Annotated in this window: 109 protein-coding genes and 3 other RNA genes; 32 read left to right on the forward strand and 80 right to left on the reverse strand. The window is 62.7% G+C overall.

All coding sequences use genetic code 11. The features are described from left to right. Positions 1-62: 62 nt before the first annotated feature. From ACFSM5_RS11475 to ACFSM5_RS11515, 9 genes are all read right to left on the reverse strand, one after another. On the reverse strand, positions 63-995 hold the full coding sequence (locus tag ACFSM5_RS11475; protein ID WP_379876528.1) for a diacylglycerol/lipid kinase family protein: 933 nt from the start codon (positions 993-995) through the stop codon (positions 63-65). Positions 996-1,016: 21 nt separating this feature from the next. Next, positions 1,017-1,448, reverse strand: a complete 432-nt coding sequence (locus ACFSM5_RS11480) for a DUF1489 family protein (RefSeq protein WP_379876529.1) — start codon at positions 1,446-1,448, stop codon at positions 1,017-1,019. 75 nt (positions 1,449-1,523) lie between these two features. Continuing rightward, positions 1,524-2,264 carry a substrate-binding periplasmic protein gene (locus ACFSM5_RS11485; protein ID WP_379876530.1) on the reverse strand — a complete coding sequence of 247 codons (741 nt, stop codon included), beginning with the start codon at positions 2,262-2,264 and terminating at the stop codon, positions 1,524-1,526. Between the two features lie 87 nt (positions 2,265-2,351). After that, positions 2,352-3,266: a hydroxymethylglutaryl-CoA lyase gene (locus ACFSM5_RS11490; RefSeq protein ID WP_379876531.1), complete on the reverse strand. Its 915-nt coding sequence runs from the start codon at positions 3,264-3,266 to the stop codon at positions 2,352-2,354. A gap of 3 nt (positions 3,267-3,269) precedes the next feature. Then, complete coding sequence (locus ACFSM5_RS11495; RefSeq protein WP_379876532.1) at positions 3,270-5,279, reverse strand: acetyl/propionyl/methylcrotonyl-CoA carboxylase subunit alpha; 2,010 nt, start codon at positions 5,277-5,279, stop codon at positions 3,270-3,272. Between the two features lie 25 nt (positions 5,280-5,304). Then, positions 5,305-6,453, reverse strand: coding sequence for an AGE family epimerase/isomerase (locus ACFSM5_RS11500; protein WP_379876533.1), 1,149 nt, complete (start codon positions 6,451-6,453; stop codon positions 5,305-5,307). A gap of 18 nt (positions 6,454-6,471) precedes the next feature. Beyond that, positions 6,472-7,251, reverse strand: coding sequence for an enoyl-CoA hydratase/isomerase family protein (locus ACFSM5_RS11505; protein WP_379876534.1), 780 nt, complete (start codon positions 7,249-7,251; stop codon positions 6,472-6,474). Positions 7,252-7,423: 172 nt separating this feature from the next. After that, the gene (locus tag ACFSM5_RS11510; RefSeq protein WP_379876535.1) at positions 7,424-9,031 is read right to left on the reverse strand and encodes a carboxyl transferase domain-containing protein; all 1,608 of its coding nucleotides are present in this window, start codon (positions 9,029-9,031) and stop codon (positions 7,424-7,426) included. A 16-nt stretch (positions 9,032-9,047) separates the two neighbouring features. Then, positions 9,048-9,659: a 2-hydroxychromene-2-carboxylate isomerase gene (locus ACFSM5_RS11515; protein WP_379876536.1), complete on the reverse strand. Its 612-nt coding sequence runs from the start codon at positions 9,657-9,659 to the stop codon at positions 9,048-9,050. 50 nt (positions 9,660-9,709) lie between these two features. On the opposite strand from ACFSM5_RS11515, the gene ACFSM5_RS11520 reads away from it, so the two are divergent. Then, positions 9,710-11,230, forward strand: a complete 1,521-nt coding sequence (locus ACFSM5_RS11520; protein WP_379876537.1) for a methyl-accepting chemotaxis protein — start codon at positions 9,710-9,712, stop codon at positions 11,228-11,230. A gap of 5 nt (positions 11,231-11,235) precedes the next feature. Here ACFSM5_RS11520 and ACFSM5_RS11525 read toward each other — a convergent pair whose 3' ends face one another. Together ACFSM5_RS11525 and ACFSM5_RS11530 are read right to left on the reverse strand one after the other, a co-directional pair. Beyond that, positions 11,236-12,819, reverse strand: coding sequence for an acyl-CoA synthetase (locus tag ACFSM5_RS11525; RefSeq protein WP_379877295.1), 1,584 nt, complete (start codon positions 12,817-12,819; stop codon positions 11,236-11,238). A gap of 5 nt (positions 12,820-12,824) precedes the next feature. Further along, positions 12,825-13,955, reverse strand: a complete 1,131-nt coding sequence (locus ACFSM5_RS11530; protein WP_379876538.1) for an acyl-CoA dehydrogenase family protein — start codon at positions 13,953-13,955, stop codon at positions 12,825-12,827. Positions 13,956-14,070: 115 nt separating this feature from the next. On the opposite strand from ACFSM5_RS11530, the gene ACFSM5_RS11535 reads away from it, so the two are divergent. Then, positions 14,071-14,472, forward strand: coding sequence for a DNA-binding transcriptional response regulator (locus ACFSM5_RS11535; RefSeq protein ID WP_379876539.1), 402 nt, complete (start codon positions 14,071-14,073; stop codon positions 14,470-14,472). Here the strand turns inward: ACFSM5_RS11535 and ACFSM5_RS11540 are convergent. The 10 genes from ACFSM5_RS11540 to ACFSM5_RS11585 all read right to left on the reverse strand — a co-directional run bounded on the left by ACFSM5_RS11540 (position 14,445) and on the right by ACFSM5_RS11585 (position 20,809). Further along, the gene (locus ACFSM5_RS11540; RefSeq protein WP_379876540.1) at positions 14,445-15,128 is read right to left on the reverse strand and encodes an SDR family NAD(P)-dependent oxidoreductase; all 684 of its coding nucleotides are present in this window, start codon (positions 15,126-15,128) and stop codon (positions 14,445-14,447) included. The two genes, ACFSM5_RS11535 and ACFSM5_RS11540, sit on opposite strands and share 28 nt — an antisense overlap. Beyond that, a complete protein-coding gene (locus tag ACFSM5_RS11545) occupies positions 15,128-16,306 on the reverse strand; it encodes an acetyl-CoA C-acyltransferase (RefSeq protein WP_379876542.1) in 1,179 nt (392 codons plus the stop codon). The genes ACFSM5_RS11540 and ACFSM5_RS11545 overlap by 1 nt, the downstream gene beginning before the upstream one ends. Before the next feature lie 29 nt (positions 16,307-16,335). Then, entirely contained in the window at positions 16,336-17,508 is a 1,173-nt protein-coding gene (locus tag ACFSM5_RS11550) for an isovaleryl-CoA dehydrogenase (protein WP_379876543.1), read from the reverse strand. A gap of 77 nt (positions 17,509-17,585) precedes the next feature. Next, complete coding sequence (locus tag ACFSM5_RS11555) at positions 17,586-18,026, reverse strand: PaaI family thioesterase (protein ID WP_379876544.1); 441 nt, start codon at positions 18,024-18,026, stop codon at positions 17,586-17,588. 34 nt (positions 18,027-18,060) lie between these two features. Beyond that, positions 18,061-18,480 (reverse strand): MerR family transcriptional regulator, encoded by a 420-nt coding sequence (locus ACFSM5_RS11560; RefSeq protein WP_379876546.1) that lies wholly within the window; start codon positions 18,478-18,480, stop codon positions 18,061-18,063. An 88-nt stretch (positions 18,481-18,568) separates the two neighbouring features. Continuing rightward, positions 18,569-19,378, reverse strand: coding sequence for an ion transporter (locus tag ACFSM5_RS11565; RefSeq protein WP_379876548.1), 810 nt, complete (start codon positions 19,376-19,378; stop codon positions 18,569-18,571). Between the two features lie 124 nt (positions 19,379-19,502). Further along, the gene (locus ACFSM5_RS11570; protein WP_379876549.1) at positions 19,503-20,072 is read right to left on the reverse strand and encodes a 5-formyltetrahydrofolate cyclo-ligase; all 570 of its coding nucleotides are present in this window, start codon (positions 20,070-20,072) and stop codon (positions 19,503-19,505) included. 18 nt (positions 20,073-20,090) lie between these two features. Then, positions 20,091-20,248: non-coding RNA, 6S RNA (gene ssrS / locus ACFSM5_RS11575), on the reverse strand. Positions 20,249-20,258: 10 nt separating this feature from the next. Next, positions 20,259-20,564: a cell division protein ZapA gene (locus ACFSM5_RS11580; protein WP_379876550.1), complete on the reverse strand. Its 306-nt coding sequence runs from the start codon at positions 20,562-20,564 to the stop codon at positions 20,259-20,261. Between the two features lie 8 nt (positions 20,565-20,572). Next, on the reverse strand, positions 20,573-20,809 hold the full coding sequence (locus tag ACFSM5_RS11585; protein ID WP_379876552.1) for a hypothetical protein: 237 nt from the start codon (positions 20,807-20,809) through the stop codon (positions 20,573-20,575). 189 nt (positions 20,810-20,998) lie between these two features. Between ACFSM5_RS11585 and tkt the strand changes: the two genes are divergently transcribed. The 6 genes from tkt to ACFSM5_RS11615 all read left to right on the forward strand — a co-directional run bounded on the left by tkt (position 20,999) and on the right by ACFSM5_RS11615 (position 26,988). Then, positions 20,999-22,996, forward strand: coding sequence for a transketolase (tkt, locus tag ACFSM5_RS11590; protein WP_379876554.1), 1,998 nt, complete (start codon positions 20,999-21,001; stop codon positions 22,994-22,996). A 62-nt stretch (positions 22,997-23,058) separates the two neighbouring features. Continuing rightward, complete coding sequence (gap, locus tag ACFSM5_RS11595) at positions 23,059-24,066, forward strand: type I glyceraldehyde-3-phosphate dehydrogenase (RefSeq protein ID WP_379876556.1); 1,008 nt, start codon at positions 23,059-23,061, stop codon at positions 24,064-24,066. 40 nt (positions 24,067-24,106) lie between these two features. Further along, positions 24,107-24,562 (forward strand): hypothetical protein, encoded by a 456-nt coding sequence (locus ACFSM5_RS11600; protein WP_379876557.1) that lies wholly within the window; start codon positions 24,107-24,109, stop codon positions 24,560-24,562. Continuing rightward, on the forward strand, positions 24,559-25,014 hold the full coding sequence (locus ACFSM5_RS11605; RefSeq protein ID WP_379876558.1) for a YaiI/YqxD family protein: 456 nt from the start codon (positions 24,559-24,561) through the stop codon (positions 25,012-25,014). Before ACFSM5_RS11600 ends, ACFSM5_RS11605 begins: the two co-directional genes overlap by 4 nt. Before the next feature lie 122 nt (positions 25,015-25,136). Next, positions 25,137-26,012 (forward strand): hypothetical protein, encoded by an 876-nt coding sequence (locus tag ACFSM5_RS11610; protein ID WP_379876559.1) that lies wholly within the window; start codon positions 25,137-25,139, stop codon positions 26,010-26,012. Between the two features lie 283 nt (positions 26,013-26,295). Then, positions 26,296-26,988, forward strand: a complete 693-nt coding sequence (locus ACFSM5_RS11615; RefSeq protein WP_379876560.1) for a hypothetical protein — start codon at positions 26,296-26,298, stop codon at positions 26,986-26,988. Between the two features lie 64 nt (positions 26,989-27,052). On the opposite strand, the gene ACFSM5_RS11620 is transcribed toward ACFSM5_RS11615, so the two are convergent. The 4 genes from ACFSM5_RS11620 to livH are packed head-to-tail and all read right to left on the reverse strand — an operon-like array spanning position 27,053 to position 30,874. Then, positions 27,053-27,760, reverse strand: a complete 708-nt coding sequence (locus ACFSM5_RS11620) for an ABC transporter ATP-binding protein (RefSeq protein ID WP_379877296.1) — start codon at positions 27,758-27,760, stop codon at positions 27,053-27,055. A gap of 7 nt (positions 27,761-27,767) precedes the next feature. Continuing rightward, complete coding sequence (locus ACFSM5_RS11625; protein WP_379876561.1) at positions 27,768-28,649, reverse strand: ATP-binding cassette domain-containing protein; 882 nt, start codon at positions 28,647-28,649, stop codon at positions 27,768-27,770. Between the two features lie 4 nt (positions 28,650-28,653). Further along, positions 28,654-29,952 (reverse strand): high-affinity branched-chain amino acid ABC transporter permease LivM, encoded by a 1,299-nt coding sequence (livM, locus tag ACFSM5_RS11630; protein WP_379876562.1) that lies wholly within the window; start codon positions 29,950-29,952, stop codon positions 28,654-28,656. A gap of 4 nt (positions 29,953-29,956) precedes the next feature. Beyond that, positions 29,957-30,874: a high-affinity branched-chain amino acid ABC transporter permease LivH gene (gene livH / locus ACFSM5_RS11635; RefSeq protein WP_379877297.1), complete on the reverse strand. Its 918-nt coding sequence runs from the start codon at positions 30,872-30,874 to the stop codon at positions 29,957-29,959. Between the two features lie 392 nt (positions 30,875-31,266). Between livH and ACFSM5_RS11640 the strand changes: the two genes are divergently transcribed. Both ACFSM5_RS11640 and ACFSM5_RS11645 read left to right on the forward strand, forming a co-directional pair. After that, positions 31,267-32,016, forward strand: a complete 750-nt coding sequence (locus ACFSM5_RS11640) for a TerB family tellurite resistance protein (protein WP_379876563.1) — start codon at positions 31,267-31,269, stop codon at positions 32,014-32,016. Between the two features lie 88 nt (positions 32,017-32,104). Beyond that, positions 32,105-32,788 carry an aspartate/glutamate racemase family protein gene (locus ACFSM5_RS11645; RefSeq protein WP_379876564.1) on the forward strand — a complete coding sequence of 228 codons (684 nt, stop codon included), beginning with the start codon at positions 32,105-32,107 and terminating at the stop codon, positions 32,786-32,788. On the opposite strand, the gene ACFSM5_RS11650 is transcribed toward ACFSM5_RS11645, so the two are convergent. The 7 genes from ACFSM5_RS11650 to ACFSM5_RS11680 all read right to left on the reverse strand — a co-directional run bounded on the left by ACFSM5_RS11650 (position 32,782) and on the right by ACFSM5_RS11680 (position 39,161). Continuing rightward, a complete protein-coding gene (locus ACFSM5_RS11650; protein WP_379876565.1) occupies positions 32,782-33,411 on the reverse strand; it encodes a glutathione S-transferase family protein in 630 nt (209 codons plus the stop codon). The genes ACFSM5_RS11645 and ACFSM5_RS11650 overlap by 7 nt on opposite strands. 117 nt (positions 33,412-33,528) lie before the next feature. Then, positions 33,529-33,891, reverse strand: a complete 363-nt coding sequence (locus ACFSM5_RS11655; RefSeq protein WP_379876566.1) for an SUF system Fe-S cluster assembly protein — start codon at positions 33,889-33,891, stop codon at positions 33,529-33,531. Positions 33,892-33,895: 4 nt separating this feature from the next. Continuing rightward, entirely contained in the window at positions 33,896-35,134 is a 1,239-nt protein-coding gene (locus tag ACFSM5_RS11660) for an aminotransferase class V-fold PLP-dependent enzyme (RefSeq protein ID WP_379876567.1), read from the reverse strand. Continuing rightward, the gene (sufD, locus tag ACFSM5_RS11665; protein ID WP_379876568.1) at positions 35,131-36,393 is read right to left on the reverse strand and encodes a Fe-S cluster assembly protein SufD; all 1,263 of its coding nucleotides are present in this window, start codon (positions 36,391-36,393) and stop codon (positions 35,131-35,133) included. The genes ACFSM5_RS11660 and sufD overlap by 4 nt, the downstream gene beginning before the upstream one ends. A gap of 4 nt (positions 36,394-36,397) precedes the next feature. Further along, positions 36,398-37,156, reverse strand: coding sequence for a Fe-S cluster assembly ATPase SufC (gene sufC, locus ACFSM5_RS11670; RefSeq protein ID WP_379876569.1), 759 nt, complete (start codon positions 37,154-37,156; stop codon positions 36,398-36,400). 44 nt (positions 37,157-37,200) lie between these two features. Next, positions 37,201-38,655 carry a Fe-S cluster assembly protein SufB gene (gene sufB / locus ACFSM5_RS11675; protein WP_379876570.1) on the reverse strand — a complete coding sequence of 485 codons (1,455 nt, stop codon included), beginning with the start codon at positions 38,653-38,655 and terminating at the stop codon, positions 37,201-37,203. A gap of 2 nt (positions 38,656-38,657) precedes the next feature. Next, a complete protein-coding gene (locus ACFSM5_RS11680) occupies positions 38,658-39,161 on the reverse strand; it encodes an SUF system Fe-S cluster assembly regulator (protein WP_379876571.1) in 504 nt (167 codons plus the stop codon). A gap of 147 nt (positions 39,162-39,308) precedes the next feature. On the opposite strand from ACFSM5_RS11680, the gene rfbC reads away from it, so the two are divergent. Genes rfbC through rfbA form a run of 4 tightly spaced genes read left to right on the forward strand, consistent with a single transcriptional unit; the run spans position 39,309 to position 42,718 of the window. Further along, complete coding sequence (gene rfbC, locus ACFSM5_RS11685) at positions 39,309-39,881, forward strand: dTDP-4-dehydrorhamnose 3,5-epimerase (RefSeq protein ID WP_379876572.1); 573 nt, start codon at positions 39,309-39,311, stop codon at positions 39,879-39,881. Continuing rightward, entirely contained in the window at positions 39,878-40,933 is a 1,056-nt protein-coding gene (rfbB, locus tag ACFSM5_RS11690; protein WP_379876574.1) for a dTDP-glucose 4,6-dehydratase, read from the forward strand. The genes rfbC and rfbB overlap by 4 nt, the downstream gene beginning before the upstream one ends. A 4-nt stretch (positions 40,934-40,937) precedes the next feature. Then, the gene (gene rfbD / locus ACFSM5_RS11695) at positions 40,938-41,840 is read left to right on the forward strand and encodes a dTDP-4-dehydrorhamnose reductase (RefSeq protein ID WP_379876575.1); all 903 of its coding nucleotides are present in this window, start codon (positions 40,938-40,940) and stop codon (positions 41,838-41,840) included. Continuing rightward, positions 41,837-42,718: a glucose-1-phosphate thymidylyltransferase RfbA gene (rfbA, locus tag ACFSM5_RS11700; protein WP_379876576.1), complete on the forward strand. Its 882-nt coding sequence runs from the start codon at positions 41,837-41,839 to the stop codon at positions 42,716-42,718. Before rfbD ends, rfbA begins: the two co-directional genes overlap by 4 nt. 6 nt (positions 42,719-42,724) lie before the next feature. Here the strand turns inward: rfbA and ACFSM5_RS11705 are convergent, their stop codons facing one another. Then, on the reverse strand, positions 42,725-44,095 hold the full coding sequence (locus ACFSM5_RS11705) for a hypothetical protein (RefSeq protein WP_379876577.1): 1,371 nt from the start codon (positions 44,093-44,095) through the stop codon (positions 42,725-42,727). 204 nt (positions 44,096-44,299) lie between these two features. Between ACFSM5_RS11705 and ACFSM5_RS11710 the strand changes: the two genes are divergently transcribed. Then, entirely contained in the window at positions 44,300-45,625 is a 1,326-nt protein-coding gene (locus ACFSM5_RS11710) for a TolC family outer membrane protein (RefSeq protein WP_379876578.1), read from the forward strand. A 71-nt stretch (positions 45,626-45,696) separates the two neighbouring features. On the opposite strand, the gene ACFSM5_RS11715 is transcribed toward ACFSM5_RS11710, so the two are convergent. The 8 genes from ACFSM5_RS11715 to thyX form a co-directional block, all read right to left on the reverse strand. Continuing rightward, positions 45,697-45,921 carry a hypothetical protein gene (locus ACFSM5_RS11715; RefSeq protein ID WP_379876579.1) on the reverse strand — a complete coding sequence of 75 codons (225 nt, stop codon included), beginning with the start codon at positions 45,919-45,921 and terminating at the stop codon, positions 45,697-45,699. Positions 45,922-45,976: 55 nt separating this feature from the next. After that, complete coding sequence (locus ACFSM5_RS11720) at positions 45,977-47,302, reverse strand: hypothetical protein (RefSeq protein WP_379876580.1); 1,326 nt, start codon at positions 47,300-47,302, stop codon at positions 45,977-45,979. Between the two features lie 36 nt (positions 47,303-47,338). Beyond that, the gene (locus ACFSM5_RS11725; protein WP_379876581.1) at positions 47,339-47,611 is read right to left on the reverse strand and encodes a DUF2188 domain-containing protein; all 273 of its coding nucleotides are present in this window, start codon (positions 47,609-47,611) and stop codon (positions 47,339-47,341) included. A gap of 163 nt (positions 47,612-47,774) precedes the next feature. Next, positions 47,775-48,410, reverse strand: coding sequence for a hypothetical protein (locus ACFSM5_RS11730; RefSeq protein WP_379876582.1), 636 nt, complete (start codon positions 48,408-48,410; stop codon positions 47,775-47,777). A gap of 71 nt (positions 48,411-48,481) precedes the next feature. Then, positions 48,482-49,015, reverse strand: coding sequence for a cysteine dioxygenase family protein (locus tag ACFSM5_RS11735; RefSeq protein ID WP_379876583.1), 534 nt, complete (start codon positions 49,013-49,015; stop codon positions 48,482-48,484). After that, positions 49,012-49,725, reverse strand: coding sequence for a GntR family transcriptional regulator (locus ACFSM5_RS11740; protein ID WP_379876584.1), 714 nt, complete (start codon positions 49,723-49,725; stop codon positions 49,012-49,014). Before ACFSM5_RS11740 ends, ACFSM5_RS11735 begins: the two co-directional genes overlap by 4 nt. Before the next feature lie 70 nt (positions 49,726-49,795). Then, a complete protein-coding gene (locus tag ACFSM5_RS11745) occupies positions 49,796-50,233 on the reverse strand; it encodes a DUF3293 domain-containing protein (RefSeq protein WP_379876585.1) in 438 nt (145 codons plus the stop codon). Further along, positions 50,226-51,164: an FAD-dependent thymidylate synthase gene (thyX, locus tag ACFSM5_RS11750; protein ID WP_379876586.1), complete on the reverse strand. Its 939-nt coding sequence runs from the start codon at positions 51,162-51,164 to the stop codon at positions 50,226-50,228. Before thyX ends, ACFSM5_RS11745 begins: the two co-directional genes overlap by 8 nt. Before the next feature lie 89 nt (positions 51,165-51,253). Here thyX and ssrA point away from each other — a divergent pair. The 3 genes from ssrA (at position 51,254) to ACFSM5_RS11765 (ending at position 53,367) form a co-directional block, all read left to right on the forward strand. Next, positions 51,254-51,562: a transfer-messenger RNA gene (ssrA, locus tag ACFSM5_RS11755) on the forward strand. Positions 51,563-51,595: 33 nt separating this feature from the next. Then, entirely contained in the window at positions 51,596-52,117 is a 522-nt protein-coding gene (locus tag ACFSM5_RS11760; RefSeq protein WP_379876587.1) for an SspB family protein, read from the forward strand. Beyond that, positions 52,114-53,367, forward strand: coding sequence for an MFS transporter (locus tag ACFSM5_RS11765; RefSeq protein WP_379876588.1), 1,254 nt, complete (start codon positions 52,114-52,116; stop codon positions 53,365-53,367). Before ACFSM5_RS11760 ends, ACFSM5_RS11765 begins: the two co-directional genes overlap by 4 nt. Positions 53,368-53,407: 40 nt before the next feature. Here the strand turns inward: ACFSM5_RS11765 and ACFSM5_RS11770 are convergent, their stop codons facing one another. From ACFSM5_RS11770 to ACFSM5_RS11870, 21 genes are all read right to left on the reverse strand, one after another. Continuing rightward, positions 53,408-55,138: an ABC transporter ATP-binding protein gene (locus tag ACFSM5_RS11770; protein WP_379876589.1), complete on the reverse strand. Its 1,731-nt coding sequence runs from the start codon at positions 55,136-55,138 to the stop codon at positions 53,408-53,410. Between the two features lie 220 nt (positions 55,139-55,358). After that, on the reverse strand, positions 55,359-56,339 hold the full coding sequence (gene lpxC, locus ACFSM5_RS11775; RefSeq protein WP_379876590.1) for a UDP-3-O-acyl-N-acetylglucosamine deacetylase: 981 nt from the start codon (positions 56,337-56,339) through the stop codon (positions 55,359-55,361). Between the two features lie 385 nt (positions 56,340-56,724). Continuing rightward, a complete protein-coding gene (ftsZ, locus tag ACFSM5_RS11780) occupies positions 56,725-58,437 on the reverse strand; it encodes a cell division protein FtsZ (protein WP_379876591.1) in 1,713 nt (570 codons plus the stop codon). 79 nt (positions 58,438-58,516) lie between these two features. After that, the gene (gene ftsA / locus ACFSM5_RS11785) at positions 58,517-59,770 is read right to left on the reverse strand and encodes a cell division protein FtsA (RefSeq protein WP_379876592.1); all 1,254 of its coding nucleotides are present in this window, start codon (positions 59,768-59,770) and stop codon (positions 58,517-58,519) included. 12 nt (positions 59,771-59,782) lie between these two features. Beyond that, complete coding sequence (locus tag ACFSM5_RS11790; protein ID WP_379876593.1) at positions 59,783-61,246, reverse strand: cell division protein FtsQ/DivIB; 1,464 nt, start codon at positions 61,244-61,246, stop codon at positions 59,783-59,785. Next, the gene (locus ACFSM5_RS11795; protein ID WP_379876594.1) at positions 61,237-62,163 is read right to left on the reverse strand and encodes a D-alanine--D-alanine ligase; all 927 of its coding nucleotides are present in this window, start codon (positions 62,161-62,163) and stop codon (positions 61,237-61,239) included. Before ACFSM5_RS11795 ends, ACFSM5_RS11790 begins: the two co-directional genes overlap by 10 nt. Next, complete coding sequence (murB, locus tag ACFSM5_RS11800) at positions 62,156-63,073, reverse strand: UDP-N-acetylmuramate dehydrogenase (RefSeq protein ID WP_379876595.1); 918 nt, start codon at positions 63,071-63,073, stop codon at positions 62,156-62,158. The genes ACFSM5_RS11795 and murB overlap by 8 nt, the downstream gene beginning before the upstream one ends. Continuing rightward, positions 63,070-64,506, reverse strand: a complete 1,437-nt coding sequence (gene murC / locus ACFSM5_RS11805) for a UDP-N-acetylmuramate--L-alanine ligase (RefSeq protein WP_379876597.1) — start codon at positions 64,504-64,506, stop codon at positions 63,070-63,072. Before murC ends, murB begins: the two co-directional genes overlap by 4 nt. Next, a complete protein-coding gene (gene murG / locus ACFSM5_RS11810) occupies positions 64,503-65,627 on the reverse strand; it encodes an undecaprenyldiphospho-muramoylpentapeptide beta-N-acetylglucosaminyltransferase (protein ID WP_379876598.1) in 1,125 nt (374 codons plus the stop codon). Before murG ends, murC begins: the two co-directional genes overlap by 4 nt. Then, positions 65,624-66,742, reverse strand: a complete 1,119-nt coding sequence (locus ACFSM5_RS11815; protein WP_379876599.1) for an FtsW/RodA/SpoVE family cell cycle protein — start codon at positions 66,740-66,742, stop codon at positions 65,624-65,626. Before ACFSM5_RS11815 ends, murG begins: the two co-directional genes overlap by 4 nt. Beyond that, complete coding sequence (gene murD, locus ACFSM5_RS11820; protein WP_379876600.1) at positions 66,739-68,145, reverse strand: UDP-N-acetylmuramoyl-L-alanine--D-glutamate ligase; 1,407 nt, start codon at positions 68,143-68,145, stop codon at positions 66,739-66,741. The genes ACFSM5_RS11815 and murD overlap by 4 nt, the downstream gene beginning before the upstream one ends. A 7-nt stretch (positions 68,146-68,152) precedes the next feature. Further along, positions 68,153-69,241, reverse strand: a complete 1,089-nt coding sequence (gene mraY, locus ACFSM5_RS11825; RefSeq protein WP_379876601.1) for a phospho-N-acetylmuramoyl-pentapeptide-transferase — start codon at positions 69,239-69,241, stop codon at positions 68,153-68,155. Then, positions 69,241-70,647: a UDP-N-acetylmuramoyl-tripeptide--D-alanyl-D-alanine ligase gene (locus tag ACFSM5_RS11830; RefSeq protein ID WP_379876602.1), complete on the reverse strand. Its 1,407-nt coding sequence runs from the start codon at positions 70,645-70,647 to the stop codon at positions 69,241-69,243. The genes mraY and ACFSM5_RS11830 overlap by 1 nt, the downstream gene beginning before the upstream one ends. Further along, positions 70,644-72,101 (reverse strand): UDP-N-acetylmuramoyl-L-alanyl-D-glutamate--2,6-diaminopimelate ligase, encoded by a 1,458-nt coding sequence (locus ACFSM5_RS11835; protein WP_379876603.1) that lies wholly within the window; start codon positions 72,099-72,101, stop codon positions 70,644-70,646. Before ACFSM5_RS11835 ends, ACFSM5_RS11830 begins: the two co-directional genes overlap by 4 nt. Beyond that, a complete protein-coding gene (locus ACFSM5_RS11840; RefSeq protein ID WP_379876604.1) occupies positions 72,085-73,818 on the reverse strand; it encodes a peptidoglycan D,D-transpeptidase FtsI family protein in 1,734 nt (577 codons plus the stop codon). Before ACFSM5_RS11840 ends, ACFSM5_RS11835 begins: the two co-directional genes overlap by 17 nt. Beyond that, positions 73,815-74,309, reverse strand: coding sequence for a cell division protein FtsL (ftsL, locus tag ACFSM5_RS11845; protein ID WP_379876605.1), 495 nt, complete (start codon positions 74,307-74,309; stop codon positions 73,815-73,817). Before ftsL ends, ACFSM5_RS11840 begins: the two co-directional genes overlap by 4 nt. Continuing rightward, entirely contained in the window at positions 74,309-75,250 is a 942-nt protein-coding gene (gene rsmH, locus ACFSM5_RS11850) for a 16S rRNA (cytosine(1402)-N(4))-methyltransferase RsmH (RefSeq protein ID WP_379876606.1), read from the reverse strand. Before rsmH ends, ftsL begins: the two co-directional genes overlap by 1 nt. Continuing rightward, entirely contained in the window at positions 75,247-75,645 is a 399-nt protein-coding gene (locus ACFSM5_RS11855) for a division/cell wall cluster transcriptional repressor MraZ (protein ID WP_379876607.1), read from the reverse strand. The genes rsmH and ACFSM5_RS11855 overlap by 4 nt, the downstream gene beginning before the upstream one ends. Before the next feature lie 406 nt (positions 75,646-76,051). Then, positions 76,052-76,462, reverse strand: an RNA gene (rnpB, locus tag ACFSM5_RS11860) — RNase P RNA component class A. A gap of 33 nt (positions 76,463-76,495) precedes the next feature. Beyond that, on the reverse strand, positions 76,496-77,371 hold the full coding sequence (locus tag ACFSM5_RS11865; protein ID WP_379876609.1) for a DMT family transporter: 876 nt from the start codon (positions 77,369-77,371) through the stop codon (positions 76,496-76,498). Continuing rightward, positions 77,368-78,249 carry a DMT family transporter gene (locus ACFSM5_RS11870; protein ID WP_379876610.1) on the reverse strand — a complete coding sequence of 294 codons (882 nt, stop codon included), beginning with the start codon at positions 78,247-78,249 and terminating at the stop codon, positions 77,368-77,370. Before ACFSM5_RS11870 ends, ACFSM5_RS11865 begins: the two co-directional genes overlap by 4 nt. Positions 78,250-78,756: 507 nt before the next feature. Between ACFSM5_RS11870 and ACFSM5_RS11875 the strand changes: the two genes are divergently transcribed. From ACFSM5_RS11875 to ACFSM5_RS11885, 3 genes are all read left to right on the forward strand, one after another. Continuing rightward, positions 78,757-80,763, forward strand: coding sequence for an aminopeptidase P family protein (locus ACFSM5_RS11875; protein WP_379876612.1), 2,007 nt, complete (start codon positions 78,757-78,759; stop codon positions 80,761-80,763). 73 nt (positions 80,764-80,836) lie between these two features. Continuing rightward, on the forward strand, positions 80,837-81,652 hold the full coding sequence (locus tag ACFSM5_RS11880) for a TSUP family transporter (RefSeq protein ID WP_379876613.1): 816 nt from the start codon (positions 80,837-80,839) through the stop codon (positions 81,650-81,652). A gap of 75 nt (positions 81,653-81,727) precedes the next feature. After that, a complete protein-coding gene (locus ACFSM5_RS11885) occupies positions 81,728-82,171 on the forward strand; it encodes an RrF2 family transcriptional regulator (protein ID WP_379876614.1) in 444 nt (147 codons plus the stop codon). 2 nt (positions 82,172-82,173) lie between these two features. Here ACFSM5_RS11885 and ACFSM5_RS11890 read toward each other — a convergent pair whose 3' ends face one another. Continuing rightward, a complete protein-coding gene (locus ACFSM5_RS11890; RefSeq protein WP_379876615.1) occupies positions 82,174-82,548 on the reverse strand; it encodes a DUF2306 domain-containing protein in 375 nt (124 codons plus the stop codon). Between the two features lie 112 nt (positions 82,549-82,660). Here ACFSM5_RS11890 and ACFSM5_RS11895 point away from each other — a divergent pair, with 112 nt between their 5' ends. Further along, positions 82,661-83,269: a TetR/AcrR family transcriptional regulator gene (locus ACFSM5_RS11895; protein ID WP_379876616.1), complete on the forward strand. Its 609-nt coding sequence runs from the start codon at positions 82,661-82,663 to the stop codon at positions 83,267-83,269. A 64-nt stretch (positions 83,270-83,333) separates the two neighbouring features. Here ACFSM5_RS11895 and ACFSM5_RS11900 read toward each other — a convergent pair whose 3' ends face one another. The 7 genes from ACFSM5_RS11900 to ACFSM5_RS11930 all read right to left on the reverse strand — a co-directional run bounded on the left by ACFSM5_RS11900 (position 83,334) and on the right by ACFSM5_RS11930 (position 91,595). Then, entirely contained in the window at positions 83,334-84,572 is a 1,239-nt protein-coding gene (locus tag ACFSM5_RS11900; protein WP_379876617.1) for a phenylacetate--CoA ligase family protein, read from the reverse strand. Further along, the gene (locus ACFSM5_RS11905; protein ID WP_379876618.1) at positions 84,572-85,393 is read right to left on the reverse strand and encodes an ABC transporter ATP-binding protein; all 822 of its coding nucleotides are present in this window, start codon (positions 85,391-85,393) and stop codon (positions 84,572-84,574) included. The genes ACFSM5_RS11900 and ACFSM5_RS11905 overlap by 1 nt, the downstream gene beginning before the upstream one ends. 126 nt (positions 85,394-85,519) lie before the next feature. Continuing rightward, positions 85,520-86,803, reverse strand: coding sequence for an ABC transporter substrate-binding protein (locus ACFSM5_RS11910; protein WP_379876619.1), 1,284 nt, complete (start codon positions 86,801-86,803; stop codon positions 85,520-85,522). Between the two features lie 42 nt (positions 86,804-86,845). Further along, complete coding sequence (locus ACFSM5_RS11915; protein WP_379876620.1) at positions 86,846-87,919, reverse strand: branched-chain amino acid ABC transporter permease; 1,074 nt, start codon at positions 87,917-87,919, stop codon at positions 86,846-86,848. A 12-nt stretch (positions 87,920-87,931) separates the two neighbouring features. After that, positions 87,932-88,825 (reverse strand): branched-chain amino acid ABC transporter permease, encoded by an 894-nt coding sequence (locus ACFSM5_RS11920; RefSeq protein ID WP_379876621.1) that lies wholly within the window; start codon positions 88,823-88,825, stop codon positions 87,932-87,934. 11 nt (positions 88,826-88,836) lie between these two features. Next, entirely contained in the window at positions 88,837-90,774 is a 1,938-nt protein-coding gene (locus tag ACFSM5_RS11925) for a long-chain fatty acid--CoA ligase (RefSeq protein WP_379876622.1), read from the reverse strand. 17 nt (positions 90,775-90,791) lie between these two features. Then, positions 90,792-91,595: an ABC transporter ATP-binding protein gene (locus tag ACFSM5_RS11930; RefSeq protein WP_379876624.1), complete on the reverse strand. Its 804-nt coding sequence runs from the start codon at positions 91,593-91,595 to the stop codon at positions 90,792-90,794. A gap of 326 nt (positions 91,596-91,921) precedes the next feature. Here ACFSM5_RS11930 and ACFSM5_RS11935 point away from each other — a divergent pair, with 326 nt between their 5' ends. Beyond that, complete coding sequence (locus ACFSM5_RS11935; protein WP_379876626.1) at positions 91,922-92,257, forward strand: hypothetical protein; 336 nt, start codon at positions 91,922-91,924, stop codon at positions 92,255-92,257. Positions 92,258-92,422: 165 nt separating this feature from the next. After that, positions 92,423-93,040: a TetR/AcrR family transcriptional regulator gene (locus tag ACFSM5_RS11940; RefSeq protein ID WP_379876627.1), complete on the forward strand. Its 618-nt coding sequence runs from the start codon at positions 92,423-92,425 to the stop codon at positions 93,038-93,040. A gap of 9 nt (positions 93,041-93,049) precedes the next feature. Here ACFSM5_RS11940 and ACFSM5_RS11945 read toward each other — a convergent pair whose 3' ends face one another. Both ACFSM5_RS11945 and ACFSM5_RS11950 read right to left on the reverse strand, forming a co-directional pair. Next, positions 93,050-94,459 (reverse strand): sensor histidine kinase, encoded by a 1,410-nt coding sequence (locus ACFSM5_RS11945; RefSeq protein ID WP_379876628.1) that lies wholly within the window; start codon positions 94,457-94,459, stop codon positions 93,050-93,052. Between the two features lie 32 nt (positions 94,460-94,491). Then, on the reverse strand, positions 94,492-95,172 hold the full coding sequence (locus ACFSM5_RS11950) for a winged helix-turn-helix domain-containing protein (protein WP_379876629.1): 681 nt from the start codon (positions 95,170-95,172) through the stop codon (positions 94,492-94,494). Positions 95,173-95,326: 154 nt separating this feature from the next. Here ACFSM5_RS11950 and ACFSM5_RS11955 point away from each other — a divergent pair, with 154 nt between their 5' ends. From ACFSM5_RS11955 to ACFSM5_RS11985, 7 genes are all read left to right on the forward strand, one after another. Continuing rightward, on the forward strand, positions 95,327-96,442 hold the full coding sequence (locus tag ACFSM5_RS11955) for a succinylglutamate desuccinylase/aspartoacylase family protein (RefSeq protein ID WP_379876630.1): 1,116 nt from the start codon (positions 95,327-95,329) through the stop codon (positions 96,440-96,442). Between the two features lies 1 nt (position 96,443). Beyond that, positions 96,444-96,734, forward strand: a complete 291-nt coding sequence (locus ACFSM5_RS11960; RefSeq protein WP_379876631.1) for a DUF3572 domain-containing protein — start codon at positions 96,444-96,446, stop codon at positions 96,732-96,734. 169 nt (positions 96,735-96,903) lie between these two features. Next, the gene (locus ACFSM5_RS11965) at positions 96,904-98,124 is read left to right on the forward strand and encodes an ABC transporter substrate-binding protein (RefSeq protein ID WP_379876632.1); all 1,221 of its coding nucleotides are present in this window, start codon (positions 96,904-96,906) and stop codon (positions 98,122-98,124) included. 18 nt (positions 98,125-98,142) lie between these two features. After that, a complete protein-coding gene (locus ACFSM5_RS11970; RefSeq protein ID WP_379876633.1) occupies positions 98,143-99,981 on the forward strand; it encodes an ABC transporter permease in 1,839 nt (612 codons plus the stop codon). Next, positions 99,978-100,724: an ABC transporter ATP-binding protein gene (locus tag ACFSM5_RS11975; protein ID WP_379876634.1), complete on the forward strand. Its 747-nt coding sequence runs from the start codon at positions 99,978-99,980 to the stop codon at positions 100,722-100,724. The genes ACFSM5_RS11970 and ACFSM5_RS11975 overlap by 4 nt, the downstream gene beginning before the upstream one ends. Beyond that, a complete protein-coding gene (locus ACFSM5_RS11980; RefSeq protein ID WP_379876635.1) occupies positions 100,717-101,418 on the forward strand; it encodes an ABC transporter ATP-binding protein in 702 nt (233 codons plus the stop codon). The genes ACFSM5_RS11975 and ACFSM5_RS11980 overlap by 8 nt, the downstream gene beginning before the upstream one ends. A gap of 143 nt (positions 101,419-101,561) precedes the next feature. Next, positions 101,562-102,869 carry a hemolysin family protein gene (locus ACFSM5_RS11985; protein ID WP_379876636.1) on the forward strand — a complete coding sequence of 436 codons (1,308 nt, stop codon included), beginning with the start codon at positions 101,562-101,564 and terminating at the stop codon, positions 102,867-102,869. Between the two features lie 177 nt (positions 102,870-103,046). Here the strand turns inward: ACFSM5_RS11985 and ACFSM5_RS11990 are convergent, their stop codons facing one another. After that, positions 103,047-104,402, reverse strand: coding sequence for a CoA transferase (locus tag ACFSM5_RS11990; RefSeq protein ID WP_379876637.1), 1,356 nt, complete (start codon positions 104,400-104,402; stop codon positions 103,047-103,049). An 89-nt stretch (positions 104,403-104,491) separates the two neighbouring features. On the opposite strand from ACFSM5_RS11990, the gene ACFSM5_RS11995 reads away from it, so the two are divergent. Continuing rightward, the gene (locus tag ACFSM5_RS11995; RefSeq protein WP_379876638.1) at positions 104,492-105,658 is read left to right on the forward strand and encodes a citrate synthase family protein; all 1,167 of its coding nucleotides are present in this window, start codon (positions 104,492-104,494) and stop codon (positions 105,656-105,658) included. 159 nt (positions 105,659-105,817) lie between these two features. On the opposite strand, the gene ACFSM5_RS12000 is transcribed toward ACFSM5_RS11995, so the two are convergent. From ACFSM5_RS12000 to folP, 7 genes are all read right to left on the reverse strand, one after another. Continuing rightward, on the reverse strand, positions 105,818-107,560 hold the full coding sequence (locus ACFSM5_RS12000; RefSeq protein WP_379876639.1) for a S49 family peptidase: 1,743 nt from the start codon (positions 107,558-107,560) through the stop codon (positions 105,818-105,820). A 12-nt stretch (positions 107,561-107,572) separates the two neighbouring features. Beyond that, entirely contained in the window at positions 107,573-108,145 is a 573-nt protein-coding gene (locus tag ACFSM5_RS12005) for a peroxidase-related enzyme (RefSeq protein WP_379876640.1), read from the reverse strand. Positions 108,146-108,187: 42 nt separating this feature from the next. Next, positions 108,188-109,000: a bifunctional hydroxymethylpyrimidine kinase/phosphomethylpyrimidine kinase gene (gene thiD, locus ACFSM5_RS12010; protein ID WP_379876641.1), complete on the reverse strand. Its 813-nt coding sequence runs from the start codon at positions 108,998-109,000 to the stop codon at positions 108,188-108,190. A gap of 60 nt (positions 109,001-109,060) precedes the next feature. After that, positions 109,061-110,416 carry a phosphoglucosamine mutase gene (gene glmM / locus ACFSM5_RS12015; protein WP_379876642.1) on the reverse strand — a complete coding sequence of 452 codons (1,356 nt, stop codon included), beginning with the start codon at positions 110,414-110,416 and terminating at the stop codon, positions 109,061-109,063. Between the two features lie 123 nt (positions 110,417-110,539). Then, on the reverse strand, positions 110,540-111,328 hold the full coding sequence (locus ACFSM5_RS12020) for an FkbM family methyltransferase (RefSeq protein WP_379876643.1): 789 nt from the start codon (positions 111,326-111,328) through the stop codon (positions 110,540-110,542). 25 nt (positions 111,329-111,353) lie between these two features. Beyond that, positions 111,354-112,148 (reverse strand): FkbM family methyltransferase, encoded by a 795-nt coding sequence (locus tag ACFSM5_RS12025; protein ID WP_379876644.1) that lies wholly within the window; start codon positions 112,146-112,148, stop codon positions 111,354-111,356. 75 nt (positions 112,149-112,223) lie between these two features. After that, a partial coding sequence (gene folP / locus ACFSM5_RS12030) for a dihydropteroate synthase (protein WP_379876645.1) occupies positions 112,224-113,211 on the reverse strand: 988 nt, incomplete at its 5' end.

A 113,211-nucleotide genomic window follows, 5' to 3' on the forward strand; every position in this document is an offset into this window, starting at 1 on the left:
TCAGCACCACGTCGTCGCGGCGTGAGCGGGGTTATAGGCCGCGACGCAGATAGGGTCAACTGCTATTTATCAACAATCTGCATTTTCTTATCCGACTGCTCTGGAACCACCACCGGCAAGGCTTTCGGCAGAATCGCGAAGCGCAGCGGCGCCGTCATCCGTTCGACCTCGCCATCGGTTGCCACCAGGAAGCGACGCCCGGCCGGACCGATAGAGAGATCCCGCACCGCCACCCGCTCGAACGCATTGTCCGCATCCCAGCGCCCGAACATCATCTGAACCGTCAGCACGGCCAGCCACCACCAGTGACGATGCTTGGCTATATAGAGACCCAGCACACCATCCGTCAGGGAGGCGCGCGACAGGAAGGCGCCGGGCTCTTCCTTATAGAGGTTGTTCGAGACGGCAAGCGTCAGGGCCTTGACCCGGCGGCGACCGTAGTCCGACTGCAGTTCGAACTTCAGGCGCCGCGAGCGCGCCATCACCGACGCCATCGCCTTTATATAGAGCCACCAGCGATAGGGAGCCCCAGTTCCCCGGATCGCCTCACGATGGCGGGAGAGGCGCGGCAGCAGCCCCATGACCGACTGGCAGAGGAAGAGACGCCCATTGAGGGTCGCGCCATCCACCTTAAGTGTGGGGCCAACAGCCAAAGCCCTGGCAGCCTCTTTCCAATCGAGCGGGATCGAGAGCGACTTGGCAAAGAGGTTCATGGTCCCGAGCGGCAACACACCCAGAGGCACGCCGGTATGGATCGCCTGTTCGGCGGCCGAACGGATGGTACCGTCTCCCCCACCAACAAGCACCCGCTCGGCGCCGGAGCCGAAGGCCCGCAGTAGATCGATGGCGATGGTGTCGCGGGAGGACAGGAACAGCTCGACCTCCACATCGTCACCACTGGTGACGATGATCTGCACCAGTTCCTGGGCAAGGGATATCGGTTCGAGACCGCGGATCGTCCCGCTATCTGCATTGAGAACCAGCGCGATCCGCATAGGGGGTACTTCCTTATAGGGTCAGATTAGGCCCAGCGCCTTCAGCTCGGCAGCCATCTCGGCCGGGAGAACATCCCCCGTCCCTTCAACGCGGTTGAGATCCGCCGGTGCCCGTTCCGGTTCAAAATATCGCCAGCCCTGAAACGGACGCGCGAAGGTCGGCACGGTTTCGATCCATTCGCGGCGCAGGATGAAGCGCGTGCGCTGACCGCCGTCCTCCGACGACACCCGGTCGATATGGACAAAGCGCTGCCGGAAGGCGATGCGGCCCTTGATGATCCAATAGAGCGAACCGCCGTCCAGCAGCTCATCCGCCCGCTTAGGATACATGGTCGTCAGCGTATAGACATGCTCGGACCAGGGCGCAGGCAAGTCGCGCGCGGGGTCGCATTGCCATTGCTGGACGTCTTCAATCGACTCGCAGCCGACACAGAGGCGGATGATGTTCAACATTGCGCCTCAGGATGTAGAAGACCCCACGGGCGCCGTCAACGGGAGCACTCGATAACTGTCTGTTATAGACGTGCCTTATTGCGCGAGATGACGCTCGACGATCCGGTCGTAGTCGCCGCTGGCCTTAAGTCGGGCAAGAGCGGCATTGAAATCCGCCAGCGCCTGCTCCGCCCCCGGCAAGCGACGGGAGATCAGCAGATGCTGGCCGGTTTCGCCATAGGGCTTCTCCACAATCCGGATCGATCCCTTCGGCACCCCGGATTTACGGATGAAGTCGTTGGCGGCCAGTTCGTTGATGATGAAGAAATCCGCCCGCCCGGCGGCCAGCATGCGGGCGCAACTCTGCAGGTCAGCCGGACGCTCGGCCGAGATCTCGCCGCGTTGGATCATAGCCTCGACCTCATTTGGCAGCGTGCTGCCGATCTCCATGCAGCCTTTGCGCCCCTTTAAATCAGCAAGATCGCGGTAGATCACCCCGGTGGCAGCGCTGAGATATACCCGGCGTTTGACGACATAAAGCGGATCGGAGAACAGAAAATCCCGCGCCCTCTCATCGGTCAGCACATAGGGGAAAGTTGCGGTGTAACGTCCCTCTGCCGCCTCGCTATAGGCGCGCTTCCAGGGCAGGAAAGTGATCGTCGCCTCAACCCCAGCACCGGCATAGGCCTTACGGACCACATCGGTCAGCATGCCACCTTCGGGCAAATGGGGATCGGCAAAGGGCGCGTAGCCGGGACCGGAGACAATATCCAATGCCAGCGCCGGGCCACTCAGACACAAAAACAGGATCGCCGCCAGACGCCAGGACCTGGTCATCTTCTCCCCCGCTCTGTTCGAGCCTCGAAGAAAACTATCCTCCCGCCTGGGCGAATTTGCAATTGCAGGCTTTACGAGCTTACCGCGTTACCCCAGATCGGCCAGCTTCGCTGCCATGGCAAGCGCGACCTTGGAGGCAGGTGGACGGTCCAGTGCCTCAGAGATGACCCGGCCGACCGCTGCCAGCAGGTCAAGATTCACCCCGGTCTCCACGCCCAGGCCATTCAGCATATAGACGACATCCTCGGTCGCCACATTACCGCTGGCCCCCTTGGCGTAGGGGCAGCCGCCCAGACCGGCAACAGCGCTGTCGAGGGTCGAAACACCGATCTCCAGGCAGGCGAGGATATTGGCAAGCGCCTGACCGTAGGTATCGTGGAAATGGATCGCCGTTCGCTCCAGACCGATGGCATCCGCCACCGCCGAGGCCATCGTCCGCGCCTTGCCCGGTGTGCCGACACCGATTGTATCCCCGAGCGACACCTCATAGCAGCCCATATCCGCCAGGGCCTGGGAGACCCGCACGACCTCGGACACCGGCACATCCCCCTGATAAGGGCAGCCCAGCACGCAGGAGACATAGCCGCGCACCTTGATGCCGTGGCTTTTGGCCGCCTCGATCACCGGCGCGAAACGCTCCAGGCTTTCGGCGATGGAGCAGTTGATGTTCTTCTGGCTGAAGGCTTCGGAAGCCGCGCCGAAAACAGCGATCTCCTTGGCTCCCGAGGCCAAGGCCCCCTCAAACCCTTTGAGGTTCGGCACCAGCACCGGATAGGCGACGCCCGGTCGCGGCTTGATTCCGGCCAGCACCTCGGCGGTATCCGCCATCTGCGGGACCCATTTGGGCGACACGAACGCCCCGCTTTCCACCGTCCGTAGACCCGTGGCGGCGAGACCGTCGATCAAGGCGACCTTGACCGCCGCCGACACGATGGTTTTTTCGTTCTGCAGCCCGTCGCGGGGGCCGACTTCGACGATCTTGACGAACTTCGGCAGCGCCATGGCTCAACCCTCCAGCGCTTCGAGGGTCAGAAGCTCGGCGCCATCGTCCACCAGATCCCCGGCGGAGAAGCGGATCGTCTGGACGACACCGTCACGCGGGGCGGCAATCGTATGCTCCATCTTCATGGCCTCGACCACCATCAGCGGCTGCCCTTTCTTCACGCTTTGCCCGGCCTCCACCTTCACGGCGACGACCTTGCCCGGCATGGGGGCGGTCAGCTTGCCGCCACCGCCTGTTTCGACGCCGCTATTGTCGCGGGGGTCGATCACCGTGAAGCGATGCTGGCGCCCATCGGCCTGCACCGTCAGGGAGGCCCCCTCGCGGAAAGCATGAGCAGTGACGCTGCGGTCGCCGATCTGTGCCGCCAATCGACCATCGGCCTGCAAGGTTCCGAAGACCGGCGTGCGACCGCGCGGCAGATCGAGCGACATGTCGCCGCCAACAAAATGCGCCCGCACGGTCAAGGGGTGCTCGCCATCCATCAGATGGAGATCGTTGAAGGCATCGCGGTTAAGGCGCCAGCCGGTGGTCTGCGCCCAGGGGCTATGGGGATCGCTGGTTCCGGCGAAATGGTCGGACGCTTCGGCCCGGGCCTGCTCCAGCAGGGCCAGGGCGGCAAGTCCCAGCATCAGATCGTCGGCAGCCTGCGGGGCGGGCAGCAGGTCGGCGCGATAACGCTCAATGAAGCCGGTATCGAGATCGGCATCCGCAAAGGCGGGATGATCGATGATGGCTTTCAGGAAGGTGCGGTTGGTATTGAGGCCGACGACCTCCGTTGCCCCAAGGGCCGCCGACAGACGGCGGATCGCTTCATCGCGGGTGGCGCCTTCCGCGATCACCTTGGCGATCATCGGATCGTAGTGGATCGAGACGCTGTCGCCGGTTCGAACGCCGCTATCGACGCGCACGCCGGGCAGGCCTTCGGGCAGACGCAAATGGGCCAGACGCCCGGTCTGGGGCAGGAATTCCTTCTGCGGATCTTCGGCATAGAGGCGGACTTCGATCGCATGACCCGTCAGGGTCAATTGCTCCTGGGTCAACGGCAGGGATGCGCCCTCGGCCACCCGGATCTGCCATTCGACCAGATCCTGGCCGGTGATGGCTTCGGTCACCGGGTGTTCGACCTGGAGGCGGGTATTCATCTCCATGAAATAGAAACCGTCGCCTTCGGCGATGAACTCAACGGTCCCGGCACCGACGTAGCCAACCGCGCGGGCAGCATCACAAGCGGCCTTGCCCATCGCGGCACGACGCTCGAGAGTCATTCCGGGAGCAGGCGCCTCCTCCACCACCTTCTGATGGCGGCGCTGAATCGAACAATCCCGCTCGAAGAGATAGACGCACTCGCCCTGCGTATCCGCGAAGACCTGGACTTCGATGTGGCGCGGGCGGGTGAGGTATTTTTCCACCAGCACCTTGGCATCGCCGAAGGAAGCCTGGGCTTCACGCTGGGCAGAGGCCAGTTGTTCAGGGAAATCGGCGGCGGACTGCACCACCTTCATGCCTTTGCCGCCGCCGCCGGCCGAGGCCTTGATCAGCACCGGATAGCCGATGCGGTCGGCTTCTTTCTGCAACAGCGCCGCATCCTGATCTTCCCCGTGATAGCCAGGAACCAGGGGGACGGTGGCTTTCTCCATCAGGCTTTTGGCGGCCGACTTCGACCCCATGGCGCGGATGGCCGAGGCGGGCGGGCCGACGAAGATGATCCCGGCCTTGGCGCAGGCATCGGCGAAATCGGCATTTTCCGACAGGAAACCATAGCCGGGGTGGATCGCATCGGCGCCGGTATCCTTGGCGGCCTGGATGATCGCATCACCCTTGAGGTAACTTTCCCGGGCAGGGGCTGGGCCAAGGCGAACCGCCACATCCGCCATCGCCACATGGGCCGCCTTCGCATCGGCATCGGAATAGACCGCGACGGTCCTGATTCCGAGCTGCCTGGCGGTACGGATGACGCGGCAGGCAATCTCGCCGCGATTGGCGATCAGCAGAGTGGCGATGCGACGGTTCACGATGGCTCCCCTCCCCGGGGTTTTCTTATTTTAGAACGCGCAACGCCTCGGCCAAGGCCAGCAACACGTGGTAGCTGGTCGAACCGGGCATGCGGTCATTGGTGATAGTCAGAAGATCTTTCGCGAGATGTTCGCGCCAGCGCCCATCGGGCATCAGGTAATAGGTGAACATCGTCTCCAGCGACTTGGCGAGACCGGCGCGGTTGGCATCCTCATCCCCAACGCCATCCTCGATCCGGGCAACCCAGGCCTTGGTATATTCGGTCTGCACCCAGGCCCGCTTGGTCGAGAGCAAAATCTCGCCCTGCTGGTTCACTTCGTCGTAGGCGCCGCCGAAGGTCTTATCGACGCCATGCTGAATGCCGAAGTCGAACAGCTTTTCGGCATAGGGCAGCACGCTCTTATCGTCGAACAGCTTGGCATAGCGGTGCAGCAGCCAGACCCATTCGAAATGATGGCCGGGCTCGATCCGGTGGCCCTGCTCAGCATCGGGCTTCCAGTCCTGGTCGAAATATTCGACGAGGGTGTGGGTGTCTTCCTGGAAGAACTTGGTCTTGAAGAGGCCCATCACCATTTCGGCATGGGCGCGATAGTGCGGACGCGGATCGGCTTCATGCAGGGCCATATAGGCTTCCAGCAGATGCATATGCGGATTCTGGCGCAGGAAATCCGGCTTCACCTGCCAGTCGCGGGTGACGAGTGAATGATAGCCCCCAGCAGGGTGCGCCATCTTCTCGTCCATCAACCCGATCAGATCGTCGGCGACATCCAGCGCCCAATCCACATGCAGCACCCGGTGGGCATAGGCCAGGGCGAACAGGGCAAAGGCCTGGGTATAGGCGGGCTTGTCACTGTCGGCGGGCGTGCCGTCATCCTGGACCGAGAAATAGAAACCGCCGTTTTCCTGATCGCGCGACCGGGTGATGATGAACTGCAAGGCGTGACGCGCCGGGCCGTCGTTCGGGGCGAGGTCGCTCTCCATGCCCATGGCATGACTATAAAGCTGCCGCGTCTCGACCACCGTGCGCTTGGTGCCGACATCATCGGGCCAGCCGTCGGGCTTCAGCCGCTCGAAGAATCCCCCGTGTTTGCGATCTGCCAACCGGCCGCGCAGCAGCGGCAGATGGCAATCGGCGATCCAACGGCGGAGGTGTTCGGGGGCGACACGGCTCATGACGGCGGGCTTCCTTTTTTAAGCGACCCAGCCGGGCTTGCGCTTTTCGAGGAAGGCGGACACGCCGTCTTTTCCCTCCGCGCTCGCCCGCCGGACCGCGATGCGTTGTGCCGTCTCGTCTATCAGAGCTGCATCCAGAGGGCGAGAGGCGAGCGCAATCAGATCCTTGGCTGCCGCCAGCGCTTCCGGTCCGCCCGCCTTCAGCGCCTTGATCTCTGCCGCGACGGCTTCATCCAGCTTATCGGCCGGGACCACGGCATGAACAAGGCCGATGCGCAGTGCCTCGGTGGCATCGAAGCGCCCTGCCGTCAGGAACCAGCGCCGCGCCTCCCGCGCGCCCATGGCCCGGATGAGATAGGGTGAGATGACGGCGGGCATCAGGCCCAGGCGCACCTCGGTCACCGCGAACAGGGCTTCAGGCACCGCAATCGCGATATCACAGCAGGCGACCAGCCCAAGGCCACCGGCGAAGGCCGATCCATGCACGCGGGCGATAGTCGGCTTGGGGCACTGGTCGAGGGTGGCCATCAGCTTGGCGAGCGCGCGGGCGTCGGCGAGATTCTCCGCGTGGGAATAACCCGCCATCCGGCGCATCCAGTTGAGATCGCCGCCCGCCGAAAAGCTCGCCCCCTCGCCTGCCAGGACGATGACGCGCACGGCGGGATCGGCAGCCGCCGTCTCGATGGTTTCCGTCAGTTTGACAATCAGTTGATCGTCAAAGGCATTGTGGATTTCCGGCCGATTGAGGGTCAGCCGGGCCACACCGTCGGTGACGCTATAAAGAAGAGTGTCGGTCATGACGCGGTCCTCGCCCAAAAAAACTCGTCATCCCGTGGCTCGACCACGGGATCTCCTCCGGGAGATTGTCCAATCCTGCCGGGCCATCGTTGAAACGCCCCCGGAGGAGATCCCGGGATCAAGTCCCGGGATGACGGCGGAGAGGAATGACGAATGGACTTCATCTCTGGCCTCACATCCGGAAGACGCCGTATTTCACCGGCTCGACCGGCGCATTCAGCGTGGCCGACAGGGCGAGCCCGAGCACCATGCGCGTGTCGGCCGGATCGATGATCCCGTCGTCCCACAGGCGGGCCGAGGAATAATAGGGATGGCCCTGTTCTTCGTACTGCGCGCGGATCGGGGCCTTGAAAGCCTCCTCATCTTCCGCGCTCCAGCTGCCGCCCTTGGCTTCGATACCGTCGCGGCGCACCGTGCCCAGCACGCCCGCCGCCTGTTCGCCGCCCATGACGGAGATGCGCGAGTTCGGCCACATCCAAAGGAACCGCGGATCGAACGCCCGGCCGCACATGCCATAGTTCCCGGCACCAAAGCTGTTGCCGATGACCACGGTGAATTTCGGCACGGTAGCGCAGGAAACGGCCGTCACCATCTTGGCACCATCCTTGGCGATGCCGCCGCTCTCATACTTCCGGCCCACCATGAAGCCGGTGATATTCTGCAGGAAGACCAGCGGAATGCCGCGCTGATTGCAGAGTTCGATGAAATGGGCGCCCTTCAGCGCGCTCTCGGAAAACAGGATGCCGTTGTTGGCAACGATGCCCACCGGATAGCCGAAGATATGGGCGAAACCCGTGACGAGCGTCGTTCCGTAGTTCGCCTTGAACTCGTCCAGTTCCGATCCGTCGACGATGCGGGCGATCACCTCGCGCACATCGTAGGGTTTCTTCAGGTCGGCATTCACCACGCCGTAAAGTTCGCTCGGATCATAGAGCGGCGGGCGCGGTTCGCGGATATCCAACTCGTGGCGCTTCACCCGGTTGAGATTGCCGACGATCTTGCGGGCAATCCCCAGGGCATGGGCGTCGCTGACGGCGTAATGATCGGCGACGCCCGAGGTGCGGGTATGGACATCGGCGCCGCCCAGATCCTCGGCTGTCACCACTTCACCGGTCGCAGCCTTGACCAGGGGCGGGCCGCCTAGGAAGATCGTCCCCTGCCCTTTGACGATGATGCTTTCATCCGACATGGCAGGCACATAGGCGCCACCAGCCGTGCAGGAGCCCATGACCACCGCGATCTGGGGAATGCCCAGGGCGGACATGCTCGCCTGATTGAAGAAGATGCGGCCGAAATGGTCACGGTCCGGAAAGACCTCGTCCTGGTTCGGCAGGTTTGCGCCACCGCTATCGACCAGATAGAGGCACGGCAGGCGGTTCTGGCGGGCGATCTCCTGCGCGCGCAGATGCTTCTTCACCGTGATCGGATAATAGGTGCCGCCCTTCACGGTGGCGTCATTGGCCACCACCATGACCTCGCGCCCGGCGACCCGGCCGATGCCGGTGATGATGCCCCCCGCCGGGACGGCATTCTCATACATATTTGTCGCCGCCAATTGACTTAGCTCAAGGAACGGCGAGCCGACGTCGAGCAAAGTGCGGATACGGTCGCGGGGCAGAAGCTTGCCGCGCTTCACGTGCTTCTCGCGGGCTGCCTCCCCGCCGCCGTCGGCGATCTTGGCCACATGGGCTTTCAGATCTTCGACGAGCGAGCGCATGGCGCCTGCATTGGCTTGGAACAGGTCGGATCGCGGATCGAGGGCGCTGCGGATAATGGTCATGGGGGTCTCGTCTTTCTTACCAGCCGCCGGATTGCAACCAGGCGTCAACTTCGGCCACGCGGTCGTTGCCCCAGAAGGGCTCGCCATCGACCAGGAAGAAGGGGGCGCCGAACACGCCCTTGGCCGAGGCGGTTTCGGTTTCGATACGCAGCCGTTCCTTGATGTTTTCGTCGGCAATCGCCGCCAGCAACTGATCCGGCGCGATGCCCAGCTTCTCCTGCGCAATCGCCGCCACCGTGCCGGGCAGCGACACGTCGCGCCCCTGGGTGAAAGCCGCATCGAAGATCGCATGGGCAAAGACCCGGGCCTTGGCCGGATCCTCGGCCTCGATCCAATAGAAGGCGCGCGATGCCTGCAGCCCGGAGAAGGGGAAGGGCTCGGGCAGGACGAACGGCACATTATGCAAGCGCGCGAACCGCTTCAGGTCGCGCTCGCAATAGGGCCATTTCCGGTCCTGTTGGGCGTTCGGCACCATGCCGACTTCCTTGAAGACCACACCCAGCAAGATCGGGCGCCAGATGACGCTGCGTCCATGCTTCTGCGCGATGCCATCGATCCGATGGCTCGCCAGGAAACTATAGGGCGAGGAGAAGTCGAAAAAGAACTCGACCGGTCCGCCTTTGGTCATGACGCGCCCTCCTTCATTTCATATTGCCCAGCTTCAGGAGCCGAGTTCCGATGACGATACCGCAGAAACTGGCGGCGATTATGATTGCCGTCGCCACCCTCGCCTTGACGGCCAGCGTCGGCGTCTACGAGCTGGAAAAGGCGACGCGCTATGAAAAGCTGCATGCCGACACGCTGCGTGCTCTGGGCGATATGCGCCTCGCCATGGCCGAGGGCCGGGGCATCGACGCGCCGTTGAAGGTCGTCGCCGGGTCGGCCGCCGCCTGCACCGACCTCAATACCTGGGTCGAAAGCCTTGCCATGAAGGCCATCGGGACCGAGGCCGCCATCCAGGGCTGCCGGGATCTGGCCGCCGCCGCCAAGCTGCCCGCCGACCAGGCCGTGCTCGCCATCGACAAGGCCAGCCGCGCCATCGAGGCTCCCCTGCATCGCACCGTCAGCATCGGCGCAGGCGGCACGCAGATCGCGGTGCTGATCCTGGCTCTGCTGACCCTGGGCGGGACTGTCTATCTGGCCCGCGACATCTCCCGCCCCCTGCGCCGGATCACGGCGGATATGCATCGGCTGGCGGGCGGCGATCTGGAGTTTCAGCTGGTCACCGAAAACCGGGCCGACGAGATCGGCGCCATGTCCTCCGCCCTCACCGTCTTCCGCACCAATGCCCTGGCCGTCGCCGAGCTGCGGGCCGAACAGGAGAGCTTGCGGACCCAGGCCGAAGCCACACGCGTCGCCACCTTGCGGGAATTGGCCGATAATCTCGAAGCCGACCTCGGTCAATTGGCGCAGGCCGTTTCCGGCGAAAGCCAGGATCTGACGGCCACCAGCCGGACCATGAGCGATATCGCCCGCCAGACCTCCAGCCGCGCGACCTCCGTTGCCGCCGCGACCGAGGAGACCAGCGTTAATGTCGAAACCGCCGCTGCGGCGGCCGAGGAACTGACCGCCAGCGTCGGCGAAATCGACAGCCGTACCATCGAAGCCGCAACCCTTGCCCGCGAAGCCGTCGGCGAAGCGACCAAGGCGGGCGAGACGATGCATCGCCTGACCGAAGCGGCCTCGGCCGTGGGGACTGTGTTGGATCTGATCGCCGACATCGCCGCCCAGACCAATCTGCTGGCGCTGAACGCTACGATTGAGGCCGCGCGGGCTGGCGAAGCGGGCAAGGGCTTTGCCGTCGTCGCCTCGGAAGTCAAAAACCTGGCCGGTCAGACCGCCAACGCGACCGAGGAGATCGCTGCGCGTATCCGGGGTATCCAGGAAGAAACCGACAATGCCGCGACGGCGATCGAAGGGGTGGCGGCCAGCATCGCGAAACTCGATACCACGGCCTCGGCCATTGCCGATGCGGTGGCTCAGCAGTCGGCCGCGACGACCGAGATTGCCCGCGCGGTGGCTGAAGCGGCGGCCGGATCGCGCGAAGTCGCCCGCCACATGGTCGGCGTCAATCAGGGGGCGAGCGATAATGAGGAAGCGTCCGGCACCGTGCTTGCCGCCGCCAGCCGCCTGTCGGACGAAGCCGCGCGCCTGCAGGAAGCGGTCGGTGCGACGGTCAACTGGCTGAGGAAAGCGTAGCAACATCAGCGCCCCCGCAGCTCGCGCCGGATGATCTTGCCGGTCGCGGTCATGGGAAGGTTGTCCAGAAACTCGACCTCGCGGGGATATTCATGGGCCGCGAGGCGGGTTTTGACAAAATCCTGAAGTTCTGGCGCCAAGGCCTGCGCGCCGGGCTTCAGGACGACAAAGGCCTTCACGATCTCCGTGCGGATCGGATCGGGCTTGCCGACCACCGCGCACATGGCAACGGCAGGGTGCTTCAGCAGGCAATCCTCGATCTCCGCCGGGCCGATGCGATAGCCGCCGGACGTGATGATATCGTCGTCGCGCCCCTGGAAGTGCAGATAGCCTGCCTCGTCCCGCCAACCCTGATCGCCGGTCACCAGCCAGTCGCCAATGAACTTCTGCGCGGTCGCCTCCGGCTTGCCCCAATAGCCCAGGAACATCACGGGGTCCGGGCGACGGATGGCGATCAGGCCCGGTTCGCCATCGGCAACTTCCCTGCCCTCGCCATCGATCACCGCGACCGTATGGCCGGGGATCGCGCGGCCCATGGCGCCGGGAACCACGGGAAACAGCTCCGCATCATTGCCGACCACCAGATTGCATTCCGTCTGGCCGTAGAATTCATTGATGGTCTTGCCGAAGGTGGCCCGGCCCCAGTCCAGCAACTCGGCACCCAGGCTCTCTCCACCGCTTGCCACCGTGCGGATGTTTCGCGCCATACCACTCGACTGCCGCATCAGCTTCAAGGCCGTCGGTGGCAGGAAAAGGTTCTTAACCTGGAACCGCTCGATCAGATCGAAGGCGCGGTCCGGTTCAAATTTCGCCATGCGCTGGGCAATCAGCGGCACGCCCGAAGCCAGGGCGGGCATAAGCACGTCGAACAGCCCGCCGATCCAAGCCCAATCCGCCGGGGTCCAGAAGCGGTCGCCCACCTGGGGGAAGAAGTGATGCGGCATCTCCACGCCTGGTAGATGACCGAGCAGCACCCGCTGGGCATGCAAGGCGCCCTTGGGCTGGCCGGTCGTGCCGGAGGTATAGATGATCACCGCCGGATCATCCGCCGCGGTATCGAGGATCGTGTGAAAATCCGACGCTTCGGCCAGCGTGCTGTCGTAGTCGCGCGTGGCGTTGTCGATATCCTTGCCCAACCCGACGACAAACACGGCTTTGAGCGCTGGAAGGCGGCCGCGGATTTCCTCCAGCTTCACAAGGCCCGCCATGTCGGTCACCACCGCCGAGGCGCCGCTATCGGCGAGGCGATATTCCAGCGCTTCCGGTCCGAACAGGCCAAAGAGCGGCAGGGCGATCAGCCCGCTGCGATAGGCCGCGAGATGCGAGACCGCACAAGGGCTGCCCTGGCTCAGCAGGATCCCCAGCCGGTCGCCGACCGTCAGTCCCGCCGCCGCCAGCACATTGGCCAGCCGCGCCGACAGCCGCCCCAGATCGGAATAGGAGAAGTCCGTGGTCGATCCATCCGACGCGACTTCGATCAGCGCCAGACCTTCATTCTTCAGGCAATGGGCCGCCATATTGTAACGCGCCGGGATCTGCCAACGGAAATTCCGCGTCAGATCTTCATAGCTCGTTGCAAGCGGCAGCATCGGCATCAGGCAAAGCTCCTGGCGATCACGAGGCGCTGAATATCGCTGGTACCTTCATAGATCTGGGTCACCCGCACATCGCGATAGATGCGCTCGACCGGGAAATCATTGACGTAGCCATAGCCACCGAAGGTCTGGATCGCGGCCGAACAGACCTTCTCCGCCATTTCGGAGGCAAAGAGCTTGGCCATCGCGGCCTCGGTCAGGCAGGGCTTGCCCGCATCGCGCAAAGCGGCAGCCTGAAGAACGAGGCCCCGCGCTGCCGCAATCTGGGTCGCGCAATCGGCAAGGCGGAAGCTCACCGCCTGCTGCTCCATGATCGGCTTGCCAAACGCGGTGCGCTCCTTGGCATAGGCCACCGCCGCCTCGAAGGCCGCGCGCGCCATGCCGACCGACTGGGCCGCGATGCCGATGCGCCCGCCTTCTAGATTGGCCAGCGCGACCTTATAGCCCTCGCCCTCGGCTCCCAGCATGTTCGCAGCGGGTACCCGGCAGTCCTCCAGCACGATCTGCGCGGTGTCCGAACAGCGCTGCCCCAGCTTGTCTTCCAGCCGCGCGACCTGCCAGCCGGGGGTATCGGTCGGGACGATGAAAGCGCTGATGCCCTTCTTGCCCGCCGCCGGATCGGTCACGGCGAAGACGATGGCGATCTGCCCATTCTTGCCGTTGGTGATAAACTGCTTGGTGCCGTTCAGGATAAAGTGATCGCCATAGCGCGCAGCCTTCGTCTTAAGAGCGGCGGCATCGGAACCTGCCTGCGGCTCGGTCAGGCAGAAGGCACCCAAGGCCTCGCCCGATGCCAAAGGCTTAAGAAACTGTTGCTTCTGTTCTTCGGTACCGAACTTCAGTATCGGCATGCAAGCGACCGAATTATGCACAGACATGATCGTGGACGTCGCCCCGTCACCAACGGCGATCTCTTCGATTGCCAGGGCGTATGCCACATGATCGACCCCGGCACCGCCCCACTCTTCCGGCACCAGCATCCCCAAAAAACCCAACTCTCCCATGGCTTTCAGGGCCTCTCGCGGAAAGCGGTGTGTCCGATCCCACTCGGCAGCATGGGGGGCAAGCTGCTCCGCCGCGAAGGCGCGGGCGGTATCGCGGATCAACTCTTGCGTGTCAGTCAGCAGCATGATCTACACCCAAGGGAAAAGTAAAATAACTGTTAAATTTTCGGGTTGTTTCTTGCCTGAGTCGCGAATTAGTGTATAAATAGTTAACTTGTTCTGATTTTTGGGAATGTGGACCATGAACCGGGCAACAAAACGCCGGGTGTTTGTCCTGTCGCCCCGACGAGCCGATCTGGTGTTGTATGGAGACCTGCTGGAACGCGATGGCTTTACGGCCGTCAAGATCTCCAGCTTGGCCGAAGCCAATACCGAATTTGCCGCCGCCGACCGTGGACTTCTTGTACTGCTGGCCCTGGAAGGCTGGCAGGACAGTGTCTTGCCGCTGGTCGAGCAGTTCACCCGCAAGAAGTACGATTTGCGTTTCCTTGGCTTTGCCACCTCGCCCGAAAGTGCCCGGCACGCCATCGCAGCGGGCTGCGCCGAATGTGTGCAAGTTCCCCTGTCGGTCGATGCGATCATGAAGATGGTGCATCGCCATTTGACCCCGGTCGCCTACCACGGCAGCGCTTCGCCGGTGTAATTGAAGAAGCCGCCGCTGGTGGCTTCATCCGCCCGCTCGACGATCTGCATCAGCCCGACAGCGGAATCGGCGATCTCGACCTCTGCCCCGCTTCCCCCCATGTCCGTCTTCACCCAGCCGGGATGCATCGCGAAAATCGCGACACCCTTCGCGGCATAGGCATTGGCCGCCGCCTTGACGGCGATATTGAGCGCCGCTTTCGAAGCCCGGTACGCCATGGTGTTATAGCTGCTGACCAGCAGTTCCTTGCTGGCCATGCGGGTCGACAGCACACCAATCCGCCCACCACGCGGCAGGATATGGCCCAGTTGGAACATCAGGCGCATCGGCGCCAGCGCATTGACGCGCATGCACTCCAGGAACACGGCCTCGTCCATGACGGCCGGGTCCATCGTGCGGTCGGCTTCCAGCAGGATGCCTGCCGCCAGGATGACCGTTTCGACCTTCGCCCCTTCCGCCACATCGACCAGACCCGGCAAAGCCGCCTCTTCGGTCACATCGATGCGATAGGGCGTGGCGCCCAGTGCCGTGATCGCCGCCGCGTCTTCCGGCTTGCGATGGGTCGCTAGAACCTCACGCCCCAAGGCGCGATACTGCCGCACCAGTTCGAGGCCGATGCCCCGGCTGGCACCGACGATTAAAACCGGCGCACCCATCAGTTGACCCTCTCGATAGCAACCGCCGTGGCCTCGCCGCCGCCGATGCAGAGCGACGCCATGCCGCGCTTCAGATCATAGGTTTCGAGCGCATGGAGCAGCGTCACCAGGATGCGCGCGCCCGAGGCGCCGATCGGGTGACCCAGGGCGCAGGCGCCGCCATGGACATTCACCTTGTCATGCGGCAGGTCGAGTTCCTTCATGGCCGCCATGGCAACCACCGCAAAGGCCTCGTTCACCTCGTAAAGATCGACGTCACCAGCCTTCCAGCCGATCCGATCCAGCAGCTTGTTCATCGCACCGACCGGGGCCGTCGTGAACCAGGCCGGCGCCTGGGCATGGCCCGCATGGCCCCGGATCACCGCCCGAACCGCCAGCCCGCGCTTCTCCGCCTCCGAACGGCGCATCAGCACCAGCGCCGCTGCACCGTCAGAAATGGAGGAGGAGTTCGCCGCCGTCACCGTGCCGCCATCGCGGAAAGCGGGTTTCAGCGTCGGGATCTTCTCCGGCTTGGCGGACCTTGGCTGTTCGTCGACCAGGATCTGCGCAACACCGCTCCGGCTCTTCACCTCGACCGCTGCGATCTCTTTTTCAAAGGCACCGGCCTGCTGCGCCTTCTGGGATCGCGCCAACGACTCCAGGGCATAGGCATCCTGCGCCTCGCGGGTGAACTGATAATGCTGGGCGGTATCCTCGGCAAAACTGCCCATCAGGCGGCCCTTGTCGTAGGCGTCCTCAAGGCCGTCCAGGAACATATGATCCAGGACCTTGCCATGCCCCAGGCGATAACCGCCGCGCGCCTTATCCAGCAGATAGGGGGCGTTCGACATGCTCTCCATGCCGCCCGCCACTACGATCCCGGCGGAACCGGCCAGGATCGCGTCATGGCCGATCATCACCGCCTTCATGCCCGATCCGCAGACCTTGGAGATGGTGGAGCACGGCACCGCCTGTGGCAGCCCCGCCCCCAGCGCAGCCTGACGCGCGGGCGCCTGACCGACACCGGCGGGCAGAACGCAGCCCATCAGCGCTTCATCCACATGGTCGGGCGCGAGTGACCCCAGCGCCGCCCTGATCGCGACAGCCCCCAGCGCTGGCGCCGTCAAACCGGACAGTTCGCCCTGAAAACCACCCAGAGCTGTGCGCGCCGCGCCAGCTATGACGATCGGATCGTGCATGGAACGCCCTCCATTCGTAGACAAATAACTTAGGCAGTCTCGCCGAAAATCTCGCGACCGATCAACCAGCGGCGGATTTCGCTGGTTCCGGCGCCGATCTCGTAAAGCTTGGCATCGCGCAACAGACGGCCGGTGGGGAATTCGTTGATATAGCCATTGCCGCCCAGCACCTGGATCGCCTGCAGCGCCATCCAGGTCGCCTTTTCAGCCGAATAGAGAATGCAGCCCGCAGCATCCCGGCGCGTGACTTCGCCGCGCTCGCAGGCCCGCGCCACCTCATAGACGTAGGAGCGCGCGGCGGAGAGCGCGACATACATGTCGGCGATCTTGCCCTGCATCAACTGGAACTCGCCGATCGCCTGACCGAACTGCTTGCGGTCATGAATATAGGGGATCACCACATCCAGGCAGGCCTGCATGATCCCGATGGGGCCGCCGGACAGCACCGTGCGCTCGAAATCCAGACCCGACATCAGGACATTGACGCCTTTGCCCAGGGTTCCCAGCAGGTTTTCGGCCGGAACCTCGCAATCGCTGAACACCAGCTCGCAGGTGTTGGAGCCGCGCATGCCCATCTTGTCGAGCTTCTGCGCCGTCGAGAAACCCTTCATGCCCTTTTCGATCAGGAACGCGCTGATGCCCTTGGGCCCCGCGCTCGGATCGGTCTTGGCATAGACCACCAGCGTGTCGGCATCGGGGCCGTTGGTGATCCACATCTTGTTGCCGTTCAGCACATAATGATCGCCGCGCTTTTCAGCCCGCAGCTTCATCGAGACGACATCGGACCCCGCTCCAGGCTCCGACATGGCCAGCGCGCCCACATGCTCGCCCGAGATCAGCTTGGGCAGATATTTGCGCTTCTGTTCCTCGTTGGCGTTCAGCTTGATCTGATTGACGCAGAGGTTGGAATGCGCGCCGTAGGACAGCCCGACCGAGGCCGAGGCCCGGCTGATTTCCTCCATCGCGATCACATGGGCAAAATAGCCCATACCCGCGCCGCCATATTCCTCCGGCACCGTGATGCCAAGGATCCCCAGTTCCCCCATCTCGCGCCAGAGATGGTTCGGAAACTCGTTGGTCTGGTCGATTTCCGCCGCGAAGGGGGCGATCCGGTCGGCGGCGAAGCGGCGCACCGTATCGCGCAACATCTCCAGATCGTCGCCCAGATTGTGATTGAGGGTCCGCAGTTCGTTGACGGCCATGGACGTCTTCTCCCGGAATATGAATGCGGCTTGCCGCCGCTTATCGAGTTCAGGCTGCCTGAGCGGCACCTTTGACGTTATGCCGCTTGCGCGGCAGGTAAAATCATCAGGGTCTGCAAGGCAGTGGCGCAGATCTTCTCGACCCCGCCCTTCACCGCAAAAATCTCGATGTTCGTCACGACCAGAGTCCGGCCGCCACGCGCGACCCGTCCGCGCCCGATCAGCTTCTCGCCGACTGCAGGGGCCATCAGATTGATCTTATATTCGACCGTCAGGACGTTCTGATCGAAAGTCGCAAGGCTGGTCGCGGCAAATCCGCCGGAAATATCGGCCAGGGTTCCGACGATGCCGCCATGGAAGAACCCATTCTGCTGGGTCAGATCGGCGCGAAAGGGCAATTCCAGATCGACAGCGCCTTTTGACGCCGACAGGAGCTTCACCCCCATCGCGACGACAAACGGCTGACTGGACATCATCGCCGCGACCCTATCGGTCGCAGAACTTTCCGCTAGCGTCATGTTTCCTCCCAGTGAGACGGGAGTTTCCGCCTCTCTAACTTGACGTTACCGTCAACTTAGGAGGCAGTTTGCCACCGTCCCGCAAGGCGATCAAGCCCTCGGTGCAATTTGCTTCCAGGCTCTCCAGGGCATCCAGCAGGACGTCGATATCATGGCGCTGCGCCAGCAAAGCCTCGCGGCGATGGCGCAATTTATCCAACAGAAGCTGCAATTGCCCGATTTCGTCCTGGCCGACGTCGTAAAAATCAATGACTTCCCGGATCTCATCCAGGGTCAAACCAACGCGCTTCCCGCGCAGTATAAGGCGCAGGCGCACCCGGTCGCGGGGACTGAAGACCCGCCGGTTGCCTTTGCGCGTCGGCACGATCAGGCCGCGATCCTCATAAAAACGGATAGCGCGGGCCGTAACGCCGAACTCAGCCGATAGCTCGGCGATGGTGTAGGAGTTTTTCATCGCCTATCACTCTAGCTAACTTTACGCGCACGTAAAGTTTCTAGAGTGAGAAAAGCGGGTGACGCAACGCGCCACCCGCTTGTCAGTTCTATTCTCCGGCGACCGGAGCAGCCGTGGACTGCCGCAGCACAGCCACTTCCCGGCGCAGAGCCTGCAGTTCCTCAAGGATCTGCGTCTGCTGATCGGCCGTGGCCGGGGCGTTGCCCTGCTCGACCTCTTCTTCCTTGGCGGAATCTTCCATCGCCGAAACGATGATGCCGATGAAGAGATTAAGCACGGTGAAGGTCGTTACCAGAATGAAGGGCAGGAAGAACGCCCAAGCCAGCGGATGCTTTTCCATCACGGGACGGACCACCTCACCTGACCAACCTTCCAGCGTCATGATCTGGAAAAGGGTGTAGGAAGAGGCGCCGATAGTGCCGAAGAATTCCTCGAAATCCTCGCCATAGAGCCGGGTAGCCATGACAGCCGCGACGTAAAACACCAGGCAAAGCAGTAGCGTAACCGACCCCATCCCCGGCAACGAGCCGATCAGGCCATTCACCACGCGGCGCATCGAAGGCACCATCGCCACCATGCGCATCACGCGCAGAACACGCAGCGCTCGCATGATCGAGAGATTGCCGGTTGCCGGCAGTAGCGAAATAACAACGATCAGCAGATCGAAGATGCGCCAGGGGTCTTTGAAAAAGTTGAGGCGATAGACGACGAGACGCGCCACCACTTCGAAAACAAAAACCGCCAGGATGATGTGATCCAGCAGTTCGATGACCCCACCCGCCGCATCCATAACGGCCTTGGAGGTCTCTAGCCCGAGTGTAATAGCATTAAGGAGGATCAGCGCGATGATCGCCCTCTCGAACCGTTTCGATTCGACGAGATTCTTTAAAAAGTCCATGGTCAGCTGCCCCGACATTCCATCACAAAATAATCACAGGAGCATGCTGCTTAAGCTTAAGAAAATAGGCAATATGCCAGACGGTAATACCGCACAAATATTACCTGAATACCGTAATGAGGCACTAACTCGTTATTCTGCCTATGATTTTTCGCTCAGTTATCATTGCATGCAGCGGCAGATCGAACGGACCGCGTGGCACCAACGGCACTTCCTGGCAGCCGAATGCCAACCCGACTCGGCGGCAAGCGGGATAGAGCGCCATGGTACGATCATAGAAACCACCACCCTGCCCCAGGCGATACAGGTCGGCATCGAACCCCAGTAAGGGCGTCAGCAGCAAATCAGGAACCAGCATCGGTCTATCGGACGGCGGCTCCAACCCGAACCGTCCTTCGATCAACAGATCGGTCGGCAGCCAGGCGCGGAACAGAAGCGGCGCCTCCAGGGCGGCCACTACGGGCAATGCGACTGTGACACCGGCATGGATCAGGCGATGCATCAGCGGGCGAGGATCGAGTTCGCTGCCCACCGGCCAATACCCGGCGACAACCGGTGGCAAGATGCCCGCATTATCAAGAAACCGCTGGGCCACGGCCTCGCTTGCCGCTTCCCGTTGCTGAACAGAAAGGCTTTTGCGTCGCTGGCGAAGATCGGCCCGCAGGCGCGCCTTTTCGGCGTCGAGATCATTCATGGCAGACGGGGAGGAAGCGCGACGACCACATCGGTCGATGGTGTATGACATCCTCCAAGGCCTGCATCAAGCAGGTGGGCGCCATTTACCGGGGCCAGGGCCCCGACAGGGACAGCTCCCAATGGAAGAAAATCGGCCAGGGGGATTGCGCTACCTGTCGAGCCGCGCAGTCGCCGCCCCCCATACTTAGGCGTGCTCGAGGCTTTCTGCAAGCTGCTCGATCCGGTCGGCAAGCTGGTTCAGCGACTCGCTGGCACGTTCGTCCAGGCCTGCGATCTGTTTGACGGCGCCCTTGGCTTCGTCCAGTTCGTCAGCCAGCAGCAGGGCAGCGACCAGCAGCAACTGCCCTTCGCCCGCCTGACCGAAGCTGCGGACCAGCCCCTGAACCCGACGGTCGAGATCGGCGGCAAGACGCAGCAGGCGATCTTCTTCGCCTGGGCCGCATGCCACGCGATAGTTGCGGCCATTCACTAGGACATCGAGTTCGGGCATTTCTTGCCTCAACCGTTCAGCAGGCCACGCAAACGTCCGATGGTTGATTCCAACCGTTCGGCCGCTTTGCGGTTTGCCGCCACCAGGGCGGAATTCTGATCTTCAGCAGCACGCAGCGCACCGCTGAGGCGGTTCAGTTCCTCCGGCGGGACCGAAGGACGCGTGTGAATGGCCGATTCGAGGCGCTGTACCGCTGCCTCTAACCGCCCAACTGCCTGGGCATAGTTCTGATCCGACGTGCTCATAGCTACTATATCTACCGGGCAAGTCTTCCGACGACAATGCTGTTCGCATCATGCGCGTCAGACGCGCCTGAAATGCTGTTGACGACGATAGCGTCAGACGCCATCGTCCCCGCGACTTTTCGCCCTGGTATTATAGCCACGCTAAGGCTGCCGGTGGCACCCCTTATTCGACAGGAAAGCCCGCGCCCGATGTCCGAAACTCTGCCCAAGCTCGATGTGCCGACCACCAAGCAGATGGCCAACGCCATCCGCGCCCTCTCGATGGATGCGGTGGAAAAGGCCAAGTCCGGCCATCCTGGTATGCCCATGGGCATGGCAGATGTCGCGACCGTGCTGTTCGCGCGCCATCTGAAGTATGATCCGCGCCATCCGAACTGGCCGGACCGTGACCGCTTCATCCTGTCGGCCGGTCACGGCTCGATGCTGATCTACAGCCTGCTGCATCTGACCGGCTATGAAGATATCAGCATCGACGACATCAAGAATTTCCGTCAGCTCGGCTCCAAGACCGCCGGTCATCCAGAGTTCGGTCATATCTCCGGCATTGAAACCACCACAGGTCCGCTGGGCCAGGGCATCAGCAACTCGGTTGGCTTCGCGCTGGCCGAGCGCATCCTGAACGCCAAGTTCGGCGACAAGCTGGTCGACCATCACACCTACGTCATCGCGGGCGACGGCTGCCTCATGGAAGGTATCAGCCAGGAAGCCATTTCGCTGGCAGGCCACCTGAAGCTCGACCGTCTGATCGTGCTGTGGGACGACAACCAGATCTCCATCGACGGCCCGGTCTCGCTCTCCTCCTCCGAAGACCAGCTGAAGCGTTTCGAAGCTGCCGGTTGGGCGACCCTGTCCTGCGACGGCCATGATCCCGAAGCCATCGACGCCGCGCTGACCAAGGCCAAGACCTTCGACAAGCCGGTCTTGGTCGCCTGCCGCACCGTCATCGGTTTCGGTGCGCCGAAGAAGGCTGGCACCTCTGGTTCGCACGGCTCGCCGCTGGGCGCCGAGGAAATCGCCGGCGCCCGCGCCGCCCTGGGCTGGACCGCCGAACCCTTCGTGGTTCCGAACAGCGTTGCCGATGCCTGGAAGTCGGCCGGTGCGCGCGGTCAGGCCGCCTATGACGCCTGGACCCATCGCCTGGGCCATGCCGATGGTGCAACCCGTGATGAGTTCAGCCGCCGCGTTTCGGGTGAACTGCCCGAAGGCTTCGCTGCCGCCGTCGATGCCATCAAGAAGAAGTTCTCGACCGAAGCCCCGAAGATCGCCACCCGCCAGTCGTCGGGCATGGTGATCGACGCCCTGACCGAAGTGATGCCGGAACTGATGGGCGGTTCGGCCGACCTCACCGGCTCGAACCTGACCAAGGCCAAGGCTGCCAAGCCGATCGCGCCCGGCAGCTACGACGGCACCTATATCTATTACGGTATCCGCGAGCACGGCATGGCCGCTGCCATGAACGGCCTGTCGCTCCATGGCGGCGTCGTGCCCTTCGGCGGTACCTTCCTGGTCTTCACCGACTATTGCCGCCCGGCCATCCGCCTGTCGGCCCTGATGGATCAGAAGGTCGTCTATGTCATGACCCATGACTCCATCGGTCTGGGCGAAGACGGCCCGACCCATCAGCCGGTCGAGCATATGGCGGCCCTGCGCTGCATCCCGAACCTCAAGGTCTTCCGTCCGGCAGATGCTGTCGAAACGGCGGAATGCTGGGCGCTGGCCCTCTCGCTGAATGGTCCGTCGGTGCTGGCGCTGACCCGTCAGGGTGTCGCCGTCAACCGCACCGAGCACACCAGCGAGAACAAGTCGGCCCGTGGCGCCTACGTGCTCTCGGACGCCAAGGGCGCCCGTAAGGCGACCATCCTGGCGACAGGTTCGGAAATCGGCCTCGCCCTGGAAGCCCAGGCGACGCTGGCCGCCGAAGGCATCCCTGTTGCGGTTGTCTCTTTCCCGTCGTGGGAATTGTTCGAACAGCAGGACGCCCAATATAAGGCAGAGGTTCTCGGCACCGGCCCGCGCGTTGCGGTCGAAGCTGCGGCCACCTTCGGTTGGGAACGTTACGTCGGTTCGAGCGCTAATGTTATCGGCATGCCCGGCTTTGGCGCTTCCGCCCCGGCCGAGGCGTTGTATAAACATTTCGGCATCACGACCGAAGCCGTTGTTGCCGCCGTCAAGAAGCAGTTGGCCTAAGCCAACTGCGGATTGGCTAACGAATTAACGAGTCGCCTGACCTAAACAAGGACCTAAGAAAAATGACCGTTCGCGTCGCCATCAATGGTTTCGGCCGTATCGGCCGCATGGTTCTGCGTGCGCTGGCCGAATCCGGCCGCACCGACATTACCGTCGTCGGCATCAACGATCTGGGCCCGGTTAAGTCCAACGCCCACCTGATGAAGTACGACTCGGTGCATGGCACCGCCCCCTTCGACGTCACCACCGGCGACGATTGGCTGGACTACGGCAAGGGCAAGATCAAGGTCACTGCCGAGCGTGATCCGACCAAGCTGCCCTGGGGCGAGCTGAACGTCGACATCGCTTTCGAATGCACCGGCATCTTCACCAAGCGCGAACAGGCTGCCATGCACCTGACCGCCGGTGCCAAGCGCGTCATCGTCTCGGCCCCGGCCGATGGCGTCGACCTGACCGTCGTCTATGGCGTCAACCATGACAAGCTGACGAAGGACCACACGGTCATTTCGAACGCCTCCTGCACCACCAACTGCCTGGCCCCGGTGGCATTTGTCCTGGATAACGCCGTCGGTATCGAACGTGGCTACATGACCACGATCCATGCCTATACCGGCGACCAGAACACGGTCGACACCCTGCACAAGGATCTGCGTCGCGCCCGCGCCGCCGGCCTGTCGCTGATCCCGACCTCGACCGGTGCCGCCAAGGCCGTCGGTCTCGTCCTGCCGCACCTCAAGGGCAAGCTGGACGGCACCTCGATCCGCGTCCCGACCCCGAACGTCTCGGTCGTCGACTTCAAGTTCGTGCCGAAGAAGGCCACGACCGTTGAAGAGATCAACGCCGCGATCAAGGCCGCCGCTGCCGGCCCCCTCAAGGGCATCCTCGGCACCAATGATGCCGAGCTGGTCTCGATCGACTTCAACCATAACCCCAATAGCTCGACCTTCGATCTGACCCAGACTCAGGTCATCGAAGGCGAATTCGTTCGCGTGCTGGCCTGGTACGACAACGAATGGGGCTTCTCCAACCGTATGCTGGACACGGCTACGGCAATGGCAAAGCTGATCTAACTTTTTAGATCGGTCGATCTAACGGCGCGAGGGCGGCTCTATGTTCGGTTGGGGGGATAAATCTCCGGATCCAACGACGTGGGGCTGGCCTCGCGCCGTTGCCGTTTATGATCTGGCGCAGGCGCGTCAGGTGGCAACGATTGCCCTGGAACTGAAAGTCGGCGTGACCCTGCTCAGCGCGCCCTTTGCCGCCGCCGATGTGGGCGTCGGTTGGATGGTCACGCTGGGGCAGATGATCGGCGAGGAATTCCCCGATCTCGAAATCAAAATCGCTCTCGATTGCGGAACGGCGAGCGGCCGGGCTCTGGGAGCTCTGCGCTCCCCCGGCCTCGACGGGGTGATCTTTAACGGACCGCACGACACTTTCCTGAAGCTGGCCGATATCGCCGAAGATGCGGGCGTTCTGCTGGTAAAGGAACGCCCCTCCGCCGTCGATCTGCTCAACCAGCCACCGGAAAAGATAGAGCGGCTGGTCACTGACTGGCTCGGCAAATGAGTACGGTTATATACGTCGATGGCGACGCCTGCCCGGTAAAGGAGGAAGTCGAGAAAGTCGCGACCCGCCATAATCTGCCTGTCCAGATCGTCAGCAACGGCGGCTTGCGGCCCAGCCGTAATCCGCTTGTCCAGACCATCGTGGTTGCCCATGGTGCCGATGCCGCCGACGACTGGATCGCCGAAAGAATTACCGATCGCGACGTTGCGATTACGGCCGATATCCCGCTGGCTTCCCGCTGCCTTGAGAAGGGCGCCCGCGTCCTCGGCCCCACCGGCAAACCCTTCACCAACGCGTCGATCGGCATGGCCCTGGCGATGCGCGAGCTGAAGCAACATCTGCGCGAAAGCACCGGCCAGCAGACTTACAACAGCGGTTTTACTCCCCGCGACCGGTCGAACTTCCTGAATGCCCTGGAAAACGAGCTGCGAGCCCTTACCCGCCAGCGATAACATGGCTCACGGCTGCAGTTTTTATTGCAACGCACCATCGTTTCAGTAGAATTGCGTCGCTTCCGGTGACCCCGAATTACTAGGCAGCTTGATAGCGGCATCCTAGTCTCAGAAGAGCTGTTATGAAGATCAATGTGAGGAGAGGCCTGTTCAAGTGCGCGCTCCTTGTCGCTCTGTTGGCCGTATCGCCTCAAATCGCCGCTGAAGCGCTTCCGGAAATCACCTGGATCGTTCCTGTCTTTCCACCGGCGACCATCGCAACGGCCGGGGGATCGGTCGGCGGCCTTGGATATGCTGACCGGGCTCTCGCGTTAGTCATTCAGCGAACTCCTGAATTCGACCATAAGATTCAACGGGTCAATCTTGCCCGTTTCGTCCTGCTTGCGGAAAAGCAGGACGGTATCTGCAATCCGGCGCTTTTGATGACGCCGGACCGCGAGCAAATCCTCGTTTTCAGCGACCCAGCCTATCCCACCCTCGGCCATCGGCTCATCACCACGGCCAAAGGCGCCGAAAAGATTCGGCCGTTGCTTAGCAAGAACGGGGCTTTAAAGCTCGACGATCTGGAAGCGTTGCCGGATCTTATGATCGGGCATGGTCGAACCCGCGTCTTTGGGGTCGAGATCGACGCGTTTTTGCGCCGGATGGATGAGCGACGTTTGACCTACGACGTGAACTCAACCAGCACTGCCATTCGCATGCTGTCGCTCCAGCGGATTGATTATACGTTCGCGACACCGGTTGAGGCCGGTTATTACCTGCAACAGGATGACCAGTCGGCAGATACGATGCTGACATCCTTTGCCGTGGAAGGTGTCCCCCACCTTATGGAGGGCCGGTTCGCCTGCTCCAAAGGTCCCATTGGCCACGAGATGATTGCCCGGATCAACGCTCTTATTCCCACCGCAGAATTCAAGAAAAGCTGGTGGCCCGCCTATGAGGGCTGGCTGGATGAGAATGCCCGCCGGGACGCAACTGCGCTCGTTCCGACCCACTAACCTCACCCTGCCCCGTATAAAGACCCACTGGACCGCGCCCTTCGCTTTTCAGAACTTAAGTGGCGACAAGCACAGCGCGAGACGGGCGTCAGTAATGCAAGATCGGTTTAGAAAAACTCTGGGAACCGTTTGGGCATGGGGTCTTAGTTGTGCAATCACTCTGACTTTGGTGCCGGTGTCGAAGGCCCAGGAACAATCACGTATAACCTGGGTCGTGCCCATCTTTTCACCCGTAACGACCGCTCCCGGGGTTGATACCGAACCAGGTTATGTCGACCGAGGCTTGGCCCATCTGATCGATCGCACACCTGAATTCACGCACGCTATCGAGCGCACCAACCTACCCCGATTTCTCTCCATGGCAGATACCATGGACGGTGTTTGCCATCCCGCCCTGCTGCAAACCAATGGCCGTGAACAGAGCCTGCTATTCAGCCAGCCCGCTTACCGCACGCTCGGCAATCGACTGGTTGCGACCGAGCGCACGGCGGCCCACCTGCGAACCTTGCTCAACCAGGACGGTCTCCTGAGCTTCTCTGCGCTGGAAGCCCTGCCACGCATGGTCATCGGCCACAGTCGCGATCGGGTTTATGGGCAGGCAATCGACGGCTTTTTAAAACGGATGCGCGACCGTCGTGAAACCTATGACGTCGTCTCCACCATGACGGCCATGCGGATGCTGGCGGCGGGGCGCCTCGACTACACATTCGCCGCCCCGGTTCAGGCTGGATATTACTTTGCTCGCAATCGCCGCTTGCCGGGAACGCGACTAACGTCTTTTGCGCTCGAGAATGTGCCGGCGGTTTCCCAAAGCCATGTGGTCTGCAGTCGTGGTCCGGTAAGCGAGAAACTGATCGCCCGTGTGAACAGCCTGATATCAGGTCCCGAGTTCAGGGCAGCATGGTGGCCGACCTATGAGCGCTGGCTGGATGCAGATGCTCGATCCGATGCCCAGAGGCTGCTCCCTGCGCCATAACACCAGAGAAAAGGCCGCCCAATCGGGCGGCCTTTTCCATTTCTGGGGTCCGTTCCCTAGACGATCAATGACCGCCCTCGAGATAGGCCGCCCGGACTTCCGGGTTCGCCAGCAGATCCTTGCCCGTTCCCTGAAGCTGGATCTCGCCGGTCCGTAGCACATAGCCGCGGTGAGCGATCTTCAGGGCATGGAAGGCGTTCTGCTCGACCAGCAGGATGGTCATGCCGTCACGCTCGTTCAGTTCCTTGATAACGCTGAAGATCTGTTTGACGATCAGCGGCGCAAGGCCCAGCGAGGGTTCATCGAGCAGGAGCAGCTTGGGGCGGCTCATCAGCGCGCGGGCGATAGCCAGCATCTGCTGCTCGCCACCGGACAAAGTCCCGGCGCGCTGTGCCTTACGCTCGTCGAGGCGCGGGAAGACCTTGAACATGCGTGCAAGATCTTCATCGAAATGGCTGTCGTCCAGCGTCGTGCCCATCTGGAGATTTTCCAGAACGGTCATCCGCGGGAAGATACGACGGCCTTCGGGCACCTGGGCGATGCCGCGACGGACGATTTCGAACGTCGGCAGCCCCGTCAGCTCTTCGCCCCGGAACTTGATGGAACCTGCGGCAGCCTTGGGCGAGCCGCACAGCGTCATCAGCATGGTCGACTTGCCAGCACCGTTCGCGCCAATGAGGGTGACGATCTCCCCTTCATTGACGTGAACGTCGATGCCCTTCAACGCATGGATATGGCCGTACTTGGTATGGACGCCCTTGAATTCGAGCATCGGGCCGTTAGTCATGGTGCGCCCCCAGTTCTCCGCCAACGTCTGCCAGCACTTCCGGCGGCAGTTCCTCGTGCTCTTCTTCGCCGAGGTAGGCCTTGATGACCACAGGGTCGTTGCGGATCTCTTCGGGCGTGCCCGCTGCGATGCGCTTGCCGTGGTCGATGACGTAGATGCGGTCCGACACCTGCATGATCACGCTCATGTCGTGTTCGATCAGCAGGATGCCGATCCGCTCGCGGTCGCGGATACGATAAAGGAGTTTGTTAAGTTCCAGGCTTTCAGTCGGATTAAGACCGGCGGCCGGTTCGTCGAGGCACAGGAGACGTGGACCGGTGCACATGGCACGGGCGATTTCCACCCGGCGCTGGGCGCCGTAGGGAAGATTACCGGCATCTTCATCGGCCAGCGCCAGCATCCCGCACTGGTCGAGCCAATAGCGGGCGCGATCCACGGCTTCCTTTTCAGCCGACCGGTATCCCGGCCAACCGAACAGACCCAGCAGGGTATAACCCGATGCCTTCATCAGCGTGTTGTGCTGCGCGACAATCAGGTTTTCCAGCAGCGTCATCTTCGGGAAGAGACGGATATTCTGGAACGTGCGGACGACCTTGGCCTTCGAGGCCACCTTGAAGCCATCCATCTTTTCCAGACGGATATCGCCTTCGGGGGCATGGAAGGTCAGCTTGCCGGACGAGGGCTTGTAGAAGCCCGTCAGGCAGTTGAACAGGGTCGTCTTGCCCGCGCCGTTCGGGCCGATGATGGCGGTGATCTGCTGCTGACCTGCGACGAGCGACAGATTGTCGATGGCCAACAGACCACCGAATCGCATCGTCAGCCCCTCAACGGACAGCAACGGATCCTTCACGGCTGCATCGTTTGGAACGCTCATGGGATCAGGCTCCCTTGCCGGAATTGAGGCGCAAGGTCGGTTCGCGATGCGACATGAAGCCTTGCGGGCGCCAGATCATGATCAGGATCATCGCAAGCCCGAAGATCAGCATGCGATAGAGTTCCAGACCGCGGGCCAGTTCGGGGAACAGCACAAGCACGGTCGCCGCGATCACGACGCCGAACTGGCTGCCCATGCCCCCCAGCACCACAATCGCCAAGATCGTCGCGCTTTCGATGAAGGTGAAGCTTTCCGGGCTGACGAAGCCTTGTTTGGCCGAGAAGAACGCACCGGCAAACCCGCCCAGCATCGCGCCGATGGCAAAGGCCGTCAGCTTGGTGTTGGTCGGATTGATGCCCAGCGACTTGCAGGCGATCTCGTCCTCACGCAGGGCTTCCCAGGCGCGGCCGATCGGCAGCTTACGCAGGCGCAGCACCAGCCAGTTCGTCATAAGAGCGAGGGCGAGAATGAGGAAATACAGGAACACGACACGGTGTTCAGAGCTGTATTCCAGGCCGAACACTTCGTGGAATGCCGTCTGGCCTTCGGGCGCGGTGCGCGCGAAGGGGAAGCCGAAGAAGGTCGGGCGCGGGATCGACGCGATACCGTTCGGGCCACCTGTGAAGGAGCCCCAGTTCAGCAGCACGATACGGATGATTTCACCAAACCCGAGGGTCACGATGGCGAGGTAATCGCCCCGCAGACGCAAGGTCGGGAAGCCCAGCAGGATACCGAAGATCGCGGCAAAAATACCGGCCGTCGGCAGCACCAGCCAGAAGGAGATATCATAGGCCGTCGAGAGCAGCGCGTAGGAATAGGCGCCGACCGCGTAGAAAGCCACATAACCAAGATCGAGCAGGCCAGCGAGGCCGACGACGATATTGAGGCCCCAGCCCAGCATCACATAGATGAGAACCGTGATGCCATTATCGAGCCACCAACGGTCCGAGAAGGGCAGCGCAGGCAGCGTCAGAGCGAACAGCAGCATGGCGAAGGACAGGGCCTTCACAATGATCTGGCCGCGACGGATGGAGGCTTCGCTCACAGTCTTCGGCTTCTTGTTCTGCGGACGCAGCGCCATCCAGACATTGACCAGGGCCTTGCCGAAGAACACGGCAACGACGGCGATGCCGACCCACCACCAGCGTTCGCGCACGCCGAGGCGGCCACCCGCGTCGTAGGTTTCCATGCCCAGGAGGGGGATCGCAAGGAACAGCGAGACGAAGGCCGCCAGCGCGGCATCCTTCAATATCGCGCCAAGGTCGAGAGTTTTGCGCAACTCGGGCGCAGTTGTATCGGTCATGGCCTTAAACCTTCTCGATCTCGGGCCGCCCCAGCAAACCGGAGGGCATGAACAGCAGGACCAGCACAAGGATCGAGAAAGCCGCGACATCCTTGTATTCGGTCGGGAAGTAAGCCGAGAAGAAGGCTTCGATCAGACCGATCAGCAGGCCGCCGAGCATCGCGCCCGGTAGCGAACCGATCCCGCCCAGCACCGCCGCCGTGAAGGCTTTCATGCCGGCCAGGAAGCCGATGTAGAAGTCGATCACGCCGTAGTACATCGTCACCATCATGCCCGCGACCGCCGCCAGCGAGGCGCCGATTACGAAGGTCATGGAGATCGTGCGGTCGACGTTCACGCCCAGCAGCGAGGCCATCTTACGGTCCTGTTCGCAGGCCCGCTGCTGACGGCCGAAGGAGGTCTTCGTGATGAGGTAGGTGAACACCGCCATCATGATGACGGTCAGGATGATCACGACCAGCTGGATGTAGGAGATCTGCACGGTGAAACCGTCGGCGCCCTGCCACAGCTGAACACCGCCCCGGATCACAGGCTGGATCGGCTTGACGCGCGCGCCCTGAGCCAGCTGCACATAGTTCTGCAGGAAGATCGACATGCCGATCGCAGAGATCAGCGCCGCGATCTTCGGTGCGCCTCGCAGCGGCCGATAGGCCACACGCTCGATCACCAGACCATAGGCCGAGGTGAAGACAAGCGCGCAAAGCAAAACCGCGACCAGCCCCAGGGGGACCGCCGCAATGCCGAAGGACGCCAGCAGCGTGAAGACGATGACCGACACGAAACTGCCAATCATATAAACCTCGCCATGGGCGAAGTTGATCATGCCGATGATGCCGTAGACCATCGTATAGCCGATGGCGATCAACCCGTAGATCGACCCAAGCGTCAGCCCGTTTATGAGCTGCTGCGAAAAATAGAGTATCTCGTGTTCCAACCTGTCCCCCACTCATCCCACGGCGCGGCATCGACGGTTCTGCTGGTAGGTACCAGCAACCGACGACGGCACGCGAAGCCACGGATAGAACCAGAACTTTCCCTGTCGTCACTCGCATGCGGTCGATCTCCGCCGACCTGTCATGACGATAGCGCATACGAGCACGCAGTTCGCTAGGAAACGGATCAGCCGGTTTGGGTCAAGCGGATTCTGGCAAAAAGACGGCACACCGATTCGTTAACGCAAGGGATTGCCGGAAAGAGCACAGCCTAAGCAACAAACAAACAAGAACTCCAGCAGACCGCCGCCTAGCTGCGACAGCGCTTGGATAAGGGAGGCTGACCCTTTACGCTCGGTTGTTGGATGGAGGGGCAAGCGGAATGACTGTCTGGGGCAAGATCGTCGGTGGTACCACGGGGCTTCTGTTGGGCGGACCACTGGGGGGTTTGATCGGCATGGCGGCCGGCCATGCCTATGACCAGTATGCCGATATCGACGTCCCCTTGCCGACCGAGGATGAGGCGGTGAAGTCCGTCGCCTTCACCGTGGGCGTCATCGCCCTGTCCGCTAAAATGGCGCGCGCCGATGGGGAAGTGACCCGACCGGAGGTGATGGCTTTCCGGGAGATCCACCGGGTCGATCCGGGCGAGGAGGCAAATGTGCAGCGCCTCTTCGATCTCGCCCGCAAACACCCCGAAGGGTTCGAGGCTTACGCCCGGCAGATCGCCAAGCTTTTTACCCCCGCCTCTCCCGTCCTTGAAGAACTATTGGGTGGGCTCGCCCATATCGCGCGCTCCGACGGCCGTATCCATCCGTCCGAACTCGACTATCTTCGCCAGGTATCGACGATTTTCGGCTTCGATAACGCCGCCTTCAGCCGCATCATCCGCAGCCATCTGGGCGAAGCAGCCTGCCTGGGCGATCCCTGGTGTGTCCTGGGCGTCGCCTTCGAAGCGGACGAAGATGCTCTTAAAACCGCTTATCGCAAGCTGGTGCGCGAAAACCACCCGGACCGCCTGATGGCGCAGGGCATGCCCGCCGAAGCCATCGCCCTGGCAACCGAGAAACTGGCCGCCATCAATGCCGCCTATGCCGCCGTCAAGCGCATGCGCGGCGAAGTGGACGCCTGAGCACCGTTCTTGTCACCAGGGCAATCCCCTGCTTGAGCCTTGGAGCATCGCCTGACTAGCCTTTCCCAAAACCACGGGAGGCAAGGTGATGAAAAAGGCGGTTATCGGCATTCTGGCGGGCATGGGTCCCCGATCCACCGCGCCTTTCCTGACCCTGGTCCTGGATGCGTGCGAACGCCAATATGGTGCCCGTCACGACATCGACTTCCCAAAGTTGCTGATCTGCTCGCAACCGGCGCCCTTCTGGCCCGACCGGCCGGTGGAGCCGGAAGCGATGGTTGCCGCTATTGATGAGGGTCTGAAGAGCCTGGTTGCCGGCGGTGCCGACTTCCTGGGGATCGCCTGCAATACCGCCCATGTCTATCTCGACCGGTTACACCCGGCCCGGCCTCTCCTGAACATGGTCGATCTTGCCGTGGAAGCCGTCGGCGCTACACCGCGCCAGATTGCCATCATCGCCGCCCGCCCCACGATGGAGGCTGGACTCTATCAGCGCGCCCTGCTGAACAGGGGACACAGGCCTATCACTCCCGATTGGCAGGATGCGGTCGACAGGTTGCTCGGGCTGACTCGCGAAACCCAGGATTCCGCCGTCCTGGCAGCCGCTTGGAGCAATCTTGGAGATATCGCGCAGCAGGAAGGGACCGATAGTCTGCTGATCGCTTGCCTGGATCTGACCGGCATCCTGCAGCACCTGACAACCGACCTTCCCGTTGTCGATGCCGCGACGGAGCTTGCCGAGGGCCTGGTGCGGCGCTGGCGGGCTCAATAGGTCCAGGGGGCGACGCCCTCGATCTCCGAAACAGCACACCAGGACGGGCGCGCGCGAAAGGCATCGGCATGGCGGCGGACATGGGGATAGTCCGTTGCCTTCTTTGGCAGCTGACGGCTCCAGCGGGCCAGCATACCCAGATAGATATCCGCCACATCCAACCGCTCGCCGAACAGATACGGCCCCTCGGACTGGGCCAGCCTATCCTCGAAACGGGTCCAGGCGCGGCCAAGGCGCAGGGCGACGGCGGCTTTGAGGTCTTCTCCCGCAGCGGCCGACACGAAGCGATCCGGATAGAACCAGCACTGCAGCTCCGACTGCACCATGTTGGTCAGATAGACCAGCCACTGCAGGCTCTCGACCCGGGTATCCGGGGTCAGTAGACGCGCATCTGGGTGACGCTCGGCCAACAGATAACAGAGCGCCGCCGATTCCGTGTGGACCTTGCCGTCGACGATCAGCGCAGGCACGACGCCCGCCGGATTGATCGCCAGATACTCCGGTGACCGTTGCTCGCCTGCCGCGATGTTGATCTTCACCAGATCGAAGGGCGCGCCGATCTCCCGCAGCGTCGCATGGACAGCCATGGAGGCAGCACCGGAGGCGTAATAGAGTTTGTACATCGGGGGACCGCACCGTCAGTTGCACGCTCCGGGAGTTATCCAACGAACGGCACCGACGGGCGAGCGGGAACTTGCCCCCCAGACAAGAAAAGGGCCGCCGAAGCGACCCTTAATGTCTCAGAACATATTGAGCTGAAGCTTGGCTTCCTCGCTCATCCGATCCGGCGTCCAGGGCGGCGTCCAGACCAGATCGACCGAGCAATGCGACACGCCTTCCACGGCGCGCACGGTATCGGCGACCTGTTCGGGCATATCGGCTGCGACCGGGCAGTTCGGCGTGGTCAGGGTCATTTCGACCTGGATCAACCCGCCTTCGGAGATCTTGATGTCATAGATCAGGCCCAGTTCGACGATATTCACCGGGATTTCCGGATCGAACACCGTGCGCAGGGCATCGAGGATCTTTTCCTCGAGATCGCGGGTATCCTGCCCCTTGTTCTCTTCCGGTGCGTCTTGGGCGTGGAGATCGAATTCCGCCATGGCCTCAGGCCCCCTTACCGAACAGCTTCTGCGCGCTCTTGATCCCGGCCGCGAGGCGGTCGAAATCGGCGGCTTCGTTATAAACCCCGACCGAGGCACGCACGGTCGCATAGCAATTGTATTTGGCGAGCAGCGGCTGCGCGCAATGGCTGCCCGCCCGCACCGCCACATCGTGATTGTCGAGGATGGTGCCGAGATCGTGGGGATGGATCCCTTCGACCAGGATCGAGAAGATCGACGCCCGCTCCGGCCCTGCGGGCAGGATCGTCACGCCCGGAATGGCGCGCAACACCGCCTCACCATGGGCCATCACCGCCGCCTCATGCGCCGCGATCCAGTCCCAGCCCAGACCGTTCACATAATCGATAGCCGCCGCCAGCCCCAGCACGCCGACGATATCGGGCGTCCCGGCTTCGAAGCGCTGCGGAGGCGGCGCAAATTCGGTCTTCTCGAAGGTCACGGTGGTGATCATCGCCCCGCCGCCCTGATAGGGCGGCAGCTTTTCCAGCAGCTCATAGCGACCAAAGAGCACGCCGGTCCCGGTCGGCCCATAGAGCTTATGGGCGGAGAAGACATAGAAATCGACGTCCAGATCGCGGACATCCACGGGCCGGTGCGAAACCGCCTGACAGCCGTCGATAGCAACCATCGCGCCCTTGGCCCGCGCCAGACGCGAAACTTCTTTGACCGGCACCACGGTCCCGGTGGCATTGGCGATATGGGTCACGCTGACCAGCTTGACCTTGCCATCGGCCAGCAGCGCTTCCAGCGCCGCCATGTCGAGGCCACCTTCTTCGCTGATCGGACAGACCCGCAGCTCGATCCCCCGCCCGTCCCGCAGCAGCTGCCAGGGGACGATATTGGCGTGATGCTCAAGCTCCGACACGATGACCGCATCGCCCGCCTTCAGCAGGTCCGAGCGGCCCAGGCAGTCGGCCAGTAGGTTCAGACCTTCGGTCGCACCGCGAACGAAGATGATTTCGCGGGCTTCGGCATTGATGAAATCCGCCACCGTCTTGCGCGCCGCTTCAAAGGCATCGGTCGCATCTGCCGACAGGCGATAGACGCCGCGATGAACCGTTGCGTTAGCGTAACGATAGAAATGATCCATCCGGTCCAGTACGGAGATCGGCTTCTGCGCCGTCGCCCCGCTGTCGAGATAGACCAAGCCTTCGTTGGCGGCAAAGACGGGGAAATCGTCCTTCACTGACGGGCGGTCATTGGCCAGACGGATCACATTCATGATGCCGCCCCCAACCAGACATCCAGGCGGGCGGCCATATAGGCCTTGAGCCCCTCATGCTCGATAGGATCGAGCGCGGCTTCGGCAAAGGCGCGGATCAGGATGGCGCGCGCTTCGTCTTTCGGAATGCCGCGCGAGATCAGATAAAACAGCTGCTCGTCATCGAGATCGCCCACGGTCGAGCCGTGGCTGCACTTCACGTCGTCGGCGAAGATCTCCAGCTCCGGCTTGGCATCCGCACGGGCGGTATCCGTCAGCAGCATCGCCTGCGAGAGCTGATAGGCATTGGTCTTCTGGCCTTCCGGCGTGACCGTGATCTTGCCCTGAAAGACCGCATGGCCGTCGCCTTCGACGACGCTTTTCACGACTTCGCGGGTTTCACAGGCAAGGGCGTCGTGGGTGATCTCGGTGGCGATGGTCGCCTGCGCCGTCTTGCGCAGGATCAGCCCGTTATAACCGGCAAAACCTTTTTCGCCCTGCAGGTCGGCCATCGTGTCCTGACGAACGAGGCTGCCGCCGCTGACCAGCACATAGCCGTCGTATTTGGCATTTGCCGCGATCCGCACCGCCTGCCGCGCCAGATGATGGGCGCTGTCATCCTCGGCAATGATCTTGCCGTGGGTGAGGTTGGCATTGGCCCCGACGACGATCAGGCTGCCCTGATTGCTCCAGTAGGAACCACGGCCGATATGGGTTTCCAGCACAGTTGCCGACGCTTCCGCCGCCAGATCGATGCGGGTGAGGCTATGGACCGAGGTCGGTTCGTCATTAAGACTAATATGGATGATTTGGATGGGGCGTTCGACTTCGCCTTCGATGCGAACGACAGGCCCATCGAGAAAATGCGCTGCAGCTAAAGCTGAGAAACCATTTTCGATCAAAGCCAGCAGGGGTTCCGCCGCAGTGGGCTTATTTTTCAGCTGCGCAATCATCACGCCATCTGGTCGCTCCGGAGAGGATAGATGCGAGATATACAGTCCGTTGACGAACACAAGGCAGAGGCTATCCGCTAAACGTTCCTGTTCCACAATGCGCCCGGCTTGAGCAACAGCATTCGGATCCGCCAATTCACTTGCCGGCGGGAAGAACGTACCTTCCAACGGCTTCAGGTCCGTCAGGCGCCAGGCCTCATTGTTACGCTTGGGAAACAATTTTGTGCGGAAGTGGTCGAGGGCCTGCTGACGCTGGGCCGTGACCAAGCCCGGCTCGCCTTCCGAGTGGCTGGGCGGTAGATCGAGATATGCGGCTGCGACGCTCATGGGATCAGGCCGCCGGCTGGGCGAGGTCGCCGTAGCCGGTACGCTCCAGCTCCGCCGCCAGGGTCTTGTCGCCGGTCCGTACGATCTTGCCACCCGCCAGCACATGCACGACATCCGGCTGGATATAGTCGAGCAGGCGCTGATAATGGGTGATGATCACAAAGGCGCGGTCGGGCGAGCGCAAGGCATTGACGCCATCGGCCACCACCTTCAGCGCATCGATGTCGAGACCGCTGTCGGTTTCATCGAGAATGCAGAGTGACGGCTGCAGGATCGACATGTGGAAAATCTCGTTCCGCTTCTTCTCGCCGCCCGAGAAGCCGACATTGACGGGGCGCTGCAACAGATCGTCCTTGATCGACATCTGCTTCATCTGTGCGCGCACCAGCTTCAGGAAGGCACCGGCATCCAGTTCCGGTTCGCCATTGTGCCGACGCTTGGCATTCAGGGCCGCGCGCAGGAAGTACATATTGTTCACGCCGGGGATTTCCACCGGATATTGGAATGCCAGGAAGACGCCTTCGCGCGCCCGCACCTCGGCTTCCATCTCCAGCAGATCCTGGCCCTTGTAGGTCAGTTTGTCGGCCGTCACCTCATAACCCGGACGCCCGGACAACACGCTCGCCAGCGTCGACTTGCCCGACCCGTTCGGCCCCATGATGGCATGCACTTCACCGGCTTTGACGGTCAGCGAAAGGCCCTTCAGGATCTCCCGCTGTTCCTCGCCTTCGACCTTTGCGTGCAGATTGACGATTTCCAACATGCTTCTATTCCTCAAAACCTTCAGATGCCCACTTGCGGGGCAAGTTAGCCGACAGAGCCTTCAAGGCTGATCGCGAGAAGCTTCTGGGCCTCGACCGCGAATTCCATCGGCAGTTCCTTCAGCACTTCCTTGGCAAAGCCATTCACGATCAGCGACAGCGCATCCTCGGGCGAAAGCCCGCGCTGCAGGCAGTAGAACAGCTGATCCTCGGAGATCTTGGAGGTGGTCGCCTCATGCTCCAGCCGGGCCGTCGAGTTGCGCACATCAATGTAAGGCACCGTGTGGGCGCCGCACTTGTCGCCGATCAGCAGGCTATCGCACTGGGTGAAGTTGCGGGCACCACTGGCCTTGGGCAGAACCTTGACGCCGCCGCGATAGGTGTTCTGGCCCTTACCGGCGGAGATCCCCTTGGAGATGATCGTCGACGTCGTGTTCTTGCCGATATGGATCATCTTGGTGCCGGTATCGGCCTGCTGACGATTGTTGGTGATGGCGACCGAATAGAATTCGCCGACCGACTCGTCGCCCTGCAGAATGCAGGAGGGATATTTCCAGGTGATCGCCGACCCGGTTTCGACCTGGGTCCAGGAGATCTTGGATTTCCGGCCCCGGCAGGCACCACGCTTGGTGACGAAGTTATAGATGCCGCCCTTGCCCTCGGCATCGCCGGGGTACCAGTTCTGAACGGTTGAATATTTGATCTGCGCCTTTTCCAGCGCCACCAGTTCGACCACCGCCGCATGCAGCTGATTCTCGTCACGCTGCGGAGCGGTGCAGCCTTCCAGATAGGAGACGTAGGCCTCCTTGTCGGCAATCACGAGGGTACGCTCGAACTGCCCGGTGTTGCGGGCATTGATGCGGAAGTAGGTGGATAGCTCCATCGGGCAACGCACGCCCGGCGGGATATAGACGAAAGACCCGTCAGAGAAGACGGCTGAATTCAGCGCCGAATAATAGTTATCGGCCACCGGCACGACACTGCCGAGGTACTTCTGCACCAGTTCGGGATGTTCCTGCACCGCCTCGCCAAACGAGCAGAAGATGATACCCATCTCCGCCAGCTTGCCCCGGAACGTCGTGCCGACCGATACGCTGTCGAACACCGCGTCGACCGCGACACCGGCCAGCCATTCCTGCTCTTTCAGCGGAATACCGAGCTTATCGTAGGTCTTCAGCAGCTCGGGATCCACCTCGTCGAGGCTCTTGGGTCCGGCAGTCGTTTTGGGAGCGGAATAATAGGAGTAGGACTGGAAGTCGATTTCCGGCAGGTCGAGCTTGGCCCAGGTCGGCAGCTCCATCTCCTGCCAGACACGGAAAGCCTTCAGTCGCCAGTCGAGCAGCCATTCCGGTTCGTTCTTCTTGGCGGAAATGAAACGCACGGTGTCTTCGGACAGGCCGATAGGCGCGTCATCCGTCGCGATGTCCGTCACGAAGCCGTATTTATAGCTCTGCCCCGCCACTGCCTCTTCGGCAGAAAGCGGAATAGGGACCGCCGTCATCTTCAAACCCTTTCCGACAAAGCCGTCTGTTGCGGCTTTTTATTCTCTTTTTTGGTCTCGTCGTTTTTAGACGGCACCGCCATAAAGTCCGGCACCGACATCATATCCTGCAGCGTCACCGCCGCGAGAGCGGTTGATACCGCGGTATTGATCCGGCCCCAATGCAGCTTGGTGCCGCAGTAGGGTTGATGTTCGCAGTTTCCGTGATCTTCACCTGCACTGCCCGAACATTCCGTTAAAAGCAGCGGCCCGTCGATCGCGGCCACCAGATCGGCCACCGTGATATCGCGGGGCGGCCTTGCCAGCCGATAGCCGCCTGTCGCGCCGCGCGCGCCAATGACGATCTCTGCCTTCGCCAAGGCTTTCAGCACCTTGGCGACCGTCGCAGCCGGAAGCCGTGTCGCATCGGCCAGGCTCTGCGCCGACAGACTCGCCTCGCCCTGCACTACGGCAAGGCGCGTCGCAAGAACGACGGCATAATCTGCAAGCTTGCTGACCAGGATCACGGTGGTTCGGGACCTTCTTTTTTCAATTCGGACTGTTCTAGTCCTTAATTAGGCAGGGGACGCCGCCGGGTCAAGCTGCCATAATCATGCAAAGCGCGGGGCTGATGCCAATCTTGCGCATGCAAATCGATCTGGGAGAGCCGTTCTTTGCGGTGTGAAACACTCGCCATTCCCGACGCCAAGCTGCTGGTACCGAACCGCCATGGCGACGAGCGGGGCTATTTTGTCGAAAGCTATAACCGGAACACCCTGGCCGCCGCCGGTATCACGGATGATTTTGTCCAGGATGACGAAAGCCTGTCGACTTCGGCCGGAACCGTGCGCGGCATGCATTGCCAGATCGACCCGATGCAGCAGGCCAAGCTGGTGCGGGTGCTGCGGGGACGCATCCTCGATATCATCGTCGACCTGCGTGTCGGCTCGCCGTCCTTCGGGCGCCATGTCGCCGTCGAACTGACGGCCGAGAAGGGCGAGCAGCTTTATGTGCCGCGCGGCTTCGCCCATGGCTTCTGCACGCTGACTCAGGAAACCGTCGTCTTCTATAAGAAGACCGCTTTCTGGAATCTTGACCTGGAAGTCGGCGTACGCTGGAACGACCCTGCTCTCGCCCTCCCCTGGCCCGTCACCGAGACCGAAGCCATCGTCTCGGCCAAGGATCGGGAACTGCCGCTGCTCGCCGACCTGCCGCAACATTTTGCCTTTGAACAGGTGTCCGCATGAAAATCTTGGTCACGGGCGGCGCCGGTTTCATCGGATCGGCCGTCGTTCGGCACATCCTGCGCGACACGGACGCGCAGGTAGTCAATGTCGATAAGCTGACCTATGCCGCCAATCTCGATAGCCTTGAAGGCTACATCGGCGACCCTCGCTATGCCTTCATCAAGGCTGACATCACCAATCAGGGCGCCATCGCCAAGATTCTGGCCGAATATGATCCCGATGCGGTGATGCATCTGGCGGCAGAAACCCATGTCGACCGCTCCATCGATGGTCCTGCCTCTTTCATCCAGAGCAATATCGTCGGCACCTTCTCGCTGCTGCAGGCAGCCCTGGTCCATTGGAAGGGGTTGAGTCCGGAACGGAAAGCCACCTTCCGCTTTCATCACATCTCGACCGATGAGGTCTTCGGCAGCCTAGGCGAAGAGGGGCTGTTCAGCGAAACGACGCCCTACGACCCCTCCTCCCCCTATTCGGCGTCGAAGGCCGCATCGGATCATCTGGTACGCGCCTGGCATCGCACCTATGGGCTGCCGGTCGTGCTGTCGAACTGCTCGAACAACTACGGCCCCTGGCAGTTCCCGGAAAAACTGATCCCCCTGACCACCACGAATGCCCTGTTGGGGCGCGAGCTGCCGGTCTATGGCGCGGGCAACAACGTGCGCGACTGGCTGCATGTGGACGATCACGCCCGGGCGCTGTGGCTGATCCTCACCCAGGGACGCATCGGCGAGAGCTACAATGTGGGCGGCACGGGCGAGCGCCGGAATATCGAGATTGTCGAGACGATTGCCGATCTCCTGGACAAGGAAACCGAGGCCTTGCCCAGTGGCGCTCCGCGCCGCAGCCTGATCCGTTTCGTCAGCGACCGTCCCGGCCACGATCATCGCTACGCCATCGACGCCAGCAAGATCGAACGGGAACTGGGGTGGAAGCCGCAGCACACCGTCGAAAGCGGGCTGGCCGAAACCGTGCGCTGGTACATCGCCAACCGCGACTGGTGGCAACGCCTGCGCAACGGCTATGCGGGCGAGCGCCTGGGGCTCAAAGGCTAGCGCCATGGTCGCCACGGTTCTTGTCGTCGGTGCAAACGGGCAGGTCGGCCGGGCCTTGCGGGCCGCCTCCTGGCCTGCGGATCTGGCGCCGGTCTTCCTGGATCGCCGCCAGCTGGATATCGCCGACGCCCGGACCGTCTGCAGCCTGTGCCAGATGCACAAGCCCGCTGCGATCCTCAATGCCGCGGCCTTCTCCCATGTGGACAAGGCCGAAAGCGATCCGGAGGGGGCGCTTGCCGCCAATCGGCTCGGCCCGCTCAACCTCGCCATCGCGGCCGAAGCCCATGGCGCGCTGCTGCTGCATATTTCCACCGACTATGTCTTCGACGGCAGCCTGCGCATCCCCTATCCCGTCGATCATCCCTTAAGCCCGCTCGGCGTCTATGGGCGCAGCAAGGCGGCGGGCGAACAGGCCGTGGCTGCCGCCTGCAGACGCCATCTGATCGTCCGCACGGCCTGGGTCTTCTCGGCCTGGGCAGGAAACTTCGCCCGGCTGGTGTTTGATCGGGCACGCGGCGGTCTACCGCTGAAAGTCGTGTCCGATCAGACCGGCAGCCCGACCCCCGCAACCGATCTCGCCGCCGCCTGTATCGCGATGATCGCCCAGGCTTTGCAGGACGACTCAAGTCGACTGTTCGGCACGCATCATTATGTCGGCGGCCCCATAGCCGACCGGCTGGCGCTGGCCGCAGCCGTGCTGGACGAAGCGGAACGGCAGGGCATTGCACGCCCCGACGTGACCCCCGTCCCCGCCTCGACCTTTGCGGCCCCAGCCCCCCGACCGGCCTGGTCGGTGCTGGATATGTCGAAGACTACGGAACTTTTTGGCCTGCCCCAGCCCGACTGGCGCCCGGCCCTGGCAGAGGCCGTCCAGGTTTGGGCGCGCGAAAAGGAGACACCTGCGTGAAGGGTATCATTCTGGCTGGGGGCTCCGGCACCCGACTGCATCCGGTCACCATTCCCATCAGCAAGCAGCTGCTGCCGATCTGGGACAAGCCGATGATCTTCTATCCGCTCTCCACCCTCATGCTGGCAGGGGTGACGGAGATCCTGATCATCACGACGCCGCAGGATGCGCCGCTGTTCCAGCGCCTGCTCCAGGATGGCTCGCAATGGGGCATTTCCATCGAATATGCCGAACAGCCCAAGCCCGAAGGCCTCGCCCAGGCCTTCCTGATCGGCGAGAAGTTCATCGGTCGCGACACCGTCGTCCTGGCCCTGGGCGACAATATCTACTACGGCCATCAGCTTGAACGGCTGCTGGCGGTCGCCTCGCACCGGGTCGACACCAAGGGCGGCGGCACGGTGTTCGGCTATCACGTGGCTGATCCCGAGCGTTATGGCGTCGTGGAGTTCGATGCCAAGGGCCAGGCGATCACCATCGAGGAAAAGCCAACCCAGCCACGCTCCAACTATGCCGTCACCGGCCTCTATTTCTACGGCAACGATGTCATCGATATCGCCAAGACCGTCAAGCCCTCGCACCGGGGCGAGCTGGAGATCACAGATGTCTCTCGCGTCTATCTCGAACAGGGACGCCTGTCGGTAGAGATCATGCGGCGCGGTTACGCCTGGTTCGACACCGGCACCCATGCCTCGCTGCTCCAAGCCAGCGAGTTCGTCCGCACCATCGAGGAACGCCAGGGCCTCAAGATCGCCTGCATCGAGGAAATCGCCTTCCGGCGCGGCCTGATCGAGGCATCCCAGGTCGAACGTCTGGCGGCGCCCCTGCTGAAGACCCCCTATGGTCAATACCTGAAGCAGGTCCTGAACGAAGGGCGCTGACGCCCGCTATTTCAGGATATCGGTCCCGCCCGGCCGTTTGCTGATCAGATTGACCAGCAGCGCCAGCTGACCAAAGGCACGGGCGCGCGGCCCCGGCGACAGGACGCCAGCCGCCACTTGCCGAGCCTGGGTCCAGAGGGGGCTCAACGTGGCAGGCGTTACTCCGGCGTCCAGCGCGGCTCGTGCAATCCGGGCCAAGGTCGCCACCCGCAAGCCGCCTTCCGGCAGGCTATCGGCGGCCTGATCGGCCATCGCGCGGAAATGCGCCGCGCGCTCCGGCGTTGGCGCGATCAACGACAGGCGCCAGGCCGTTGCCATACGACCCAAGGCGTCGCGAAAGCTGTTCAGCAACCGCTCGGCAATTTCCCACTCACCCACTTCGGCAGCCTTGAGCGCCAACTCGGGTCCCCAAGCCTCACGGGCACCGGGGGAGACCGCGAGTACAAGATCGGCAGCCTCCTGAAACGCGGCAGAGGATCCACCATTTTTTAACTCCGCCAGACGCACGCGGAGTTGCGCCCCTTTAACCGCCTGCACCTCCGGCAGAACGGCCGCGATCTTATTGGCTTCCGCATAGCGCCCCAGTAACGCTAGATCACCGGCGATGGCCGTGCCGATCGCGTTCACACGATAGATACCAAGCGGCTTAGCCAAGGCTTCGGCGGAAGTAAGGTCCCCCAGCAGCGCGAACAATCGGGCCAGATCGGTGATCAGGGCGGGGGATGGATCGCCGGGCAGCAGAGCGCGCAGCACCTCCGGCCGCTCACGCTCCGGTACCGGCTCGCCTATACGGGCCGCGATGCGCCCCGTTGCCGCCCGCCAGGACAACCACGGCGCAAGCCCAAGTTCGACATTTGGCAAGGCATCCAGATAGCCATGCAATCCCTTGAGGGCAACAAGACCGCCCGATCGCTCCCCTCGGCGAAACGCCGCGTCTGCCAGCGCCACCAGGGTTTCCATCCGCTTATGGGGATCTGGGATTGCGTCGATCCAGGTCAGCGCGGTATCGGGGTCGCCCCCGGCGGCAAGATCGAGTGCATAAGCCGCAACCAGAACCGTGACGAGCCGCGGATCATCCAGCCGGCTGATCAGAAGCAGGCTGTTCTCGCCGTCTCCCAGCGCCAGCCGCGCCTCGGCGAGGTCGAGCCAGACCCAATCCCGCGCCTTGGCCGGTTCGGTCGCGGTGGCTGCAGAAAGCGCTTCGGCCAACAGGCAGCGGGGCTCGACCTGAGCCAGGCAATCGGTCGTCGATCCGGTGACAGGAAAAGTTTCGCGCGCGGCCAGCAAAGACGCCAGTTTGGGCGACGACGCAAGCGCGGTCCGTGCCGCAATTTTCTGGCGCTCACCGGCTTCATCAAGATCACGCAAAAGCTGCAAGGCGGGCTCGCTGTCAGGCGCCAAAACCGTCTGCGCCACAACAGGGCTGGCTAAAAGGATCCCAAAGAGTACGAGGGCGATGCTATTTCGCCACATAAACCACACGTTTTACCTCTTAGGGCCATTTATCTCGTTTAAATCATAACAACTTTAGGATAAATCAATCCCATACGTTTAGACGACTGAAATTGTGTGGGGGCTCGCGTGAATCAGAAATCGTTCCGGAACCGGTTGCTGCTTGGTGCCGCAGCTTTCTTCGTTGCTACCGCTGGTGCCCAGGCAGCCAGCCTCCAGGACGAACTTTCTTATCTCCTGACCGCTCATCCCCGGGTCAAAGCTGCCAGCAACTCGGTTTCTGGTGCACAAGAGCAGATCCGTCAGGCATTCGCAGCGTATCTGCCGCGCGTCGACACCCAGCTGCAGGCTGGCTGGGACCAGATCTCCAGCCCCGGCTTCCGCGCTGCCCGCAACGGTAAGGCCGCCAGCGAATGGGGTGATACCCTCTCGCTGACCGTGACCCAGACCCTCTTCGACGGCCTGCGCCGCGAAGCGAACTACGACGAAGCCAAGGTCAATAAGGTTGTCCAGGACCTCGCCCTCGACACCACCCGCCAGACCCTGACCTATGACGGCGCCCGCGCCTATATCGATGTGCTGCGATTTGCGCGCCTCGTCGAACTGGCCCGCACCAACGAAGCGACCGTCCAGCGTCAGCTGAGCCTGGAAGACGAACGCGTCCAGCGCGGTGCCGGTATCGCCATTGACGTGCTGTTCGCCAAGTCGCGCCTCCAGCTTGCCAAGGAACGCCGCGTGCAGTTCGAAGGCCAGCTTCAGGAAGCCAGCGCCCGCTATCAGCAGCTGTTCAACAAGGCCCCGACCGCTGGCTCGATGGCTGATCCGAGCGTTCCGGCGAACCTGCTGCCCGCGAACCTCGACGATGCGCGCAACGCCGCCATCAACGACAATCCGCAGGTTCAGTCGTCGAACCGCCAGATCGACATGGCCACCAGCCGCAAGCAGGCCGCCGGCGCGGACTACTTCCCGCGCGTTGACCTGGAACTGCGCGGCGAATATGCCGACAATTACGAAGCCGTTAAGGGCTACCGTACCGAACTGACCGCCCTGGTCCGCGCCCGCTGGAACATCTTCAACGGCTTTGCCACCCAGGCTGCCGTTGCCGAAGCCAGCTATCGTCTGGCCGGTGCCCGCGATCAGTTCGACAGCGCTCGCCGTCAGGTGACCGAAGAAGTCGATATCGCCTGGAACGAACTGCAGACCGCAAACCAGCGCGTCGCCCTGCTGGAAAACGCCGTCTCGATTGCTGCCGAAGTGTTCGAAGCCCGCCGTCGCCTGCGCGATGCTGGCCGCGAAACCGCGATCAACGTTCTGGATGCGGAAAACGAACTCTACACGGCCCGCATCAACCTGCTGCAGGCGACCTTCGACTCGCGCAAGGCCTCCTACCGGGTTCTGATGGCAACCGGCCGTCTGACCCCGGCGATGCTGGGCGTTCAGCTCGCCGCCAACTAATCCCGCAAGGGATCCAATGAGAAAGCCGCTGAGCGATCAGCGGCTTTTTTCTTGTCCGATCTGTCGGTCGCTTAGTCGCCCGACGCCTTGTTCATCGCCTTGACCATTCGGTCGGCAACCTTCATCAGTTCGTCGTCCATATAGACCGCGAACACCTCTGACCGGGAGGCATCGACAGCGATCAGACTGGCCGATGCCACACACGCCGCCGCCTGCTTCACATCGCGGCGCAGCCCCTGGATGGCATCGGTAAGAGCGCGCAACTCGGCAACGACGGCAGCCGTATCCTCGTTCATGGGTCCTGGTTCCTTATCCTGATGCTCCCTAGGGCAAACTATGCCCCGATCCCTGTTACAGGGCCAGTGTACGAACAACCGGGTCCAGCAGGCTGAGGCAGATGACGGCAATCGTGCAGACGATCACCGCGAACAGGATATTCTTGCTGAAAGAAAGCTGCGGATAGGGCACCCGATAGGCCAGCGCTGCGACGATCAGAGTCACGCCCGACGGCGACAGCATCGTCGCAAAGCCCCAGGCAATCAGGATGGCCTGCAGCAATGCAATCTGGGAGACCGCCCCCGGCATGCCTGCGAACAGCGCCACGATGCTGGCGGCCGACACCATCGGATGCAGCCCGATCATGCCGAAGCCGATCAGGGCCGCCATTGCTGTTGCCAGCAGTACCGGCACCGGCAATCCCTGGAGGAACGGCGCCAGCGACAAGGCGAGTCCCGGCTGCGCTTCGATCAACCGCCCCAATACCAGGGCCATCGGCATCAACAGCGCCTCATCCGACGGGCGGCCGATATTTTTCCAGACCTGGGACAAGGCGGGACGCAGACTGGCCCGCGCCTGGAAGGCCAGCGCCAGGACCGAAAGCGGCGGCATCACCAGGATAACCGCGTCCAAGCCGCTCACCCCGGTCAGGTGCGAGACCAGCACGACGGCCAGCGCCCCGATGACAGTGCCTGGCAGGATCGGCACCAGACCGCGCAAAGCGGACAGCAGCCCGCGCCCTCCGCCTTCCATCGCCACCGCAACAAAGACGCCGATGGTCGCAAACCCCAGCCCCATCAGCAACATCAGCCAGACCGGGGCGCTGGGGACATTATGGGCGCCAAAGGCCACAGCGACGGCGAAGGGCGACCAGAAGGCCGTCAGGCTAACGCCCCGCAGAGAGGCGAGCGCGGCCCGGCGGCGTTCTCTTTCGTCGGCATTGGCGGGCAGCAAGGGCGCCAGGACCGCATGGGCGCCGGTAGTGATGATGATCCCGACGCCATAGGCGCCAACCACAAAGCCAGCAGCGCTCGCCGATGCTGGGAGCGTTGCGAAACGATCCTTGGCCCGCATCATTGCAGGCAGGTAGCCCGCGACGCCGCGCAGCAGCTGAAGTACCGGCAGATAGGCCGCGAAGGTGAGGGCATCGGTCAGGCCAGCCGGTATGGCCTCCAACGGTGATCCCGTCAGAAGCAGGAGCACCGAGACCGCCGTCAGGCCCGCAACAAGGCCTCGCGTCAAGGGCTTGACCTTCGGCAGGGCCACCAACCCCATGACGACAAGTCCCGCCATCGCAAACGGCAGGATGGCCGCCATCACCTGCCCACCGATCAACAGGCGGACATATTGGCTGGCGACGAGCGCTAGGGTCAGCAGGGCAAAGGCGTTTGAACCGGTCATGACCGGCCCATTAGAACGCCCCAGGCTTCTTAAGCCTTATGCGATTTTGGCAAGCCGGTCCCGCTTGTCCGCGACTGGCGGGCGGGCATGGCGATTGTCACCGGGGGCAAAGAAGAACTGGCCGGTGATGTTGCCGTTATAATCGAGGACACGGACGGCCGCCGGCCCCCGGAACTGTGCGACCCGGCATGCCCATTCCACGGCATCTTCCCGGGCGTCGAAACTTGCTTCGTGACGGTCGAGGTTACCCTCCTGCACATGCCATTCTTCGTGCTGGGGAGTGACCCAAAGGATCCGTTCTGTCTTCACGCTACGCCTCTTTTCCCTATACGCGCCCGCTTTGATGGGGCGGCGGCCCTGACCCTGATGTTCAGATGTCAGTCGGTACAACGCGCGAACACGCGTTCGGTTCAGGGCCTTTTTTTAAAGATGATCGGTGACGGTTTTACGACCCGTCGCCCACGCGCTTAAATTAGTCACCGCGCATGTAATCAAGCAGGATCCGCCGGGCTTCGATCAGTTGCCCCATATGGCGGTCGCCTGCGATGAATCCCGTATCCGGATGATAGACTGGGGCGAGCTTGCGAAAGCGCGCCGAGACTTGCGCCTCGGTCAACCCCAGCTCCCCCGGAAAACCCATGACATGGGCCGCCTGCCGGGGAGAGCGCACACCGCTTGGCAAGGGCTCGAAAGCCAGCCGCTCGACAGCGTCGCGCGCCTCAAGGATCCGGTCAGCATCGGGCTTGGCAGGCGCTTTGCCCAGGGAACCATCGGCAAGCGCCAACACCAAGGCCACAGCGCTCCGCGCATCCTCTTCGGATATGTCGACCGGCAGACGCAGCTTCAGTTGCGCATCACCCGCCAGAAGCGGCGGTAGTCCTGCAAAGATCTCTGAACTCGCCAGCATCATGGCCGATTGAACGAGGCGAGCCGGCGTTTCGCCTTTATCGCGCGCCAGCCGTTCCAGGCGCAGCTTATCGGCTCGGGGCAGAGAGAGGGTCAGCGACACCGTCTTCGCCAGTTCGGGGATCGCGACATCGCTGCGCGTTCCCAGACCAGGAAACAGGGTGAATTGACCCAACTGTTCGCTCGCCCGATAGCTTGGCACGGGTCCTCTACCCCTTGTGGTGTTGCTTTCGTATTACCACAAGCGAGTCTGAGCGAAAAGAGTCAATCGAATCAAGAGTCAAACTTGGTCGCGACGCTGCTGGCGCCCCGCCCGAGATCGCATCCATAGACATGGAGCGACACAAGCGGTTGTTCCCCATGATTTCCCAAACGGTGAATGGCCGCCTGCCGGTTATCGCAGGACGCACCGGCAAAACCAGTGGCGCCCGTCGGCAGGGCGCGTTGGCCGCAGTGGGTGGCGGTACCGTCCGTCGCGCAGAAATATTCCTCTACCGCTTCGCCTTCATAGACACCGAAGGCGCACCAGGTCTGATGGTCGTGGATTGAACTTTTCTGCCCCGGCAACCAGGCCACCGCCGCAATAGCCCACCGGCCTGCGGGATCGCTGTAGAGGACGTTCAGCGTATAGTCTTCCTGGCGGAACTGGATCGAGGCGCCGCGCAGCAGGCCTGGGGTCGACAGAATCGGCTTCAGCCGGTCCGCGATCCGACGCTCCAGACAGCTTTCATCTGCCGTGACCATGGCATCGACATCCGCGATCAGACCAAGCAGGACGGGATTGAGGGTCGAGATCATCATGTTCATGGGCGTCGCTCCAGGCGGATCGGCAGGTCGGTGACATGGTCTGAGGCAAGGATCGCGTCGCGCACCATGGCATGGGCTTCACGCACCTGCGCCGCCGCGATACGGGCAGCACCGGCGCTGTCGCCGCTTACCAGCGCGTCGATCAGTTCCTCGTGTTCGTGGCAGATTTCTTCGGTGCGGTCGCGCAGGGCGAGGCCGATGTGCAGCAGCCGCTCACTTTCCCGCAGCAATTGTTCGAGCGCCGCTTCCAGGCGCCCATTCCCCGCCCGGCGGGCGATAGCAAGATGAAATTCGCGGTTGGTCGCAAGGAAGCGCTCAGCGCTATCGGCATCGCCGGGGACATAGGAGATGGCGCAGGCCTTATCGAGGCGCGAGAGTTCCGCCGCATCGACCTGTCCCGCGGCCAGACGTGCCGCTTCGGCCTCCAACAGTTCGCGCAGCTCGAAGATATCGCGGACATCGCGCAGGGTGACCGGCGCCACGCGCCAGCCCTTGCGGGCCTGGGCGGTGACCAGACGATCCTGCGCCAGACGGGCAAGCGCCGCGCGGATCGGCGCCTTGCCGAAGTTGAAATCGCGCGCCAGCTGCGCCTCGCTGATTGCCGCAGCAGGTGGCAGCGCGCAGGTCAGAATCGCATGGCGAACCGCTTCATAGGCGCGGTCGCTCAGGCGTTCGACATTCTCTTCCAGCGATACGATCTGCGACGACATCTCTAATCCATTCATCTGACATGTCAGATGAGAGAGGATGACACCGCGTTATTTCACCGTCAAGGGCTGTTTAATAAAGAGTGGTGAGATCGGTGCTGAAGACCAGCCGGGCCACATCGCCCCGTCGGTAGGTGACAAAGGCCAGTTGGCGCCAGAGGCGCGCAACCTCACCCGCTTGATCCAGGGGGATATCGAGGATTGCGACGCCTTCTTCGGCGGGCCAGCCTGCGTCTTCATCCGGGCGGCCGACGTGCTTGAACGCCTGCCACTCGCTGATTTCCATCTGCGCCCACAGCCCGGCAAGCGCTGCCTTGTTCTCGGCATCGCTCACCCGGGCAGCGCCGGGATTATGCGCGGAGATGCAGGTGATGCTATCCGCCCGCATCCGGGTCAAGGCCGCATCGAGCGGCGGACATGGTTTGCCGAGCCGCAGGGCATAGACCGTGCGGTCGAGGCGGAATTCATAGGAGGTGGCGGCAAAAGCCGCCGCCAACGCAGGATCAAGCATCCCGGCCAAGGGCAGCCATCAGTTCGATCCATTCACGCTTCGAAAGCCCGCTCGACGCCTGATCTACCGGCTGACCGTCGACCAGCTTCTTCACGACGCCCATCATCCCGGCCGACAGGGTCATCGCACCCTGGCGATAGTCCTTGAAGGCGGCATAGCAATAGGGAACCCAGGCTTCCACCGTCTTCAGCATGGCGTCGGCATAGGCGCGGATCTCGAACTGCGCATGGCTGTCGGCACGCAGGGACAGGAAGCCGAGCAGATTGTGCAGATCGACCTTCCAATACCACTGGGTATAGGTATTGAGCGTCAGATTCATGCGGGCAAGCTCGCGGGCCAGACCCTGGCGGTTGGGATCGGCCGGTTCGCCGTTTTCACCCTCGTTCAGCATCCATTCATAGGAGCGATAGGTCTTTTCCGCATCCTCGCGCAGCAGATCCATGACCTGCTGGGCCTCGGGGCCGGAGAGAACCTGGCCGCGTCCCTGGCGGTTATTCACCGACTGGGCCGCCATATTCTCGGCGGCGGGGATATAGAATTCCTTGTCGAGGATCGAATAGCGGGCCGAATATTCATTCACGTTGGCCGTGCGATGGCGGATCCACTGGCGCGCGATGAAGATCGGCAGCTTCACGTGATATTTGATCTCGCACATTTCGAAGGGCGTCGTGTGACGATGGCGCATCAGATAATTGATGAGCCCCTTGTCCTCAGACACCTTCTTGGTGCCGCGACCATAGGAAACACGTGCCGCCTGCACGACCGCACTGTCATCGCCCATATAATCGATGACCCGCACGAAGCCGTGATCGAGCACCGGCAACGGCTCGTAGAGCATCTCTTCGATGCCCGGCACCGTGACGCGGCGGGTTTCCGCACGCTGGGCGCGGGCGGCTTCGATTTCGGCTTTCTGCTCGGGCGTCAAGGACATCGGGTCACCTTCGGGGAGATACGGACGCGCCTTTATGCCCGGTCAACCATCCGCGTGCAATCGGCCTTCCGCACCCCCTGGTGTAGTTCCCGTTTGCACCCGGCGGTGAGGCTCCCTATATTCCGAAGTGTCGGGCAACCGACTATGGCGATAAACGCTGTATGGAATAAGCGTTACGGACCCGGGGGCGGTACCCGGCGCCTCCACCATTCTTCTTCGATGGGGGCGAAACAGGATCGACGTGCGTGGTAAAGATATAGTTTTCGCTCGGCATGGTACCACCGTCATCGGGCCACACTCAGAAGTGCCAACGACAACGTTGCACTCCGCGCTGCCGCCTAACGGCTAAGCAGAACGCGCGGCTCGGGGGGCGGCCGGGCAACAGAACGCCCCCCACTGGTTTTACGAAGGGACTAAGGATGCCGACGAATATGCTCCGCTACGACCAGATGATCGAAGAGGCATTGCGGGGCGTCGTTCGTCGGACATTGCGGATGGTTGCCGCCACGGGCCTGCCGGGTAACCATCACTTCTATGTCACCTTCCGCACCGACGCCGAAGGCGTGATCGTGCCCGATCACCTGCGGGCGAAATATCCCGAGGAGATGACCATCGTCATCCAGCACCAGTTCTGGGGCCTGGAAGTCACGACGGACATGTTCACCATCACTCTCAGCTTCAACGATGTACACGAGAAGCTGGTGATCCCTTTCCCCGCTATCACGGCCTTTGCCGATCCCGCTGCCCAGTTCGGCCTGCAGTTCCAGCAGGAAACCGAGGCGGGCGAAGACGGTAATGAGGATGACGAGGAAGAAGGCGAGATGCTGGAGCTCGAAGAAGGCGCCTCCGAGCCCACGCCCCTGCCCGCTGCCAAGAAGTCAGATAAGCCCGGCGACGACAAACCCGCTGGTAGCGGCGACGTGGTCTTCCTCGACCAGTTCCGGCGGAAGTGAGTTCGGGCACACTCCCCGGCGAGACACGAATCGCAACTGCTGGCCTCAAGACCCGTTTATTTCTGGTCTTTGCTGCCGGTTATTTCCTTTCATACGTCTATCGTACCGTCAATGCGGTGCTTTCCCCTTACCTTGCCTCGGAACTGGGGCTTGAGGCGGGCGACCTCGGCATTCTGACCGGCGCCTATTTCATCGCTTTCGCCGCCTTCCAACTGCCGCTCGGCATTCTGCTCGACCGCTACGGTCCGCGCCGGGTACAGGCCGCCCTGCTGCTGATCGCCGCCCTGGGCGCCGGCCTCTTTGCCGTCGGCCATAGTCTTGTGGCCCTGACCCTGGCCCGCGCCCTGATCGGCTTTGGCGTTTCAGGCTGTCTGATGGCGGGTTTCAAGGCACTGGTGGTCTGGTTCCCGCGCGAACGGCTGCCGCTGTTCAACGGGCTCTTCATGGTCTCTGGCGGGTTGGGGGCCATCGCCGCCGCAACGCCGGTCGAGATGGCGCTGGAGATGACCGACTGGCGCGGGGTGTTTGCCCTGCTGACCGCCGCCACTATCGGCGTCTCCGCAGCGATCTTCCTGGGCGCACCAAAGGATCCGGCTCCGAAGGCAGGGCAAAGCCTGGGCGAAGCGCTGGAAGGGATCGTCGCGGTCTTCAAAGCCCCGATTTTCATCCGGCTCGCGCCGCTGACCAGCATGGCGCAGGGCGTTTTCCTCTCCTACCTCTCACTTTGGACAGGCGCTTGGCTGCGCGACGTCAATGGCCTCAGCCCGCGTGATGCCGCGGATGCCGTGCTGCTCGCCGCCACCGCCATGAGCCTGGGCTTCCTCTCGATCGGCGTGATCGCGGATCAACTCGGCAAGCGAGGCGTGCCGCCGATGATGGTGGGCGTTGGCGGGATGATGCTGTTCATCGCGCTCCAGGTCCTGATCGTCGCGGGCGCCCCGATCCCGCCCGTCGCGGCCTGGTTCCTGTTCGGCTACCTGGGGACGGCCTGCTCCTCGGTCTATGCCGTGATGTCGCTGAACCTGCCGCTGCATCTGTCCGGGCGCAGCAATACCGCGATCAACCTGTTGGCCTTCCTCGCCGCCTTCGTGATGCAGAGCGGCGTCGGTTCCCTGCTCGATCTGCTCGGTCCCCTACCGGGTGGCCGTGCCACCCCGGACGCTCACCGCATGGCGCTGGGCCTTATGGTGGCGCTGGAGTTGGCCGGGCTGCTGTGGTTCTGGTTCAGGAAGCCGACCTTAAAGGCATAAACGGCCTCAAGCAGCGAAGCGGTAGGCCAACACAAAGGCTCTAAACCTGCGCGTCGGCCTGGGCCGCCCACTCCGCCCGGCTCATCACACTGGTGATGCGACCGCTTTCGATGGTGAAGACCTGATCGGCATTGCGGATGGTGGTCAGGCGATGGGCGATCACCAGCACCGTGCGCCCCACCCCGACAGTCTCCAATGACCGCTGGATCGCCGCTTCGGTGTCGTTATCCACGGCCGAGGTGGCTTCATCCAGGATCAGGATCGGCGCATCCTTCAGAATCGCGCGGGCGAGGCTGATGCGCTGCCGTTGGCCACCCGACAGCTTCTGCCCGCGTTCGCCGACCGCTGTGCCATAGCCATCCGGCAGACCTGTGATGAATTCATGCGCTTCTGCCAGTTTTGCAGCGCGCTCCACATCCTCTGCCGCGGCGCCAGGACGGCCATAGGCGATATTCTCGGCAATCGTGCCGTCGAATAGGAAGACATCCTGGGACACGAAGCCGATGCTCGACCGCAGATCGCTCACCGACAGTCCGGCAATATCCTGACCGTCCAGCATGATCCGCCCATGCGAAGGGTGATAGAACCGCATCAGCAGCTTGGCGAGCGTACTTTTGCCCGATCCCGTGGTACCGATGAAAGCAGCCGTCGTCCCCGCCGGAATCGTGGCACTGACCTCTGTGACGACCCGCTCTCGCCCGGCATAGGCAAATGATACGTTATCGAAATGAATTGCGCCTTTGCAGGCTGCACGATCGAAAGCCTGCCCGGCCGTCTTTTCCGACGCTGGGGTGTCGAGCAGATCCAGGACACGCCGGGTGGAGGCCATGGCGCGCTGGTAGAGATCGAACACCTGGGCAAGTTCCGTCATCGGCCACAACAGACGCTGTGTCAGGAACACCATCACCGAATAGGCACCGACCGCCAACTGACCGCTCAAGGTCAGATAGCCCCCATAGACCAGCGTCACCAGGAAACCCGCCAGAATCGCCATGCGGATCAAGGGAATGAAGGCAGAAGAGATCCGAATAGCCCGGCCGTTAGCGGCACGATACCCGTCGCTTTCCTCGGCCAGCTTCTTCACTTCGAGGGCTTCGGCCGTATAGCTCTTGATCACAGCGATCCCGGCGAGGTTGCCCGCCAGACGACCTGCGATGGCGCCCGCGCGTTCGCGAACATCCGCATAGAGCGGTTCGGCCTTGGTTTGGAAATAGAAACTGCCCGCGATGATGATCGGCACCGGGATCAGAGACAGCAAGGCAATCGTCGGCTGCAGGGCGAAGAAGATCGCTCCCACCCCCAAAAAAGCCGTCGTCACCTGAATGATTTGGTTTGCACCTCGGTCCAGGAAGCGCTCCAACTGATTGACATCATCATTCATGATAGATGTCAGGGTGCCCGTGGACCTATCCTCGAAATAGGCCATATCCAGCGTCTGCGCATGGGCATAGGCATCAAGGCGCAATTCGTGCTGGATGGTCTGGGCAAGGTTACGCCACGCGGTCTCATAGAGATACTCGAACAGCGACTCACCACCCCAGATCAGGAACGTCAGGATGCCCAGCAGCGCCATCTGATCGAAGGCCGCCGTGAAGCCCATCTGCCCGAGGTAACTCTTCTCGCCGCGCACCACCACATCCACCGCCACACCGATCAGCACTTCCGGCGCGATATCGCAGATCTTGTTGGTGAAGGAACAGAACATCGCCCAGGCGATTTTGCCCCGATGCGGACGGGCGTAACGGAATAGACGAAAAAGTGGGGATGCCATCGGGGCCTCGGCAGATAAGCGCGACTTCAAGGCCGCGACCTTATCCAAGCGGGCGATGAACGCAATGCTTAAAGGGAACCCGGCCTCAAGCAGCAAAGCGGTAGGCCCAGGTAAAAACGCTCAAGCAGCGAAGCGGTAGGTCAAATAAAAAGGGTGGGCGCTCCCGCTTGTTCGGAGAGCAAACCCACCCTTGGTTCCCGGCATTGAAGCCGGAAAGGCGTCAGGCGACGGCGGCGACTGCCGGAAGGTCGATCATCATCGGCGCGCCGAAGGCCGCGGGCTGTTCGAGATAGGTGTAATTCGCAGCGTCAGCGAAGATCGCGCGCACCAGCGCATTATTAAGAGCATGGCCCGTGCGGGCAGCGACGAGACGACCCAGGATCTGCGAACCGGCCAGGGCGAAGTCGCCGATGCAATCCAGAACCTTGTGGCGGACGAACTCGTCCAAGAAGCGCAGGCCTTCCGGGTTCAGAACCGCGGCATCATCGACGACAACGGCATTATCCAACGAACCGCCCTTGGCAAGCCCATGCGCCTTCAGGGCATCCACCTCAGCCAGACGCACGAAGGTGCGGGCGCGGGCGATATCATTGCGGAAACTGGTCTCATTGACCGTAACCGTAGCCGACTGCTGGGCAATGGCCGAGGCATCAAAGTCGATGGAGCATTCAATCTCGAAAGCATCCGAGGGCAGGATGACGGCGTGTTTATTGCCGACGGTCACTTCGACCGGACGCAGGATCTTGAGATAACGGCGCGGCGCGTTCTGCTCGACGATCCCGGCAAGATCCATCAGAAACACGAAGGGCTCCGAACTGCCATCCATGATGGGGAGTTCCGGCCCGTCGACCAGCACCGTGACATTGTCGATCCCCAGGCCTGCCAGCGCGGCCATCAGATGCTCGACGGTCGAAAGGGTGGTGCCATGCTCGTTCTGCAGCAGGGTCGCATGCATGGTCTTGGCGACCACATCCCAGCGCGCCGGGAAAACGCCCAGATCGGCGGCCACATCCGTGCGGCGGAAGACAATGCCCGTATTCGGAGCGGCAGGCAGCAGAGTCATATTGACGGGCTGACCGCTATGCAGACCGACACCGTTGCACTGGACCGGGTTGCGGAGCGTGCGCTGACGGACGGACGTCGACACATCCTGCGCCGCTGCCGTCACATTACCGCTCATCCTGCGCTGCCGATCACTCATCACGCTGTCACCTGCTTGTCGCCGCCGACCATGGGAAAGATCGCGCGGGAACTATTGGAATGACTACGGAATACGCGGTTTCACGTCCAACTTCGAATCACTCTTTGTTACCGACTATTACAAGGTTTGTCCCTCGCCGGGCGGCTGCATCCGCGGCCTTGGCCGCGGCCTCAATGGCCGCTGGGGAGATCAAACCGGCCTCAAGTAGCGAAGCGATAGGCCAACGCAAACCCGGCCTCAAGTAGCGCAAAGCGCGATAGGCCAAATATACAAAAGCAACCGCCCCGCCAGACGGGAGAGAGCGGAGGAGCTCCCGTCCTGGCGAGGTGCGGTACCGGGTGGCAGGCGCTAACGCACCTGCCGTCGGATTTTACGCCATAAGGCCTCAGTTAGCCTGGCGACGCAGGAAGGCGGGGATATCGAGATCCGATTCATCCCGATTGCCTTCGCTGGCGACCGTCATGCGAACCGCGGCCGGAGCTGCCGTTTCAGCAGCCGGGGCGGTCATGGTCGGAACGTTCATCTCCGGTTCGGTCTTGACGGCGGGCGCAGCGCCCTGGTCACGGCCAAACGGGTTGGTGAAACGTGCGAACAGACCGCCGGGAGCAGCTTGATCGACCTTCGGAGCAGCAGCCGGAGCAGAAGGCATGGCCGAACGCGGAGCGGTCGGGGTAGCAATCTGCGGCTGGCTGGCAGCTTCGATGGGCTTGGGGGCCATGAAGGCATCTTCAACGCTGGGCATCGGCGCGCGGACGGTTTCGGTCTTGGCGGCAGGCGCGGTCACCGGGGTGGTGATCGGCTGGGCCATGACGACCGGTTCGGCCAGAGCGGCGTTGCCATGGGTCATATAGGTGCCACGTTCAGCAACCTGGGTCGAAGACATGACCGGAGCGGACGACATCGACGGAGCCGAAGCCGTGCTCATCGACGGGGCCGCCGGAGCAGCCGTCATCAGAGGAGCACCCACCGAGGTGGCCGGACCATAGCCAGCCGACAGCGGCGCTGCCGTGTAGCTGCCACCAGCGGTCGGAGCCGACGAGGGGGCGGCCGGAGCCGACGGCACGAAGGCGGGCTGACCACGGTCGGTGACGAGGCTGATCTGCGGCTTGCGCGGCTCGGCCATCGATTCGGCATCGATACCCGTTGCCACGACCGACACGCGGATGCGGCCGTCCATGGACTCGTCGAACGTCGAACCGAAGATGATCTGGGCTTCGGGATCGACTTCGTCGCGGATGCGGTTGGCCGCTTCGTCGACTTCGAACAGGGTCATGTCGAGGCCGCCGGTGATGTTGATCAGAACGCCACGGGCGCCCTTCATCGAGGTATCGTCCAGCAGCGGGTTGCTGATGGCGGCTTCGGCGGCATCCAGCGCACGGCGGTCGCCGGTCGCTTCGCCCGTGCCCATCATCGCCTTGCCCATTTCGCTCATGACGGTGCGGATATCGGCGAAGTCGAGGTTGACGAGGCCGGGCATCATCATGAGATCGGTCACGCCGCGCACACCGGCATGCAGCACATCATCAGCGAGGCGGAAGGCATCGGCGAAGGTGGTGCGCTCGTTGGCCAGACGGAACAGATTCTGGTTCGGGATAACGATCAGGGTGTCGACATACTGCTGCAGGTCGAGAATGCCATTCTCGGCCAGACGCATGCGGTTGGCGCCTTCGAAGTGGAAAGGCTTGGTCACCACGCCGACGGTCAGGATACCGCGCTCACGCGCTGCCCGGGCGATGACCGGAGCCGCACCCGTACCCGTGCCGCCGCCCATACCGGCAGCGATGAAGACCATGTTGGAGCCGGTGATCTGCTCCAGGATGTCCTCAAGGGCTTCCTCGGCCGCATCGCGACCCACTTCCGGCTTGGCACCGGCGCCAAGACCGCGGGTCAGTTGCGAGCCAAGCTGAATGCGCTTGGACGACAGATTATGGCTCAGGGCCTGTGCGTCAGTATTGGTGACGACAAAGTCGACGCCATGGAGGTTCGATCGGATCATGTTGTTGACGGCATTGCCGCCAGCGCCACCAACACCGATGACGGTGATGCGCGGACGCAGTTCAGGATCGGCGGCGTTGGGAACGCTGATCGATAGGCTCATGGGTTAATCCTCCGCTCGTGCTCAAAATAGGAACCGTTTTACCGAAAGGTGGGAACCAAACGGGTAGTCTTGTCGGTGGCTAGAAGTTCTCCTTCAACCAGCCACCGAATCGGCCGAACAGGCCGGTCGACGCCGCTTTCTGCGGCTTGCTGCGACGAGACGGCAGGCTTACCGGCTGCATCGCATGGACGACCAGCCCCGCCGCCGTACAGAAGGCGGGTCCGGCGTAATCGTTCGGCAGACCAACCAGGCCGTTGGGCTTGCCGAGGCGAACTTGTTTGTCGAGGATCAGGGCCGCGAGATCGCGCACCCCCGACAGCTGAGAGGCACCACCGGTCAGCACCGCGCGGCGGCCCGCCACCTTGTCGAAGCCCGAGGCTTCCAGGCGCGAGCGCACCAGCTCGAAGGTTTCTTCGAGGCGGGGCTGGATGATGCCGGTCAGGATGGATTTCGGGACATGGTTGACCGACAGACGGTCATCCTCGCCCACCAGCGGAACCTCGATGATCTCGCGCTCATCGGCGGAGGTCACGAGGGCCGCGCCGTAAAGCGTCTTCATGCGTTCGGCATGGGCGAGGCTGGTCGACAGCCCGCGCGCAATATCGGCCGTCACATGGTTGCCGCCGATGGGAACGCTGTCGGTATGCACGACCTTGCCGTCGAAGAAGACGGCGATGGTGGTGGTACCGCCGCCCATATCGACCAGGGTCACGCCCAGCTCACGCTCATCATCGACCAGCGACGCCTGCCCTGCCGCATAGGGGCTGGTCACGACGCCGTCGAGTTCCAGATGGCAGCGGGCAACCACGGTCGCCAGGGTCTTCAGCGCGCCGGTCGTTGCCGAGACGACATGCATATTGACGCCCAGGCGCTGGCCATACATGCCACGCGGATCGCGGATGCCGCGCGAGCCATCGATGGCAAAGCCCACCGGCACGGTATGCAGCATGGTGCGGTCCGACGGCTCCAGATTCTGGCGGCCGTGCTCCAGCACCTTGCGCATGTCGTCGTCGCCGATCTCGCGGCCGTCGATCTGGATCTCGTGCAGGATGGTGCGCGACGAAGGATTGCCGCCGGACATATTGACGATCACGCCCTGGATCGTCTCGCCTGCCATCTGCTCGGCTTCCTGCACCGCCGCCAGGATCGCTTTTTCGGCAGCATCCATATCGATGATCGTACCGGCCTTGACGCCGCGCGTGCCATGCAGGCCCGAACCGATGACGCGGGCCACGCCGCCGTCCGTCCGGGTGATGATGCAGGTCGTCTTGGTCGTGCCGATATCCAGCGCCGCGATGACGCCGTTGCGAGCCTTGCCTGTCTGTTTTCTCATCGTCATGCTCGCCTACCCGTTCTTCTGACCGTTGACCGCCGGGACGATACGCAAACGTTCGGCCGCCGGCGGCGACATGCGCACCACCATGCGATCCGGGATCCGCAGGTCCACGGCGCGGATATCCTTTTCCAGCAGCTTGCCCTGACGATTCATGTCGGCCAGCGCCCCCAGGGCCACCGCCGGATTTTCTTCCGGCAGGCGCACTTCGATGTCGCCGTCGAGCGTCAGGTTCCAGCGGCGGTCGCCCACGCGCACAGCCGCTTTGACACGGCCCGCGATCTCGGGTTCTGCCGCCAGCATCATCAGGAATTCTTCGGCCGCCTTCGGGGCGCCATCGCCCACCACCAGCGGCAGATGGCTCCAGGAGGCGATGTCGTCGGTCGCGATCACCGCGCCCTTGGCATCGACCAGATGGAACTTGCCGCTCTGCTGCCAGAGGGCAAACGGCTGCCGTTCGGTCAGACGGACATAAAGGATGTCCGGCAGGCGCCGCTCGACCATGGCCGTGGCGACCCAGGGCAGAGCTTCGAGACGCTGGCGAGCAGCTTCCGCGTCATAGGACAGGATCGGTTCGCCACGTTCCACATGCAGCGCGTTCAGCACGGCAGCGGTCGGCACGCGGTTGCGCCCCTCGACCAGCACATCGCCGATCTTCAAGCCCGCTTCGCCCATGATCCGGGCCAGGGCCAGACGGATCACCGACGGCTCTTCCTCGCCATCCACCAGCACCACCGGGGCTTCGGCATAACGCTGCACTACCAGAGCGCCTGCACCGGCAGTGACCAGCAGCGCCAGACCCGACAAGCCATAGGCGACACGCTTCAGCCAGGGGCCAGCGGGCTTCTTGCGACGGCCGGTCGGCACCAGAGCCTTGCCCGGCTGACGCGGCACCCGCACCGGGACCGGCAGCTGGCTGCGCTTAGTCGGCGTAGTGACCGGCGCATTCGGCATGATCAGGCGCGGCATGGCAGGCGCAGCGGCCAGGGTCGGTTCCGGCCGATCCTCGGCATCGAAAACCGTTTCTTCACGCACGGGCTCGATGGGCGCGATACGCGGGCGTTCCGGTTCGATCACCACCCGCAGGGCAGCGGCATCGGGCTCGACCTGGGTCAAGGCGACGGGAGCGACGCTCGCCAGCGGGGTCGACAGATCGACGGGAATATCGCGCTCTTCCTCGACCAAGGCGACCGGCATCACCACCGGCGCAGGTTCGGCGCGCGGCGCGGCAACCGTCCCCAGGGTCGGTTCGGAAAATTCGAAGGCCGCCTGCTGGCGTTCAGGCTTCTTGCGCTTGAAGATATTGCGGCGACCGGCGGGCTTGGCCGGAGCAGCAGCAACCGGCGCCGAAGCCGCACCCTTGCGACCTTGCGTCAAGAAGCTGGGCAGGCTCGGGCGTTCGTCCGCCTCGATGCGCAGATCGATCATGCCGACCAGCTTGATGCCGTCGTTTTTCAGATCGTCATTCATCCCCATCGCGCGGCCTCCACCATCCAGGAGACCAGGTCGGGGAAGGAGATGCCTTGCGACTTGGCAGCATCCGGCACCAGCGAGGTCGGAGTCATGCCCGGCTGGGTATTCACTTCCAGCAGATAGACCATGCCCGGCTCGCCCGCCGTGTCGTCATAGCGGAAGTCGGACCGGCTGATACCCCGGCAACCCAGCGCCACATGGGCCGCAACCGCCATGGATTCCATTTCGGCCAAGGCATTGGGATCCATGACCGGCGGCATCACGTGCTCGGCCTGACCGCCGGTATATTTAACTTCGTAATCGAAGAAACCATGTTCATGGCGGATGTCGATGGAGCCCAACGCACGGGCGCCCTTGCCCGGCTCGTCGATCACCGCCACCGTCATCTCGCGACCTGCGATATAGGGTTCGACCAGCACCTCGTCGCCAAAGCCCCAATCGGCAACGGCCGGGCCATTATCGCCCTCGCGCACGATCTGCACCCCGAAGCTCGATCCTTCGGCAGGCGGCTTGATCACATAGGGGCGCGGGATCACGTCGCCCGCCAGCACTTCGTGCTTGGCATAGACGCGGCCACCCGGCACCCGGATCCCGGCAGCGGCAAAGATCGCCTTGGCCGTCGGCTTGTCCATGGCGGCGGCCGAAGCGCGCAGACCGGAATGGGTATAGGGGATCTTCAGGATATCCAGCACGCCCTGGATCGTCCCATCCTCGCCGCCCTTACCATGCAGGGCATTGAAAACGACGTCCGGACGTGGGGTCAGGGCAGCCAGCAACGCACCAAGGTCACGCGTCACATCGATGCGCGTCACCTTATAGCCCTTGGACTCCAGGGCATCGGCGCAGGCCTTGCCCGAGGTCAGCGACACGGGACGCTCGACCGACCAACCGCCCATCAGAACGGCGACATGCTTAGCCATTTGCCGCCTCCCCAATGCGCTTGATTTCCCATTCCAGCGTGATGCCGGTCAGATCCAGCACCCTGCGCCGCACTTCTTCGCCCAGGGCTTCGATCTCCGCCGCCGTCGCGCCGCCGGTGTTGATCAGGAAATTCGTATGCTTTTCCGACACCTGGGCGCCGCCCATGCGCAGCCCCCGGCAACCGGCGCGGTCGACGAGTTCCCAGGCGCTGTGGCCGGTCGGGTTCTTGAAGGTCGAGCCGCCGGTCTTGGCGCGGATCGGCTGGGCGTTTTCGCGGTTCTGCTTGATATTCGCGAGCTTGGCCGAAATCTCGACCGGATTGCCCGCGATGCCACGCAGACGCGCGCCGGTGAAGATCCAGCCTTCGGGCGTTTCGGAATGGCGATAGGTGAAGCCCAGTTGCTCGGCCGAAACGGTGTGCAGGTTGCCCTGGCGGTCGACGGCGGTTGCGGAAACGACGATCTGCTTCATGTCGCCGCCATAGGCACCGGCATTCATCTTGAGCGCGCCGCCGATGGTCCCCGGCACACCCGACAGGAATTCCATCCCCCCGATACCGGCATCCGCTGCGACCTGGGCCACATTGGCATCCAGGGCAGAGGCCCCGGCGATCACATCCTCGCCCTCGGCCTTGATATCGACGAAACCACGACCCAGGCGGATCACCACGCCTTTGACGCCGCCGTCCCGCACCAGCAGGTTCGACCCGACACCGATCACGGTCACCGGAACTTCAGCGGGCAGATGCTTCAGGAAGCTCGCCAGATCCTCGGCATCGGCCGGACGGAACATCAGGTCGCACGGCCCCCCGACCCCGAACCAGGTAATGGTCGCGAGGCTGGCATCGGTCGACAACCGGCCCTTCAAGGGCGGCAGGTTGTTCAGGATGTCGGGGGACACGGCCATCATCGTGCCTCACCCGCAGGGGGCCAGGGCTCGCCGAACAGCCGGGCCAGTTCGGCCGGAAGCGCGTTTGCCCAGTTGGTGATGGTACCGGCGCCCAGGCAGACGACCATGTCGCCCGGCTTGACCAGTTCCTTCAGGGTCGGCGCCAGCACGTCCGGGCTTTCCAGCACACGGGCGAACCGATGGCCGCGCTGCTTCAGACCGTCGGCAAGGCTCTCCTTCGAAACGCCGTCAATCGGCGCTTCGCCCGCCGCATAGATATCGGCGACCAGAACCGCATCGGCATCGTTGAAGCAGGAGCAGAATTCCTCGAACAGGCTCGCCACCCGGCTGTAGCGATGCGGCTGCACGACAGCGAAGACCCGGCCCCGGGCGCCCGAACGGGCGGCCTTCAGCACCGCAGCGATCTCCACCGGATGGTGGCCGTAGTCGTCGATAACGGTGACGCCATGGACTTCGCCGGTGCGGGTGAAGCGACGCTTCACGCCCTTGAAGTCGGCCAGAGCGCGGCGGATCGTATCGTCATCCATACCCATCTCGACAGCGACAGCGATGGCAGCCAGCGAGTTCTGGACATTGTGGTTGCCCAGCATTGGCAGATGCAGGTTCCGCAGGATGCGCGCGGGCTGCCCGGCGCGACCCCGGATATCGACGTCATAGCGCGCGCCGCCCGGCTGCATCATCAGATTGACGGCACGGACATCGGCCTGGGGCGACATGCCATAGGTGATGACCCGGCGGTCGACCTGCGGGATCATCGCCTGCACGACCGGATGGTCGATGCACATGGTCGCAAAGCCATAGAACGGGATGTTCTCGATGAAGGCCTTGAAAGCGGCCTGCACCTTTTCGAAGGTGCCGTAGTGATCGAGATGTTCGGGATCGATATTGGTCACAACCGCGATCACGGCGGGCAGGCGCAGGAAGCTGCCGTCGCTTTCGTCCGCTTCGGCGACCAGCCAGTCACCGGCACCCAGGCGGGCATTGGTGCCATAGGCATTGATGATGCCGCCATTGATGACGGTCGGGTCCAGCTTGGCGGCTTCCAGCATCGCCGCGACCATCGAGGTGGTGGTGGTCTTGCCGTGGGTACCGCCGACGGCGATAGACCACTTCAGGCGCATCAGTTCGCCCAGCATTTCGGCCCGGCGCACGACCGGGATCAGGCGGCCGCGGGCTTCCACAACCTCGGGATTGTCAGATTTGACAGCAGACGACACGACCAGAACCTGGGCATCTGCCAAGTTAGAGGCCCGGTGTCCGATTTCGACCGGGATGCCAAGATCGCGCAGACGCTTCACGTTGGCATTGTCGGACTGATCCGACCCGCGCACCGAATAGCCGAGGTTCTTCAGGATCTCGGCGATCCCGGACATACCAATCCCGCCAATACCGACGAAATGGATGGTCCCGATGGTGAGCGGCATCTGCCTCATGCGGCGGTCTCCGTGGTCTTGATGTTGGCCGCGTCGATCACAAGGTCCGCCAGACGCCGGGCCGCATCCGCCCGCGCCAGACGCCGGGCCGAAGCAGCGGCAGCGGCCAGCCGTTCGCCATCGCGGAAAAGATTGAACAGTCGGCGCCCCAGGGCCGCCGGTTGAAATTCACCCTGCGCCATTACCCAGGCTGCGCCCGCTTCTTCGAGATAGCGGGCATTGATCGCCTGATGGTCATCGGCGGAATTGGGCAGCGGCACCAGCAACGACGGGCGACCGGCAGCGGCCAGCTCCGCCACGGTGGAGGCGCCCGCACGACCAATGCACAGATGCGCTTCAGCCAGACGACGATCCATATCCGTGAAGAAAGGCACCAGTTCGGCATTCACACTGGCTGCCATATAGATCTCCCGGACTTGGTCGATCTGCTCGGTCCGGACCTGCTGCCAGACCACAAGGCGGCGGCGCAGTTCCTCGGGCAGTTCGGCCAGTGCCTGCGGCACGACGTCGGAAAAAACCCGCGCACCCTGGCTACCGCCGGTCACGAGAATCCGGATTGGGCCGTCCTCGTCCCCTGGCGGGGTATAGAGGGCAGCGCCAACTTCAACCACGGCCGTGCGGACCGGATTGCCTACCCAGACGGACTTGCGGGCATCTTCGCCAGAAAGCCCCCGGGTCTCCGGAAAGCTGGTGGCGATACCGGCGGCGCGGCGCGCGACGAACTTGTTGGACCGGCCCAGAACCGAATTCTGTTCGTGAATGACAATCGGCAGGCCAGTCAGGCGCGCCGCCAGCAGCGGCGGGATCGACGGATAACCACCAAAGCCGACGACAGCCACCGGCTTCTCGCGTCGGATCAGGCGCCAGGCGCGGAAAATGCCGTAGGCGAGCGACAGGCCGCTCTTCAACTTGCCAAACGTCCCTTTGCCCAGCATTGCGCCCGACGGCAGCACCTTCATGTGCAGCCCTTCGACATGGACGCCCAAGGCGGCACCGCGCACATCGGTCGCCAGCATCACGCGGAAACCACGGCGCATCAGTTCGGCGCCCAGGGCTTCAGCCGGGAAGACATGCCCGCCGGTGCCACCGGCTGCCAGCAGGAACAGGGGCGCTTTGCTCATATCTCGAGCTCCCCATACCGGCGGCGGGTCAGCGCCATCAACATCCCCATCCCGATGGAGATCGCGATCAACGAGGACAGGCCGTAGGAAACGAACGGCAGCGTCATGCCCTTGGTCGGGATCATGTGCAGGGTCGAGGCCATATTGATGAAGGCCTGCAGACCGAACTGCACCAGCAGCCCGGCACCCGCCAGCACGACAAACATGTTGCTTTCGCCCAGCAGGCGCACGAAGCCGCGCATCACGACAAACGCGAACAAGGTCAGGATGACAAGGCAGGTGATCAGGCCGAATTCCTCGCCCGCGACGGCAAAGATGAAGTCGGCATGCACGTCGGGGATATAGGCCTTGGCGATGCCTTCACCCGGCCCACGTCCCCAGGCGCCGCCATTGGCAAAAGCTTCCATCGCGCGGTCGACCTGGAAGGTGTCGCCCGATGCGGGATCGAGGAAGCGATTCACGCGGCTCTGCACATGGGGGAACAGCAGATAGGCCCCCAAGAACCCCGTCACGCCGGACATCACGACAAAGACGACCAGTACCAGCGGCAGGCCCGCCAGGAAGAATTGGGCGCCGAAGATGCAGGTGATGACGATGGTCATGCCCAGATCGGGCTGCAGCATCAGCAGACCGACGACCAGACCATAGGTGCAGCAGGCCGCTGCCCAGCCGGGGAAGCGCCCCTTCTTCCATTCGGCGAACATCCAGGCCGAGAAGACGGCAAAGCAGGGCTTCACGAACTCGGACGCCTGGATCGACTGCCCGGCGATATTGAGCCAGCGGCGGGCGCCCTTGATTTCCTGCCCAGCAACCAGCGTGAGCACCAGCAGCCCCAGCCCACCAATCAGCCCCAGAGTCGCAACACGGCGGATCTGAATGGGCGTCAGCAGCGACACGCCGATCATGATGACGACCGCGACCGGCACGAACAGCAACTGGCGCTTCACGAAATGGAAGCTGTCGAGGCCGATGCGGGTGGCAACGGCCGGGCTGGCGGCCAGGATCAGCATGGCGCCGATGAAGCAGATGGTCAGCACCGCCGTCAGGGTCCAGCGATCAACGGTCCACCACCAGCGGCCGACGATTGAGCGGTCGGTGCGCGAAAAACCGGTCATGCCCCGATGCCCCCCTGGCTGGAAAGACCGGCGCGACCTGCAAGACCTTCCACCAGATTGCGGAAGTGATCGCCACGCGCTTCGAAGTTCGCATATTGGTCAAAGCTGGCGCAGGACGGCGACAGCAGCACGGTGTCGCCCGGCTTGGCCGCAACTGCTGCCGCAGCCACCGCCGCCGTCATATCGCCCGCCCGCGTCACGCCGACGCCATTGGCGTTCAAGACGGCCACGAAGCTCTCGGTCGCCTGCCCGATCAGATAGGCATGGCGGACCCGGTCGAAATATTTCGTCAGGCTGGCGATACCGCCCGCCTTGGCCACGCCGCCCAGGATCCAATGGATATTCTGGTAGCAGACCAGCGCCCGCTCGGTCGCATCGGCGTTGGTCGCCTTGCTGTCGTTGATATAGGCGACGCCCCGCACCTCTGCGATGCGCTCCTGGCGATGGGCAAGGCCGGGGAAGCTCTTGATCGCCGCGACGACCTGGGCCGCCGGAATGCCTTCGGTGCGGGCCACGGCATAGGCAGCGGCCATGTTCTGTGCATTGTGACGACCCGGCAGGGTGATCGCATCGGCCAGCTCCAGGACACGCACGGCCTGACCTTCGATATCATCCACCAGATGGGTCGCATCGGCATAAACGCCACCCGACACCGCGCGTTCGGTCGAGATACGGATCACCTTGGGCGCATTCGGGCGGCGGGCGATATGTTCGGCCATATCGGCGCAGGCCTGATCATCGATGCCGACCACGGCCACATTGCCCGGCTCCAGCCCGGCGAAAATATGCTTCTTGGCGGCGATATAGCCGTCCATACCGCCGTGACGATCCAGATGATCCGGCGTGATGTTCAGCAGCAGCGCCGTATTGGCATGCAGCGACGGGCAGAGTTCGAGCTGATAGCTCGACAGTTCCAGCACATAGGTGCCCTTGGCGCCCTGGGGCACAAAGCCCATGACCGGCTGCCCCAGATTACCGCCGACCTCGAGGCCACGCCCCGCCATCCGCAGGATATGGGCGATCAGCGCCGTGGTGGTCGATTTGCCGTTGGTGCCGGTGATGGCGATCAGATGGGCCAGCGGATCGGCGGTGATCAGCAGCTCGATATCGCCGATGATCGGCACGCCCGCCTGCCGGGCCGCCAAAGCCACCGGGTGAGGCTTCGGAAAGGTATGCGGAATGCCGGGGGCCAGCACAAGGGCAGCCGCCTGCGACCAGTCGAACTGACCCAGATCGACGATGGGGATATTGCGATCCAGCGCGGCATTGCGCGACGCCTCATTGTCGTCCCAGGCCCGGACCCGCGCGCCCGCCGTCACCAAAGCGGCAGCAGCGGCCATCCCGGACTTGCCGAGGCCGAGGACTGCAACCGTCTGATTATGGAAGCGGGCGGGCTGGATCATGATCGGCCTACCGCAGCTTCAGGGTCGAAAGGCCGATCAGCGCCAGCACCGAGGCGATGATCCAGAAGCGGATGACGATGGTCGGTTCCGCCCAGCCCTTCTTTTCGAAATGATGATGCAGCGGCGCCATGCGGAACACGCGCTTGCCGGTCAGCTTGAAGCTGGCGACCTGCACGATGACCGAAACGGTTTCCAGCACGAACAGGCCACCGACGATGGCCAGCACGATCTCATGCTTGGTGATGACCGACACGATACCCAGCGCGCCGCCCATCGACAGCGAGCCGGTGTCGCCCATGAAGACACGGGCGGGCGGCGCATTGAACCAGAGGAACCCGAGGCCCGCCCCGCAAAGCGCGCCGCAGAACACCCCGATCTCACCGGCCCCTGGCACATGGGCGATCTGCAGATAACCCGCGAAGACGGTGTTGCCGACGAGATAGGCGATCAGGGCAAAGACGGCGGCGGCGATCATGACCGGCACGATCGCGAGACCGTCGAGACCGTCGGTGAGATTGACCGAGTTCGAGGCGCCGACGATCACGAAGACGGCGAACGGCACGAAGAACCAGCCCACATCGATCAGCAGAGCTTTCAGGAACGGCACCGCGACCGAGGTATCGAGCGGCGAGCGCGTCACATACATCACCCACACGACCGCGATCAGGCTGATGGCGACTTCGCCCACCAGCTTGATTTTGCCATTGAGGCCCTTGGGATTGCGCTTGGAGACCTTGAGGTAGTCGTCGGCAAAGCCGATCAGGCCGAAACCGATGGTCACCAGCAGCACGGCCCAGACATAACCGGAGGTGAGATCGGCCCACAGCAGGGTCGAGATGGTGAGCGCCAGCAGAATCAGGAAGCCGCCCATGGTGGGCGTACCCTTCTTGGTCAGCAGATGACCTTCGGGGCCGTCCTCGCGGATTGGCTGGCCCTTGCCCTGCTTGGAGCGCAGCCAGTTGATCAGCCAGGGACCTGCAAACAGACCGATGAACAGCGCCGTCAGGATCGCGCCGCCCGTCCGGAAGGTCAGGTAGCGGAACAGGTTGAACAGCACAAATTCGTCGGCAAGCGGCGCCAGCAGATTGAATAGCATCAGGAAGCACTCCCTTTGGCAGAGGAAGCTTCCCGAACCGCGGCGACCAGCGGCCCCATGCGCATTCCCAAAGATCCCTTGATCGTCACGACATCGCCCGGCGCGATCAGCGCAAGCAGGGCGGATTTCAAAGCCTCGGAGGTCGGAGCCCACAGCCCCTTGCTCGCCTCGGGCAGCGCGTCATACAGCGGTTTCATCAGCGGACCGCAAGCAAAAACCTTGTGAAGGCCAGCGGCATTCACGGCATCCAGTAGACCCATATGCATCTCGGGGCCGCCTGCGCCCAGCTCCAGCATGTCGCCCAGGACGACGATCCGGCGACCCGGCTGCTGGCCCAGCACGCCCAAAGCGGCGCGCACGGCAACCGGGCTGGCGTTATAGCTTTCGTCGAACAGCACGATCTCGCCCTTGCCCCACGCCAGCACCGACCGCTGGCCGCGTCCTGCCGGGGCACCGATCTCGGCGTAATCTTCCATCGCCTGCTCGACATTGCCGCCGATGGCATCGATTGCCGCCAGCACGCCCAGGCTGTTGATCGCCTGATGTTTGCCCTGGGCACCGATGCGATAGGTGAACCAGCGACCGAAGAAATTGATCGACACCTCGGCGCCATCGGCATCCGGGACATAGGCGGTCAACCGGACGTCCGCCGCCACATCGGTCCCGAAGCTGAAGATGCGAGCCGCGCCCGCCGCCTTGGCAGCTTCATAGAGCACTTCGTAATAGGGAGTGTCGCGCGTCAGGATCGCGGTGCCGCCCGGCGTCAAACCGGCGGCGATGCTGGCCTTCTCGCGGGCAATCCCCTCGACGCCGTCATCGAAATATTCCACATGGGCCGGGGCGATGGTGGTGACGATCACAACGCTGGGTGCAACCTGCTGCGACAGCGGTGCGATCTCGCCCGGATGGTTCATCCCCAGTTCGAACACGCCATAGGTCGACTTGACCGGCAGACGGGCCAGCGACAGCGGCACCCCGAAATTATTGTTCAGATTGCCCTTGGAGCCATAGGTCAGCGCCTGCTTTGCCAGAAGCTGAGTCAGCGCTTCCTTGGTCGAGGTCTTGCCGACCGACCCGGTCACGGCCGCGAACTTTGCCTTGCAGCGCTTGCGGGCGAACTGGCCCAGGGCCTCCAGGGCAACCATCGTGTCCTTGACCAAAGCCACCGGCGCACCGGCAGGCAGATTGGCCGGAAGTCTGGACAGCAGCAGCGCCCCGGCCTTACGGGCCAGCGCCTGGTCGATATACTCATGCGCGTCGTTATTCTCACCCACCAGGGCGACGAACAGCTCGCCTTCCGCCACGGTCCGGCTGTCGATCGACACGCCATTGACCGACCAGACGCCCAGAATCTGGGCGCCCGTGGCAGTAGCGATATCGGCAGCGGTCCAGAGCGGCTGGGTCACGCGCGCACCTCTCCCCCAAGGCTGCGGATGACGTCCTGCGCCACCTCGGCATCATTGAAAGGCAGGGTTTCGAAGCCGACGATCTGGCCGCTTTCGTGACCTTTGCCAGCGATGACCAGCATGTCACCTGCCTTCAGATCCTCGATGACCTTCTGGATCGCGACACGGCGGTCGCCGATCTCGGCGGCCTGACCCGGACCATTGCAGCCCGCCAGCACGGCAGCGCGGATGGTGGCCGGATCTTCGGAGCGCGGATTATCGTCGGTGATGATGGCGATATCAGCCAGACGGGCAGCGATCTCGCCCATGATCGGACGCTTGCCTGCATCGCGGTCGCCTCCGCAGCCAACGATGACGATCAGGCGGCCAGACACCATCGGACGGGCGCCTTCCAGCACCGAGGCCAGGGCATCGGGCTTATGGGCATAATCGACGATCACCGGCGCGCCATTCAGGCTGCCGACCGTCTGCATACGGCCCGGTACACCCGGCAGGCGGTTCAGTGCATCGGTCGCGGCATCGGCATCGCCGCCGCAGGCAATCACGAGACCTAGGGCCGCCAGGGCATTATCCGCCTGGAAGGTCCCGGCGACCGGCAGTTGGATCGTGACGAACTTACCGAAGACCGAGATATCGAGCTTCTGACCGCCCGGTGCAGGCTGGCGCGAGATCAGGGCCAGGTCGGCATGGGGTGTGCCGTAGGTGATGAGCTTCAGACCGCGATCCTTGGCGCGCTGGATCATCTTCTGACCCCACTCGCTACCCGCATGGATCACGGCGGTGCCATTGCCCGGCAGCAGGGTTTCGAACAGCCGCGCCTTGGCTTCGAAATAGCCGTCCATGTCCCGGTGATAATCCAGGTGATCGCGACCCAGGTTGGTGAAAGCCGCCGCGGTCAGCGTGACGCCATCCAGGCGCCGCTGATCGATGCCATGGCTCGAGGCTTCCAGCGCCAGATGATCGACACCGGCATCGGCCAGGGCCTTGAGCTCAGCCGACAGGGTCACGGGATCGGGCGTGGTCAGCGAATATTTCGGTTCGACATCCGGGGCATAGAGACCCAGGGTGCCGAGGTACCCTGCCCGCTTGCCAAGCTCGGTCCAGATCGCGCGCACGAACCAGGCGGTCGAGGTCTTGCCCGCCGTGCCGGTGACGGCAGCGACGGTGCGCGGCTGCTTGGCGGCAAGGCGCGAGGCCATCAGCGCCAGTTCGCGGCGCGGATCGTCGGATACCAGCAGCGGAACCGGCGAATAGGTACCCTTGGGCGCCAGAATGATCGCGGCACCATTATCCACCGCCTGATCGATATAGACGCGACCGTCGCGGCGGCTGCCCGGCAAGGCGGCAAACAGATAGCCCGGCCCGACGTCGCGCGAATCCGACGCGATCCCGGCAATCGCCATATCGGCCAGGGTCGGCGGACAATTCTGAATGAGGTCAGCGAGTCGCGACACGGGGGCCTCCTTGGACGGCGGGGGGAATTGCATTAGGGTTGATCGCGACCTGCCGAAGGATTTCAGGCGATGTCGGGTCGACCGGCATCACGCCCAGCATCGGACCGATGCGGGCGATGATCTTCCCGGCGGTCGGCGCGGCGTTCCAACCGGCGGTCTTGAAGTTGTAGGTCTCTTTCAGGCCCTGCGGCTCATCCAGCGTCGCCAGCACCACATAGCGCGGCGACTGCATCGGGAAGGCGCCAGCAAAGGACGTCACGTTGGCGTTTTTGATATAGCCGCCGCGCGGGCCGATCTTTTCAGCCGTCCCGGTCTTGCCGCCGACCATATAGCCGGTTGCTTCCGCCGAACGGCCGGTGCCGCTTTCGACCACCAGACGCATCAGGCGCCGCATATTGGCAGAGGTCTTCTGACTGATAACACGCGTGCCGACGACAGGTTCGCCTTCCGGCACCTTCAGCAGCGTCGGCTTCAGCAGGACGCCGCCGTTCACAACCGCCGACACCGCTGTAACCAGTTGCAGCGGGCTGACCGAAATGCCGTGACCGAAAGCAACGGTCATCAGATTGATCGGCCGCCAGGGCTGCGGGATCTGCGGGCTGCCGATCTCGGGGATTTCCATCTTCGGCTGGGTCAGCAGACCCAGGCGGCCCAGGAATTCGCGCTGACCATTGACGCCCACTTCCTGCGCCATCTTCACCGAACCGATGTTCGACGAATATTTGAAGACTTCCGGCACGCTCAGGATGCCCGCCTTGGGGTGATCGTCCTTGATCTGGAAGCGGGCGATACGGATCGGGCTCGACACGTCATAGCTGCCGGTCATGGTCGTCGTGCCATATTCCAGCGCCATAGCGTGATTGAAGATCTTGAAGGTCGAGCCCATTTCGTAGACGCCGAGGGTCGCGCGGCTGAAACGTGCATCGTCCGGCGCCTTGCCGGGTTCGGAGGGGTCGAAATCGGGCAGCGAGACCAGCGACAGGATCTCGCCGGTATTGACGTCCATCACCATGGCCGCGCCGCCGATGGCCTTGAACTTGTCGATGGCGGCCTGCAGTTCTTCGCGCACCGCATGCTGCACACGCAGATCGACCGACAGGTTGACCGTGTCGCCACCGGCACGCAAGCGCTCGTTCAGGCCCTTTTCGACACCGGCCAGACCGTTGTTATCGACATCGGAAAAGCCGAGCACATGGGCGAACAACCGGCCTTGCGGATACAGCCGCTTGTCCTCGCGCTCGAACCCGATGCCGGGAATGCCCAGACGGTTGATCTCGTCCTGCTGGCGCGGGGTGATATTGCGCTTGATATAGACGTAGCTGCGGTCGCGATTGGTCAGACGCTCGGTGACATAGGCGACATTGAGATCCGGCAGGATCTGGCCGATACGGCGTGCGGCATCGACCGGGTCGACCAGTTCCTTGGGATTGGCGAAGACCGAGGCCGTCGCGACCGAGGTCGAGAGCAGAATGCCGTTGCGGTCCGCGATATCGGCGCGACCAAGGTCGACCGTCGGACGGATGCCGCGCAGAGCCTGACGTCCGCCGTTTTCCGGGAACAGCGTGACATCGACGAGGCGCGCACCAACCGACCCAAAGGCGACGACAAACAGCGCCGCGCCAACGATCAGACGGGTGTGGGCAATTTCGATCGGCGCCTTACCGGCGGCTGCATTGGCGCGCTTCCCAAAACCAAGCATGCGGGTGATGACGCTCATCGCGGCGCCCCCACAACAGGAGTCGGCTTCGGCGCGGCAGTGCCCTGGCGCACGAGATTCATCGGCGCCTGATTGCCCATCGGGGCAGGCGGCGTTTCGTCTTCCAGATCGCTCGGAATATCCGGGGTCGATTCTTCCATCAGATCAGGCGCAGGCGCGACCGGGGCAGGCGACGGCTTGGCGGGCTTGCCTGCCACCGGCAGGGGCTCGGCCGCCTGCTGCTTGGTCGGAAGCTTATCGACGGTCGCGAATTGCGCGCCCTTGATCGGCTCCAGCCCCAGATGCTGGCGGGCAGCCGCATCCAACTGGGCAGGCTGATTGAGATAGCTCCATTCGGCTTTCAGGACGTGAATGACTTCCTGATCGTCGATGATGGTCTTATTGACCCGCGACAGCTGCTTTTCCTGGCGCGCGACTTCGTATTTCAGCTGATAGACGAAACCGCCAACACCGGCGACCATCAGGATCCAGACCATAAAGAAGCGCCACATTATGCCGCCTCCCGGCCCCAGGCGGGGGCCTCCGTCCGGATCGCGACGCGCAGCTTGGACGACCGCGCCCGCGGGTTCCGCGCCAGTTCGGCTTCACCCGGCTCGACCGCCTTCTTATTGTCCAGACGGAAGCTCGGCGCGCGGCGCTGCACTTCGGGCTGATAACGCGATCCGGCAGGCGCAAGGCCACCCCGGTTGCGCATGAAGTCCTTCACGATGCGATCTTCGAGCGAATGGAAGGTCACGACGACCAGACGGCCACCCGGCTTCAAGACCTTCTCCGCCGCGACCAGACCACGCTCCAGCTCGCCCAGCTCATCATTCACCGCGATGCGCAAACCCTGGAAGCTGCGGGTGGCGGGATCGATGCCATCCTTGCTCTTAGGCACAGCGCGCCGGATAACGGCAGCCAGTTGCAGCGTGCGGGTGAAAGGCTCCTCGGCACGGGCCATGACGATGGCGCGGGCCACACGGCGCGAATGCCGCTCTTCGCCATAGCGATAGAAGATATTGGCCAGCTCTTCCTCGCCCGCCGCATTCACGATATCGGCCGCGCTCTCGCCCGACCGGCTCATGCGCATGTCCAGCGGCCCGTCGAGACGGAAGGAGAAGCCGCGCTCGGCCTCGTCGATCTGCGGCGAGGAAACGCCGATATCCAGCATCACGCCGTCAACCGGCGCCTGAGCACCCAACAGGTCATCCATGGCGCCGAAGGTTCCGGCCAGAATCGTAAAACGACCAGCAAGTTCTGCTTCGAGCCGCTGACCGACGGCCAGCGCTTCCGGATCGCGGTCAACAGCGATCAGACGGCAATCGGCAGACGCCAGCACGGCGCGGCTATAGCCACCGCGCCCGAAGGTGCCATCAACGATCACATCGCCCGCCTTGGCAGCGACACTCGTAACAACCTCATCCAGCAGGACCGGGATATGCTCGCTCATGCCCCCGCCTCACCTGTAGGGGCCTTCTTTGTCTGGGAGCGGCGGGCGATGGCGCCATCGACGGCAGCGCGCTGCTGGGCCGGATCGCGGATCTGGAAGAATTTACCCTGGCCGACAAAAGCGGCCTCTTCGCCGATACCCGCATGGTCCAGCAGATCCTGCGGCACCACCATACGGCCCGTCTCATCCCAGCCCAGCTGACGGGCATCGGCCAGGATGGCGGCGACAAACTCATAACGTTCCGAAGCTTCGTCGAGCGTATCCAGCTCCTCGGCGAACTTCTGCATGCGATCAAGGCCGCTCGCCTCGATCCAGGGGCCTTGGAAGGAACGGTACGCAACAATGACCGGGGTCTGCTCGACCAGCGCAGCACGGAACTGCGCCGGAACGGACACTCGCCCCTTCCGGTCTACTTTGTTGACATACGTGGAGAGGAATAACGCCATTCCCGCCCCGGTTTCCTTGCCTGTTTCCCACCATCCCCGTCATACGGTGCGCAGATGGGTTGCGCATGGTCTGACATGGGATGATTTGGGATATCATGGGAAACCATGGGCGTCAATGGGACGAACCAGTAAAAAACCCGGAAAATCAAGGCCTCAGAGGAGTTTTTCGCACCTGTTGCAAAGATGACAAGCGCCTCTCATTTGCCACATTTACTTCAATCGACAATAAATTGATTCAACTTGAAATACAGAGATACGATCTCTATATGTTCTCTTAATGTTTCACGGGATTTTATTAACCACTTTAACGAGGTTCAAACCCAAGCCACGCCTAGGGTCGAAGGAGAACAGAGGGGCTGCCAGACGGCCTATAAGCCGGGTTCTGTCCTGGGGATGGGAGCCCGTCCCATCAAATCCCATGGATCACCATTCCTCTGGGACGTTCGTTACCGAACGCCTCACGCAACCAACCCGAACGACGGCGCAAAGAGGCGCTGTACCGCTATGGCTTACGCCACGGGCCTGCCGTTCCTATTCGGTCTTGCTCCCGGTGGGGTTTTCCGTGCCGGTTCCGTTGCCGGTCCCGCGGTGGGCTCTTACCCCACCCTTTCACCCTTACCTGAGACAAGCTCAGGCGGTTTGCTTTCTGTGGCACTTTCCCTGGGGTCGCCCCCGCCGGCCGTTAGCCGGCACCGTCTCTTTGTGGAGCCCGGACTTTCCTCCCTGAAGAGGTTACCCTCAGCAGCGCGGTAATCCAGCCGTCTGGCGGGGCGGAATTGACGGCCAATCCAGGCCAATGTCAAGCAGTCTCGGTAGTTTGCACGCGCGGACGGATATTGATGATCCCCACGCCGACCACAGTCAAAAGCCCGCCGATCACCACCCGCACCGTCAGTTGCTCACCCAGGAACAGCACGCCCGACATCACGCCGACGACAGGGATCAGCAGCATGAAGGGCGACAGGAGCGAGATGGGATGGCGGCTCAGCAAGGCATACCAGGCGCCATAGCCGATACAGGTGCCGCCGATAATCATATAGAGCAGCGACAGGGTGACACTGAGCCCCTGCTCGCCCACCGCGCCCCAATTCACGGTTTCGGTCAGAAGAGACAGGACCAGGAACTGCGGCGCCGCCAGGATATTCATCCAGGCCAGCGTCGCCGCCGGTCGCAGATCAACCTTCTTCACCGCCACATTGGCCAGCACCCAGGCCAGCGCGGACATCGCCATCAGGAAGACGCCCCACCAGTCGAAATGCATATCGCCCTGGGACAGGAAGATACCAACGCCGAGGAACGCCAGCAGAATGCCGATGATCTGACGGCTATCGATCTTCTCGCGATAGAGCAGCAGCCCGACCATCACCCCGAACGGCACTTGCAACTGCCCGACCAGCGTCGCTGTCGACGCGCCGACATATTGCAGGCCTGCGAAATTCAGCCCGAAATGCCCGACGCCCATGACGAAGGAGAAAATGAGGATCCCGACGAACTGCCGCCGGTGCATACGGGCAAAAGGCAGAAACAGCAGGCCGGTCACGCCGAAGCGGATCGCCAGCAACGCCATCGGCGGCAGAACCTCAAGCGCGTACTTGGCCGGAACGAAGCTATAGCCCCAGACGCAGATGGCCGCAAAAACCAGAAGCAGATCGCGCGGTGGCAGCAGCAGCTTCACGATTGCCCAGCCTTCTTGAACAGCGCGCGCGGTCGCACATTGATAACGCCGATCCCCAGAATGGTCAGCGCGCCACCCACGACGATGCGCCAGGTGAGCGGCTCGCCCAGAAACCAGACGCCGGAGAGAACGCCGCACACCGGCACCAGCAGCATAAACGGCGACAGCACAGACAACGGCACTCGCTGCATCAGCGTGTACCAGCCGCCATATCCAATCAGCGTCGCGCCGATCACCATATAGATGATGGATCCGGCCCCGGTCCAACCGCTGGCCAGCAGGCGCGCCACCGGCTGATCGTCGAAGATTAACGACAGCGCGAAGAGCTGCGGCCCGGCCAAAAGGCTCATCCAGGCTGTTGTGCCGATGGGGCTGGTATCGGTCACCTTCTTGACCATCAGGTTGGACGAGGCCCAGACCAGGGCGGCGAAGGAGATCATGGCGACCCCCAGCCAGTTATAGGTGGCGTCACCTTTGCCGAAGACCACCAACAGACCGCCAAACGCCAGGGCCATGCCCAGGATCTGGCGCAGCCCCAGCTTTTCCTTATAGACCAGCACGCCCAGCATGACCGCAAACGGCACTTGAAGCTGACCGATCAGCGAAGCCGTGGCGACATCGACCCATTGCAGTCCGACGAACATCACGCCGAAATGCACGGTGCCCAGAACGGTGGAGATGGCGATCACCAGCCCGATCTGCTTGCGCGGAAACCGCACGAAGGGGACCAGCAGGATGCCGACAATGAAAAAACGCATCGCCAGCAGGGCCAGCGGCGGCGCGACGGCGACCCCGATCTTGGCGGCGGCGAAATTGAAGCCCCACACCACGACGATCAGCATCACCAGCGCGAAATCCTTCGGCGATAGGGCTGTCATCGGGGGAACTCTCTTCCGGATCTGAAAACGACAAAGGGCCGCCCAAGGACGACCCCTTCTTCCGTTCAACTTAGCCGGGCTGCCATGAGCCCAGTTACGCAAAGCACGCACAGGCCCATGCCCGGCGCACATGCCCCATTGCGTCGATTAGCGACGGTAACGCGCGACGGCCAGGGCCATGATGTCACGATCGGCGCCGATATCGGCCAGCATGCGAGCATCAAGCTCTTCAACCGGCTGCGGCAGCACAGCCTCGCCCGAGGGCGGCAGGATTTTGCCAAGGATGGGCTAAGGTTTGGGTGAGTACAGTCATATCCAAGTCTTTCTTCTTGTTGTTGTGTGACTGATATTTGGCCCTTTCGCGCGATTTAACCAGTGGCGTGAGCGCAGGGCTGATACCGCACCGCAGCATGCGTCCAACCCCCTTGCCGTGTTAACAACAAGGGCATAGCGTCCAGCCAACTGATCCCCGGGGGATCGCAACAATCTCTTGGAAGGAGTGGTGCAGTGTCGGAATGCCGCGCGGAATATCAGGGCGATGAAGCATTGGCCGGTCTGCTTGCAAAGCAGGGCGGGCGCAGCGTTGCCGAGGTGAAAACGCTTCTGGCGGGCGTCAATGCAGCAGCTCTCTATGGCGACGACACCGACTGGGCACGCCTGATTTCCAATGATCCGACCCCGGCGCTGATTGCTCAGCTTTCCGCCTTGCGCGCTGCTCTTGCCCCTGTTGCATCGACTGAAACCCATGGCGCCCGTCTTGCGCTCCTGCGGGCCGAACTGGCCAAACGTGACCTTGATGGCTTCCTGATCCCGCGCGCCGATGAACATCAGGGCGAATATGTCCCGGCCCAGGCCGAACGTCTGGAGTGGCTGACCGGCTTCAAGGGATCGGCCGGCATGGCTGCGGTCCTGACCGACCGCGCCGCCATCTTTGTCGATGGCCGCTATACCCTGCAGGTCCGCGATCAGGTCGATATGACGGCTTACGAGGCACGCCATCTCATCGAACAGCCGCCCGCCGAATGGCTGGTGGAGGTCGCTTCGGCCGGTCAGAAGATCGGGTTCGACCCCTGGCTCCATACCCTTGACCAGGCCGAGCGTCTGCAAGCCGCCCTTGGCGCGGCGGGCATTCAGTTGGTCGCCCTGTCCAGCAATCCGCTCGACGCCGTCTGGGCCGACCAGCCCCCGCCCCCGCTAGGTCCGGTCCGCATTCAAGCCGACGCCCAGAGTGGCCGGGTCTCAGCAGAAAAGCGCTCGGAAATCGCAGGCCAGTTGAGCAATCAGCGCGTCGACACCGCCATCCTGACCACACCGGACAGCATCGCGTGGCTGCTGAACATACGTGGCAGCGACGTACCACATACGCCTTTCGCCCTCGGTTTCGCCCTGCTCCATTCGGACGGCACCGTCGATCTCGCCATCGACGAGCGCAAGATCCTGCCCGATACCAAGCTGCATCTGGGGAATGGCGTGCGCCTGCATGCACCTGCCAGCTTCCCGAGCCTGCTCGATGCCCTGAAGAATAAGCGTGTCCTGCTGGATCCGGCCTGGGCTGGCTTTGCTATCGCCCACCGCCTCAATGAAGCCGGGGCCACGATCATTCGCGGCGCCGATCCCTGCCTGCTGCCCAAGGCGACCAAGAACTCGGTCGAACTCGCAGGCACCACCACCGCCCATGTCCGCGATGGCGCCGCCATGGTGCGTTTCCTGAAATGGCTGGAGGAAAACAGCCGCGACGGAACCCTGAAGGAAATTGAGGCCAGCGATAAACTCGAAGAGTTCCGCAAAGCCACCGGCCTGCTGCGGGACCTCTCCTTCGATTCGATTTCGGGCGCGGGCTCCAACGGTGCCATTGTGCATTACCGCGCAACGCCGGAAACCGAAAAGACGCTGGAACTCGGCAACCTCTATCTCATCGACAGCGGCGCGCAATATGTCGACGGCACAACCGACATCACCCGCACCCTCGCCATCGGCACTCCGACAGCAGAGATGGCGCGCAATTTCACCCTGGTGCTGAAGGGGCATATCGCCATCTCCACCGCCGTCTTTCCGACCGGCACCACGGGCTCGCAGATCGACGTGCTGGCGCGTTTGCCGCTCTGGCAGCATGGGTTGGACTATGACCACGGCACCGGCCATGGCGTCGGCAGCTATCTGTCGGTGCACGAAGGCCCGCAGCGCATCTCCAAGGCCCCCAACACCATCGCGCTCAAGCCGGGCATGATCCTGTCGAACGAGCCCGGCTATTACAAGTCGGGCGGCTACGGCATCCGGATCGAGAATCTGATCTATGTCACTCCGGTCACGATTGACGGCGCGGAACGTCCGATGCTCGGGTTCGAGAACCTGACCCTCGCCCCCATCGACCGTCGCCTGATCGTTGCCGACCTGCTGTCGCCGACCGAACGGACTTGGCTCAACGCCTATCACGCCAAGGTTCGCGACACGCTGTCGCCGCTGCTGGATACCGAGACGGCCCTCTGGCTCGCTCAGGTTACGGCCGAGGTCTAGCCCTTCGGCAGATCATAAAGGAGGGGCGGGCGTTTCCGCCCCTTTTAGCTTTTCAAGGATATGTTGCGTTCAAATGCTGATTGATGGTTTCGGGCTGGACATCGCCCTGCTGCTCTTTGTCGTCGCCATGGTCGCCGGTTTTATCGATAGCATTGCGGGCGGCGGTGGGCTGCTGGTCATTCCGGTCCTCTTCTCGGTCGGCGTGCCCCCTGCCGCCGTTTTCGGCACCACCAAGCTTCAGGCCAGTTGCGGCAGCTTTTCCGCCAGTCTCACCTTCATCCGCAGGGGCGAGGTCAATCTGCGCGAGATGCTGCCCATCATTGCCCTGACCTTCGCGGGCTCGCTGATCGGCGCTGCCGTCCTGGCCGTGACGGATCCCGAATTGCTGCGGGACGTCGTCCCATTTCTGCTGATCGCCATTGCCTTCTATATGCTGTTTGCGAAGAAGACCGGTGAAGCAGATGCCCATCGCCGCCTCTCTCCCCTGCCCTTTGCCATCCTGTTTGGGCTGGGGCTTGGCTTCTACGATGGTTTTTTCGGGCCAGGGACCGGCACTTTCTGGGCCCTGGCCTATGTCGCCATTGCCGGGTATTCCCTGCGCCGCGCGACCGCCCATGCCAAGATTGTCAATTTCACCAGTAATATTTCAGCATTTCTTATGCTCACACTTACCGGGCAAGTACTCTGGGGCATTGGAATACTAATGGCATGCGGCCAAATCATTGGCGCCCGGCTAGGAGCTGGTATGGTGATAACTAATGGCGCAAAAATAGTACGACCAATGCTTGTTTTGATGTCCCTCGCTATCACTGCTCGACTTCTGTGGGACAATCCTGATCATCCTATTAGTGCAATGATAGTCAAATTGCATAATTTATTTTCATCATGACTATTAATCGGATTGACCAATGTTTATTTTGGCATTAAATGAATTTTTACCGTTTTTACCTGAGACGAAGCGACAATGCGCCTGACGACCTACACCGACTACGCTTTGCGGATGATGATGTTCGTCGCGATCAAGGGAGAGCAATTGACCACGATCGAAGAGGTTGCCAAGTCTTATGGAATTTCGCGCAACCATTTGATGAAGGTCGCTCAAGCCCTGGGCGCGGCAGGGTTTCTTGCCACGGTCCGCGGTCGAGGCGGTGGCTTACGCCTGGGGCGCCCCGCCCACCTCATCACCATCGGCGAGATCGCCCGCGTGACCGAGGAGGACATGACCATCGTCCCCTGCTTCGCTGGCTCCAAAAACGATTGCGCCATTACCGTTACTTGCACCCTCAAGCATAAGCTTGAAGATGCTTTGGATGCCTTCATGGTTGTCTTGGACCAGACCACTCTGGCCGACGTCTGCAAATCAAGCCTGCCCCTTCTGCCGCGCTCCTTCGCCCAGTCAGCGGAATAGACTCAGCCAAAGAGCGCGTCGCCAATAAGACGTGTCGGCGCCAGAGTCGCCAATCCTGCTGCGGTCAGGCCGCAATATAGCCCGATCATCATCCGGCGGTGACGGTTGATCTGCCCCCGGCGGGCCATAAGGACACCTGCAATCAACAGCCCTACTGTCATCGCCGACAGGATATGCACGGGACTGAAACCGCCCGGCATCAGGCTGCGGATCCAGAAGGATCCAACGGCGACAATCGCCATCAAAACCACCCAGAGCCACCCCAACCAGCGATGCGCACGGCCACCCTTGCGCCGCCAGAACTGCGCCGCGCCTACCGGCACTGCCAGCAGCGCCGCCGCGATATGCAACGGCAGGATAATCGCCTGAACTTCCATCGCCTCACCTTCGATCTAGACAATGACAAGATTAGCTATCACGCCAATCACCCAAAGCGTCAAGCAAATCTTTCCATTGTCTAGATTGGCCTGCTTTGCGAGAGTGACGGTCATGACGAAGCGATATCATCACGGGGATCTGCGCGCGGCCCTGCTGTCGGCCGCGCGGGACATCCTGGCGGAAACCGGCCCTGACGGATTTTCCTTGCGCGACTGCGCCCGGCGGGCAGGCGTTTCCCATGCCGCGCCCGCCCATCACTTCGGCGATGCCAAGGGCCTGTTGACGGCCGTTGCAACGGAGGGGTTCGAGGCCTTAAGCCGCGCCATGCAGATCAAGGCCGATACCTGCGGCCCGGACGCGGCAGACCGTCTGACCGCGCTGGGGGAGGCTTATGTGGAGCAGGCGGTCACCGATCCGGGCGCCTTCCGCATCATGTTCCGCCCCGCCCTGCTGCATACCGAAGACCCCAGACTGAAGCAGGCCGCCGACAGGGCGCGCCAAGTGCTGCAAGGGGGCATCGAAGCGATCCCCAGCACCAAGGGCGGCGACGCCAAAACCCAACAGATCCGGGCAATCCTGGCCTGGTCGACCGTGCATGGGCTTGCGAGCCTGCTGCTCGACGGCCCCCTGGCCCGCGAGGTTGGCGCCCCCGCCAAGGAGATCGCCGGGCCGCTGGCAAAACAGGTCCTGGGAATGCTGACGCTTCGGATCGGGGCGTAACACTTAAAAAAAAGAACCGTCACCCCGGGATCAAGTCCCAGGATGACGAGGTCGGAGGAAACCCCTAACCCGCCGGAACCGGGCGTTTATCCTCGATCACCTTACCATCGTTGGGCAGTTGCCCCGGTTCGACAAAGGCGACCTTGCCCGACAGTTTGCAGACGGCATGAACCGAGTTCGCGATGGCATCAGCCAACAGACCGTCATGGAGCGACGCCTCCACATGCAGGGTCATGACATCGGTATCGCCCGATTTCTCCACTACCAAGCGCCCACGCGACACCTGGGGATGACGCTTCAGCACCTCGGCGATCTGGCCCGGGTGCACGAACATGCCCTTGACCTTGGTCGTCTGATCAGCGCGTCCCATCCAGCCCTTGATGCGAGGGGCAGTGCGGCCGCAGGGACTGACACCAGGCAGGAAGGCCGACAGGTCGCCGGTCGCAAAGCGGATCAGCGGATAGTCGCGGTTGAAGCTGGTCACGATCACCTCGCCCACCTCGCCTGCCGCCACCGGATCGCCGGTGCCGGGGCGGACGATTTCAACGATCACCTGTTCGTCGATGATCATCCCCTCCATCGCATCGCTCTCGTAGGCGATCAATCCCAGGTCAGCGGAGGCGTAGCACTGCTTGACCGCCACACCATGGGCAAGGAAATCGGCCCGCAAGCTGGGCGGCAACGCCTCCCCCGAGACCAGCGCCTTCTTGAGCGAGGAAAGGTCGAAGCCCAGCTCCTTGCCCTTCTCCAGGATGATCTTCAGGAAAGACGGCGTGCCCGTATAACCAGCGGGCCTTAGATCCGCGATAGCCCGCGCCTGCTGTTCGGTATTGCCGACGCCGCCCGGGAAAACAGGACACCCCAGGGCAGTGGCGCCCGTCTCGACCATCATCCCGGCGGGCGTGAAGTGATAGGAAAAACAGTTGTGGATCAGTTCGCCCGATCTGAAACCAGCAGCATGGAGGGCGCGACCGAATCGCCACCAGTCGGCCCCGTGGCCTTCCATATCGTAGATCGGCCCCGGCGAGGCATAGAGGCGACGCAGATCCGCGACCGGCGTCCCATTGAGGCCCGCGAAGGGCGGGCGCAGACGCTGGGCCTCGATCAGATCCGACTTGCGCACCAGCGGCAGGCGGGCGAGTGCCTGACGATTGGTCAGGCCCGCCGGATCCACATCCTTCAGGCTTTCGGTAATGGCGGGGGCATGGGTCTTGGCGTGCTGAACGATATCGCGCAGGGAGGCCAGCTGCGCCTCCTCCCGTTCCTGGGTGCTGCGCGTTTCGGCAGCGTCATAGAAACCCATCAGATCCACCGCTTGCGTCGTTTGAAGGACTTGAGATTCTTGAAGGACTTGCGCTCCTCCCCGCCGCCGCCGAGGTAGAATTCCTTCACATCCTCGTTATCGGCCAGTTCGGCAGCGGTGCCGTCCAGCACCACCTTGCCCTGCTCCATGATGTAGCCGTAGGAGGCGACGGACAAGGCCATGCGCGCGTTCTGCTCCACCAGCAGGATGGTGACGCCAAGATCGCGGTTAATCTGTTTGATGATGGAGAAAACCTCCTTCACCATCAGCGGCGACAGCCCCATGGAAGGCTCGTCCATCAGGATCAGCTTGGGCCGCGCCATCATCGCGCGCCCGATGGCCAGCATCTGCTGCTCACCACCCGACAGGTAACCCGCAAGGCCGGTACGTTCCTTCAGACGCGGGAAATAGCGATAGACCATCTCGATATCATCGGCGACACCCTTGTCCTTACGGGTAAAAGCGCCGAGCTTCAGGTTTTCGAGGCAGGTCATATCAGCGATGATCCGGCGGCCTTCCATTACCTGGAAAATGCCGCGTCGTACGATGTCGCCGGGATCGAGCGCGTTCATCCGCTCACCCTTGAAGGTGACATCGCCGCGGGTGATCTCGCCGTCTTCTGTCTTCAGCAGGCCGGAGATTGCTTTCAGCGTCGTCGATTTACCCGCGCCGTTCGCGCCCAGCAGCGCCACGATCTGGCCTTCTGGCACATTCAGCGACAGGCCGCGCAGCACCAGGATGACGTCGTTATAGACGACCTCGATGTTGTTGACGCTCAGGAGCGGCGGGGCGGTTTCGAGTTTCAATGCTGCTTCGGCCATCGATGTTCCTAACGCCTCAAGTAGCGCAAAGCGCGGTAGGCAAACGGCCTCAAGTAGCCCGAGGGGCGATAGGCCAACGAAAAAATGAAAGGGAGGAGCCAAAGGCTCCTCCCTGCCTTCAACTGTTTACCAACCGATCCATTCAGGCTTGCGGCCCAGTTTGATTTCGGCGGCCTTTTCAACCTTGATCACGCCCTTGCTCATCAGATCCTCGATCGGTGCGCTGGTGTCGCCTGCGACCGTGGTCTTGTAGATCAGCACGTCGGTGGTCGGACGATGATCGGTCGCGGTCCAGGTCACCGGACGGCAGACGCCCTCCAGGCCAGCCGGAACCCAATCGGCTTTCTGGTAGAAAGCTTTCTTGACGTTCTCGCCGGCAAAACCACCGTTCTTGCTGGCCCAGTCCAGGGCTTCCTTCATGTAGAAGGCGGCGCAGACACCGGCGACATAATGCAGCGAGCGATATTTGCCCGACGGATCGGAGATCTTCGCGACGTCCTTGATGACCGTCATGCCCGGCGCATTGCCGTTCCAGACCACATCGGTGCGCATCGGCCAGACGACACCGTTACCGGCGGTGCCTGCGACCTTCAGGCCGTTTTCGTCCACGCCCCAGACATTACCCATAAACTGCACGTCCACACCGGCAGCCTGGCAGGACTTCATGACCGCGAGGTCCGAGGCCGCCGTATTGCCGAGGTAGGCGTAGTTCGCGCCCTGCTGCTTCAGCGTCAGGCACTGGGCGGTGAAGTCACCCGAGGCCATGGCGAACTGGATGGCGGGCAGAACTTCGAAGCCAAGCTCCTTGGCATATTCTTCGCCCGCTGCTTTCGGAGCGTTCGGGTACGGGTGATTGGCGCCCATATGCACGTACTTGGGCGCGCCGGTCTTGCCCTTTTTCTTCCAGTCCTCAGCCGCCCACTGCAGCATGGCGCGCGCAGCGTCCGAATAGCTGGGGCCATAGAAGAAGTTATAGGGCGCGGGCTTTTCGGTCTTGTCGCCCTTGCCTTCCGGATCGGTGAGCGCCCCGGCATAGGAGCCCGAGAGATAGGGGATCTTGTCATTGGTGACGAAGTTGATCAGGGCTTCGGTATCGGCCGTGCCCCACCCCATGATGGCCGCGACCTTGTTCGGACCGCTGTTCCATTTCTTGTAGGTCGCAAGCGCGCGCGGCACCTGATAGCCATAGTCGACGGTCTCGACTTCCAGCTTCTGGCCGCCGACGCCGCCCTTGGTGTTGATGTAGGCGAAGGCATCCGCCACGCCTTCCCCGAACGGCTTTCCAATGTCGGAGGTGCCGCCGGTATAGTCGGCCAGATGGCCGATACGGATCTGGGCGTTTGCCGCCATCGGCAGCGCAATTGCCGCCAGCACGAGGACAGAGGCTCCGCCGAAACGCTTCGTATGCATGTGCTTCCTCCGGGTTTTAGTGATTATTGCTCCGCCCTCAGCTCAGTAGGAGAAGGGGTAGAGTTTCCAGTAGGCCTTGACCTGCCGCCACCGGTGGGCAAGCCCATCGGGTTCGAAGATCAGGAACAGGATGATGGCCGCGCCGATTGCGATCTCGCGCAGGTAGGCGACGTTGTTCTTAAGATTGAGAGCGGTGTCGATGAAGCTGCCCGACAGCATGCCGGTGATGGCATCCATCAGTTCGGGCAGGACCACCATGAAGACCGTCCCGAGCAAGGTCCCCATGACCGACCCCAGACCGCCGATGATGATCATACCAAGGAACTGGATCGACAGCAGGATGGTGAAGCCTTCCACCGACACGAACTGGGTGTAATGGGCATAAAGCGCCCCGCCGATGCCCGCGAAGAAGGCCGACAGACCGAATGACAGCGTGCGGTACTTGGTGAGGTTGATGCCCATCATCTCGGCCGACAGATAATGGTCGCGCACCGCGATCAACGCCCGGCCATCGCGCGACCGCATCAAGTTCGTTACGAGAACGAAACAGATGATCACATAGACCAGCACCACGTAGAAAAACCGCAGATCGGTGGAGGCTTCCCACCCGAAGATGCTGAACGGATTGGCGGGCGCGCCCGCCGTGCCGCCGGTGAACCATTCGGCCCGGGCGAAGAAATCCTCCAGGATGAACTGAGCCGCCAGGGTCGCAATGGCGAGATAAAGCCCCTTCAGGCGCGCGGCAGGCAGGCCGAACAGCAGCCCCACCGCCGTCGTTGCGACACCCGCCAGCGGGATCGCGAAGAAGACGGGAATGCCGGTGTTGTTATTGATGAAGGCCGAGGCGAAGGCCCCGAACCCGAAGAAAGCAGCATGGCCGATGGAGATCTGGCCGGTAAAGCCGACGACGATATTGAGGCCCAGCGCCGCGATCGCATAACAACCGATCATGATGGCGAGCGTCAGGATGAAGTTGCTCATGAAGGGCGCGACGGCGACCAGCGCCAGCAGCCCGATCAGCAGGGCGTAACGCGACCCTTTGGTATCGAAGATATTGGTATCAGCGGCATAGGAGACGCGGAAATCACCGCAGGGCCGCAGGCTGACGTTTGCCATTCTTACTGCCCCCTACACGCGTTCGATGTCTTTGGTGCCGAACAGCCCATAGGGCTTCAGCATCAGGATGATGATCAGGACATAGAAGGGCGCGACCGAGATCATGTTGCCCCAGCCCAGATACGTGGCATCGACATACTGCGCGCCGTTCTCCAGCAACCCGACGATCAGACCGCCGAAGATCGCCCCGATGATGCTGTCGAGGCCGCCCAGGATCACCGCTGGGAAGACCTTGATCCCAAAGGCGGAGAGCGAGGAGGACACCCCGTTCACCATCGCGATCACGACCCCTGCCACCGCCGACACCATGGCCGAGATAGCCCAGGAGAGCGCGAAGACCTGTTTGATGGAGATGCCGAGCGACTGCGCCACCTGCTGATTGAAGGCGGTGGCGCGCATCGCCAGACCCATGCGGGTAAATTTGAAGAAATAGCCGAAGCCCAGCATGATCAAGACCGACACGATCAGCGACAGGCCATAGGCCGTCTGCACTTTCAGGCCAAACAGGTTGAAGGTCTGGCTGGAGAAGATCTGCGGGAAGGGCTGGGCGAAGACGCCGAACGCCCATTTCATTGCCGCCTGCATGATGATCGACAGGCCGATGGTCACCATGATGACGGAAATCACCGGCTCCCCGATCAAAGGCCGCAGGATGACCACCTGGATCAGGATCCCGAAGAGCGCCATGAAGGCCAGGGTGAACAGGAAGCCCACGATGAAGGGCATCTGGAAATGCACCAGGAAGGACCAGCAGACCCAGGCCCCGATCAGCAGGAACTCGCCTTGCGCGAAATTCACCACCTGGCTGGCCTTGTAGATCAGCACGAAACACATCGCGACCACCCCATAGAGGGTGCCGACAATGATGCCGTTGATCATGAGCTGGCCGAGAAAACCGAATTCCATCTCGTGTCTCCTTAGGCCGCGCTGCGACGGCTGCCGCCGCCAGAGGTGGGGGTGCCGAGGTTCACCACCCGCACGGTGGTGCGGATGCGCTGCTTGGTGCCGTCCTGGAAAGTGATGGTGGTATCGATGGGCACCTCCGCCCGGTCGCCATAGACCGCGTCGATGATGTCCTCGTATTTCTCGTTGATGACGCTGCGGCGCACTTTTCGGGTGCGGGTCAGTTCGCCATCGTCGGCATCGAGTTCCTTATAGAGCAGCAGGAATTTGCGGATCTTCTGGAACTCGGGCAGCGAGGCATTGACCGTATCGATCTCTGCCCGCAGCAGATCATAGATCTGCTCGCGCGCCGACAGGTCGGAATAGGTTGTGAAAGCGATCCGGTTCTTCTCCGCCCATTTCGAGACAACGGGATAGCGGATGCAGATCATGGCGCTCAGGTACTCGCGCCCATCGCCCAGCACCACCGCCTCGCCCACATAGGGGCTGAACTTCAGCTTATTCTCGATAAACTGGGGCGAGAAACGGTCGCCCTTCACCGTGGTGGCGATATCCTTGATGCGGTCGATGACGACCAGATGGCCCTTCTTGTCGAAGAAACCCGCATCGCCCGTATACATCCAGCCATCGCGCATATCGGCCTTGGAGGCCGCCTCGTTGCGGTAATAGCCTTCATACATATTGGGATGCTTGGTGACGATCTCCCCCACCCCGTTCTGATCGGGCTGATCGATGCGGATTTCCACCGTCTCGTCGAACGGCACGCCCACGGTGTCGAAATCCACATCTTCGGAGCGATGGAGCGTATAGGCCCCGGTCAGTTCGGTCTGACCATAGAGCTGGCGCAGCGGCACGCCCATGGCCTGGAAGAACTTGAAGGTATCCGGCCCCAACGCCGCGCCGCCGGTGGCAGCGGACGTGAGGCGGGAGAAACCGAGATCGTCGCGCAGGGCCCGGAACAGCAGCATATGGGCCAGCCACGACTTGCGCCCCTCGCCCAGGGCTTTCAGGCCGAGTTTCATGCCCAGATCATAGAGATAGCGCTTAAGCGGGCTGGCATCCATCATCCGCGCCCGCACATCGCCCGCGATGCTTTCCCACAGGCGCGGCGCCAGCAGAATGAAGGTCGGGCCGATCTCACGCATGTCGGCCATCATCGTCTCAGGCTCTTCGACGAAGTTGATTTTCATGCGGCAGACCAGCCACTTGGTCACCGCATACATCTGCTCCATGATCCAGGGCAGCGGCAGGACCGAAACATATTCGTCCTGCGGGCCCTTGGGATCGGCTTTGAGGTAGCTGACCGAATGGCGGATCATCGCGACACCGGTCAGCATCGCCAGCTTGGGATGGGACGTGGTGCCGGAGGTGGTACAGAGGATGGCCACATCCTCGCCCTTGGTCGCGGCAATCATCTGCCCCCAGAGTTCGGGATGCGAAGCAGCCTTGGCAGCCCCCGCCTTCAAGACCTCTTCGGCCGGAACCAGCCGGGGATCGTCGTATTTGCGCATGCCGCGCGGATCGAAATAGACGATCTTGCGCACCGTCGGGATCTGATCCCCGAGGCCCAGCAGCTTGTCGACCTGTTCCTCATCCTCGACCAGGATCACGGCCACATCGGCATAGGTCACCAGATAGGCGACTTCGGCCTCCATCGCGTCGCGATACATACCAAGACTCATGGCCTTCAGCGCATGGGCCGCGACCTCGCCGATGACCCAATCGGGCCGGTTATCGCCGATCAGGCCGACGACATCGCCCGGCTTGACGCCCAGATCGGCAAGGCCAAGGGCGAGATTGCGGGTGCGCTCATGAATCTGGCCCCAGGTCAGCTCCACCCAGATGCCGAACTGCTTTTCGCGCATGGAGACTTCGCCCGCCGCGATCTCCGCATTACGCGCCAGCAGTTTGGGGAAAGTGTCGAGCGCGGGATCGAAAGTGACATTGGTCATCGTCCGTGGCCCTACCCTTACGCGACTTGAGTTTCGCCAGGCGGAACCTCGTCCACCTCGCCAAGATAGGCCCGCTTCACATGCTCGTTCGCCAGCACCTCTTCGGGTGTTCCGGCGGCCAGCTTCTTGCCGAAATCCAGCACCATCACCCGGTTCGAGATGTCCATGACCACGCCCATGTCATGTTCGATCATGACGACGGTGATGCCCCATTCCTCGTTCAGATCCAGGATATAGCGGGCCATATCCTCCTTCTCTTCGAGGTTCATGCCCGCCATCGGCTCGTCCAGCAGAATGAGGTCCGGCTTCAGGGCCACAGCGCGCGCCAGCTCCACCCGCTTGCGCAAGCCATAGGACAGCGTGCCTGCCGTCGCCTTGCGCACGTGCTGGATTTCGAGGAAATCGATGATCTGTTCGATTTCGCGCCGGTTTTCCAACTCCTCGGTCCGGGCGCCGGTCAACCAATGGATCGACCCGGTGATGAAGTTGTTTTTCAGCAGGTGGTGCCGCCCGACCATGATGTTGTCGAGCACACTCATATGGCCGAACAGAGCGAGGTTCTGGAACGTGCGGCCGATGCCGAGATCCGCCCGCTTGTTCGGCTTGAGGCGCGTGATGTCGCGCCCTTTAAAGGTGATGGTCCCGGCGCTCGGGCGGTAACGGCCGGAGATGCAGTTGAGCATCGAGGTCTTCCCCGCGCCGTTCGGCCCGATGATGGAAAACACCTCGCCCTTCCGGACGTCAAAGCTTACGTCGGTGAGAGCACGGATGCCGCCAAAGTTCAGCGACACGCCACTCACCTTGAGCAACGCTTCTTCCACAGCCGCAACCTCCCCAGATCGCGTTATGTTGCCTACCGATCAACCCTTATAGGCAATCTCGGTAACTTTATTGCGCTTTGCGCTTCTTTATGAGGAGTAGAATGTCCAACGTTCACGGAAAGTGTCAAGCGCCAATCACTGGCTAATTAAGGGGCAAAAGCGCTGAGCGGCGCCTTCATAAATTTACGTGCACGTCAACTTCTAACGAAGCTTGGGCTACGGCTTCATGAACGGGAGTTAACCCCCCTGGCGCAAACTTGTAACCGGCCAAACAGAGCGTCATACGCTATGGTTGAGGCATGGTTTTACGGGAGGGAGTAACCCCGATGTCGATGCGATTTAAGCTTGGCGGTGTATTGGTTCTGCTGGCGGCGACTCTCGCCCTGCCTGCAGCCGCAGGCGGTCGCGATCATGACCGTGGTCGCGGCCACGGATGGGAACATAACCGCCACCATGGCTGGGACCATCGGCGCGGACATGGCCCGGTTGTCGTCTATGAACGCCCCCGCCCGCCGGTTGTCGTCGTGCGTGAACCGCCGCCCGTCTATTACTACGATCCCTATGCCTATCGCCCGGCGCCAGTCTATGTCGCGCCCCGGCCGCGCTACTACAGTGCGCCGCGATCCGGCCTCAACATTCAGCTGGGAATTCCCCTGGACTGATATGTTGAATTAACCTTTTGATTTGCGGACTGCGGGCCGGACACATTGTCCGGCCTTTTTTTATTTGCCCTCATCCAAAATCATATCCGGTCAGTATTGCATCGGGGAGACAACGGCTGAGTGGGGATACTTTCCAATGATGTTAAAGATGGAGCATAGCAACTGATGGCCCGCCCGCGCAAAAGCGAACAGCGGGATCTGCGGGCGGCGGCCATCCGGGCAGGCCTTGAGATTCTGCAGATTTCCGGCCGCGATGCGGTCACCATGTCGGCCGTGGCGGATCTGGCGGAATGCCGGGCGCCTGCGCTGTATCGCTATTTCGACGGCAAGGATGGGCTGCTCGAGGTTCTGCAGCAATGGGGCTTCGAATGGCTGATGAGCCAACAGAAGGAGCATATCGACGAAACCCAGGATCTGGCAGCGCGCCTGAGCGGCTTTGCCCGCGCCCACATCAGTTTTGCCACGCGCCACCCGGCGCTCTATAGCCTGATGTTCAATGGCCCGACCCCGCGCCTGCCACCGCTGGCGGTTTATGCCTATTCCTCGCCCAGCGACCGGTGCTTCGACATGCTTCGACAGTCGTTCCTGACGGGTAACACCCGTTGGAGCGGCACCCAGGCGGAGACAGCGGCTTTTGCTTTCTGGGTCATGATGCATGGCGCGATCAGCATTGCCCTGCGCGATCCGACCGGGGATGCGTCAGCCCTTCAGCTTGCTGAAAAGACGATCAATCTGGCGGTCGGATTATTCGCTGCCCCGGTCGCCGAACTGGCAGCAGCTTAGGAAGCCGGATCAGGCCGCTTGGATGCTGTCTGCATCCTTCAGCGGCATGGTCAGGATAATCTTCAGACCCGGCATAGCGTCGCCCAGGGTCAGGCGACCGTTATGCAGTCCGGCCACCGCCGCCACCAGGGACAGGCCAAGGCCATTGCCGGGGGTGGAGCGGCTCTGCTCCAACCGCACGAAGCGGCGCAGCACATGCTCGCGCTCATCTTCGGGAATGCCGGGGCCGCTGTCGCTGACGGTCAGGCAGGCGATCCCCTGATCGCTTTCTGCCATTACATCGACCCGACCGCCCGCCGGCGTATATTTCAGCGCATTGTCGACCAGATTGGCCATGGCTTGGAACAGCAGGTGGCGATTGCCATGGACCGGCAGCGGATGACCTACACGCATAAAGCTTAAGCGGATCGACTTGTCTTCCGCCACCGCCTCGTACAGCTCGCATACATCCTTGGCCAGTTCACCCAGGTCAAGATCGCTCATCTCTCGCCGCCCGGCCCCGGCCTCGGCCTGGGCGATGGACAGGATAGCATTGAAGGTTTTGAGGATATTGTCGGTATCGTCGATGGCCATTTCCATCGCGCCGCGCAGGCTGCCCGTATCCTCCTGCGTCATCAGCGTCACTTCGAGCTTGGTCTTGAGACGCGTCAGGGGCGAGCGCAGATCGTGGGCGATATTATCCGTCACCTCGCGCCCCGCGACCACCAGCCGGTCGATCTGCCCCAGCATGTCGTTGAGGTTGCCCGCCAGCCGGTCCAGCTCATCGCCCGACCCGGTGAGCGGCACGCGCTGCTGAAGATCGCCGCCCATGATCCGGCGGGTGGTCTGGTTGATACCCTCCAGCCGCCGCCGCATCTCGCGCCCCATGACCACACCGCCGACAACCGCCAGCCCGGCCGCCGCGAACAGCGCCCAGAACAGTGCCTGCAGGATCAGGGCTTCGAAGCTTTCCCGCTCGCGCATCGACCGGCCGACGAGCAGGTGATAGCCTTCGTTGAGATAGAAGTGGAACGCCCGCGCCTGCTGGGCATCCGGGCTCGGCTCCTCCTCACCCTCGGCCGTCAGCCGGAAGGTTGCCCAGCGCCCGTCCCATTCGGCATCCAGCGGCCAGCGGGCAAGATTACCCGCCACCGGATTTCGGTCAGGATCGGCCAGCATATAGATGCCACCGCCGACACGGTCGGCACTGACCCGTTCCTCGATCTGCTGGATGAGCCCCTTCAACCCCTGGTCGCGATAGCCATCGGACAGCGAGGCGATTTCCGCCGTGATGGCCGAAGATATCTGCCGCTCGATCAGGCCGATGGTGACGCCATAGACAAAGCCCAGCAGCGCCACGACCGAAACCGCGAACAGCACCATATAGAGGGCCAGGATGCGGACCGTCCAATGCTTCATCAGCGCGGTCAGAGACTGCATCAGGCCCACTCTGTCGGTCCCCTTAAGGTCTATTATTCCGGAACACGCAGACTATAGCCCGCGCCGCGGATCGTTTGCAGCAGGGGCTTGGGGAAATTCTTGTCGATCTTCTGGCGCAACCGGCTGATATGCACGTCGATGACGTTGGTCTGCGGGTCGAAGTGATAATCCCAGACATGCTCCAGCAACATCGTGCGGGTCACCACATGGCCGGAGTTGCGCAGCAGATATTCCAACAGCATGAATTCGCGCGGCTGCAGATCGAGCTTCTGCCCGCCGCGCGTCACGCTGCGCGCCAGCAGATCCATCTCCAGATCCGCAAGACGCAGCTTGGTCACAACCGAACTGTCGCCACCAGCACGCCGCATCAGCACTTCCAGGCGCGCCAACAGCTCGGAGAAAGCATAGGGCTTGGTCAGGTAATCGTCGCCGCCCGCTTTCAGGCCGCGCACCCGGTCATCGACCGCCGACAGCGCAGACAGGATCAGCGCCGGGGTCTTGTTCCCCGCCGCCCGGATCGCCTGGATGATCGAAAGCCCGTCCACCTGGGGCAACATGCGGTCGACGATCAGGGCGTCGTAGATGCCGCTCATGGCATTGACGAGGCCTTCCTTGCCGTCGCCTGCGTGGTCGACGATATAGCCGCTTTCCCGAAGGCCTTTCACCATATAGGCGGCGGCTTCGGCATCATCCTCGATCACCAATATGCGCATATCTTCAGGTCGCTCCGCTGCGGGACATTCTAGAGCCTGACCATATCCGACTTCCTGGTTAAGGCACGCGTTAAACATTGGTAAGCCTTGCCGGATACAAACAAGCCCGCCTATCGTGCTCGCGCGATTTTGTCCTTTTCAAGGAGTGTGTCCGATGCCCCGCCCCGTGATCGAAACCGTTGCCCTGCCTGCCGATGGCCTGGGACAGACCGTCACCTGGACGGCATGGCGGTTTGGCGAGGCCGGACGTGGCCCCAAGGCCTATCTGCAGGCAGGGCTCCATGCCGATGAAATCCCCGGCATGCTGGTCCTGCACCATCTGATCGAAAAGCTGACCGCCGCCGATGTGACCGGCGAGATCATCGTGGTCCCGGCCACCAACCCGTTGGGCCTGAAGCAATGGATCGGCGGTAATCTGCTGGGCCGGTTCGAATTGGGCGGCCTTGGCAACTTCAACCGCAATTATCCCTGGCTCGGCGCCAAGCTTGCAGAGCGTGTGGGCAAGCAGCTCGGCAAGGATGCCAAGGCGAACATCGCCCTGATCCGCGCCGAAATGCTGGCGATCCTGAAGGAAAGCAAGCCGGTCGCCGCCATCGACCATATGCGCCTTGCGATCATGGAACGCTCGGTCGATGCCGATATCGCCCTCGATCTCCATTGCGATAGCGAGGCACAGATGCACCTCTACCTCGGCCCGGCCCTCTGGCCGTCGGCGAGCGATCTGGCAGCTGAACTGGACTCCGCCGCCGTCATGCTGGCCGAAGATTCCGGCGGCGGCAGCCTGGACGAAGCCTGGGGCGGCCCCTGGTGGTACCTCGCCAAACAGTTCCCCGATGCGGCCATCCCGCCCGCCTGCCTCTCGGCCACGGTCGAGTTGCGCGGCGAGCAGGACGTGACTGACGAGCTGGCGGGCAAGGATGCCGATGCAATCTTCCGCTTCCTCGCCCGGCGGGGCCTGATCAAGGGCGATCCCGGCCCCGCCCCCACCTATCAGGGCAAGGCCGAGGATCTGGCTGCCTGCGATTATCTGAAAAGCCCCGTCGCCGGCGTCATCGTCTATGCCAAGAAGCCGGGCGACTATGTGATCGCCGGTGAAACCGTGGCGGAGATCGTGCGGCCGGGCGAAATGCGCGTGCCGGTTGTGTCCTCCACCAACGGTCTGCTGCTGGTGCGTCTGCGCCATCGCTTCGCCCGACCCGGCACCAACATCGGCATGGTGGTCGGCGATGCGCCGCTTGCCCACCGCCAGGGCTATCTGCTGACCGAATAACATGGCCCCCAGACTTCCCCCACAAAGCCGCGAGACGGCTGAAACCCTGGCTTTGCGGGGGATCGGCTGGATCGCGGGCGACGATGATATGATCGCCCGCTTCCTGTCGCTGACGGGAATCGACCCGTCCGAGCTGCGCCATCGCTTAGGCGATCCGGCGGTGCTGGCGGGGGTGCTCGACTTCCTGCTGGGCGATGAAGCGACCCTCATTGCCTTCTGCCATGACCAGGAAATTCCGCCTGAAGTGCCGGGTTTGGCGCGCCGATATCTGCCGGGAGCCCCGTTAGAGTAATCACAGCAACCGGCAGGCAATTCACCTCGCGAGAACCAAAGGCAAAGTTACAGCTTTTGCGGGAATAAATGCAAAAATCATGCGCAAGCATGCTTTCTGCGCTTGTTAACCATCAACGCATCCGCTATCGCCGATCAGCCTATCTCTGACCTAGTGGGGATTCCCTGGGATGACGAAGATGCTCCGCCGTTCGCTTCTGCAAGGGGCGGCACTTGCCCTGGCCTTTGCTGGCACTGCCACCGCGCAGGACAAGCCCGCGATCAAAATCGGTGAAATCAACAGCTATACCGCGCTTGCCGCCTTCACCCAGCCCTATCGCAAGGGCATGGAACTGGCTCTGGCCGAGATCAATGCGTCCGGCGGCGTGCTGGGCCGCAAGCTCGAAGTCGTCTTCCGGGACGATGCCTTCAAACCTGCTGATGCCCTGCGCCATGCCGAAGAACTGGTGCGTTCGGAAAAGGTCGATCTGCTGGCAGGCACCTTCGCCTCCTCGACCGGCCTCGCCGTTGCCGAGTTCGCCAACCAGAACAAGGTCCTGTTCGTCGCCGCCGAGCCGCTGACCGACGCCATCGTCTGGGACAAGGGCTCGCGCTACGTCTTCCGCCTGCGGCCCTCGACCCATATGCAGTCGGCGATGCTGGTGGAAGAAGCCGCCAAGCTGCCCGCCAAGCGCTGGGCCACCGTCGCGCCGAACTATGAATACGGCACCAGCTTTGTCGCCGCCTTCAAGAAGCAGCTGTCCGCCGTTCGCCCGGATATCGTCTGGGTTGGCGAGCAATGGCCCGCCCAGGGCAAACTGGAAGCCGGTCCCACCGTCGATGCGCTCGATGCTATGAAGCCGGAAGCTATCTTCAACGCCACCTTCGGCCCCGACCTCGCCCGCTTCGTGCGCGAAGGCAATACCCGCGGCCTGTTCGAAGGCCGCTCGGTCGTCAGCGCGCTGACCGGCGAGCCGGAATATATGGATCCGCTCAAAGAAGAGACGCCGAACGGCTGGATCGTCACCGGCTATCCCTGGCAGTTCGACGAACGTCCAGGGCAAGTGACTTTCCGCGAGGCCTATCGCAAGGCAACGGGCGAACATCCGCGCCTGGGCTCGCTGGTCGGCTATGTCACCATCAAATCGATTGCCGCAGGCCTTGCCAAGGCTGGCTCGACCGATACCGAAGCCATGATCAAGGCCATGCGTGGCCTGGAACTCGAAACCCCGGTCGGCCCGGTGCTGTGGCGCGCGGGCGATCATCAGTCGACCATGGGTGCCTATGTCGGCAAGACCGGCCTCAAGGACGGCAACGGCGTGATGGTCGATTGGCGTTATGCCGACGGCGCGAAGTATCTTCCCCCTGAAGCTGAAGCCGCTAAACTGCGTCCTGCCGACGCCAATAAATAACGAAACCCGAAAGGCGACATGCCCGCTTTCGATCTAGGAACGCTGCCGATACTGACCCTGAATGGGCTGGTATCGGCGGCGACACTCTTCCTCGTCGCGGCGGGTCTGTCGCTGATCTTCGGCGTTACCCGCGTCGTCAATTTCGCCCATGGCAGCCTTTATATGCTGGGGGCCTATATCGCCTGGACGGTGGGCGAGGCACTGCCACGTTCCACCTTCTCCTTTGCAGCCGCAGTGCTGGTCGCGATGCTGGCAACCGGCATTCTGGGTGTCGCGCTGGAGGTGTTGATCCTGCGCCGCCTGGCCAAGGCGCCCGAGCTTTTCCAACTGCTGGCGACCTTCGCCATCCTGCTGATCGTCCAGGATGCGACCCTCTGGCTCTGGGGGCCGGAGGAAAAACTGGGGCCGCGCGTGCCAGCATTGGCCGGGGCCGTGACGATCTTCGGCAAGCGGTTCCCCGAATATAACCTCTTTCTGATCGTGGTCGGCCCCCTGGTGCTCGGCGCCCTATGGCTGCTGTTCCGCCGCACCCGCTTCGGCATTCTGGTCCGGGCAGCGACCGAGGACCGCGAGATGCTGGCCGCCCTGGGCGTCAATCAACGCATCCTCTTCACCGGCGTCTTTTTCCTAGGGTCCGCGCTGGCCGGGTTGGCAGGCGCGTTGCAGGTCCCCCGCGACAGCGTCCACCTGGGCCTCGATCTCGGCATCATCGTCGAAGCCTTCGTCGTAGTGGTCATCGGCGGGCTCGGCAGTCTGGGTGGCGCCTTCCTCGCCGCCCTGCTGATCGGCCTGATGCATGCCTTCGGCATCCTGCTGCTGCCCAAAGCGACGCTGGTCCTGATGTTCCTGGTCATGGCCGTGGTGCTGGTCGCCCGCCCGCAGGGGCTGCTGGGCAAGATCGAGGTGCCGCAGCGCGGGCCGGGCCATCTCGCCCCCCGCCTTGCCCCCTGGACGCCGCGTCAGCAGATGCTGGCTCTGGGCGCCTTGGTGCTTGCTGCGGCCGTGCCGCTGATCGATGACGGTTATCCGCTGGTGCTGGCGACCGAGATCGTGGTGATGGTTCTGTTTGCCGCCTCGCTGCAGTTCCTGATGGGACCGGCGGGACTGGTGAGCTTCGGTCATGCCGCCTATTTCGGAGTCGGCGCCTATGCGGCGGCCCTGATGGTGACGGGCGCAAGCAGCGGCGCCATCGGCGCCCTTGTGATCTCCGCCCTGGTAGCGGCGAGCTTGGCAGGCATCGTCTCCCTGCTGCAAGCCCGCCTGTCGGGGGTCTATCTCGCCATGTTGACCCTGGCGGTCGCCCAGATCATCTGGTCGGCGGCCCAGCAATGGATGAGCGTCACCGGCGGCGACAACGGAATCCTCGGCATCCGGCCCGGCGGCTGGGTCGGGGACCGCAGCAGCTTCTATTGGGGCGCCCTTCTCTGCGTTGCCGCTTCACTCCTGGCCATCCGGCGCATCGTCTTCAGCCCCTTCGGCCTTGCCTTGCGGGCAGGACGCGACGGGCGTGGCCGGGCGGAGGCCAGCGGCATTCCCGTCGGTGGCCTGCAGGCGGCAGCCTTCATCATCGCGGGCCTCTTCTCCGGCATCGCGGGCGGTCTGTTCGCGCTGGCCAAGGGCAGCGTCTTCCCGACCGTTACCGCCATCGGGCAATCGACCGACGGGCTGGCGATGGTGCTGCTGGGCGGTCTGCACAGCCTTGTCGGCCCCTGGGTCGGTGCCGCCGCCTTCCATCTGATCCAGGCCGAAGGCATGCGGGCGTTCGACTTCTGGCGGGCTGTCGTCGGCGGGTTGATCCTGGCCCTGGTGCTGCTGTTCCCCGAGGGGATCGTCGGCCGTCTGGCGAGGCGCCGATGAGCCTGCTGGTCGCCCGCAATCTCGCCAAAGCCTATGGCGGCGTCAAAGCCGTCAAGGATGTCTCCCTGTCTGTCGCTGCCGGAGAAGTCCTGGCCGTGATCGGCCCGAACGGCGCCGGGAAATCCACCCTGTTCGGCATGATCGGCGGCCAGATCCGACCCGACGCGGGCGAGGTTACGCTGGAAGGCCGCACGATCTCCGGCCTGCCGCCGAGCAGAATCGCCCGCCTGGGGCTGGGCCGGACGTTCCAGATCACCGGCCGATACGCCAGCCTCAGCCCGCGTGAAGCGGTGCAGACCGCGCTCCACGCCCGGCACTCGGGTTTCTTCAACCTCTGGGGCAAGGCCGAGGTGCTGGCGCGGGAAGCCGCCGATGCGATCCTGGCCGAAGTGGGGATCGCCCATCTGGCCGACCGCACCGCTGGCGATCTGCCCTATGGCGATCTGAAACGGGTGGAACTGGCGATTGCCCTGGCGGGAGACCCGCAGGTTCTGCTGATGGACGAACCGACAGCAGGCATGGCAGCGGGCGAGCGCATGGCCCTGATGGCGGAGGTTGCGGCGTTGGCCTCCGCCCGTGGTCTCGCCGTGCTCTTCACCGAACATGACATGGATGTGGTCTTCGGCCATGCCAGCCGGGTGCAGGTGGTGGCGCGCGGCGCCACCATCGCCGAAGGGCGGCCAGAACTGATCCGCGCCAATCCGCTGGTCCGCAGCCTCTACCTCGGAGATGTGGATGCTTGATATCGAAAAACTGACGGCCGGATATGATGGTGCCAGCGTCCTGCATGGTGTTTCGCTGACCGTCAAACCCGGCGAGGTCGTGGCGCTGCTGGGGCGCAATGGCGCCGGCAAATCGACCTTGCTGAAAAGCATCATGGGGCTGATCACGCCAACCGGCGGCACCGTCCGCTTCCAGGGGCAGGCGATCACCGGCATGGCACCCCAGAATGCCGCGCGCCTCGGCCTCGGCTATGTCCCTGAAGAGCGTCGGATCTTCACGGATCTCTCGGTCGCGGAGAATCTGGAAGTCGGCCGCCGCCCGATCCGTGAGGGGGCACCGCATTGGACCGTCGAGGCGCTGACCCAGCTTTTCCCGAACCTCGCCGAAGTGATGGATCGACCCGGTGGGCGCATTTCGGGCGGCGAGCAGCAGATGCTGACCTTGGCGCGCACCCTGATGGGAAATCCGCGCTGCCTGCTGTTGGACGAACCCTCCGAGGGCATCTCGCCCCTGTTGGTCCAGAGTCTGGCCAAGGCCTTGGCAACCGTGAAGAAAACCGGCCTGTCCATCCTGCTGTCCGAGCAGAATTTGCGCTTCTGCGCCACGCTTGCCGACCGGGCCTATCTCTTGGAAAGCGGGGAGATAAAGGCCCAGTTGCCGATGGCCGAACTCATGGAGCATAGCTCCCTTCGGCAACGCTACCTTTCCGTTTAGCCCATCATCGGGTATAGATTGTCTTTGGCCGCCCACCCGTGACGACCTTAACAACGGAACCCAATGTCAAGCGACAGTCCGAGTCGACCTAGACTCAAATCATCCACCACCCCCCTCTCGAATAGCGATCGGGGGGCTTCCGCATGACCGGCGAATTCATCGTCATCCTGCTGCTGATCCTGCTGAACGGCGTCTTCGCCATGGGCGAAATGGCGATCGTATCGTCCAGGAAAGCCCGCCTGCAGCGCCTTGCGCGCACCTCAGCCGGCGCCCGCAAAGCCCTGGAGCTTTCGGAAAACCCCACCGCGATGCTGTCGACCGTTCAGATCGGCATCACCCTGGTCGGCGTCCTTTCGGGCGCGCTCGGTGGCGGTGCCCTTTCTGAAAAGATCGCAGCCTGGTTCATCGGCACCGCCCTCGAGCCCTATGCCCCGGACATCGGCTTTGCCGTTGTCGTCGTCGGCATCGCCTATTGCTCGCTGATCCTGGGCGAACTGGTGCCCAAGCGCCTCGGCCTGACATATCCCGAGCGCATCTCCGCCCTGCTGGCCCAGCCGATGGGCGTCATTGCCAAGGTCGCCACCCCGGTGATCTGGGTGCTGTCCCGCTCGACCGAACTGGTGCTGAAGCTCATCCCCGGCAAGCAGGCCGGTGAAAGCCCGGTGACGGACGAGGAAATCAAGCTGATGATGCAGGAAGGTGCCGACAGCGGTCACTTCCATGCTGCTGAAAAGGCCATCGTCGATCAGACCCTGCGTCTGGGCGACCGCCGCGTTTCGGCCTTGATGACCCCGCGCACCCAACTCGAAGTGCTGGATCTGGCCGACCCGCACGACGAACTGCTGCAGATCGTCAAGAACAGCGGCCATTCCCGCTTCCCGGTGGTCGAAGATGATCCGAATAATATCGTCGGTGTCGTTCAGGTGCGCGATCTCTTGACCGCGCATCTCGGCGGGATGCCGGTGGATATCCGCGCGGCCATGCGCCCGCCCCTGTTCATTCCTGACACCTCGCCTGCCTTGAAGGCCATGGAGCTTTTCAAGCAGTCCGGCGCCTCCGTGGCCCTGATCGTCGACGAATACGGTGATCTCCAGGGTCTGGTGACGCTGAACGATCTGCTCGAAGCCCTGGTCGGCGATATCGGCACCATCGATCCGAACGAGGAGCCCGACTGGGTCCAGCGCGAGGATGGCTCCTATCTCGTCGACGGCATGATGCCGCTCGATGAGCTGCGCGATCTGCTGGGTCTCAATGATCTGCCGGGCGCGGGCGAAAGCCAGGCCAATACCCTGGGCGGCTATATGATGGCGATCCTGAAGCGCATTCCCGAACCCGCCGATGTGGCGGAAGTGGAAGGTGGCTGGCGCTTCGAGGTTGTCGATATGGACGGTCGCCGCGTCGACAAGGTGCTGATCGTGCCGCCTGTCGGCGCGGAAACGCCTGAAGCTTAACTCCCCTGAACCGTCATCCCGGTGCTCGACACCGGGATCTCCTCCGAGAGCATTGCCTCTAAAAACACTGTCATCCCGGCCCCCGAGCCGGGATCTGGCCATACGAAGTAATCAGCCTTAAGCGGCGCATGGCAACAAACGCCGGTCGGATCCCGGATCAAGTCCGGGATGACAGTTTTAAGATTGGCTCCATTCCGGGGCATATGATCCGAGCGACATCGCCGGAAGATCGCTGCCGACGCGAAGTCCGTCGATGGCAAGCGGCATCCTCAAGCGCCGGGCGGCACCCCAGCCGGTCATCTCGATTGCAGGATCGATATCGGCAGCATTCTCCGGTTCGAATGCCCTGCTCTCCTGCTGCGGATAAGCCATCAGCAAGGCTGCCGTGCGCGCCAGCGACAGGCGCGCCTGCATAACCCGGCCTGTCTTGATCCTCTCCGTCACCCCCCGCAAAGCAGCGGCAGCCATCAGATAACCGGTGGCGTGATCCAGTGCCTGCACCGGCAACGGGGTCGGTCGATCCTTGCCGAATATCCGTTGCCCAGTGTCCGCGATCCCGCAGCTCATCTGCACGAGGCTGTCAAACCCCCGCCGACCGCTCCAGGGGCCGGACCAGCCATAGGCGGTCAGGCAGACCTCGATCAGTCCGGGATTGATCGCGCGGCGTGCCTCTTGCCCAAGGCCAAGCCCTGCCAGTGCCTCCTGGCGATAGCCATGCACCAGGATATCGGCATCGGCCATCAGGGCGAGCAATCGCTCCCGCCCCGCTGCCGACTTCAGATCCAGCCGGGTCGAGCGCTTGCCCTGCATGATCTCCGGCACTACCGCTGGCTCATCCCAATCGGGCGGATCGATCCGCAGGACATCCGCGCCCATCCAGGCCAGGAAGCGTGTCGCGACAGGCCCCGCCAGCACCCTGGTCAGATCCAGCACCCGGACACCCCGCAGCGGGCGTGTCGGCTCGAGCGGGCGGCGCCAGGGCTGCGCCCCAACCGTCTGCCACGCGATCAGATCTTCCGCCGCGACCGCCCGCCCCTGGGGATGAGCCTGCCAGTCAGCCTGCGAGCGCATGAAGGCCGCACAGCCTCCCCCTGCAACAACAGCTGCCTCCAGCGTCTCGCCGGGCCAGCCCCGGACAGCGGCGGCCACCGCCTCCCGATCCCCGCCCCCCCCTAGCGCTGTCAAAGCCGCCGCCCGATGGTGGGGCGCATTGGTGTGGAGGCGGATCCAGCCGTCCGCCGTCGGATAATCACCCGCGACAGGGTCCCAGATCGGCGGCAGCGCCCAGCCCTCGGGGCGCAGTGAACTGGCAAACCAGAATGAGGCAAGCCTGCGGTCAACCGAGATCATGGCCCGCGCTCCGCCCGCAGCTTCAGCCAGATCCGCCGCCGCCAGTCCAGCCATGCCAATACTTGCCGCCGCCAGATCGCTGACGCTGAAGGCCGATGGCAGACTGCCGTCGCCATCCACTTGGATCTTGCTGGCATCGAGCCCCAGCAAGGCGCCCGCGACATCGCTCATCATCTTCTGCATCGGCCAATCCCCTATCTGTTGACGGGACCTTGACCGGGCAGTGAAATAATCGTCAATCTTGATTGATTTAATCAATATATCGGACCGATATGTCGACACTCTCTGCCAAAGAAGCCGCTGCGCTGCTGGGGGTGACGCCCCAGACGCTCTATTCCTATGTCAGCCGAGGGCTGCTGAAGTCCTTCACCGGCCCGGACGAGCGCGCCAGCCGATATTCGCGCGAAGCGGTCGAGCAACTGGCCCGCACCAGACGGCTTGGGCGACGTCCCAAGGAGATTGCGAAATCCACCCTGGATTGGGGCGTGCCGGTGCTGGAAAGCAGCCTGACCTTGATCGAGGAGGAGCGGCTGTATTTCCAGGGCCAGGATGCGGTGGCGCTTGCCCGGACTGCATCGCTGGAAGATGCCGCCGCCCTGCTCTGGCAGATCGAGGACGCCTTCACCCATCCCGCGCCCGAGGCAACCGCAAGCTTCGAAAGCCGCTGGAGCCAGCCCCCTTCACAGCCCTTCCCGGCCGAATTGCTGTCCCGCTTTGTCCTTGCCTGCGATCAGGAGGCTGCCTGGGAGCATGCCCCCGGACGTCTGGCCGAAGGGTGCGGCAGGCTGGTGAGGCTCATGGCCGCCTCCGCCCTGGGCCAATCCCCCGCCGCGACGCCGATCCACCGCCAATGTGCCGTAGCCTGGGGCTTGCGGGGCTGGGAGGCCGACCTGATCCGCCAGGCGCTTGTCCTCTGCGCCGATCACGAACTGAATGCGTCGAGTTTTACCGCCCGCTGCATTACCTCGACGGGGGCCAGTCTCCAGGCGGCCCTGATCGGTGGGCTAGCGGCCCTGTCCGGCGGTTTGCATGGTGGGCTCACGGCACGGGTGGAGACCTTTTGGCGCAGTCTGGAGGGCGTCAGCGACCTGGAGGGAGCTTTGCGGGAACAACTCGCCAGCGGCATGGAAATCCCCGGCTTCGGCCACCCGCTCTACCCCAACGGGGATATCCGCGCGCAGGTGATCCTGGCCGACGTTTATCCCCGCCTGCCCCAGGCCCGCGCCATCGCCGAAGCCGTGACAGCCCTGACCGGCAAACGGCCCGCGCTCGATTTCTCGCTGGTCGCCCTGCGCCGGATGCTGAAGCTGCCCGAGGGGGCCGCCTTCGCGCTGTTTGCCCTGGGCCGCTCCGTCGGCTGGATCGCCCAGGCGCTGGAACAGCGACAGACCGGCGCGCTGATCCGCCCGCGCGCCGTCTATGTGGGGCCTAGGCCTTAAGGCTTTTCAAATAGACCTCGTCATCCCGGGACTTGATCCCGGGATCTCCTCCGAAGCCATTTCCACGCAGCGGCAGGCAGAATTGGACAAGCTCCCGGAGGAGATCCCGGTGTCGAGCACCGGGATGACGAAAGAGAATAAGGGTCGTTAAGAACTCCCCTACCGCACCGGCCCCGTCAACTCGCCCTTGACCATCCAGGGCTGCATCCGGTCGGCGAACCAGGTCATGACCGACATGGCGCTGCCGGATTTTTCCACCGTGCTCAGCAGACGCTTTGCCCGGTCGAAGCCGCTGGGGCGTTCGGGATAATTGATAAGATGCACCGGCAGGTCGGGTGAGAGCTTGGCCAATTTCTTAGCCTCCCACACCGCCTCGCGCCAGCCGCCGATCATATCGACCAGCCCGATGTCTTTGGCCTGGAGGCCGGTCCAGACACGGCCACGCGCAACCGCATCCATGCCATCGATAGGGATCTTGCGTCCCTCCGCCACCTTGCGGGTGAAGTCGGCATAGATCCGGTCGAGGCTCTGCTGCTGACGGGCCAGTTCCTCGGCCGTGAAATCGCGGTTCGGGCTTTCGGAGGCGGCATGGGGCGCACCCTCCACGCGATCCCAGGAAACGCCGAGCTTGGCCCAGAGGTCGGACAGCACGAACTTGCCACCCGCGACCCCGATAGAGCCGGTCAGTGTCCCGGCATTGGCGATGATCCGGTCGGCGGGCGCCGCTGCGAAATAGCCGCCCGAAGCTGCCAGCCGCCCCATGGACACGACTACCGGCTTGCCCGCCGCTTGCGCTGCCTTGACGGAGGCCCAGACAGTGTCGGAAGCGACATAAGAGCCGCCGGGGCTGTCGATGCGGAACAGGATCGCCCGCACGTCGGGGTTCCGGGCCGCTGCGCCAAAAGCCTTGGCCAGCCGCTCGGACGCAAAGCCTGCCTGCTCGCCAAACGGACCTGCCTCGCCATCGCCGCGCGTGACCTCCCCCGTGGCCTCGATCACCGCAATCGCGGCCCCGCTGGTGGCAGCAACGGACCGCGGCAGACCGGCGCCAGAGGCATAATCGGAGAAGCCGGTGAGAGCGCCGGTTTTGGTCGCCGTCTGCAGGGCCAACAAGGCTTCTGCGCGATAACCAAGGCGATCCACGAGCTTTTCGTTGATCGCATCCTGGGCCGGCAACGGCGCCACTGCCATCAGCGCCTTCACGGCATCGGGGTCAAGTTTCCGGCCTTCCGCCACCGCTGCAACCGCCTGGGCGGTCATATCGTCGACCAGCCGCTGCATCTGCGCCCGGAAAGCGGGGTTCATAGCCTCATCGGTGAAGATATCGGCAAAACCCTTGAACTCATGGCGCTGGCCCAGGCGGACCGACACGCCCAGCATCCGCAAGGTTTCGGCGATATAGGGCCGCTCGATGGCGGCACCCATCAGCCGCACCTCGCCCGAGGGCTGCATCCAGACCTGATCGAAGGCCGACGCCAGGGCGAAGGTCGCCGTGCCGTCCCCCACTTCGCCGAACGTATCGGCAAAGACATAGGCGGGCTTGCCCGCCTGACGCAGGCGACGCACGGCCCCCGCCAGTTCTTCCGCATCGCTCATCGACAGGCTGGCCTGGGATAGATCGACAAACAGCCCCTGCACACGACCATCTTCGGCAGCGCGGTCGATGCCATCGACGAGACGGCGCAGCGAGGTCTGATCCTCATTGAACAGCGCGTCGATACCACCCTTCTCCTCAGCCGCCGGGGCGCCTTTCAGGGAGAGGGAGACCAATGTCACGTTAGGCAGTTCCGGAGCAGCATCGAAGGTCTTGGAGAGATGCCATGCGCCATAACCGAGGCCACCGACGATCAACAGAAAGAAGATGCCGAGGATACTCAGGCAGCCAACAAACAAACGGCGCATCCGGCGAATCTCCTAACGGGCCATGGTGTGGTATTCGGGATTGGGCATCATATCCACGCCGTGGGCGACGCGGTTGGTCATATTGAAGAACCCGGTTACCTCGCAGATATCGAAGATATCCTCGTCGGTAAAGCCAAGCTTGCGCAGGCTGGCCCGATCCTCCGCCGTTATCAGACGGGGTTCTTCGGTCAATTTTACGGCAAAATCGAGCATGGCGCGCTGCCGGGGCGGTAATTCCGCCACCCGGTAGTTCATCACCATCATTTCGCCCAGCTCAGGATCGCCCGACATCTGCCGCACTGCGGCCCCATGGGCAACAAGGCAGTAGTAGCAGCGGTTCACGGCCGAGACGGCGACCGCGATCATCTCGCGCTCCAGTTTCGACAAACCGCTGTCGCCCAGCATCAGCTCGTTGTAGGAGGCGATGAAGGTCCGCAGCTTGTTCGGACGCAACAGCCAAGCCTGGAGCACGTTCGGAACGAGCCCCAGCTTGTCACGGCACTTCTGGAAATAGGGCTTCAGATCGTCGGGCAGAGTCTCTTCGCCCGGGACCTTCAGATCCATCACATGTGTCGGCTGGCCCATAGCTCACTCCTCCCCCATTTTGGGGCGGATTGTAGCAGGGGATCAGGCAAACGACATCGGTTGTACGGTGACCGCGTGATTGACCGGGCCGGAGCCCTGGCCGTAGCCCGGCGCCTGACGGATGCATTCCTGCACATAGCCGCGCGCCTGCTTCACCGCCTCGACGATGGGCTTACCCTGCGCCGTATAGCAGGCGATGGCAGCCGATAGGGTAGACCCGATACCCGCGACATGGCGGGAGGACTGGCGTGGATATGTCAGCGTCGTCATGCCGTCTTCGGTTGCCAGCAGATCGATGACGGGGTCTTCGTCACCATGACCGCCCTTCAGCAGCACGGACTTGGCCCCCAGCGTCAGCATCATCATCGCGGCATGGCGACGGGTTTCGATATCGTCGATATCCATGCCCGCCAACAGTTCAGCTTCGCGCAAGTTCGGCGTGATGCAGGTGGCAATCGGCAACAGGCGGATCTTGAGATGGCGCATGCCTTCTTGATCCAGCATCGAGCGGCCGCTTTTCGTCACGGCAACCGGATCCAGGATCACGGGCAGGCCGGGGGCCAGTTCCTCGATCACATCGGTCACGGCATTGATCAGTTCGGCCGTGTGCAGCGCGCCCAGATGGATGACATCGGCGCCGATATCCGTCAGGGCCAGACGCATCTGCTGCTGAACGAAGGAGGCCGGAACCGGCTGGATCTCCATCGCGCCCTTGGTGTCACGGGCTGTCAGCGCCGTCACCGCCGTGGTGGCATAGCCGCCCAGGGCGGTAATGGTCTTCACATTGGCCTGTATGCCGGTACCGCCGCTGCTGTCAGATCCAGCGACAACGAGGACACGTCCGTTTATACGCATCGGCTTCTCCTAACCTCGTCAAACCTCGACGCCCTCCCCCCTATTGACCAGATAGGGGGCCTAACGGGTAACCACCCGCTCAACGACCGCGAACAGGCGATCCACCACGTCCGTAACCACAGACTGATCTTCACCCTCTGCCATGATCCGGATCAAGGGTTCAGTACCTGATTTGCGGATGAGTAATCTACCAGTTCCCTTCAGCGCATGCTCGGCAGATTCTATTGCCGTTTTGACTTCGTCCTCCTCAAGCGGCGCCTGCCCGGTCTTGAAGCGGACATTTTTCAGGATCTGTGGGAAGGGTTGGAACACCCGGGCCACCCGCGAAACGGGCTGTTTGCTGCTCACCAGCACCGCCAGAACCTGCAATGCCGCCAGCAGGCCGTCACCCGTCGTCGCATAGTCGGTCAGGATGATATGGCCCGACTGCTCGCCACCGACGTTAAATCCGTCGCGGCGCATCTCTTCGAGCACATTGCGGTCGCCGACCTTCGTGCGACGCAGCTCCAGCTTCATGCCTTCGAGGTAGCGCTCCAGCCCCATGTTCGACATCACGGTGGCGACAAGGCCGCCGCCAGCCAGCCGGTCCTCGCGGTGCCATTGCCCCGCAATCAGCGCCATCAGTTGATCGCCATCGATCACCTGACCATATTCGTCGACCACGATCAGCCGGTCGGCGTCACCATCCAAGGCAATGCCGATATGGGCACCATGGGCCACGACCTGCCCTTGCAGCAGCGAAGTATGGGTCGCGCCGCATTCGCGGTTGATGTTGGTGCCATCCGGGGTGACGGCGATGGGAATCACCTCCGCTCCCAACTCACGCAGCACCGTCGGAGCCACCTTGTAGGCGGCGCCATTGGCGCAATCGACGACGATCTTCAGCCCATCAAGCACCAGGCCGCGCGGGAAGGTATTCTTCACGAACTCGATATAACGCCCCTGCTCGTCCCCTAAACGACGGGCACGGCCAAGCTTGGCGGGCGGGGCCAGGATCGGCATCTCGTTGGAGAGGACAGCCCTGGAAATCTGCATCTCCAGCTCGTCCGAAAGCTTGTAGCCATCAGGGCCGAACAGTTTGATCCCATTGTCTTCGAACGGATTATGGGAGGCCGAGATCATGATCCCAAGGTCAGCCCGCATGGAACGGGTGAGCATCGCAACTGCCGGTGTCGGCAGCGGCCCGAGCATGATGACATCCATCCCGACCGAGGTCAGGCCCGATACCAATGCTGGCTCGAGCATATAGCCCGAGAGCCGCGTATCCTTGCCGATGATCGCCAGATGGCGGCGCGGAGATGTGGACAGGAAATGGCTGCCCGCCGCCATCGCGACTTTCAGCGCCGTGACGGCCGTCATCGGTTCGGTATTGGCGCGACCGCGAATACCGTCGGTTCCAAACAGGGATTGGGTCATGGGAGGAAACTACTCGAAAGATAAAGCCATGTCGGGGAATGGATGCGACGCCATGGTAAGCACCCTCCCGGTCAACGACAACATATGGATTTTCGGGTTTTTTTGAGGTGACAGGTCTGGCCTTCAGGCTAAAAGATCGCGGTGCAGGATAGCCCAGTTCGAATAGGCAAAATTATCGAACATCGGCTGGTATTTCTCCATGACCATTGGCCCCGTCGGCATCAGCTTGGCCAGCACATAGGGTTTGCTCGCGATGAACTGGAAGACGTCAAAAAGCTGACGGCGGGCATCGAGCCAAGTGGCACCATACTCGAACTGCACCGCCTTGACGCGCCCTTCGCTGAACAGCCGCTCGCCTCCCAGCAGCACATCCATCTCCGCCCCTTCGGTGTCGATCTTCAAAAGATCGATGGATCCGATTTCCTGGTCCCGGCAATAATCCGACAGGGTTCTTACCTCTACGGCAATCTCGGTCATCGAATCGACGCCCGGCGCCATACGGGAATAGAGTGACCCCAGTTCCCACTTTTCCTGCCCCTTGTCGGCGGGCACCTGAAAACGGACCTCTCCGGAAGTGGCGCCCAGGGCAAATCCATTCACGAAGGCGCGCTTGCCCAGATTGCGTTGCAAAGCCGCGAAATTGGCGGGCAGCGGCTCGAAACAATGGATAATCGCGTCGGGCTTCCGGGCCAGTGCCGCCTCGGTCCAGTCGCCGACGCAGGCACCTACATCCATCACCGTCCTGCAGAAAGGCGTCACCATGGCGAGAAAATTGTCCTCGCCGTTCGTCTCGAACTCGAAGTTATTGTCATTCCTGACCCGGTTCATGTAGCGCCAGCACGCCATCTCCAGATCGTCATCGAGCGTCGCTGCCTGGAGGGCCGCCACGATCTGCCCCGTCGATAAAGTCAAGACCAACCCCTTGAAAAAATCAAGATCAAAGAGTTTCAACGATATCGTTGTGCAAGATTAACCAATTTGAATATTGGTAGTTATCCAGCGCCGGCCAGTATTTATCGACGACCATATAGCGATCCTGCATCAGCTTGGCCATCGTATAGGGCAGGCCCTCCATCAGATCGAACGCATCCCGAAGCTGACGACGCGGCCCCAGCCAGGTACCGCCATATTCGATCTGTGCGGCCATGATCCGCTCTTCGGCGAACATCTGACGCCCTCCGGTCAAAATGTCCATCTCCGCCCCTTCGGTATCGATCTTGAGCAGATCGATATGCTCTATTTTATTGTCGCGGCAGTAATCAAGCAGTGTCAGCACCGAAGTCTTGAATTCCACCGTTTCGCCGATGGCAGCATCGCGCTTGTAAAGCGAGGCCAGTTCCCAATGGTCCTGCCCTGCTTCGGCCACCACATTGAGGGTACGCTCCCCCCGCTCCGCGCCAATGGCAAAACCGTTGATGATCGCCTTGCCCGACAAGTTCTGGATCAGCTTTGGCTGATTGATCTCCAGGGGTTCGAAGCAATGCACCAGGGCATCCGGTTTGAGCTCCAGGAACTTCAGCGTCCATTCGCCGATACAGGCCCCGACGTCGAAAACCGTGTGGCAGAAGGGCGCGATCCGGTTCAGAAAAACGAACTCGCCATTCGAATAGAAGTCCCAGTTATTGTCGTTCTTGATGTCATCAATATAGGCCTCGCAGGCCGTAATCAGATCCGGATGCGTGGGAGCCGACTTGATCAGTTCGACAGTGGCAGGGACGTCGCTTGAAGCCATCGGTTATCTCGCCAAAAAGGTATAGGTCGAGAAAGAAATTTCTCTTGTGCTTCAAGAATATAGACAAACACCTGCCTATTCCACGCCATTAATTGCCTGCCAGAGCGCCCGTGCCTGGGCCGTCTCGGCGACATCATGGACGCGGATGAGCTGTACGCCGGCCTCCCAGGCGGCTGCCGCTGCCGTGATCGAACCGGCAAGACGTTCCTTGGCACCGACGCTTTCATCGATGAAGCGCTTGCGCGATGCTCCCAGCAGGACAGGCACGCCCAAGCCATGGAAGCTTGCCAGCGCCCGCATCATCACCAGATTCTGCGTGGTATTCTTGGCAAAGCCGATCCCCGGATCGACACACAGAAGCTCATCTCCCATCCCCGCCTGACGGCAGGCGGCGATCCTCTTCTCCAGCGCCTCATAGACCTCGGCCAACACATCCTCATAGACCGTATAGCCGCGCATGGTCGCCGGGGTGCCGCGCATATGCATCAGGATGGTCGGCACCTGCCGGGATGCCACCAGCGGCAAGGCGGCAGGATCCTCAAGGGCAGAGACGTCATTGACGATCCGCGCGCCCGCATCCAGCGCCGCCGCCATGACCGACGCGCGCCGGGTATCGATGGAGACCAGCAGCCCTGCCTCGGCCAGTGCACGCACAACGGGGACCACTCGGGCGGCTTCTACTTCAGGATCGACCGCGGGGGCATCTGGGCGCGTTGATTCCCCGCCAACATCGATGATCGCAGCCCCTTGGGCAGCCATCGCCCGCCCATGGTCGATAAAGGCCGTCAGGTCACTGCGATCCCCGCCGTCAGAGAAACTGTCGGGCGTGACATTCAGGATGCCCATAATATGGGGGCGGTCCATCGGCAGGCCGGCAAAAGCAGGACGCGAGCGGCTGAAGGCCCGCGGCAAAGCCTGGGCCGCCTCGGCCACCAGCCCTTCAGGAATACGGACCGCCGCGCAGGCCCGCCACCCCCCGGCCAGACGCGGCCAATCGACCGGCGCTTCGCTAGCAGAAACCAGTCCCAGGGGAAAAAAGGGGGAGCGCAGCGCCATCGAACCC

This window comes from Lacibacterium aquatile (genome assembly GCF_042683105.1).
GTDB classification, from domain to species: Bacteria; Pseudomonadota; Alphaproteobacteria; order Elsterales; family Elsteraceae; genus Lacibacterium; species Lacibacterium aquatile.

What these genes read in the sequence shown, in the direction of transcription:
- thyX (WP_379876586.1), bottom strand. Translation starts at nt 51,164, where the DNA reads ATGTCCTTGACGCCCGAGCAGAAAGCCGAAATCGAAGCCGCCCGCGCC.
- ACFSM5_RS11925 (WP_379876622.1), bottom strand. Translation starts at nt 90,774, where the DNA reads ATGACCAATGTCACTTTCGATCCCGCGCTCGACACTTTCCCCAAACTG.
- ACFSM5_RS11815 (WP_379876599.1), bottom strand. Translation starts at nt 66,742, where the DNA reads ATGACCGGTTTTTCGCGCACCGACCGCTCAATCGTCGGCCGCTGGTGG.
- ACFSM5_RS11510 (WP_379876535.1), bottom strand. Translation starts at nt 9,031, where the DNA reads ATGACCATTATCCGCAGCGCCCTCGATCCGCGATCCGACCTGTTCCAA.
- ACFSM5_RS11540 (WP_379876540.1), bottom strand. Translation starts at nt 15,128, where the DNA reads ATGGGTGCGCCGGTTTTAATCGTCGGTGCCAGCCGGGGCATCGGCCTC.
- ACFSM5_RS11880 (WP_379876613.1), top strand. Translation starts at nt 80,837, where the DNA reads ATGCTGATTGATGGTTTCGGGCTGGACATCGCCCTGCTGCTCTTTGTC.
- ACFSM5_RS11995 (WP_379876638.1), top strand. Translation starts at nt 104,492, where the DNA reads ATGTCGACACTCTCTGCCAAAGAAGCCGCTGCGCTGCTGGGGGTGACG.
- ACFSM5_RS11520 (WP_379876537.1), top strand. Translation starts at nt 9,710, where the DNA reads ATGACGATACCGCAGAAACTGGCGGCGATTATGATTGCCGTCGCCACC.
- ACFSM5_RS11920 (WP_379876621.1), bottom strand. Translation starts at nt 88,825, where the DNA reads ATGGAATTCGGTTTTCTCGGCCAGCTCATGATCAACGGCATCATTGTC.
- ACFSM5_RS11975 (WP_379876634.1), top strand. Translation starts at nt 99,978, where the DNA reads ATGAGCCTGCTGGTCGCCCGCAATCTCGCCAAAGCCTATGGCGGCGTC.
- lpxC (WP_379876590.1), bottom strand. Translation starts at nt 56,339, where the DNA reads ATGAGTGATCGGCAGCGCAGGATGAGCGGTAATGTGACGGCAGCGGCG.
- ACFSM5_RS11645 (WP_379876564.1), top strand. Translation starts at nt 32,105, where the DNA reads ATGAAAAAGGCGGTTATCGGCATTCTGGCGGGCATGGGTCCCCGATCC.
- ACFSM5_RS11605 (WP_379876558.1), top strand. Translation starts at nt 24,559, where the DNA reads ATGAGTACGGTTATATACGTCGATGGCGACGCCTGCCCGGTAAAGGAG.
- ACFSM5_RS11720 (WP_379876580.1), bottom strand. Translation starts at nt 47,302, where the DNA reads ATGACCGGTTCAAACGCCTTTGCCCTGCTGACCCTAGCGCTCGTCGCC.
- rsmH (WP_379876606.1), bottom strand. Translation starts at nt 75,250, where the DNA reads ATGAGCGAGCATATCCCGGTCCTGCTGGATGAGGTTGTTACGAGTGTC.
- ftsA (WP_379876592.1), bottom strand. Translation starts at nt 59,770, where the DNA reads ATGAGAAAACAGACAGGCAAGGCTCGCAACGGCGTCATCGCGGCGCTG.
- murD (WP_379876600.1), bottom strand. Translation starts at nt 68,145, where the DNA reads ATGATCCAGCCCGCCCGCTTCCATAATCAGACGGTTGCAGTCCTCGGC.
- ACFSM5_RS11560 (WP_379876546.1), bottom strand. Translation starts at nt 18,480, where the DNA reads ATGAAAAACTCCTACACCATCGCCGAGCTATCGGCTGAGTTCGGCGTT.
- ACFSM5_RS11985 (WP_379876636.1), top strand. Translation starts at nt 101,562, where the DNA reads ATGACCGGCGAATTCATCGTCATCCTGCTGCTGATCCTGCTGAACGGC.
- sufC (WP_379876569.1), bottom strand. Translation starts at nt 37,156, where the DNA reads ATGTTGGAAATCGTCAATCTGCACGCAAAGGTCGAAGGCGAGGAACAG.
- ACFSM5_RS11625 (WP_379876561.1), bottom strand. Translation starts at nt 28,649, where the DNA reads ATGAGCGTTCCAAACGATGCAGCCGTGAAGGATCCGTTGCTGTCCGTT.
- ACFSM5_RS11660 (WP_379876567.1), bottom strand. Translation starts at nt 35,134, where the DNA reads ATGAATGTGATCCGTCTGGCCAATGACCGCCCGTCAGTGAAGGACGAT.
- ACFSM5_RS11485 (WP_379876530.1), bottom strand. Translation starts at nt 2,264, where the DNA reads ATGACCAGGTCCTGGCGTCTGGCGGCGATCCTGTTTTTGTGTCTGAGT.
- ACFSM5_RS11475 (WP_379876528.1), bottom strand. Translation starts at nt 995, where the DNA reads ATGCGGATCGCGCTGGTTCTCAATGCAGATAGCGGGACGATCCGCGGT.
- ACFSM5_RS12000 (WP_379876639.1), bottom strand. Translation starts at nt 107,560, where the DNA reads ATGCGCCGTTTGTTTGTTGGCTGCCTGAGTATCCTCGGCATCTTCTTT.
- ACFSM5_RS11745 (WP_379876585.1), bottom strand. Translation starts at nt 50,233, where the DNA reads ATGCTTGATCCTGCGTTGGCGGCGGCTTTTGCCGCCACCTCCTATGAA.
- ACFSM5_RS11580 (WP_379876550.1), bottom strand. Translation starts at nt 20,564, where the DNA reads ATGCCCGAACTCGATGTCCTAGTGAATGGCCGCAACTATCGCGTGGCA.
- ACFSM5_RS11870 (WP_379876610.1), bottom strand. Translation starts at nt 78,249, where the DNA reads ATGACAGCCCTATCGCCGAAGGATTTCGCGCTGGTGATGCTGATCGTC.
- ACFSM5_RS11760 (WP_379876587.1), top strand. Translation starts at nt 51,596, where the DNA reads ATGCTCCGCTACGACCAGATGATCGAAGAGGCATTGCGGGGCGTCGTT.
- murC (WP_379876597.1), bottom strand. Translation starts at nt 64,506, where the DNA reads ATGAGGCAGATGCCGCTCACCATCGGGACCATCCATTTCGTCGGTATT.
- ACFSM5_RS11490 (WP_379876531.1), bottom strand. Translation starts at nt 3,266, where the DNA reads ATGGCGCTGCCGAAGTTCGTCAAGATCGTCGAAGTCGGCCCCCGCGAC.
- ACFSM5_RS11570 (WP_379876549.1), bottom strand. Translation starts at nt 20,072, where the DNA reads ATGAATGATCTCGACGCCGAAAAGGCGCGCCTGCGGGCCGATCTTCGC.
- ACFSM5_RS11990 (WP_379876637.1), bottom strand. Translation starts at nt 104,402, where the DNA reads ATGCAGAAGATGATGAGCGATGTCGCGGGCGCCTTGCTGGGGCTCGAT.
- murG (WP_379876598.1), bottom strand. Translation starts at nt 65,627, where the DNA reads ATGAGCAAAGCGCCCCTGTTCCTGCTGGCAGCCGGTGGCACCGGCGGG.
- ACFSM5_RS11550 (WP_379876543.1), bottom strand. Translation starts at nt 17,508, where the DNA reads ATGGCCGTCAACGAACTGCGGACCCTCAATCACAATCTGGGCGACGAT.
- ACFSM5_RS11545 (WP_379876542.1), bottom strand. Translation starts at nt 16,306, where the DNA reads ATGCACGATCCGATCGTCATAGCTGGCGCGGCGCGCACAGCTCTGGGT.
- ACFSM5_RS11885 (WP_379876614.1), top strand. Translation starts at nt 81,728, where the DNA reads ATGCGCCTGACGACCTACACCGACTACGCTTTGCGGATGATGATGTTC.
- ACFSM5_RS11715 (WP_379876579.1), bottom strand. Translation starts at nt 45,921, where the DNA reads ATGAACGAGGATACGGCTGCCGTCGTTGCCGAGTTGCGCGCTCTTACC.
- tkt (WP_379876554.1), top strand. Translation starts at nt 20,999, where the DNA reads ATGTCCGAAACTCTGCCCAAGCTCGATGTGCCGACCACCAAGCAGATG.
- murB (WP_379876595.1), bottom strand. Translation starts at nt 63,073, where the DNA reads ATGATGGCCGTGTCCCCCGACATCCTGAACAACCTGCCGCCCTTGAAG.
- ACFSM5_RS11565 (WP_379876548.1), bottom strand. Translation starts at nt 19,378, where the DNA reads ATGGACTTTTTAAAGAATCTCGTCGAATCGAAACGGTTCGAGAGGGCG.
- ftsL (WP_379876605.1), bottom strand. Translation starts at nt 74,309, where the DNA reads ATGTGGCGCTTCTTTATGGTCTGGATCCTGATGGTCGCCGGTGTTGGC.
- livM (WP_379876562.1), bottom strand. Translation starts at nt 29,952, where the DNA reads ATGACCGATACAACTGCGCCCGAGTTGCGCAAAACTCTCGACCTTGGC.
- ACFSM5_RS12005 (WP_379876640.1), bottom strand. Translation starts at nt 108,145, where the DNA reads ATGGGCCAGCCGACACATGTGATGGATCTGAAGGTCCCGGGCGAAGAG.
- rfbB (WP_379876574.1), top strand. Translation starts at nt 39,878, where the DNA reads ATGAAAATCTTGGTCACGGGCGGCGCCGGTTTCATCGGATCGGCCGTC.
- ACFSM5_RS11555 (WP_379876544.1), bottom strand. Translation starts at nt 18,026, where the DNA reads ATGACGCTAGCGGAAAGTTCTGCGACCGATAGGGTCGCGGCGATGATG.
- ACFSM5_RS11795 (WP_379876594.1), bottom strand. Translation starts at nt 62,163, where the DNA reads ATGGCTAAGCATGTCGCCGTTCTGATGGGCGGTTGGTCGGTCGAGCGT.
- ACFSM5_RS11620 (WP_379877296.1), bottom strand. Translation starts at nt 27,760, where the DNA reads ATGCTCGAATTCAAGGGCGTCCATACCAAGTACGGCCATATCCATGCG.
- ACFSM5_RS11905 (WP_379876618.1), bottom strand. Translation starts at nt 85,393, where the DNA reads ATGGCCGAAGCAGCATTGAAACTCGAAACCGCCCCGCCGCTCCTGAGC.
- ACFSM5_RS11950 (WP_379876629.1), bottom strand. Translation starts at nt 95,172, where the DNA reads ATGCGCATATTGGTGATCGAGGATGATGCCGAAGCCGCCGCCTATATG.
- sufD (WP_379876568.1), bottom strand. Translation starts at nt 36,393, where the DNA reads ATGAGCGTCGCAGCCGCATATCTCGATCTACCGCCCAGCCACTCGGAA.
- rfbD (WP_379876575.1), top strand. Translation starts at nt 40,938, where the DNA reads ATGGTCGCCACGGTTCTTGTCGTCGGTGCAAACGGGCAGGTCGGCCGG.
- ACFSM5_RS11525 (WP_379877295.1), bottom strand. Translation starts at nt 12,819, where the DNA reads ATGCTGCCGCTTGCAACGAGCTATGAAGATCTGACGCGGAATTTCCGT.
- ACFSM5_RS11640 (WP_379876563.1), top strand. Translation starts at nt 31,267, where the DNA reads ATGACTGTCTGGGGCAAGATCGTCGGTGGTACCACGGGGCTTCTGTTG.
- ACFSM5_RS11970 (WP_379876633.1), top strand. Translation starts at nt 98,143, where the DNA reads ATGCCCGCTTTCGATCTAGGAACGCTGCCGATACTGACCCTGAATGGG.
- ACFSM5_RS11790 (WP_379876593.1), bottom strand. Translation starts at nt 61,246, where the DNA reads ATGGGGATGAATGACGATCTGAAAAACGACGGCATCAAGCTGGTCGGC.
- ACFSM5_RS11610 (WP_379876559.1), top strand. Translation starts at nt 25,137, where the DNA reads ATGAAGATCAATGTGAGGAGAGGCCTGTTCAAGTGCGCGCTCCTTGTC.
- ACFSM5_RS11945 (WP_379876628.1), bottom strand. Translation starts at nt 94,459, where the DNA reads ATGCAGTCTCTGACCGCGCTGATGAAGCATTGGACGGTCCGCATCCTG.
- ACFSM5_RS11585 (WP_379876552.1), bottom strand. Translation starts at nt 20,809, where the DNA reads ATGAGCACGTCGGATCAGAACTATGCCCAGGCAGTTGGGCGGTTAGAG.
- ACFSM5_RS11900 (WP_379876617.1), bottom strand. Translation starts at nt 84,572, where the DNA reads ATGGGTTTCTATGACGCTGCCGAAACGCGCAGCACCCAGGAACGGGAG.
- ACFSM5_RS11940 (WP_379876627.1), top strand. Translation starts at nt 92,423, where the DNA reads ATGGCCCGCCCGCGCAAAAGCGAACAGCGGGATCTGCGGGCGGCGGCC.
- ACFSM5_RS11650 (WP_379876565.1), bottom strand. Translation starts at nt 33,411, where the DNA reads ATGTACAAACTCTATTACGCCTCCGGTGCTGCCTCCATGGCTGTCCAT.
- sufB (WP_379876570.1), bottom strand. Translation starts at nt 38,655, where the DNA reads ATGACGGCGGTCCCTATTCCGCTTTCTGCCGAAGAGGCAGTGGCGGGG.
- ACFSM5_RS11895 (WP_379876616.1), top strand. Translation starts at nt 82,661, where the DNA reads ATGACGAAGCGATATCATCACGGGGATCTGCGCGCGGCCCTGCTGTCG.
- gap (WP_379876556.1), top strand. Translation starts at nt 23,059, where the DNA reads ATGACCGTTCGCGTCGCCATCAATGGTTTCGGCCGTATCGGCCGCATG.
- ACFSM5_RS11505 (WP_379876534.1), bottom strand. Translation starts at nt 7,251, where the DNA reads ATGACCGACACTCTTCTTTATAGCGTCACCGACGGTGTGGCCCGGCTG.
- ftsZ (WP_379876591.1), bottom strand. Translation starts at nt 58,437, where the DNA reads ATGAGCCTATCGATCAGCGTTCCCAACGCCGCCGATCCTGAACTGCGT.
- mraY (WP_379876601.1), bottom strand. Translation starts at nt 69,241, where the DNA reads ATGCTATTCAATCTGCTGGCGCCGCTTGCCGACGAATTTGTGCTGTTC.
- ACFSM5_RS11965 (WP_379876632.1), top strand. Translation starts at nt 96,904, where the DNA reads ATGACGAAGATGCTCCGCCGTTCGCTTCTGCAAGGGGCGGCACTTGCC.
- ACFSM5_RS11740 (WP_379876584.1), bottom strand. Translation starts at nt 49,725, where the DNA reads ATGTCGTCGCAGATCGTATCGCTGGAAGAGAATGTCGAACGCCTGAGC.
- ACFSM5_RS11515 (WP_379876536.1), bottom strand. Translation starts at nt 9,659, where the DNA reads ATGACCAAAGGCGGACCGGTCGAGTTCTTTTTCGACTTCTCCTCGCCC.
- ACFSM5_RS11770 (WP_379876589.1), bottom strand. Translation starts at nt 55,138, where the DNA reads ATGGCATCCCCACTTTTTCGTCTATTCCGTTACGCCCGTCCGCATCGG.
- ACFSM5_RS11915 (WP_379876620.1), bottom strand. Translation starts at nt 87,919, where the DNA reads ATGGCAAACGTCAGCCTGCGGCCCTGCGGTGATTTCCGCGTCTCCTAT.
- ACFSM5_RS11535 (WP_379876539.1), top strand. Translation starts at nt 14,071, where the DNA reads ATGAACCGGGCAACAAAACGCCGGGTGTTTGTCCTGTCGCCCCGACGA.
- ACFSM5_RS11955 (WP_379876630.1), top strand. Translation starts at nt 95,327, where the DNA reads ATGCCCCGCCCCGTGATCGAAACCGTTGCCCTGCCTGCCGATGGCCTG.
- ACFSM5_RS11890 (WP_379876615.1), bottom strand. Translation starts at nt 82,548, where the DNA reads ATGGAAGTTCAGGCGATTATCCTGCCGTTGCATATCGCGGCGGCGCTG.
- ACFSM5_RS11980 (WP_379876635.1), top strand. Translation starts at nt 100,717, where the DNA reads ATGCTTGATATCGAAAAACTGACGGCCGGATATGATGGTGCCAGCGTC.
- ACFSM5_RS11840 (WP_379876604.1), bottom strand. Translation starts at nt 73,818, where the DNA reads ATGAGCGTCATCACCCGCATGCTTGGTTTTGGGAAGCGCGCCAATGCA.
- ACFSM5_RS11735 (WP_379876583.1), bottom strand. Translation starts at nt 49,015, where the DNA reads ATGAACATGATGATCTCGACCCTCAATCCCGTCCTGCTTGGTCTGATC.
- ACFSM5_RS11480 (WP_379876529.1), bottom strand. Translation starts at nt 1,448, where the DNA reads ATGTTGAACATCATCCGCCTCTGTGTCGGCTGCGAGTCGATTGAAGAC.
- thiD (WP_379876641.1), bottom strand. Translation starts at nt 109,000, where the DNA reads ATGCGTATAAACGGACGTGTCCTCGTTGTCGCTGGATCTGACAGCAGC.
- ACFSM5_RS11960 (WP_379876631.1), top strand. Translation starts at nt 96,444, where the DNA reads ATGGCCCCCAGACTTCCCCCACAAAGCCGCGAGACGGCTGAAACCCTG.
- ACFSM5_RS11935 (WP_379876626.1), top strand. Translation starts at nt 91,922, where the DNA reads ATGTCGATGCGATTTAAGCTTGGCGGTGTATTGGTTCTGCTGGCGGCG.
- ACFSM5_RS11500 (WP_379876533.1), bottom strand. Translation starts at nt 6,453, where the DNA reads ATGAGCCGTGTCGCCCCCGAACACCTCCGCCGTTGGATCGCCGATTGC.
- ACFSM5_RS12025 (WP_379876644.1), bottom strand. Translation starts at nt 112,148, where the DNA reads ATGGCTTCAAGCGACGTCCCTGCCACTGTCGAACTGATCAAGTCGGCT.
- ACFSM5_RS11655 (WP_379876566.1), bottom strand. Translation starts at nt 33,891, where the DNA reads ATGGCGGAATTCGATCTCCACGCCCAAGACGCACCGGAAGAGAACAAG.
- ACFSM5_RS11600 (WP_379876557.1), top strand. Translation starts at nt 24,107, where the DNA reads ATGTTCGGTTGGGGGGATAAATCTCCGGATCCAACGACGTGGGGCTGG.
- glmM (WP_379876642.1), bottom strand. Translation starts at nt 110,416, where the DNA reads ATGACCCAATCCCTGTTTGGAACCGACGGTATTCGCGGTCGCGCCAAT.
- ACFSM5_RS11910 (WP_379876619.1), bottom strand. Translation starts at nt 86,803, where the DNA reads ATGCATACGAAGCGTTTCGGCGGAGCCTCTGTCCTCGTGCTGGCGGCA.
- ACFSM5_RS11530 (WP_379876538.1), bottom strand. Translation starts at nt 13,955, where the DNA reads ATGCTGCTGACTGACACGCAAGAGTTGATCCGCGATACCGCCCGCGCC.